The sequence below is a fragment of the Streptomyces sp. NPDC002232 genome, assembly GCF_042890295.1.
Classification (GTDB): Bacteria; Actinomycetota; Actinomycetes; order Streptomycetales; family Streptomycetaceae; genus Streptomyces.
In genome coordinates this window covers 1-114348 of the sequence record NZ_JBIARV010000005.1, presented here as the reverse complement: position 1 = coordinate 114348, position 114348 = coordinate 1, and the positions used below count along the sequence as shown (strand labels likewise).

Sequence of the window (114348 nt, the reverse complement as noted above, 5' to 3'; positions counted from 1 at the left end):
GTGGTGTCGGTGAGCGTCACCACCGGCACCACGACGTTCCTGTCGAGGAAGAGGGCGAACAGGGTCGCCACCGAGTCCAGCGAGTAGTCGCCGTGGACGACCACGGTCTCCCGGGGCCTCACCCCGTGGAGCGCCAGCCGCTCCCGTGTGTCGCGGATCCGCTTCAGGAGTTCCGCGTACGTGACGGCGGTCCCGCGGTCGAAGAGCGCCGTCCTGGTGCCGAAGTCCTCGAACCTCCGTAGCAGTTCGTCGCGCATGTCAGTGCACACCCCCTAGGAAGAGCGTCTCGCCCGTGATGAACTCCGACTGCCGGCCGATCAGGAAATCCACCGGGCCGACGATGTCCGCCGTCGTGCACTGACGGGATATCGCCTGGCGCGCGATCAGGGTCTCGATCTTGGACCGGGGCACGGTCCTCGTCAGTACGGTGTGAACGGGCGGAAGCCCGATTCCGTTCACCCTGATCCCGAACGCGGACAACTCCTTGCTCATGACGCGGACGAGTTGTTCGACCGCGCTCTTGCTGGCCGAGTAGGCGAGCTGTCCTTCGATGGCCCAGGGCACCGCGACCGTGGAGACGTTCAAGATCGCGGGACTTTGTTCCGTGGATTTCCGCAGCAGTTTGACCGCTTCCCGGCAGCAGTTCAGCACGGCGAAGAAATTGATGTCGAATATCTTCCGGGAAACCTCGTCCGGGGTCGTCATGAAATGGTTCATCGACGAGGTGCCGGCGTTGTTGACGAGGGCGTCGAGCTTTCCGTGTTCCTGCCGGACGCTCCGGAACATCCGTTTCGTCTGGACGGGGTCCGAGAGATCCGCCTCGTGGTGCCGGTAGCGCGGGTGATCGATGGTCGCGGGCTTTCTGCTGCACCCGACGACCTCGTGCCCGGCCGCCAGGAAATGCTCCGCGAGGGCCTTGCCGATGCCGGTCCGGGTGCCGGTGATCATGAGGATCATGAGGGCGGCGACCTGCGCTAACCGCGGACCCCGACGAGTTCCAGCTCCTCCTCGATGAAGCCGATCAGCCGGCGCACGCTGCTGAACGGACTCACCCGGCGGGACACCGCCTTCTCGGACGTGAGCGAGACCTCGGAGCCGAACTCGTCCTCGATGTTCTCCTCGACCAGGGAGAGGAAGGCCACCAGGTACATCGACTCGAACACTCCGGAATCACCGTAGAGGCACAGGTCGAGCACATGGTCGGTCGGAATCTTCTCCTCGCGCGTCAGATTTATTTCTTCGAGCGCCGCCACGACGACACCCTGGATTCGCTCCGTCACCTTCAGGCCTCCGTCCAGCACGAAAGACAGAACAGATCGCGTCGCCGGCCGAGTCGTGCTCCGGGCCGACGGCCTGGATTTTTATGTCATACGCCCCGGGGTCACGCAAGGTCGTTCATCCGACGGGGTCCGAAGGCCTGTTCAACTGTCCGGTTGCTTCAGTTGCACGGGCTGGTGATCTGCACACCCTTGCGGGCCGCGACCGATATCCACAGACTTCGAGAACGCCGGACCCGGAAAGGTTCGAGCCCGCAAAGGGAAGAGAAGGAAAGGGTGGGCCATGCGTGACCACACGGACGCCAAATCCGACGCGGCCGGGAACGACGACGGGCAGGACGAAGGGCACGTCCGGATCGGCGGACTGCCGGCATTCGACCCCGAAGACCCCGCCGAGAACGCGGTCATCAACCGTCTCGTCGGGAACTGGCACCGGCGCGCCGCCGTGAAGCGCGAGGAGCCGGACGTCTACGCCCTGTTCGACCCCGCTCGCCCGGACTTCCGGGAGGACATGATCCCCTTCCGGGGCCACCCCGTCTGGGAGCGCCTCTCCGACGAGACCCGCTCCCGTCTGCTGAGCTGGGGCTGGGTCGCCTACAACCGCAACACGGTGCTGATCGAGCAGCGGATCGCCAACCCGGCCTTCGAACTGGTCATCGGCGGCGCGTACCCCGGTCTCGGCGGCCAGCAGCTGGAACTCGCCGTCGCACAGGCCATGGTGGACGAGCAGTACCACACGCTCATGCACATCAACGGCAGCGCCGTGACCCGGCGGATGCGCCGGAGCGACTTCTCCGACCGGGTGCTGCCGGACTCGCACATCACCACGATCCACCAGGCGCATCTGGACCGCTGCGAGGAACCGTGGCAGCGGAGCCTGACCACCCTGGGCTTCGCGACGGTCGCCGAGATCTCCATCAACGCCTATCTCGACCTCCTCGCCGACGACCAGCGGATCCAGGTCGTCAACTCCACCACGGTGAAGCTGCACAACCGCGACGAGTACTGCCACGCCTCGATCTCGGGCGAGATGATGAAGCAGGTCTACGAGGCGCTCCCGGCCGACCGCCGACGCTTCCTCCTGGAGAAGGTCGTGGCCGGTCTGGAGGCCTTCGTCGCCCCCGACTTCACGACCTGGGAGTCGATCGTCGCCTTCGAGGACGTCCCCGGATGGGAGAAGGCCGCCGCCGAGGTGCGCGAGGCCCAGGGCGGCACCCACCTCGTGCAGGACCACTCGGGCGTCCACACCCTCCTGACGGAGATGGACGTGCTCGACCAGGTCGAGTTCGGCTGGGGCACGACGGTGACCCGGTGACCGCGGCCGGTCCCGGGCCGGCCGGCCGCCCCGGCCTGCGCCCCGCCGCGGTCGCCGTGCGCGACATCCACAGCTTCCTCGTCGACCTCGGCATGGACTGCGACGTCAACCCGTGCACGGCCTTCGTGGGTGCCGTCGAGCCCGGCCGGGTCGAGGACCCGCGCGCGTGGCGGGAGTTCGTGAGCCGGCTCGGCCTCACCCGGGCCCTGGCGGACCTGGTCGAGGTGGCGGAGGAGGACGTCGTCGTCACCCTCGACCCGCGGCCCGGCCCCGCCGAGGGCGGCCCCGCGGAACTGGCGGACCTGGTCACCGCCTACCACAACGAGCATCCGCTGCGGATCGACGAGGCCGTGCGCCTCGCGTACTGGCGGCACACCGACGGCGCGTACCTGCTCTTCGTCAAGTTCAGCCATCTGATCGTCGACCTGACCGACGTGGTCGAGCTCCTCCGGCAGATCAGGGCCCATCTGCGGGGTGAGACACCGCCGGGCCGGATCGGGTCCCGCTACCGTCACCACGCCCGGACCGTCGAGCAGTACACGGCGCTGCCGGCGGCCGACCCCGCGGAGGTCACCCGCGCCCTCGGCGAGCTGCCCGTACCGGGCCGCAAGGGCATCCCGACGATCTCCGCGGCCGTGGAGGACTGGCTGCCCCTGCGCGAGGGCGTCACCTTCGACGAACTGCTCAGCGCCGTCACCGGCGTCCTGCTCCCCGCCCTCGGCGGCGGCCTGGTCCTCCAGTACCCCTTCTCCCGCTGGGAGTTCGCGACGAAGGGCGGCTACTACGTCGAGATCAAACCACTCGTCGTACGGCCCGGTCCGCCGTCCGAGTACACCCCCGAGTACTTCGCGAAGACCCGGCACGCCCAGGAGTCCCTCGGCCGGTTCACGATGTCCGACCTCGACTCCTTCGCGCGGGCGTTCACCACCGGCCGGATGCCCCGCGTCGTCGTCTCCGACACCACGTTCATGCGCCCCGAGCCGGACCGCTGGCGCTGGGTCCCGGTGCGCGGCGCCCGCGTCTTCGAGGACCTCAAGTTCCTCGCCGACCGGTCCTGGCCCGGCCCGCCGCTGTTGCGGATGCAGTACAAGCGCGGATTCCTCTCACCCGAGGCCGCGGCCCACGTCCTCGACGGACTCAAGCAGCGAATTGGAGCAAGCGGTGCAACTCCCTGACCTGTTGACCGACCTCTTCCGGCGTCATCGCGGACGGCCCGCGCTGCGGACCGCCGGGCGGACCTGGACCTACGAGGAGCTCGACCGGGTCACCGGCGCGCTCGCCCGCCGCATCGACAGCGAGTGCCCCGCGGGCCGCCGCGTCCTGGTCGCCGGGGAGCACACGGCCGAAGCCGTGGTCTGGGCCCTCGCGGCGATGCGCAGCCGTGCCGTGCACACCCCGATGAACCCCGGCCTGCCCGCCGACCGGTTCGAGGAGTTCGCGCGCGTCGCGGACGCGGCGCTCCTCGTCTGCTTCGAGCGCGAGGCGCTGGTGCGCGGCGAGAAGGCCGGCCTCCGCGTCCTGTACGCCGGTGACGTGGGCTGGCCCACGGACCCGGGACCGGACCCGGATCAGGGCCCGGCGGACGGCGCGGCCGAGGAGCCGGCCCGTCCCCGCGTCGCGTACTCCATCTTCACCTCGGGCTCGACCGGCAGCCCCAAGCTCGTCGACGTCGGGCACGGCGGTCTGCTCAACCTGTGCCGCTCCCTGCGGCGGCTGCTCGACATCACACCCGACGACGAGGTCCTGCACTTCGCGTCGCTCTCGTTCGACGCGTCCGTCAGCGAGATCCTCGGGACCCTGTACGCCGGGGCGACCCTCGTCGTCCCCGTGCGCGACCAGGCGTCCTGGCTGGGTTCCGTGTCGCGTCACCTCGCCGCCCACGGCTGCGACCTGGCCATGCTGTCACCGTCCGTCTACGCGCGGCTCGACGAGGCGGCGCGCAGCCGCATCCGCAAGGTGGAGTTCTGCGGCGAGGCCCTGGGGGAGGCCGAGTACCACAAGGCCGCCCGGTACAGCAGGGTGTTCAACGCGTACGGCCCGACCGAGGCCACCGTCTGCTTCTCCCTCGCCGAACTGACCACGTTCACGCCGGGCATCGGCACTCCCCTCGACGGGTTCCGGGCCTTCGTCCGCGACCCCGACACCGGTGAGCACGCCACGGCGGGCACCGGCGAGCTCGTCATCGTCGGCGACGGCGTGGCGCTCGGTTACGTCGGCGGGAGCGCGGCCGAGAACGAGGTGTTCGGCACCGTCGACGGCTCCCCGGCGTACGCCACCGGCGACGTCGTGACCCTCGCCGACGACGGCGCCCTCACCTACCTCGGACGGATCGACGAGCAGATCAAACGCCTCGGCCACCGGGTGAACCTCGCCCACGTCGGGTCCACGCTCTCCCGCCATCTGGGGCGCGAGCTGGCCCTCCTGCGCAAGGACGCCACGATCCTGCTGGTCACGGCCGCGGACGGCGACACCACGGAGGAGTCGCTGATGGCCCGGATCAGGGATCTGGTGCCCGTCTGGGAGGCGCCCGACCGGGTGGTCCTGTTCGACGCGCTCCCGCTCACCTCCGGCGGGAAGGTCGACCGCAGCGCCCTGCGCGAGCGGCTCGCGGCCCCGGCCGGCGCCCCGCACGCCGGGACGCCCGACGAGGACGCGGCGGAACTGCGGCGCGTGCTCGACGTCGTGACCGCCGTCCTGGGCCAGGAGATCGGCCCCGAGACGTCCATCTTCGACGCGGGCGGCAGCTCCCTCGCCATGATCCAGATCCAGGTCAAACTCTCCGACACGTACGGAGAGGAGGCCGTCGAGGCCGCGTTCGCCGCCATGGACTACGACTTCGCCCCGGCCGCCTTCCTGCGCCACCTGCGCGGAGAGGCCGCCGCCCCGGCGGAGTCCGCCGTCGAGACCCTGCTGCGCCGGGTGGAGACCGAGCGCGACGCCCTGCGCGCCGAACTGCCGGTGCTCCGCCGCGACACCCGGCACGTGACGGTGCCCGGAGCCGGGGGCGGCGACCGCGAGGTCCTCCTCACCGGCGCGTCCGGCTTCATCGGAGGACACGTCCTCGACCGGCTGCTCGCCGCCGGCCGCCGTGTCCTCGTCGTCAGCACCGGCGACCCCGACGGGCTCCTGACCGGCCACGCGGCCCGGTTCGGACGGCGGGCCGCCGACTACGCCCGGGTGCGGGCCATCTCCTACGCGGAACTCGAGCGGTGGGTCGAGCGGCGGCGCGGCCCCGTCATCGACGCGGTGGTGCACTGCGGCTACCAGGTCAACCACCTGCTGCCGCTCGACAGCCACATGAACGGCAGCGTGCGCAACACGGCTCTGGTCGTCCGCGCGGCGGCGGCCCTGGGCGCCCGTGCCTTCGCCTTCCTCTCGGCCGCCTCGGCCGGAGCCGCCTTCCTGCCCCTGTCGGCCGCGACCCTCACGGCCGCCGGCGACCCGTACTCGCGGTCGAAGCTGATCAGCGAGGCGTACGTCGACACCCTCGCCGTGCTGGGCTGCGACGTCGCCCACTACCGGCCCGGTCTGGTCTACGGACACCGGCCCGAGGACCGCCACCACCTCCAGGACGACTGGTTCACCGCCCTGCTTGAGACCGCGCGCCGGGTGGGCGCGATGCCCCGGCTCAGCGGCCACGTGCCCGTCTGCGACGTCGGCACCCTGGCCGAGACCCTCCTCGGCGACCTGGACGCGGACCCGGGGACGGCCGACGGCGCGTCCCCGGCCCCGGGCTCCCGTTCGAGGGTCGTGGTCCACCGCACGTACGCGCTCGACGAGCTGCTGCCCCACACGGGGCTCACCGCGGCGGACCTCCTGGCGCCCGCCGAGTGGTTCGACCGGGTACGGGACGGCGGAGAGGTCCCCGCCCCCCTCCTGGCCGCCATGCAGGCGGCCCTGAGCGGCCCCGGCTGGCCCACCCCCCACCGCGGGGCCGGGCACGACATCCTCGGCCGTCTCCTCGGCACCCCGGCGGGCGACGGGCCGGGGAGGACCGGATCCACCGCAGAGACCCCGAGCGGCGCCCCCGCGCCCTCACCGCGCTGACAGGAACGGAGCCGTCGCCCATGCGCTACTCGCTGCGCCAGGACATCGCGGTCGAGCCGGTCATCGCCGGCTGGTACGGCTGGTCGTACCTGCTGCCGCCGCAGACCCTCGCCCGCTTCGTCCACAACCGCTTCAACCGCATCGTCGAGAGCTACCTCGACGACCCGCAGGTCCACGCGGCGGCCGTCCGGCAACGCCGGATGCACGGCGGCCCCTGGATCCACGCCCACGAGCACCGCGACGCCATCGAGGCGTGGTACCGGGAGACGGCTCCCCGCCGGGCCCGGCTCGCCGAACTCTTCGAGGCCGTCCGCCGACTGGAGGTGGACATCCTGCCCCGCCACCACGGCGAGTGCCTCGACTCCGTCTACCAGGAGCTGCCGGCGGCCCTGGCCGGCCGGGTGGAGGTGTTCTACGGCAGGGACAACCGCACGGCCGACTACCGCTTCGTCGAGCCCCTGATGTACGCCTCCGAGTACTACGACGAGTCCTGGCAGCAGGTCCGCTTCCGCCCCGTCACGGAGGACGCCCGCGAGTTCGCGCTGACCACGCCGATGCTGGAGTACGGCCCGGAACAGCTGCTGGTCGACGTCCCGCTGAACTCCCCCCTGCTCGACAGCGTCTTCCGCGGCGGCCTGACCGCGGCCGGACTCGACGACCTGGCAGCCCGGTTCGGGCTGGAGGGCGAACGGGCCGCCCGGTTCGCCTCGTACTTCGAGCCCACCCCGGCGCCCCCCGCTCCCGCCGACGACGACGTCCTCGAATACGTCGGCCACGCCTGCGTGTTCGCCCGGTACCGGGGAACGACCTTCCTGGTGGACCCGGTGCTGAGCTACACCGGCTACCCCGGGGGCGCGGAGAACCGGTTCACCTTCGCCGACCTGCCGGAGCGCATCGACCACCTGCTCATCACCCACAACCACCAGGACCACATGCTCTTCGAGACCCTGCTGCGGATCCGGCACCGGGTCGGCAGGGTGCTGGTCCCCAGGTCCACCAACGCCAGCCTGGTCGACCCCGGACTCGGCGGCATCCTGCGCCGGCTGGGCTTCACCGACGTCGTCGAGGTCGACGACCTGGAGACGCTGTCCTGCGGCTCGGCCGAGGCCGTCGCCCTGCCCTTCCTGGGGGAACACGGCGATCTGCGCATCCGCAGCAAGACCGGCTGGCTGCTGCGGTTCGGTGAGCGCTCCGTCCTGTTCGCCGCCGACTCCACCAACATCTCCCCGACGATGTACACCAGGGTGGCCGAGGTGATCGGCGCCGTCGACACCGTCTTCATCGGCATGGAGAGCATCGGCGCGGCCGCCAGCTGGATCTACGGTCCGCTCTACGGCGAGCCGCTGGACCGCAGGACCGACCAGAGCCGACGACTCAACGGCTCCGACTTCCCGCAGGCGAGGGAGATCGTCGACGCCCTGGAGCCCGACGAGGTCTACGTGTACGCGATGGGCCTCGAACCCTGGATGGGCGTCGTGATGGCCGTCGACTACGACGAGAGCCATCCCGCCATCGTCGACAGCGACCTCCTCGTGCGGCACGTCCAGGACAAGGGCGGGACCGCCGAACGGCTGCACCTCCGGCGGACGCTGCCCCTCTGAGCGACGCGACGCCGGAGGCCGGGTCGGCGGCCCGCCGCCCCGGCCTCCGGCCCTTCCGGCCCGGCCCCTCCGGTCCGCCCCCCGCGGCATCGCCGCCCGTGGGCGAGCCCTTCGAGACAAGGTGCCCCATCATGCGCACACTTCTGATCGACAACTACGACTCGTTCACCCACAACCTCTTCCAGTACATCGGCGAGGCGACCGGCCGGCCCCCCGTCGTCGTCCCCAACGACGCCGACTGGTCGCGGCTGGCCCTCGACGACTTCGACGCGATCGTCGTCTCCCCGGGCCCGGGGAGCCCGGACCGGGAGCGCGACTTCGGGATCAGCCGACGGGCGATCACCGACAGCGGTCTGCCCGTCCTCGGCGTCTGCCTCGGCCACCAGGGCATCGCCCAGCTCTTCGGCGGAACCGTCGCCCTCGCCCCGGAACCCATGCATGGCCGCGTCTCCGAGGTGCGCCACACCGGAAGGGACGTCTTCCGGGGCCTGCCCTCACCGTTCGCCGCCGTGCGCTACCACTCCCTGGCCGCCACCGACCTCCCCGACGAGCTGGAACCCCTCGCCTGGAGCGACGACGGCGTCGTCATGGGGCTGCGGCACCGCGAGAAACCGCTGTGGGGCGTCCAGTTCCACCCGGAGTCGATCGGCAGCGACTTCGGCCGGGAGATCATGGCCAACTTCCGGGACCTCGCCCTCGCCCACCACCGGGCACGGCGGTCCGCGGCGGACTCCCCGTACGAACTCCACGTGCGCCGCGTCGACGTGCTCCCGGACGCGGAGGAGGTGCGCCGCGGCTGCCTGTCCGCGGAGGGCGCCACGTTCTGGCTGGACAGCAGCTCCGTCGTCGAAGGCGCCTCGCGCTTCTCGTTCCTCGGCGACGACCGCGGCCCGCTCGCGGAGTACCTCACCTACCGGGTCGCCGACGGAGTCGTCTCCGTCCGAGGCTCCGACGGCGCCACGACCCGGACGCGGCGCCCCTTCTTCACCTATCTGGAGGAGCAGCTCGACCGCCGGCGGGTGCCCCTCGCCCCCGGGCTGCCCTTCGAGTTCAACCTCGGCTACGTCGGCTATCTCGGCTACGAGCTGAAGGCGGAGACCAGCGGCGAACCCGCGCACCGCTCCCCGCACCCCGACGCCGCGTTCCTCTTCGCCGACCGCGTCATCGTCCTCGACCACCAGGAAGGCTGCTGCTACCTGCTGGCCCTCGACCGCCGCGGCCAGGACGACGGGGCCCGCGCCTGGCTGCGGGAGACGGCCGGGACCCTCACCGGTCTCGCCGTCCGCGCCCCGGCGGATCCGACCCCCGCCATGGTCTTCGGGGACCCCGAGGCGGCGACGGGCTTCGGCCCCCTGGCCCGGGCGCGGCACGACAAGGACGCGTACCTCAAGCGCATCGACGCGTGCCTGGAGGAGATCCGCAACGGGGAGTCGTACGAGATCTGCCTGACCAACATGGTGACGGCGCCGACCGAGGCGACCGCCCTGCCGCTCTACTCCGCGCTCCGCGCCATCAGCCCCGTCCCGTACGGCGCCCTGCTCGACTTCCCCGAACTCTCGGTGCTCAGCGCCTCGCCCGAGCGGTTCCTCACCATCGGCGCGGACGGCGCCGTCGAGTCCAAGCCCATCAAGGGGACCCGCCCCCGGGGTGGCACGGCGGAGGAGGACGAGCGGCTCCGCGCCGATCTGGCCGGCCGGGAGAAGGACCGGGCCGAGAACCTCATGATCGTCGACCTGGTGCGCAACGACCTCAACAGCGTCTGCGCGATCGGCTCCGTCCACGTGCCCCGGCTCTTCGAGGTGGAGACCTACGCGCCCGTGCACCAGCTGGTGTCGACGATCCGGGGACGGCTGCGGACCGGCACGAGCACCGCCGCCTGCGTACGCGCCGCCTTCCCCGGCGGCTCCATGACCGGTGCGCCCAAGAAGCGCACCATGGAGATCATCGACCGCCTGGAGGAAGGCCCCCGGGGCGTCTACTCCGGTGCGCTCGGCTGGTTCGCCCTGAGCGGGGCCGCCGACCTCAGCATCGTCATCCGCACCATCGTGCTGGCAGGCGGCCGGGCGGAGTTCGGCGTCGGCGGGGCGATCGTGTCCCTCTCCGACCAGGAGGAGGAGTTCACCGAGACCGTGGTGAAGGCACGTGCCATGGTCTCCGCCCTCGACGGCAGCGCGGTGGCGGGCGCCCGATGAGCGGCTTCGCCCGCAGCGTCGTCGTCGGCGGGAGCGGAGCGGTCGGCGGCATGTTCGCCGAGCTGCTGCGGGAGGCGGGTAGCCGCACGCTCGTCGTCGACCTCGTACCGCCTCCGGAGCGGCGGGACGCCTTCCTGACCGGTGACGTCACCGCGCCGGGGCCCGAGCTCGCGGCCGCCCTCCGGGACGCGGACCTGGTCCTGCTCGCCGTCCACGAGGAGATGGCCCTCAAGGCCGTCGCGCCCGTGACCCGGCTCCTGCGGCGGGGCGCGCTGCTCGCCGACACGCTGTCCGTCCGGACCGGCATGGCCGACGAGCTCGCGGCCCGCGCCCCCGGTGTCCAGCACGTGGGGCTCAACCCGATGTTCGCCCCGGCCGCCGGCATGACCGGCCGTCCCGTGGCCGCCGTGGTCACGAGGGACGGGCCGGGCGTCGCCGCCCTCCTGCGGCTCGTCGAGGACCGCGGCGGAAGGCCCGTACGCCTCTCGGCCGAGGAGCACGACCGGACGGTGGCGGCCACCCAGGCCCTGACGCACGCCGCGATCCTCTCCTTCGGGCTCGCCCTCGCCCGCCTCGGCGTGGACGCCGCGACGCTGAAGGAGACGGCGCCGCCGCCCCATCAGGTCCTGCTCGCCCTCCTCGCCCGCGTGCTCGGGGGCAGCCCCGAGGTGTACGGGGACATCCAGCGGTCCAACCCCCGGGCGGCGTCCGCGCGCCGTGCGCTCGCCGAGGCCCTGGGCTCCTTCGCCGAGGCCGCCGGTGACGGGCCCGACCCCGCCGAGGGTCTCGACGGCGTCTTCGAGGAGCTCCGCCGGTTCATGGGCCCCGAGCTCAGGGCGAGCCAGGACCACTGCCAGGAGCTGTTCCGCACCGTGCACCGCACCGACCACGAAGGCGAGAAGGACCGATGACCGAGCAGAACGAACTCGAGCGGCTGCGCGCGGAGCTCGACGCCCTCGACGGGACGCTCCTGGACACGGTGCGACGCCGCATCGGCCTGGGCGTCCGGATCGCCCGGTACAAGTCCCGGCACGACGTCCCGATGATGCAGCCCGGCCGGGTCGGCCTGGTCAAGGACCGCGCCGCCCGCTACGCCACCGACCACGGCCTCGACGAGACGTTCCTGGTGAACCTCTACGACGCGATCATCACGGAGATGTGCCGCGTCGAGGACCAGGTGATGCGGAGGGAGAGCCCGACGGCCGGGGAGCGGCGTTGACGCCGACCCCGCCGACCACCGCGCACGACCCCCACCACAGCCTCGCCGGCGGTGTTCCGACGAGGACGGAGGAGACCACGATGCACGCGACCACGACACTCACGACCCTGACCGGGCGGACGGCGGCACAACAACCCTATTGGCCCGATCCGGAGGCCGTCGACGCGGTGGAGCGGGAGCTCGCCGGGCTGCCCGTCCTCACCCCCGAGGAGGAGGTCGACGACCTGATGGGCGGGATGGAGCTGGTGGCCCGCGGCTCGGCGCTGCTCGTCCAGGGCGGCGACTGCGCCGAACGCTTCCACGAGGCCGTTCCCGACCTGGTCCGACGGAAGGTCGACAACCTTCAGGGCCTCGCCGCGATCATGCGGGCCGGCAGCGGACTGCCCGCGCTGGCCGTGGGCCGGATCGCGGGCCAGTACGGAAAACCGCGCTCCTCGCCCTTCGAGACCGAGGAGTCGGGCTCGGGCCGCCAGATGCCCAGCTACTGCGGCGACGCTGTCAACGAGCCCGCCTTCGAACCGGTCGCCAGGACCCCGGAGCCCCGCCGGCTCCTCACCGCGTACACCTGCTCGCAGATCGTCCTCGACGAGATCCGGCGCTCCTGGTCGGGGCGGCCCGTCCTGGAACGGCTCTACACCTCCCACGAGCTGCTCCTGCTGCCCTACGAGAGGCCGCTGGTGCGCGAGGGCGCCCACGGTGCGTACAGCGGGTCCGCGCACTTCGGCTGGATCGGCGAGCGCACCCGCCGGGAGGACGGCGCGCACGTCGCCCTCGCCCAGGCCGTGCACAACCCCGTCGGCGTCAAGCTGGGGCCGACGGTCTCGCCGCAGGACGCGGTCGCCCTGAGCCGGTCGCTGAACCCGGAGGGCCTGCCGGGACGGCTGACGTTCATCGTGCGCCTCGGTGCCGAGCGGGTGGACGAGCTCCTTCCGGCCGTCGTCAGGGCGGTCGCCCGCCACGGCGCACCGGTCGTCTGGCTCTGCGACCCGATGCACGGCAACGGGGTGAAGCTGGCCGGTCACAAGACGCGGCTGATCGAGCCGATGCGCGCCGAGACCGCCTCCTTCGTGCGGACGCTGCGGGAGCACGGGCAGTGGCCCGCGGGCCTCCACCTGGAGCTCACCCCGGACCCGGTCACCGAATGCGTGTCGGAGCTGGACCGGCCGCCGCGGTTCACGGACTACCGGTCCACCTGCGACCCCCGGCTGAACCCCGAGCAGTCGGCGGACATGGTCACCCACTTCCTGTCCCTGCTCTGAGCGGCGCCAGGACCGTCCGCCCCGACGGCCGGTGGCCCGCCCCGACGAGGGGGACGGGCCACCGGAGACGGGACGGACGGTCAGGAACGGGCCTCCACCGGGCGCTCGGTGGCCAGGGTCTCCGGGGCACCGGCGGCGCCCTTGGCGCCGGTGATGCCGGCGGCCCGGGCCACGCCCGCCAGGACGAGCGCGGTGGTGACGAGCACGGCGCTCACCACGAGCGGCGAGCGGTAGCCGAGCCCGGCGCCCAGGGCGAGACCGCCCAGGGCGGGACCGGCGGCGGCGCCGACGTTCAGGGCGGCGGTGGCGAATCCGCCCGCGAGCGTGGGGGCGTCCGACGCCGTGTAGAGGGCCTGCGCGATCAGCGTCGAGCCCACGCCGAACGAGAGCGCGCCCTGGACGAAGACGAGGACGAGCGCCACGACCGGGTTCCCGGCCGTGAGGGCGAAGACCAGCCAGCCGGCGAGGAGGGCCGCGCCACCGACCGCCAGGACCTGGCCGGGACGGGTGTCCGCGAGCCGGCCGCCCACGTTGACCCCGACGAAGGACCCGATGCCGAACAGCGCGAGCGTGGCGGGCACCCAGCCGGAGCTCAGCTCCGTCACCTTGGTGATGACCGGCGCGAGGTACGTGAACGAGCAGAACGTCGCTCCGTTGACCAGCGCCCCGAGCAGGAGCGTCACACCGACCCGGGGCGTGCGCAGCGCCCGCAGTTCGTGGCGGACGCTCGGAGCCGCGGGGTCGACGGGCGTCGCGGGCACGGACCACAGCACCGCGGCGATCGCGGGGGCGGAGATGAGCGCGACCCCCCAGAAGGCCGAGCGCCAGCCCCAGACCTCGCTGAGGACGGCGCCGAGCGGGACGCCGGCGATGCAGGCGAGGGTGACGCCGCTGAGCAGGATCGAGGTCGCCCGGCCCTTGGCCTGGGGGCCGGCCATGCTCGCCGCGGTGGCGAGGCCCACGGCGAGGAAGCCCGCGTTGGCGAGCGCGGCGATCACCCGCGTGAGGAAGAGGACTTCGAAGCTGTGGGTGAGAGCGCCGACGACATGCGCGAGGAGGAACGTGACGAGGAAGGCGAGCAGCGCCCGGCGGCGCGGCCAGCGCAGACTCAGCATCGCGACCAGCGGTGCGCCGACGATCATTCCGACGGCGAAGGCCGAGGTCAGCGAGCCGACGGCCTGGAGGGACACGCCGAAGTCGGCGGCCATGTCCTCCACGAGTCCGGACAGCATGAATTCCGACGTTCCCTGGGCGAACACGGCCAGCCCGAGAACGTAGATGGCGAATGGCATGAAGAAGCTCCAACTACATCGCAGAAGGGGGAGACGCGACGCAGGCACGAAGGGCCGTGCGGCGCGTGGGAGACGTCCCGGAGCGAACTCCGGACGTGGTCCCGCGATGCGGTGGATCCGTGGCGAATGCGCGACGCGCTGCTCGGCGGCGGAGGCCGGGGAGAAGCAGGGTCGTCAGAGAACTACGCGATCAGCCACCGGATCACCGGTGGCTCGCTTCTTTCCGCCTCAGGACTCGACATACCTCTCAACATAGCAACGCCCGGAACGCCGTGTCTAACGACGTGGACACCCCCGGCGCGGAGAAGGAGTGTTCATGACGACCCACCAGACAGCCATGATCATGATGGGGCTCGCGGTGGTCCTCGCACTGGCGCACGTGCTCGGGCGCCTCGCACGACGATGCGGCCAGCCGGCCGTGCTCGGCGAGATCCTCGCCGGCATCCTGCTCGGCCCGACGCTGTTCCACGGCGCGCTCTCGGACGCGGTCTTCCCCACGGACGTCCGGCCGATGCTCAGCACGCTCGGGAACCTGGGCGTCGCGCTGTTCATGTTCCTCGTCGGCCTCGAACTCGACCACCGGCTGCTGCGCGGGAACAAGCGCGCGGCGGTCGGGGTGTCCCTGGGGTCGATCGTCTGCTCGTTCGGACTCGGCGCGACGCTGGCGGTGTGGCTGTGGAACGCCCATCCGGCCGGCGACCGGCTCGCCTTCGTGCTGTTCCTCGGCGCGGCCATGTCCATCACGGCCTTCCCGGTCCTCGCCCGCATCCTCACCGACCGGGGCATCCAGCACACACGGGTCGGCGCGCTGGCGATGGCGAGCGCGGCCGCGGGGGACGTCGTCGCCTGGCTGCTGCTCGCGGCCGTCCTGACCTTCACGGGAAGCCAGGACTCCTGGCAGGTGCTGCTGATCCTGCCGTACGCCCTGGTCATGATCGCGGTGGTACGGCCGCTCCTCGGCAGGTTCCTGGCCGCCCGCGAACCGGGCGGGACGGGAGCGGGCGCGCGCGGCCCGGGAGCCGGACCGCTCGGGGTCCTGACGGTGCTGCTGCTCGTCTCCGGCGCACTCAGCGAGTGGTTCGGGCTGCACTTCATCTTCGGCGCGTTCCTCGCGGGAGCGATCGTGCCGCGGCAGGGCACGGAGCGGCTGCGCGCGGCGGTCGCCGACCGGTTCGAGTCGGTCACCTGGATGCTGCTGCCCGCGTACTTCACGGTCGCCGGGCTGAAGGTGGACCTGAGCACGGTGGACGCGGACGGACTCGGCGAGCTCGGCCTGATCCTCCTCGTGGCGATCGGCGGCAAGTTCGGCGGCGCCTACCTGGGAGCGCGCGCCACGGGCAGGCCCGGACGGTCGGCGACGACACTGGGCATCCTCATGAACACCCGCGGTCTCACCGAACTGATCATCCTGGGCGTCGGACTGCAACTGGGGCTGCTCGACGCCGACCTGTACTCCCTGATGGTCGTCATGGCCCTCGTCACCACCGCCATGACCGCGCCCCTGCTGCGCTGGGCCTACCCGCGCGAGATGGTCGACGCGGACCTGCGGGAGCTGGCCGCGGAGTGGGAGGCGGCGGTGCCCCGCCCCCAGGCCGGCCGGCCCGTGGGCGGGGAGACGTCGGGGGCGAAGCGGTGATGCCGACGCTCCTGACCGGGCTCGTACCGGAAGCGGCGCTGACCGCGGAGGAGTTCGGCGACGTGCCGGACGCCTGGATCTTCCCGGAGGAGGCGGCCGTACTGAGCCGGTCGGCGGACCGTCGCCGCCGGGAGTTCGCCACCGTACGGCACTGCGCGCGGCTCGCCCTGACCTCCCTCGGCCGGCCGGCCGGGCCGATGGTGCCGGGGGAGCGGGGCGCGCCGGCCTGGCCGGAGGGCGTGGTGGGTTCGATGACCCACTGCGAGGGCTACCGCGCGGCCGCCGTGTCCCGCAGGATCGACGTCGCCGCCCTGGGAATCGACGCCGAACCCCACGCGCCGCTGCCGCCGGGGCTGCTGCGGCGGATCGCGTCACCCGGCGAGCGGGCCCGGCTGACGGAGTTGTCCCGGGCCAGGCCCGCGCTCCACTGGGACCGGCTGTTCTTCAGCGCCAAGGAGTCGGTGTACAAGGCGTGGTTCCCCCTGACCGGGACCTGGCTGGACTTCCGCGAGGCCGAGCTGGTCATCGACCCGAACCGGCAGTCCTTCCGGGCCCGCCTCCTGCGCGCCGGCCACGACGAGGAGGGGCGACCGGTCCGCATCCTGCACGGGCGGTGGCGGGTCGGCCGCCGGCTCGTCGTCACCGCCGTGGCCCACCGGGTGGCGGCCGGCGTCCCGGGCGGCGCCGGCGCGGCCACCGCGTCCGGCCGGGCCTAGGGCGGGTCTCGTCGTCACCCTCCCGTCGTCGCCCGGGTCGCGGCGACGACGGGAGGGTGACGACACGCCTAGTCGGTCAGGGCGTCCTCGACGCACCGCAGCTCCCGGGCCATCCCCTTGAGGTCGTCCGCGCAGGCGGACAGGATGTCGGCCACCGCGCTCCGGCCGTGCAGGGGGATGGTCGGCGCGAGGCGCTTCCACTCCTCGGTGGTCCGCAGCTGCGTGTGCAGGCGCTGAAGGACGAGCCGGCCGCTCTCGCTGAGCCGGAGCGAAGGGTCGTTGCGGAGCCCGTCGAAGAGGGTGACGCGGCGGTCGAGGTCGGGCCCGCCCCGCCGGCCCGCGGGCCGCTCGTCCGGCACGGGCGGCGCGGGAGCGCCGGGACCGGCCTCGGGTGCGCCGGTGCGGCGGCCGTCGGGAACCGCCGACCGCCCGTCGGCCAGCCGGTGGCGCACGTCGCGGGCGGTGCCCACGGAGATCCCGGCCCGGCGGGCGATCTCCCGCAGCGAGGCCGCGGGATTCTGCCGGATCACCTCGGCCGCCACCCGGCGGCCCTCCGCCGTGGTGGACGGACGGATCCGGCCGTCCCGCCCCACCCGCGCCTCCGGCCGCGCGTCGGGGTCGGCGATGTCCCGTCGCAGCGCGCCCACGCCGGTGGCGCTCCAGCCGGTCCGCTCGGCGATGCTGCGGTCGGACCAGTGGGGGTGGGTGCGTAATATCCGCAGCGCCGCCTGCTTCCGCTCGTCGCTGGAGAGCGGGAGGCCGTGCCGCGTGTTGGACTCCACGGCGAGCAGGAAGGCCGCCTGCTCGTCCCCCTCGAACCAGCGGGCGCCGATGGTGTCCATCGCGCGCAGCTCCGCGGCCCGCACCCGGTGCATGCCGTCGATGACCCGCAGGGTCGCCCGGTGCACCAGGATCGGGGGGAACTCCGTCTCGCTCTCCGCCAGCGCCCTCACGTGCGCCTGGTCGAGCGCGAACCGTGGCGAGTCCGCCGGCAGCAGGGTGTGGATGTCGATGTCGAAGGTCGACGCCGGTCGTAGATCCGAAATCATGGATATCAACGCCTCCAGGAACGCACGTCATCGATGACAGGAAAACTGGTACGGCTCCGCGAGCACGGGCACGGCACAGGGGCGCGCGAAGGCGGGGCGGCGGCGCGGGGGAGAGCGATCACCGAGCGAGAGGGCGCGGGGACCACGAGTGAGGGGTGGGTGGGGTGTCTGAGGTGGGGGCGGGGTGTGGGGGGTGGGGGGTGTGGGGGTGAACAGGACACGGGGCCGTGACGACCGGGTGGGTCAGGACACGGCGCGTGGGCACGGAGCCGTACGGGGTGCGGCGGCGCCGGACGCGACGACGATGTGGCCGGTTCTCCGCAGGGTCACGGCGCCGCGTGAGTGCTCGGCACCCGACCTCCGCGCCCTGCGGTCCTGCATGTCAGGCGGCTGCACCATGCGATCGCGAACCTTTCGGGAGGGGCGACGCCTCGTCGGCGACCGTAGCCGAAATGTGACGCTAAGCCAGCGCATGATCAGGCGTCAACATGTCCGCTGACGTGGACAGCGCCGTCCGCCCCGGCATGTGTCCTGAATCGTTCTTGTCCGCTCCAGCGGACGGAGATACACATGATCAGATCCCTGCACGGGGTCTTCGGGAGGGGATGGTTCGCATGGCTGGGGAATCGGCGCACGGCGACGAAGTGCGGCCGCTGCTGCGGAAGTTCGACCAGCGGCTCACCGAACTGATCCACGCGGTCTACCCCGACGAACAGCAGCGGCCCGGATACGCCCGCCTCGCCCGGGAGATCAGAGCGGCGACGGGCGGCTCCATCTCGGGGACGTACCTGTGGGAACTCGCCACGGGCAAGAAGCGCAACATCACCCTCGAACAGCTCGACGTCCTCGCCCAGTTCTTCGGGGTGCCCCCGGAGTACTTCCTCAACGAGGAGGTGTCGCAGCGGGTGAAGGCCCAGCTTGCGCTCGCCACCGCCCTGAGGGACACCAAGGTGCGCAGCCTGGCGATGCGCGCCTCGGGGCTCTCGCCCGCGAGTCTCGACTCCCTGCTGACCATCGTGAACGAGACGAGGAAGGTGCAGAACCTCCCCGAGGTCGGCGTCCAGGAGGACGGACGGGCGCGCCGGGGCAGACGGGCGGACGACGGACGTGAGACGGAGGACGCCCTGTCACACGAGACCGAGGAGCGCTAGGTGCTGCGATCCCCCACACTGCATCGGCGATGTCAGAGAATCGCCGAACAGGTCCGGCTCCCCACGCCGTTCTCCATCGCGAGCTTCCGCGACCACGTCGCGGAGCAGCGGGGCAGGCCGCTGTACCTGCACCCGTTGCCGCTCGAAGCCGCTTCGGCCGGCGCCTGCGGCGTCTGGCTCGCGACGGCCGCGGACGACCACATCTTCTACGAGCAGCACACCTCACCGCTCCACCAGGAGCACATCGTGCTCCACGAGTTCGGCCACATGCTCTTCGACCACCGTCCGACGGCGGGCCGGCCGGAGGAGGACGACGCCCTGCGCGCGGTCCTGCCGGACCTCGATCCGCGGCTGATCGGACGGCTCTTCGGGCGGACCAACTACACGACGCTCCAGGAGCGCGAGGCCGAACTGCTCGCGAGCCTCCTGCGCACCGGGGCGGACCAGCCGCCGCGCCGTGAGCCGTACGGCCCGCTCGCCAGCCTGAGCGCGGCCCTCGGGGTCGAGCACCCCGGGTGCTGAGCTCGCATCTGGCCGCGTTCGGCACGTGGCTCGCGTACCCCGGCTGTCTCTGCGTCTGCCTCGCCGTGATCCTGCGCGCGGGCCCGTCGCTGCGCTCCGCCGACCAGCGCGGGCTGTGGCTCGCGGTGGCCACGGCGGGCGTGGCGATGGGCCTCGACCTGCCCGTCGTCACCCGGACGGCACGGGATCTCACCGGCACCGGTCACGCCGTCGACCTGGTGAGGAACCTGACCGGTGTCGTCTCGGCGGGTGCCGTCCTGTTCTTCGTCTTCGCCCCGCTCAGGAGCCGCCGGCTCCGGATCGGCGTGTTCGGCGCCACCGGGACGGTCCTGGCCGTCCTGACCGTCCTCGACCTCACAGCCCCGGCGCATCCCTCGCACTCGGTGATCGCGGCCGGGGGCGCGGTGCCGTCCTTCGCGTACTGGCTGACGCTGATCGCGACCCACGTGGTGGCGGACGCCGTGTGTCTGATCGTGTGCTGCTGGTACGGCCTGCGCTCCGACGACCGGCTCCTCGCCACCGCTCTCTGGCTCTTCGCCGCGGGCACCGCGTTCTCCGCGCTGTTCTGGACCGGCCGGCTGCTCCAGCTCGTCCTCGACGTGCAGGGGGTCTGGCCGTACCTGCCGCTCCTGATCAACCTGCACGCGGTGCTGCGCGCGGCGGCCGTCCTCGTCCCGACCGCGGTCGCGCTGGCCCGCGCGGTGACCGACGCCCGCACGGTGTGGCGGCTGTGGCCCCTCTGGCACGCGCTGGTGGACGCCGTCCCCCACGTCGTCCTGACCGGGCGCCGTACGAGACTGCTCGAACTCCTCTGGCCGCCGGTTCCGCGGAGACTGCTCGCCTATCGCAAGCTCATCGAGATCCGGGACGCCATGCTGGAGCTCGACCGCTATGTGCCCCCCGGGCTCGCGCTGCTGGCCCGGAACCACGTCCGGCCGCACGGCCTCGCCCCGGCGCAGGCCGACGCGGCGGTCCTGGCCTGTGTGATGAAGGAGGCCCGCAGGGCGAAGCTCGCGGGTGTGCCGCGCTGCGCCACGGAAGCAGAATCGTTTCCTCGCGGAGCGGCCACCGTGCTCCTCACCCGTCGGGAACACCCACCGACCCTCACGGCCGAGACGACCCACCTGATCGACGTGGCCCGCGCCTACACCTCGCCCCCGGCCCGCTCCTTCGCCCCGGCGTCTTCTCCGGAGGGACACGCGAGTAGCGCTGCCCCGGCCTCCTAGGCTGGGTCCGTGACTTCGGACCACCGGCCCCTGGCCGTCTTCGACCTCGACAACACCCTCGCCGGGACCGCGCACCGCCAGCACTTCCTGGAGCGCCGGCCCAAGGACTGGGAGGCCTTCTTCGCGGCGGCGCCCGAGGACCCGCCCCTGGCGGAGGGGGTCGCGCTGTGCCGCGAGGCGGCGGGGGAGTGCGACGTCGTGTACCTCACCGGACGGCCCGAGCGCTGCCGCCGCGCGACCCTGGAGTGGCTGGCCGCGCAGGGACTGCCCGAGGGGCCCGTCCACATGCGGCGCAACCGTGACTTCCGGCCCGCGCGGGTGACCAAGGTGGAGATCCTGCGCCGCCTCGCCGCCGACCGCCCGGTCAGGATGCTGGTCGACGACGACCTGGCGGTGTGCGACGCGGCGGAGGCGGCGGGCTTCCACGTCGTACGGGCCCGCTGGGCGGAGCCCTCCGAGACGCTGAAGGAGGCTCAGGAGACCGAGGGCCGCACCTGAGGGCGGCCGTCGGGACCGATCCTCGCGCGCCGTCCTCCAGGAAGACGGCCGCCGGGACCGATCCTCACTCGTCGTCCTCAAGGAGTACGGCCGCCGGGACCGATCCTCACGCGTCGTCCTCCAGGCGTACGGCCGCCGGGACCGATCCTCACCGGCCGTCCTCCGGGAGGACGGCCGCCGGGACCGGCCCTACTCCTCGTCCTCCAGGCGGAAGCCGACCTTCAGGCCCACCTGGTAGTGCTCGACCTCGCCGTCGACGAGGTGGCCGCGCACCTGGGTCACCTCGAACCAGTCGAGTCCCCTCAGGGTCTGCGAGGCGCGCTTGATGCCGTTGCGGATGGCCGCGTCGACGCCCTCGGTGGAGGTGCCGACGATCTCGGTGACGCGATAGGTGTGATTCGACATGGGGGCCGAACTCCTCTCGGTGCGTTCCCTCCACGGTGCCCCAGCGCGCCTCGGCGCGCGACACGGCGGACGTTCGGTGACCCATGGGTAACTACCGGCGGTAACGGAACAGATCGGCCGTCCGGGTGCGGAACGGAATCGTCAAGGACTTGACCATCTCGTTGGTCCAGACCAGAATCCAGGCCACATACCCGCGCGAACACCCCGTTCGGTCCCCCCATGCCGGGTCAGCCCCCCATGCGCACGACCCTGTGCTGAACCCGAGCAGAAGGTGACCCCCGTGAAGAACCGCCATCTCGCCTGTCCTCTGGCCGCCGCCGCGGCGCTCGCCCTCGCCGGCTGCGGGATGCTGCCGGGCGGCGGTGGCGGGACGAAGACCGTGCACGTCTGGCTCATGCGGGACAGCGTCAGCGAGGACTTCCTCACGCGCTTCACCGAGGCGTACGAGAAGGAGCACGACGGCGTCGAACTGGAGTTCACCGTCCAGGAGTGGACCGGCATCGGGAAGAAGGTCACCGAGGCCATCCAGGGCTCCGGCGGCCCCGACGTCATCGAGGTCGGCAACACCCAGGTCGCCCAGTACGCCGACACCGACAAGCTGTTCGACCTCACCCTGGAGTCGGTCCGCGACCTCGGCCGGGAGGACTGGCTGCCCGGTCTCGCCGAGCCCGGCAGCATCTCCGGCTCCCAGTACGGCATCCCCTGGTACGCGGCCAACCGCATCGTCATCTACAACAAGGACCTTTTCGACGAGGCCGGCGTCGACAAGCCGCCCGCCACCCGCGCGGAGTGGCTCGACGACACCGAGAAGCTCAACAAGAACGGCTCCCAGGGCATCTACCTCGCCGGGCAGGACTGGTACACGCTCTCCGGCTTCATCTGGGACGAGGGCGGCGAGCTCGCCGTCGACCGCGGCGGCCAGTGGACCGGAGCGCTCGACAGCCCGGCCGCCCGGCGCGGCATGGCCTTCTACAAGGAGCTCCAGGCGCTCGGCTCCGGCCCGAAGAACGCCGACGAGCAGACCCCGCCGCAGGCCGACGTCTTCGCCAAGGGCGACGTCGCCCAGCTCATCGCCACGCCCAGCGCGGTCGCCGCCATCCTCAAGGCCAACCCGGACCTCAAGGACAAGCTCGGCTACTTCCCGATACCCGGCAAGAAGGCCGGCCAGCCGTGCGCCGTCTTCACCGGCGGCTCCGACCTCATCATCCCGGAGAACGCGCCCCAGCGCGGCGCGGCCCTCGACGTCGTCAAGGCCCTCGCCGGCGAGAAGTGGCAGTCCGAACTCGCCCGCGCCATGGGCTACGTCCCCAACAAGAAGGGCCTCGCCTCCGTCGTCGCCGGCCAGGAGGCCACCGCCGTCATGGCGAAGGGGGCCGCCCGCGGCCGGGCCACGCCCAACTCCCCCCAGTGGGCGAACGTCGAGGCCGACAACCCCATCAAGCCCTACATGACGGCCGTCCTCCAGGGCGAGGACCCCGTGAAGGCGGCCAAGGACGCCTCGGAAGCGATCACGGACACCCTCGCCGAATAGCATTCGCCGTTCGCACACCCGCGAGCCCCCGGACGGTCATGTCGAATCCAGCCGGTGACGGGAGAAGTAAGGAGCCGGGCCACCGCTCACGCGGCCCGGTCCCGCCCCTTCCCCTTCCGTCCGCCGGAGGAGCCCGTCATGTCCGCACCGACCCCCGCGCTCGCCGTCCCCGCACAGCCCCTCGCCGTACCCGCCCCCGCCGTCCCCGCACAGCCCCGGGCCCGGACCGAGGAGCCCACGCCCCGGTACGTCGTCGGCCTCGCCCGGGACCAGGAGGACGTGCGGGCCGCCCAGCGGCTGCGCCACCAGGTCTTCGCCGGTGAGCTGGGCGCCCTGCTCGACGGCCCCGAGCCCGGCCTCGACGGCGACGCGTTCGACGCGTACTGCGACCACCTCCTGGTACGCGAGGAGAGCACCGGCGAGATCGTCGGCACCTACCGGCTCCTGCCGCCCGACCGGGCCGCCGTCGCCGGACGCCTCTACTCCGAGAGCGAGTTCGACCTCACCCGGCTCGCCCCCGTCCGCCACGACCTGGTCGAGGTCGGCCGCTCCTGCGTCCACCCCGCCCACCGCAACGGTGCCGTGATCGCCCTCATCTGGGCCGGCCTCGCCCGGTACATGACCCGCGCCGGCCACAACTGGCTCGCCGGCTGCTGCTCGATCCCGCTGGCCGACGGCGGCGGGCTCGCCGCCGCCACCTGGGACACCGTCAAGGCCAAGCACCTCGCCCCCGAGGAGTACTGGGTCACCCCGCACAGGCTCTGGAGCCCCGACGGCATCGCCCGCCCCGAGGGCCGCACCGAGCTCCCGGCCCTGCTCCGCGGCTATCTGCGGCTCGGCGCCTGGGTCTGCGGCGCCCCCGCGCACGACCCCGACTTCGGCGTCGCCGACCTCTACGTCCTGCTCTCGCTGCGCCGCACCAACCCCCGCTACCTCCACCACTTCCTCTCGCTCGCCCCGGCACGGTGAGCGGGTCCGCGGCCCTCCCGCCGTGGCTCCCCACGGCGCCCTGCACCCCCGGCGAGTGTGCTGCCCACCCGGACACCGGCCCCCGGGCCGAACGGGCCGGTGCCGTCCTCGCCGCCGCCCGGCTGGCCGGCGGGATCGGCACCGTCCTCCTCGGCCTCCTGCTCGCCCCGGCCACCGGCCTGCTCCCGGCGGCGGCCCGGCTCGCGCTCGTCCGGGGCTGGGTGCGGACCGTGCTGCGCGCCTTCGGCGTGCGCGTGCGGTACGAGGGGGCCGCCGACGTGCTCCCCGGCCCGCTGCTCGTCGTCGCCAACCACGTCTCCTGGCTGGACATCCCCCTGGTCGCGGCCGTGCTCCCCGGCCGCATGGTGGCCAAGACGGAGGTCCGCCGCTGGCCCGTCCTCGGCACGCTCGCCGCGCTGGGCGGCACCCTCTTCATCGACCGCGACCGGCTCCGGGCGCTGCCCGGCACCGTGCGCGCGATGACCGGGGTGCTCGACGCCGGGGGCCGGGTGGTGGTCTTCCCCGAGGGGTCGACGTGGTGCGGCCGGGCCGGGGGCCGGTTCCGCCCGGCCGCGTTCCAGGCGGCCCTGGACAGCGGCTGCGCCGTGCTGCCCGTACGGCTCGACTACCGGCCCACCGGGGCCGCCGCGTACGTCGGGGACGATCCGCTCGGCCCGTCCCTGTGGCGGGTCGTCCGCACCCGGCGGCTGACCGCCGACGTCCGGGTCATGGATCCGCTCCGCGGTCCCCGGCACCCGGACCGCCGCGCCCTGGCCGAGGCGGCTCAGCGCGCCGTCGCCAGGGACACCGCGAACCTGTCCTCGCCGTCCGTCCACCAGCGGGACAGCTCCAGGTCTGCGGCGGACAGCTCCTTGCGCACACCGGCCTGACGGAACTTCGCCGACACCTCCGTCCGCATCTCCTCGCCCGCCGCGAACGGCACCAGCAGATCCAGCTCCGGGATCTTCACGGTCAGCGCGCGGCGGGCGCGCAGCCGCATCTCGATCCACTCCCGCTCGCCGTCCCAGACCGCCACGTGCTCGAAGTCGGCCGGGTCGGCGTCCGCGCCCAGCTCGCGGTCGAGCACGGACAGCACGTTCTTGTTGAACTCGGCCGTCACCCCCGCCGCGTCGTCGTAGGCCGCCACCAGCGTGGCCTCGTCCTTCACCAGGTCCGTGCCGAGCAGCAGCGCGTCGCCCGGCGCGAGCATGGCGCGGACCGACTTCAGGAAGGTGTGCCGCTCGGCGGGCAGCAGATTGCCGATCGTGCCGCCGAGGAAGGCCACCAGCCGCGGCCCCGGGGTCCCCGGCAGCGCGAGCCCCCGCGTGAAGTCGGCGACCAGCGCGTGCACCCCCAGCCCGGGACGGTCCGCGAGCAGCGACTCCGCGGCCCCGACCAGCGCGGACTCGCTCACGTCCACCGGCACGTACGCGTCCAGACCCGGCAGCAGCGCGTCGATCAGGAACCGGGTCTTCTCCGAGGAACCGGACCCCAGCTCCACCAGCGTCCGGGCGCCGGTCGCGGCCGCGATCTCCGGCGCCCGCGCGGCCAGGATCTCCCGCTCCGCGCGCGTGGGGTAGTACTCGGGCAGCCGGGTGATCTCCTCGAACAGCACGCTGCCCCGGGCGTCGTAGAACCACTTGGGCGGCAGTTCCTTCGGGATGCGGGTCAGGCCGTGGAGGACGTCGGCACGCAGATCGGCGCCTGCGGCGTCCGCGGCGAGGGTGCGGGTCAACTGGAACGGGCTCACGCGGACGGCTCCTTGAGCGGGGTGAGGACGACATCGGCACGGTCGGCGGTGACGAGCGTGAACTCGGGCACCTCCCGCCAGCGCGGATCGTCGTCGTACGGTTCGGAGGCCACGACCACCCGGCCGGGGCCCGACAGGTACCAGAGGCTGTTCCGCCAGGCGGTCGCGGCGATCCGTTCGCCGTCGGTGACCAGCAGGTTCAGCCGGGAACCGGGCGCCGCCCCGGCGGCCTCCCGGACGGTGTCGGCGAGCGCCGCCCCCGGCGCGTCCCCGGCCCGCAGCCGGCGCAGCACCAGCGCCCACAGCAGCGCCGAGTCGGTGCGCGCCTCCAGACGCAGCAGCTCCCCGGCCGGCAGCGCCCCGGCGAGCGCCGCGAGCGAGTCCGGCCAGCCGCCCACCGCGCCGTTGTGGCTGAAGAGCCAGGGCCCGGCGGTGAACGGCGCCGCCGCGGCCTCCCCGTCGGCGCCGGGCAGCGTGGCCCCCCGGACCGCCCCGAGGAACGCCCCGGCGCGCACCACCCGCGCGAGGTCGGCGAAGGACGGGTCGCCCCAGATCGGCCCGGCCCGCCGGTACCGCGCGGGCACCGGATCGCCCTCGGCGTACCAGCCCACGCCGAAGCCGTCTGCGTTCACCACGCCGCTGTCCTGGGAACGGGGCTCCCAGGACTGGCGCAGCAGCGCGTGCGGCGGCCGGACCAGGAGCTCACCGAGCGCCACCGGATCGCCCACGTAGGCGAGATGACGGCACATCAGTCGAGCTCCGCGGTCCGCGCCGTCCGGAAGCCGGAGAAGATCTGGCGCCGCACCGGCAGGTCCCAGTTCCGGAAGGTCCCCCGGCAGGCGACCTGGTCCACCGCGAAGGAACCGCCCCGCAGCACCTTGTGCTCCGGGCCGAAGAACACCTCCGAGTACTCCTTGTACGGGAAGGGCTTGAAGCCCGGGTACGGCAGGAAGTCGCTCGCCGTCCACTCCCACACGTCACCGATCAACTGCCGTACGCCCAGCGGTGAGGCGCCCGCCGGATAGCTCCCCGCCGCCGCGGGCCGCAGGTGCCGCTGCCCGAGGTTGGCGTGCTCAGGACCGGGGTCCGCGTCACCCCACGGATAGCGCCGGGAACGCCCCGACACCGGATCGTGCCGGGCCGCCTTCTCCCACTCCTCCTCGGTCGGCAGCCGGCGCCCCGCCCAGCGCGCGTAGGCGTCCGCCTCGTACCAGCTGACGTGCAGGACCGGCTCCTCCTCGGGCACCGGCTCCGTCACGCCGAACCGGCGGCGCAGCCACTGCGCGCCCTCCCGGCGCCAGAACAGCGGCGCGCCGATGCCGTGCTCCCGGATCTGAGCCCAGCCCTCCGGACGCCACCAGCGACGGTCCGTGTAGCCGCCGTCCGCGATGAAGGCGAGGTAGGCGCCGTTCGTGACGGGTGTGGTGTCGATGTGGAAGGCGGGGACGATCCGGGGGTGTGCCGGCCGCTCGTTGTCCAGGGCCCACGGCTCGTCCGAGGTGCCCATCGTGAACGGGCCGCCGGGCACCAGGACTTCGGTGGGCAGCGGTCCGGAGCGCGGGACCGGCGGCGGGGGAGCCGTCAGCACCGCGGGCCCCTTCCGCAGCTGATGGGTGATCAGCATCGTCTCGTCGTGCTGCTGTTCGTGCTGGGCGATCATCCCGAAGGCGAACCCCGCGTCGAGCAGCGGCCGGCCCTCCAGCGGGGTCCGTTCCAGCACGTCGAGGACCCGCAGCCGGACGTCCGCCGCGTAGACCCGGGCCTCGCCCGGCGAGAGCAGCGGCAGCGACGGCCGGGAGGCGCGCGAGTGCTGGAAGGCGTCGTACAGCGAGTCGATCTCGGGCCGCAGCGCCTCGCGCCCCGCGACGGCCCGCCACAGCCACTGCTCCTCCTGGTTCCCGATGTGCGCCAGGTCCCAGACCAGCGGGGACATCAGGGGCGAGTGCTGCGCGGTGAGGTCGACGTCCTCCACGCAGGAGGTGAGGAGGGCGGTCCGCTCCCGCGCGGTCGTCAGGGCGTCCAGGGCCCGCCGCCGCAGGGCGTCGGGACCCGCTTCCGCTCCGGTCGCGGTCATGACGTCACCACCTGGAGTCCGTCGGCCGGGCAGCTCCCGGGGATCACGTACCGCTCGTGGAAGGCGGCGACCGCCCGCCGCACGTCCTCGCTCGCCCCGATCCGGGGCAGCGCGTCGAGCGCGGAGGAGAAGACCGTGCGCGCGGCCGCGTGCAGCCCGGGATCGGCGAGACCGTCACGGGCCGCCGTCTCCCACAGCGGGTTGCGCGGGGCGGGACCGGGACCGGCCTGCTCCGCGAGCGGCTTCACCGCCCGGTACACGGTCTCCGCCGCCTCCGGGTCGTCGAACACGGCCGTCGTCACCGCCACCGGCACCATCCAGCCGTCGCGGCCCGGCTGCGCGTCGACCATCCGCAGCTCCAGATGGCCGCGCGGCCGCACCGGCGGGAACAGCGTCGTCATGTGATAGCGCAGGTCGTCGGCGTCGGGCGGGCGGGGGACGCCCGTCCGCAGCCACTCCCGGAAGGTCAGGCCCTCCGGCACCGCCCACGGTCCCTCCTCGGCCCGCACGCACATCACCGGGGTGTCCAGGACGTGCGCCGCCCACTCCGCGCGCGGCTCCCCGTCCGGCGGCGGCGCGAGCGCCCGCAGGGGATCGAGGTCCGTCCACAGCGCCTGCCGCGTCGAGCGCCAGCCGGTGCGGCGCCCGCCGTGCACGGGGGAGTTGGCGAAGGCGGCCACCAGCACCGCGCCGAGCAGATGCGCCAGCTGCCAGCGCCGGTGGTAGCCCAGCGGACCCGGCTCCTCCAGCCCCGCGTCCAGGCAGATCTGCACCGACGCCGAGTCGCACATCATCGCCCGTCCGGCGGGCCCGGTCCGGTCGAGCGCGGCCTCCATGGCGTCGTACCGCGGCTCGCGCAGCACCCGGCCGCGCGGGCCGTGCCAGGGATCCACCCCGTATCCGCTGAGGGTCAGCCCGAGGGGGCCGAGTGCCTCCCGCACCGCGCGCAGATCGGCGGCGAGCGAGTCGAGGCACTCCATGAGGGAGCCGGCCGGGCGCGAGCTGAGCTCCAGCTGCCCGCCGGGTTCGAACGTGAGCGCCGACACCAGGGGCAGGGCCCGTACGGTGTCCAGCGCGGTCGCCAGTCTCGGCGGCCGTACGGGAAGGCATGGGTCGCGCAGGTCGTGCACGAGCCACTCCAGCTCCGCCCCGACCGTGCGGGGCGGGCCGGTCTTGAAACAGATACATCGCAGCAGCTCTTCCGCCTCCGCCTCGGTGAGAGGGGGGCCGCCACGCGGTATGCCGCCAGGCGACATCCGTGCACCTCCTGGTCCTCGGGTGAACCGCTGGTTCCACCTAAAGCCACCATCGGGCGGCGTGCAAGAGCGCCCCGGAGGGACCGCACGCGCCCCCCGTGCCCCCACAGGTCCGAAATTCCCCTCTGCCCCGGAAAACCCGTTGTTCCCCACGTGCTGAAACGATCACTCTGTGATCCATGAGTGCACGACTGCGCGAGATCGCGCGGCGGACCGAGGAGATCGTCGCGGCGGGCCACTACCGCGCCCCCGACGGCCGGACCGTCTCCCTGGACGAGGACCTGGCCGCGGCCCTGGCCGGAACCCGCCTCCACGGCCCCGAGCCCGTCCCGGTCACCCCCGACACCGACCGGACGCCCACTCTGGCCGTCACCCCCGAGAGCAGCCTGGCGGCGGCCCGCCGGATGACCACGGCCGACCCCGCCCGCCCGGTCGCCGTCCTGAACTTCGCCTCGGCCCGCAACCCGGGCGGCGGCTACCTCAACGGCGCCCAGGCCCAGGAGGAGGCCCTCTGCCGGGCCTCCGCCCTCCACTCCACCCTGCTGCGCGCCCCCGCCTCCTACGCGCACCACCGCGCGGAGCGGGACGCCTTCTACACCGACCGGGTCATCCACTCGCCCCGGGTCCCGGTCTTCCGGGACGACCGGGGCACGCTGCTCACCGAGCCGTTCACGGTCGGCTTCCTCACCTCGCCCGCCCCCAACGCGGGCGTCGTCCGCCGCGACACCCCCGCGCTCGCCGACCGCCTCCCCGCCGCGCTCGCCACCCGCGCCGAACGCGTCCTGGAGACGGCCGCCGCGGCCGGATACCGCCGGCTCGTGCTCGGCGCCTGGGGCTGCGGCGTCTTCCGGAACGACCCCGCGGAGGTCGCCCGCACCTTCCGGACCCACCTCACGGGCGCGGGCCGCTTCGCCGGCCACTTCGAGGAGATCACCTTCGCGATCCTGGACCGCGCCACCGGCACCCCGACGCTCGCCGCCTTCCGCCGCGTCTTCGGGGAGGACGCCTGACCGGCCGGGTCAGCGATACGCCGCCACATGGCCCGCCACGCCTCTGACGTGCGGGTCCGGTGGCCCCGTGCCAGGCTGAGGGGATACGGACCACTGTCCGAAACCCGTCACGGGAGGCACGATCGTGGGCAAGAAACAGACCCGGACGAACCGGGGAGCCCGAACCGGCGGCCACGAACACCGCGCCGACACGGCCGCGAAGGAGAAGAGCGCGCCGACCCCCACGAGAGAGACGTCCATGCCCCTCGTCGAGCACGCGTCCCACCGCAGGGAACGCAAGTTCGGCCACAACTGACACGACGGTCGGGCCCGCCGACGCCCGGCCGCGCGGGAAGGCCCGGCGCCGTGAGAGCGCCGGGCCTTCCCGCGTACGGGCTCACTCCCCGTCGCGCACCGTGATCTCCACGCTCTTGTCGGGGCGCCGGGCCGGCGGCACCGTGAGGGGCGACGCGTCCGGCTGCTCCTGGGCCGCCGGGCTCATCGTGGCGAGGAGCTGGCGGGCCAGGCCGAGGCCCGTTCCGCCCATGGTCAGCGCCTTGGCGAAGACGTCCGCCATGCCGTCGGCGCCGTTCAGCAGCACCATCTGGTCGACGTTCCCGAAGGCCGAGGCCCCCGCCGACACGATCTCCGGCCACTTCTCCGCCAACTGCTGGGCGACCACGGCCTCCTGGTTCTCCGCGAGCGCCGCAGCGCGCGCCTTGATGGCCTCGGCCTCCGCCAGACCCTTCGCCCGCGTCGCCTCGGCGACCGCGAGGCCCTGCGCGTGCTGGGCCGCCGCCTCCGCCTCACCGGTGAGCCGGGTCGCCGTCGCCCTGGCCGCGCTCGCCAGCTCCGTCTCCTTCGCCTCGGCCTCGGCGGCCGAGATCCGGGCGTCCCGCTCGGCCGCGGCCAGCGTCCTCGTCTCGTACGCCATCGCGTCGGCGGGCTTGCGGACCTCCGCCTGGAGCTGCTGCTCCTTGCGGTGCCCCTCCAGCTCGGCGACCCGGGTCTCCTGCACGACGACCTCCTGGCGGGAGGCCGCATCGGCGAGCGGACCGGCCTGCCGGGCCCGCGCGGACGCCTGGTCCCGCTCGGCCTGGTAGCCCGCCTGGAGGATCTCGCTGTCGCGGGTCGCCTCCGACATGCGCGCCGCGGCCTGCTGCTCGGCCTCGGTCGCCCGCCGGTTCGCCTCCGCCTGCGCGATCCGCGCGTCCCGCTGGACGGCGGCCGCGTGCGGGGCGGCCAGGTTCTTGATGTACCCGGTCGGGTCCTCGATCTCGTGGATCTGCAGCGAGTCGACGATCAGACCGAGCTTCTCCATCTCCGTGCCACAGGCCGACCGCGCCTGCCCGGTCAGCTTCTCCCGGTCACGGATCATGTCCTCCACGGTCAACCCGCCGACGATGGCCCGGAGATGACCGGCGAAGACGATGTGCACCCGCTCCGACATCAGCTTCTGCTGATCCAGGAAGCGGCGGGCGGCGTTGGCGATCGACACGAAGTCGTCACCGACCTTGAAGATCACCACACCGCGGACCTTGAGCGGAATGCCCTGGTGGGTGACGCACTCGACGGACAGCTGCGTCTCGTTGAGGTCCAGCGAGAGCTTCCGTACCGCCTGGACGCCGGGCAGCACGAGGGTGCCGCGGCCGGTCACGATGCGGAACCCCATGCCCGCGCCGAGACCCTCGTTCTTGTGGTTGGAACCGGAGATGATCAGCGCCTCGTTGGGTTCCGCGACGCGCCACATCATCTTGAACACACCGATCAGAACGGCGAACGCGCCGACGACGACGCCCGCCAGAATGCCGATGCCCATGGACAAGGTCCCCCTTCACCGGAGCCGAGCGGACCCGGTGAAGGGAGTGTGCGCCCGTGACGGGCGCCACTCAACGGTCCGGTCAACTGTCGTACGCGGCTGTGACATAGACGGTGCGTGGAGGGAGATGTTCCATGACCGTCACGACCGTGCCGACCTCGATCCGCTCCTTCGGAGCGGCGGGATGGGCGAGGAAGTGCTCGGCGCCGCCGCGGATCCGGACGATCACCTCGCCGACGAGACCGGGGCCGACGGTGCCGGTCACCCGGCCGAGCAGTCCCACCATCGAGCTGTCCATCGACGCGTCCATGCCTGAACGGTACGTCAGATCCATCCCTCCAGGGCCGACATGAACCCTTCGAAGTCGTCCCGGTGGATCGTGTGCCCCGCCCCCTTCACCGTACGGACCTCGAAGCCGCGCTCCGTCAGCATCCGGGCCCGCTCCGGCCGCACGAGGGTGCTCGGATCGGCGAGGGTGACGAGCGACGGCACGACGGGCCGGACCGGCCACATGTCGGCGCCCACGCTCGGGGTGAGGCCGTGGGCCGTCCGCTCGTCCCAGTCCCGTACCGACGCCATCTCGATGTCGATGTCCTCGTCGGCCCAGTGCGGGTTGAACCCCCGGATCTGCTCCCTGGTCATCGACTTGCCCCGGACGAACAGCTCGGCCCGGTAGCCGCAGGGGCCGGCCGCCAGGTGCCAGGCGGGGTCGGAGTACACCGCGCGGGCCGGTGCCAGGCGCTCCACCGCCCGCGCGAGGACGAGCCCGCCGAGCGAGTGGCCGATCGCCAGCTCCGCGCCGGACGGCAGCGTCTCGACGAGGTCGTCCGCGTGCTCCTTCGGCCCGTACTCCTCGGGACCCGCGGCCCGGCCGCTCGCGCCGTGCCCCCGCAGGTCCACGGCGATCACCCGGTAGCCGAGCCCGGCGAGCGCGGGTCCGACCCTGCGCCAGGTGCGGTGGTCGGCCATGATGCCGTGGACGAGCAGGGCCGTCCGGTCGCCGGACCCCCACGTGGTCGTGTGCAGGCGCACGATGCCGCCTCTCCTGCGGTGTTCGGCGGCGACGGCGGAGACCGGCGCACGCCGCGGACGGGTCGCGGCGCGCACCGGCCGGGGCCGGCACGCGCCGTCTCGGGACCGCGGCCCGCGCCGACGGCGTCAGCGCACGCTGCGGATGGGGCGCACGGCCAGCGCGCCGAGCACCGACAGTACGGCCGCGATCAGGAAGAGCGCCGTGTATCCGCCACTCAGCGACACGATCAGGGAGGCTACGAAGGGGGCGACGATCTGTGGTCCGGCGTTGGCGACGTTGAGGACGCCCATGTCCCGGGCCGCGTCCTCGGCCTTCGGCAGGACCATGGTCACCAGCGCGGTGTCCACGGCCATGTAGCAGCCGAAGCCGAGACCGTTGACGACGGAGAAGGCCAGCATCGCGGTCCAGCTCGTCGAGACGGCCGGGACGACCAGGGCGACTGCGGCGAGCGCCGCGGAGGCGCCGACGAAGAGCTTGCGGCGGTCGTAGCGGTCCGACAGCCAGCCGCCGAGGACGGTGGAGACCACCATGGCGACCGAGTTCACCGGCATGAGGATCGCCACGGCCTGCTCGGCGCTCAGACCGGCGGGCAGGTCGGTGTGGTCCTTCAGGATGTACAGCTGGAACCCGGCCACGGAGAAGTAACCGAGGACGAGCAGGGCGCGTCCGATGAAGGCCCAGCGGAAGTCGTGGTCCTTGAGGGCGCTGCCGAAGGCCGCGATCTGCTCCTTCACCGGGAGGGCCGCCTTCGGGGGCATCCGCTCCTCGCGGGCGCAGGCGGTGAAGACCACGGCGGTGACGGCGACGATCGCGCCGAAGGCGAGGTAGCCCGTGCGGTAGTGCTCGGAGAAGGCCGCGCCGAGGAGCGCGCCGATCGTGGAGCCGATGGGGAGGCCGAGCCCGACGGCGGCGGAGGCCTTGCCGCGCGCGGCGAGGGGGACCCGGTCGGGGACGACGGAGGTGAGGGCGGCCTGGTAGACGTTCATGACGGCCTGCCCCAGACACCAGGCGATGGTGACGAGCAGGATCGTGTGGACGCTGCCGAGGAGCAGCATCACGGGCAGGACGAGCAGGCCGCCGGCGAGGATCCACGGGTTGCGGCGGCCGGAGCGGTCCGAGAGGGCGCCCGCGACCGGGTTGAAGACCGTGGCGAAGATCGCGGATATGCCGGAGACGAGGCCGAAGTTCGCCACCTTGTCGGCGGGGTCGATGGCCTCGATCTGGAGGGCGAGGAGCATGCCGGGCACGCCGATGTACAGGGCGTACATCGCCGTGTTGCCGGCCAGGAGCAGGGGCAGCAGACCGCGCGTCGTACGGGGAGTCGCGGGGGAGCCGGGGACGGTGGCGGAGTCGGGGGCGCCCGTGTCGGAGCCGGTCCCGGGGGAGGAAAGGGCCACTTTGCCCTCCTGAGGAGATCGCCCGATGCGGGGGCGAGAAACGGATGGAACCAGGGAGGTGACACGTGTCAGTGACGCGTGTGAGCATTGTGTAGCACTCGATTCCGGCCATCCGCCAGACCCTGCGCCGGATTGTTCTGGAAAGATGCCGGATCGATGACTCAGCCAACCGAACAGTCCCCCGAACGCCCCTCCGGGCGCGCGGTCCCGACCAGCGCCGACGTCGCGCGGCTCGCGGGCGTCTCCCGGGCCACCGTCTCGTACGTCCTGAACAACACCTCGGCCGTCCGCATCAGCGAGCCCACCCGGCAGCGCGTGCGCGAGGCCGCCGAGGAGCTGGGCTACGTACCGCACGCCGCGGCCCGCAGCCTGCGCGCGGGCCACAGTCGGATGGTGCTGCTCCCCACCGCGCACGTCCCCGTCGGACCGCTCTACAGCCGGTTCTTCAACGACTTCCAGTGGGCCCTGCGCCGCCTGGACTACACGGTCGTGCAGTACGGCAGCGTCGGCCTGGAGCCCGGGGAGGCCGCCCGCGCCTGGGCCGAGCTGCGGCCGGTCGCCGTGGTCTCCCTCGGCGAGGTCGAGCTCAACGGGCACGCCGTCGAGATCCTCAAGCGGTCCGGCGCCCGCGCCGTGATCACCCTCGGCACCCAGCGCGTCGAGGGCACCCACGCCCTCGTCATGGACCAGGGGCGGGTCGGCGAGGTGGCCGCCCGGCACCTCGTGGAGACCGGCCGGCGCCGGATCGGCGTGGTCGTGCCCGAGGAGCCGGGGCTCACGATGTTCTCCGGACCGCGCCTCGACGGCGCGCGCCGCGCGGTCGAGGGGACCGGCGCCACCGTCGTCCCCCTGCCCCTGCGGTACGAGGAGGAGTCGGCCGAAGCGCTCGCCGGGCGGTGGCGCGAGCTCGGGCTCGATGGCGTCTTCGCCTACAACGACGAGTACGCGATGCTGCTGGCGCGGGCGCTCCAGGACGCCGGGATCTCCGTACCGGAGGAGACCGCCGTCGTCGGCGCCGACGACCTGCTCCTCGGCCGTCTCCTTCGGCCCCGGCTCAGCACCGTGCGGATCGACATGGTGGTCGGCCGCGAGCTGGCGGAGCTGGTCGACCGCGCCGTACGGGAGCCGGAGACCGCGCCCCTCGCCCGCGACCTGCTCGACTCACGGGTCCTCCGGCGGGAGTCCAGCTGAGCGGCCGCTGACCGGAGAGCCGCCGGCCGGACGCGCGCAGGCCGGCGGCGCCCCTCGTCGCGCGGGGCGCGAGGTGCCGGTGGGCATGGGCTCCCGTCGCGGCCGGGCCGGGGCGGAGTGCGGACCCCGGCCGGTTCCGGGCCGGGGCGGAGCGTCGTCCTCGGCCGGTCCCGGGCCGGGCGGAGGTCCCGGCCGGGCGACGGACGGGTGCGGGCCCCGGCCGGGCGTCCGCCCAGGGCGGGCGGGGCTCCCGTACAGCGCTTAGCTTCGGTGCATGAGCACAGTTCCGAAGCGTTTCGAGATCCTGCTGGTGCCCGAGCACGTCGAGGACCGCGGCGGCGCCGCCGTCGCGGACAGCGCCGTCCGCACGGCGGTCGTCGAGGCCACCGGGCACCGGGGCGAGTCGGGGTACCCGATCTACGAGGGGCACGGCATCCGGGCCGACATCGACCCCGACACGGGCACGGTCGAGGCGCTGCTCGTCGACGGCCGCGAGCTCGACTACGGACTGACGGCCCTGGTCCGCCCGGCCGCCCGGGGCTGACCTCCCGGGTCCGCCGACCGCGCGGGCCTCCCCGTGCTCCGGGGCCTCCCGGCCGGGTCCCGGCCCCCGGCTTCCGGCCCAGCCCCAGGCCGCCCCCGGCCCCCCGGCTTCCGGCTCGAGGCTCTCAGCCCAGCCCTTCCCCCCCGGCCTCCCACATGTCCGGAACCGGCACGACCCCGTGGAACGGCCCGTTGACAGGGCGGCCCGTCCGGCAGAGACTCTGCGCGCCCCAACGGGCGAAGATTGTTTCACCAGGCGAACAGAGTCGTTCCGCAGGTCACGTGGGAGAGAACCGATGAGCATCCGCGACGTCTACATCGTCGACGCCGTCCGCACCCCGATCGGGAAGTTCGGCGGCGCCCTCGCCTCCGTCCGCCCCGACGACCTCGCGGCCCACGTCGTCCGCGCCCTCGTCGACCGCTCGCCCGCGCTCGACCCCGCCCGCGTGGACGACGTCTACTTCGGCGACGCCAACGGCGCGGGCGAGGACAACCGCGACGTCGCGCGGATGGCGGTCCTCCTCGCGGGCCTGCCCGTCAGCGTCCCCGGCGTCACCGTCAACCGCCTCTGCGGCTCCGGCCTGGAGGCCGTCGTCCAGGCGGCCCGCGCCATCGCCCTCGGCGACGCCTCCGTGGCGATCGCGGGCGGCGTCGAGTCCATGTCCCGCGCCCCCTGGGTGCTCCAGAAGCCCGAGCGCGCCTTCCCGGCCGGCCACCAGCAGCTCCACTCCACGACTCTCGGCTGGCGCATGACGAACCCGAGGATGCCCGCCGAGTGGACGGTCTCGCTCGGCGAGGGCGCGGAGCTCGTCGCCGACCGGCACGGCATCACCCGCGAGCAGCAGGACGCGTTCGCGCTCGACAGTCACCGGAAGGCCGCCGAGGCCTGGGCAACGGGGCTGTACGACGACGAGGTCGTCCCGTACGAGGGCGTGGACCTCGCCCGTGACGAGTGCATCCGCGACAGCACGTCCATGGAGGCGCTCGCCAAGCTGAAGCCCGCCTTCCGGTCCGAGGGCGGCACGGTCACCCCGGGCAACTCCTCGCCGCTCAACGACGGCGCCGCCGCCCTGCTCCTCGTCGACGAGGAGGGACTGCGCGAGACCGGCCGCGAGCCGCTCGCCCGGATCCGCGCCTCCGCCGTCACCGGCATCGAGCCCCAGCTCTTCGGCCTCGGCCCGGTCGAGGCGGTCCGCAGGGCCCTGGGCAAGGCCGGGCGCTCCTTCGCCGACCTGACGACCTTCGAGCTCAACGAGGCCTTCGCGGCTCAGTCGCTCGGCTGCCTCGCCGAATGGCCGGAACTCGATCCCAAGATCGTGAATCCTCGCGGCGGAGCCGTCGCGATCGGGCATCCGCTCGGCGCGTCCGGTGCCCGCCTGGCCGGCTCGGTGGCCCACCAGCTGGCCGCGGCCGGGTCCGGGACGGGCCTCGCGGCGCTCTGCATCGGCGTCGGCCAGGGCCTCGCGCTGGTCCTGGAGCGATGAGCGGGACGCGGGCGCCGCACCCGCGGACATGACGCGAGGGGGGTACGGGAGACTCTCCCGTACCCCCCTCGTGACGGGTCACTTCGCCTGGGCGTCGGCGATCGACTTGCGGACCTCGTCCATGTCCAGCTGACGGGCCTGGCCGATGACGTCCTCCAGGGCGGCCTCCGGGAGCGCGCCCGGCTGGGCGAACACGGCCACGTTCTCCCGGACGATCATCAGCGTCGGGATGGAGCGGATCTCGAAGGCGGCCGCCAGCTCCTGCTGCGCCTCGGTGTCGACCTTGGCGAAGACGAGGTCCTGGTGCCGCTCGGACGCCGCCTCGAAGACCGGGCCGAACTGACGGCAGGGACCGCACCAGGAAGCCCAGAAGTCGATCAGGACGAAGTCTCCTCCGCTCACGACCTCGTCGAAGTTGTCCTTGGTGAGCTCTACGGTGCTCATGCTGCCTGCCTTTCGGGTCTCCTGGCGTGGTCCTCACGGTCCCCTGGGGACTCGCCCGGCACAACGGCGTATCGAGCCGCGCTATTCCGCACCGCTGCCACCAGACTGGAGCCATGACACGAACGGTGGAAGACGAGCACACCTACGACGTGGTGGTGATCGGGGCGGGCCCGGTCGGAGAGAACGTCGTCGACCGGGTGCGGGCGGGCGGCCTCACCGCGGCGATCGTCGAGAGCGAGCTGATCGGCGGCGAGTGCTCGTACTGGGCGTGCATGCCCAGCAAGGCGCTGCTCCGCCCCGCGATCGCCCGCTCCGACGCCCGCGGGGTCGCGGGACTGCGCGAGTCCGTGCACGGCCCGCTGGACGCGAGGGAGGTCTTCGCCCACCGGGACGAGGTCGTCGGGCACTGGAAGGACGACGGCCAGGTCGACTGGCTCGACTCCATCGGGGTCCGGGTCTTCCGGGGCCACGGCCGGCTCCTCGGGCCGCGCCGCGTCGAGGTCGCGAGTCCGGAGGGCGAGCCCCAGGTGCTCACCGCCCGGCACGCCGTCGCCGTCTGCACCGGCACCCGCGCGCTCCTGCCGGACCTGCCGGGGCTGCCGGGCGCGCACCCCTGGACCAGCCGCGAGGCGACCAGCGCCGACCGCGTGCCCGGGCGGCTCGTCGTGGTCGGCGGGGGAGTGGTCGGCGTGGAGATGGCCACCGCCTTCCAGGCCCTGGGCGCGCAGGTGACCCTGCTCGTACGGGGCGGGGGGCTGCTGCCGCGCATGGAGCCGTTCCTCGGCGAGCACGTCGCCGAGGCGCTCGCCGCGCGCGGCGCGGACGTGCGGACCGGGGCCGCGGTGAGCGCGGTGGTGCGCGACGGGGGCACCGGACCCGTCACCGTGGTCCTGGAGGGCGGCGACCACGTCGAGGGCGACGAGGTGCTCTTCGCGACCGGCCGCAGGCCGCGCACCGAGGACATCGGCCTGGAGACGGTCGGTCTGACGCCGGGCTCCTGGCTCGACGTCGACGACACGCTCCGGGTCACCGGAAACGACTGGCTCTACGCCGTGGGCGACGTCAACCACCGTGCGCTCATGACCCACCAGGGCAAGTACCAGGCCCGGATCGCGGGCGCGGCGATCGCGGCCCGCGCGCGCGGCGGCGCCCTGGACACCGGGCGGTGGGGCGCGCACGCGGCCACCGCCGACCACGCCGCCGTCCCGCAGGTGGTCTTCAGCGACCCCGAGGCCGCCTCGGTCGGGCTCAGCCTCGCCGAGGCGGAGCGCGCCGGGTACCGGGTGCGGGCCGTGGACCTCGACATGCGCCAGGTCGCCGGCGCCGGCCTCTACGCCCAGGGGTACCGGGGCCACGCCCGGATGGTCGTGGACCTGGACCGGGAGGTGGTCCTCGGCGCGGCCTTCGTCGGGCCCGGCATCGGGGAGCTCCTCCACTCGGCGACGGTCGCCGTGACCGGCGAGGTGCCGATCGCGCGCCTGTGGCACGCCGTCCCCGCCTATCCGACGCTGAGCGAGGCCTGGCTGCGCCTCCTGGAGGCCTACCGGGGCTGACGCTCCGTCAAGCGGACGGTTCGGCCGGGGAGTACGGAGGGACCAGGGCCCGCGCCGCCGAGCGGGCGACCTCCAGGGCGGGCCGGGGATCCCGGCCCGTCTCCTCGCCGAGGACCACCCGGGTGCTCAATCCGTCGAGGAGCGCCAGGAGTTCGGAGGCGCGGGCGCCGGCGTCCAGCGGCGCGAACCGTCCGCGCGCCGCGCCCGTCGCGAGCAGGGCCTCCAGGTCCTCGTGCCAGCCCGCGTCCAGTTCGGCCTGCGCCTCGCGGAGCGCGGAGTTGCCGGGGGTGCGGGCCCAGAGCTCGATCCACAGGGTCCAGCGCGGATCGCGCGGGCCGCGGGGCAGGTAGAGCCGCAGGAAGAGGTCGAGCTTGCGCTCGGCCGTGAGCCGCCGGGCGAGGAGGGCGCGCCGCTCCTCGGCGAGGGCGGCCTCGCTCCACCGGAGGGCGGCGAGCAGCAGCAGGTCCTTGCTGCCGAAGTAGTACAGGATGTGGCCGCCGCTGGTGCCGAGGCGCTCGGCGAGCGCCGACATGGTGAGCGTGGCGAGGCCGTTCTCGGCGATCGCCGCCATGGCCTCCTCCAGCATCCGCTCCTGGGTGACGTGTCCGTCCCGCCGTCGTGCCGCGCCTGCCACCGCCGCCCCCGTCCTGTCCGTCGCGGGGTCCCCGCGCCCTGTGTCTGCGGAATCGACCTTAACCGGAACCGCCGAAGGTCTTGACGTGGCCTGAATGTATCGCACATCTTGAATGGCGTTCTAAGAGTTAGAACAGCATTCAAGATCGATCCGCGACAGGAGTGCGATGTGCTCGACCACGAGACGGCGCCCGTGACCACGGGCCGGACGGCGACCGACGAGGTGTTCCAGGTCGAGGAGCACGGGATCGACCCCATCCCCGACGCCGAACGGCACGGCGGGGCCAAGGACGTCTTCTGGCTCTGGTTCGGCTCGAACCTCACCTTCACCTACGTCATCAACGGCGCCCTCGCCGTCGCCTTCGGGCTCTCCTTCTGGCAGGCGACCGCCGTCGTCGTGCTCGGCGGACTCTCCTTCGCCGCCATCGGCGCCGCCGGACTCAGCGGCGTCCGCACCGGCACCGCCACCCTGGTGATCTCCCGCGCGGCCTTCGGCCGCCGGGGCAACTGGCCCGCCGGCCTGCTGAACTGGATCGTCAGCATCGGCTACACCATCGTCAACACCGTGGTGGGCACCCTCGCCCTCGAAGCGTTCTTCAACGACCTCGGCTGGCACGGCGGACAGGCCGCCCGCGCCCTCGCGCTCGGCGTCACCCTCGCGCTGACCTTCGTCGTCGCCCTCTGGGGCCACGCCACCGTGCAGTTCGCCGAGCGCTGGATGGCGTACGTCCTCGCGGTCGGCTTCGCCGTCCTGCTCGTCCTCGTCCTGCCCGGCGCCGACACCGCGGCCCCCTCCGGCGCGCCCGGCGCCTCCGGCTGGAGCCTCGCCTTCGTCGTCATGCTGGCCGGCCCCTTCTCGTACCTCCCCATGCCCGCCGACTACACCCGCTACCTGCCCCGCACCACCACGCTCAAGGCCGTCACCTGGAGCGGTGCGCTCGGCGGCTTCGTCTCCTCCGTCGCCCTCGGCGTCGCCGGGGTGGCCGCCGCGACCCAGGTCGACATGACCGACGCCGTCGCCGGCACCGAGAGCCTCCTCCCCGGCTGGTTCCAGTCCCTCTTCCTGGCCCTCGTCCTCGGCGGCTCCGTCACCAACTCGATCATCACGCTCTACTCGTCGAGCCTGAACCTCCAGGTCCTCGGCATCCCCTGGAGCCGGGCCCGCGCCATCGTCATCAGCGCCGGCGTCACCGCCGCCGGTTCCCTCGGCGCCCTGTTCCTGACCGACTTCACGACCTCCCTCCTCTCCTTCCTCTCCCTCCTGATCATCGTCTTCGCACCCTGGGGCGGGGTCTTCCTCGCCGACATGGTGCTCCGACGCTGCACCTACGACTCCGCCGGCCTGCACGCGGACACCGGCGGCGCCTACTGGTACCGCTCCGGCTGGCACCCGGCCGGCCTGATCGCGCTCCTCTGCGGCCTCCTCTTCTCCGCGCTCACCTGCGACTCGGAGCTGTGGACCGGCCCCCTCGTGGCCCCGCTCGGCGGCGCCGACCTCACGCTCCTCGGCGCGGCCGTCTCCGCCCTGGTGTACGTGCTCCTCGCCCGCGGGCACGTCCGCCCGCTCCGCGCCGCCCGCTCCTGAACCACCCCGCCCCACCCCTCGTACGACACCGGAGTCCCACCCCATGAACCGCACCGCACCCGCCGACCTCGTCCTCACCGGGGCCCGCATCCACACCGTCGACCCGGAGCTCCCCGAGGCCCAGGCCCTCGCCGTCCGCGCCGGACGCGTCGTCTGGGTCGGCTCCGACGCCGAGGCGGCCGCCTGGACCGGCCCCGGCACGCGGATCCTCGACGCCGGCGGGCGGCTCGTCCTGCCCGGCTTCATCGACGCCCACAACCACGTCCGCCTCGGCTCCGACGACGCCTGCGTGCAGCTCGCCGGAGCGCGCACCCTCGACGAGATCCACGAGCGCGTCCGCACCTGGCACGCCGCCCACCCGGAGGCGGAGTGGATCGAGGCCGAGGCCTTCGACTACTCCGCCGTCCCCGACGGGCGCATGCCCACCGCCGCCGACCTCGACCCGGCCACCGGCGACACCCCCGCCCTCGTCCTCAGCTACGACGTCCACACCGCCTGGCTCAACACGGCGGCCCTCCGCAGGCTCGGCGTCGACCGCGACCACACCGACCTGCCCTTCGGCCGGGCCGTCACCGACCCCGAGACCGGCGAGCCCACCGGCTTCGTCAAGGACTTCGCCATCAAGGGCCTCTCCCGCGAGGGCCACCGCGCCCTGCGCGAGATCGGCCTCCCCTGGGCCTCGCCCGACCGGCAGTACGGACGCCTCGCCAAGAGCCTGGACGACGCCATCGGCTTCGGCATCACCACCGTCGTCGAACCGCAGAACTCCCTCGACGACCTCGCCCTCTTCGAGCGCGCCCGGAACGAGGGCCGCCTGCGCTCCCGGATCGTCGCCGCGCTCTTCCACCCGCGCGGTACCACCGAGGCGGACCTCGACGCCTTCGAGACGGCGGCCCACGAGTACGCCGACGACCGGCTGCGGGTGGGCCCGCTGAAGCTGTACATCGACGACGTCGTCGAGCCCCGCACCGCCGCCCTCCTGGAGCCGTACGCCGGCTGCTCGCACCACCGGGGCGACACCTTCTACCCGCCCGAGGAGTTCGCCGAGCTCCTCACCCGGCTGGACGCGCGCGGCTTCCAGTGCTTCGTCCACGCCACCGGCGACCGGGGCATCCGCACCGTCCTCGACGCCGTCGAGCGGGCCCGCGCCGTCAATGGGCCGCGCGACGCCCGCCACCAGGTCGTCCACGTCGAATGCCTCGACCCGGCCGACACCCCGCGCTTCGCCGAGCTCGGCGTCGTCGCCTGCATGCAGCCCCGGCACGCCGCCCCGGACATCGCGGGCCCCGGCCAGGACTGGGCCGAGAACGTCGGCCCCGAGCGCTGGCACAAGGCCTGGCCGCTGCGCAGCCTGCACGCGGCCGGCGCGGTCCTCGCCCTCTCCAGCGACTGGAACGTCGCCGAGATGGACCCCATGGTCGGCATCCACGCCGCCGTCACCCGCCGCGCGCCCGGCGGCGGCGAGGCCTGGACGGCGGGCGAGACGATCGACGTGGTCACCGCCGTCGAGGGCTACACGATGGGCTCGGCCCACGCGAACTTCCTGGAGCACGAGCGGGGCTCCCTGACGGTGGGCAAGCTGGCCGACTTCGTCGTGCTCTCCCGCGACATCCTGCGCATCGCCCCGGAGGAGATCCCCGGCACGGTGGCGGAGACGGTCGTCGTCGGCGGCGAGGTGGTCGTGGACCGGCGTCCGGAGGCGTAGGGGGAGCCCCGCTCCCCGTGGCGGCGCCCCCGCTCGTACGGGACGGGCGGGGGCGCGGCGGTGGGGCGGCCCGTCCCGGGAGGGGCGGGCCGCCGTGCGGGTGAGAGCGGCTGATGTGCCCACCACGCGGACGGGCCGGATCAGACCGGATCAGAGCGGATCCGGCCCGAATCAGAGCGGATCAGACCGAATCAGAGCCGATCAGGGCGCACCAGACAGGATCAGAGCCGGTCGAGGATCTTCCGCAGCTGGGCGACCTCGGCGGACTGGGTCCGCACGACGTCGTCGGCGAGCTTCCGGGCCGTGGCGTTGCGGCCGTCCCTCTGCTCGTCCTTCGCCATGGCGACGGCGCCCTCGTGGTGGGCGATCATCAGCTCGGCGAACTTCCGGTCGAAGGCCTTCCCCTTGACCGCCGCGAGGTCCTTCATGTCCTGGCCGGACATCATTCCGGACATGCCGTGCCCGGAGCCGTGGGCGGCGGACTCCGGCCTGCCCCAGCCCTTCAGCCAGGCCCGCATCTTCTGGATCTCCGGGTCCTGGGCCTGCTCGATCGCGGTGACCAGCTTCTTGACCTCGGGGTCCTCGGCCCGGCCGTCGGCGAGCTTCGCCATCTCCAGGGCCTGCTCGTGGTGGGGGATCATCATCTGCGCGAACATGACGTCCGCGTCGTCGAAGGCGCCGGGCGCGCCGGCCTCAGGCGCGGCGGTCGTCCCCGGAGTGGCGGTGGCGCTGGCGGTGGCGGACACGGAGGCGCCGCCGTGGTCCATGCCGCCGGCGCCGTCCTCGGTGCCGCAGGCGGCGAGCAGGAGCCCGGTCGCGGTGACGACGCCGACGAGCGCGAACGTCCGGGCGGTGCGGTGGGTGAAGGCACGCATGTGGGTGATACCTCGAATGCTGTTCGTACGTACGGAGTACGCGTACGGAAAAGGGCGGACCGAAGCGTTCACGGGCAGCGCGGGGCGCCCGCGTCGGCGGGGTACGGCCTAGATCCGCAGGACGGACAGCTGGGCGAGGTCGGGCGGCCGGCGCGGCGGGGCGTGCGGGCCGAGCACGGGCGCGAGCCGCGCGAGCAGCAGGGCGAGCCAGTCGGGGCGGCGGCCGAGCGCGGCCCGGACGAGTCCCGCGAGCAGCCAGACGCCGAGGACGGCCACACAGAGGGTGGTCATGTCCATCGCCATGCCCGGTGCGTGCCGGGCGTCGGCGTCCTGGCCGTCGTGTGGGGAGGGGGTCTGCGCGTGGGTGCCGTGGTGGGCGGCGGAGGCGGTGGTCGTGGCCTCGGCCGAGCCCTCGGGGTGGCCTGTGGAGTGCATCAGGAACACCCCGAGCGCGAGCAGGCCGACGAGCAGCAGGCGCGTCAGGGCAGCGCCCGCGCGATCACCGCGTTCCGCTCGTCGTGGATGCACTGCCAGGACCTCCTGGCGGTGAATATACCGCGTGGGGGTATCGGTCACGCGGTAGGGACGCTCCCGGGTCCGGGCCCCCGGGGAGCCCGGACCAGCGTCAGGCCGGCGTCTCGCCCGACATCGCGGCGGCCAGCCGCAGGTGCGGCGCGGCCTCGTCCTTGCGGCCCTGGCGCTCCAGGGTGCGCCCCAGCATCAGCCGGGCGTAGTGCTCGACCGGGTCGCGCTCCAGGATCGCGCGGAGCTCCGTCTCGGCCTGGGACAGCCGCGCGGAGTGGTAGTAGGCGCGGGCGAGCAGGAGCCGCTGGGCCGTCTGCTCCGGGTGCTCGGCGACGAGGCCGCGCAGGATGCGGGCGGCGGTTCCGTACTCCTTGGCGTCGAAGAACAGCCGCGCCCGGTCCCAGCGCTCGGCCGCCGTTCCGAACTCGTAGTACGTGTCGCTCACTTGCTCTCCCTTTCCAGAGCTCCGGATCTGCCACCCTGGGGGGTGGTCGACCAGCACAACACCGCCGGTCAGTTGAACATTCCACCAAAGATGGGCTGAGAGCCATGAGCAATCTCGATCGCCAGGCCGCGCTGACCGTGTGCGGTGGCCGGGGCTTCGTCGTCGCCGAACCGGTACGGGAGCTCCTCAGCCCCCGCCGCGTCCAGCTCGGCGAGTCGACCGAGGTCCGGCGGCTGCTCCCGAACCTGGGCCGCCGCATGATCGGCGCCTGGGCCTTCGTCGACCACTACGGCCCCGACGACATCGCCGACGAGCCCGGCATGCAGGTCCCGCCGCATCCGCACATGGGTCTCCAGACCGTCAGCTGGCTGCACGAGGGCGAGGTGCTGCACCGCGACTCCACCGGCAGCCTCCAGACCGTCCGCCCCCGCGAACTGGGCCTCATGACCTCCGGCCGGGCGATCTCCCACTCGGAGGAGAGCCCCCGGCCGCACGCCCGCCTCCTGCACGGAGCGCAGCTCTGGGTCGCGCTGCCCGACGCCCACCGGCACGTCGAGCCGCACTTCGAGCACCACGCGGAGCTGCCCCGGGTCACCGCCCCGGGCCTGACCGCCACGGTGATCCTGGGCTCGCTCGACGGCGCGGCCTCGCCCGGCACCACGTACAGCCCGCTCGTCGGCGCGGACCTCGCCCTCGCGGCGGGCACGGAGACCACCCTGCCCCTGGAGCCGGACTTCGAGTACGCGGTCCTCGCCATGTCCGGCGAGGCCGAGGTCGACGGCGTCCCCGTCCTGCCCGGCTCGATGCTCTACCTCGGCTGCGGCCGCACCGAACTCCCCCTCCGCGCGGTCTCGGACGCGGGCCTGATGCTCCTCGGCGGCGAGCCCTTCGAGGAGGAGATCGTCATGTGGTGGAACTTCGTGGGCCGCACGGACGAGGAGATCCGCGAGGCCCGGGAGGACTGGATGACGTCCGGCCGGTTCGGCGAGGTGAAGGGGTACGACGGGGGGCGGCTGGACGCGCCGGAGGTGCCGGCGACCCCCCTCAAGGCGCGGGGACGGGTGCGCTGACCCGGTTCTTGAGGGGGCCGAGGGCCGTGGCGGGCTTGGTCAGCCGATGGTCAGGACGCCCTTCCAGCCGCCGCCCGTGGCGCTGACGATCTCCGTTCCGGCGCCGGGAAGCACACCCGGCGCGCCGGCGTAGAACCGCACGGCCCCGTCGGTCCGCACGGTCCAGACGTCCGGGACGCCGTCTCCGGTGGCGTCGGGGGTGCCGTACACCATGCGGATGCTCGTGCGGCTCCAGCCACCGGAGCCGTACACGGTCTCCGCGGTCGTCGCTCCCAGCGAGGCCAGGTCGACGCCCGTGCCGGACGCGGCCTTCTTTCCCGTGCGCAGGAGCAGCCGACCGGTGGAGTGCTGACGGTAGACGAGATCGGTCACCGCGTCCCCGCCGATGTCCTGCACGGTGACGAGGTCCTGGTCGAGCCACCCGGAGGACGACACCAGAACCGCCCGTTCCACGGTGGCGCCGTTGTATCCGACGAGCGCCCAGAGGGCGTCGCCGACCTTGACGAAGAAGTCCGTCCTGCCGTCCCCCGTGGCGTCGCCGGCCGAGACGAGCTGGGTGATCGTGGCTGGTGCCGGGGCGTTGGAGGGGAGCAGGATTTCCTGGCGGCGGTCCACGTTCACGGCTCCATAGCCGTCGCCCGGGTAGACCCACATCCGGCCCTCCCGGACGGCGACCAGGTCCTGCAGTCCGTCACCGCCGTAGACGTCGCCGAGATGGGCGATCTGCGTCTTCTTCCAGTAGCCGGACGGCGCGCCGATGAAGACGGGCTTGCCGTCGTTGCGCGTCGGGTCCTTGTCGGGGTTTCCCCGGTAGGCGCCGGACATGGAGTAGTCGAGGTCGCCGGTGCCCTTCAGCAGATCGGTGGTTGCCTCGGACGGGTAGAGGCGCAGGTTGCCGCCGGCGTCGACGACCATGAGGTCGGCGAGCGCGTCACCGGTGAAGTCGCCGGGCTGGTCGGCCTTGTCGCGCGGCGTGACGTAGAAGAAGTACTTCCGCGGCTCAGAGCGGTTCCCCGCCCCGTCGACGGCCCGCGCGTACAGCACGTTCGGGCCCGCCAGCGGCGGTTTGACGTTGGAGACCGTCGTCGGGGTCGTCACCGGTGATCCCGCGGTGCGCGCGACGGAGAACGGGTACGACGCCTGGTTGAAGCCGTACTCGAACTTCACCACGTCCGTCTGGGAGGCGCGGAAGGTGAAGGAGCCTGCGGTGCCGAACTTGACCGTGCTCCACTTCATGTCCTCGGGCTCGTTGTTGAAGCCGTTGTCGTTGGCGTCGGCGTCGGGGAACTGGCTCGAGCCGACGATCGGCGGCGTGGGACGCGAGGTGTCGAAGACGAAGCGGCACGGCGTCGTCTTGTGCGAGTAGCCCGAACTCTTCCCGGCCTTGTCCACGGCCCGGGCGCGCCAGGAGTACGTCTTGCCGCTGACGAGCTTGAGACCGCCGGTCACGTTCCCGGTGGGGACCGGGTCGGTGTGCACGCGGGCGGACTTGGTCTGGCTGCCGGTGGAGACGGTGCCCTTCGCTCCCAGGAGGTTCGTGGTGGAGCCGCCAGACGGCCACAGGTCGAAGACCAGTGAGGCGAGGTTGCCGTCCTTGTCCGAGGCGTTGCCCCAGAAGGTGAGCGAGGAGGCGCTGACGTTAACGTATGGCGCCGTCGTGTCGCAGCTGAGGTCGGGGTCGAGGTCGAGACCGGTCGGCGGGGCGGGCGGCCGGTTGTACACCAGGTCCACGTAGGGGCCGGAGTCACCGTCCGCCTGGAACTTCTTCCAGGCGTACTGGGAGTTCTCGTCCCCCGCGCGGAAGCCCAGCGTCAACGTACGCCAGCCACCGGATACCGCCTTCTGCGCGGTGGGAGTGATATCGAACACGGCGTAATCGTCCGGGCAGTTGGCCGACTTCCAGCCGTGTGCGAACGACGCGCTGCCGATCTTGTTGGCGTTGTTCATGACCGGCATGTTCCGCCAGTTCGTCTTCGAGGAGATCGTGCCCGTCACGTGCACGGTCATGGTCCGCGCGTTGCAGGACCAGGAGTACGTCTCCAGGGCGCGCAGCTTCGCCCGCTGGACGACGGCGTCCTGGAGGTCGGAGTCCCAGTCGATGCTGAAGAAGGACCGGGACGTCCCCCAGGTGTCGGACTCGAAGCCGACCCGTGCCTCGTGGGTGCCGCCCTTGTTGAAGTTCTTTCCGTTGTAGAAGCTGGCGTCCTTGTGCCGGCTGTAGGCCGTGGTCCAGTCGTTCGTGTGCTGCTTCACCGAAGGGTCGATGAAGACCGGGTACACGGTTGACGGGTCCGACAGGAAGTTCTGGTCAGGCGTCAGAACCCAGTTCTCGCCCTCCAGGTCGGTGCCGACCAGCGCGCCCCGCGAGTCCGGCTGGGGGCCGTTGAGCGGAGCCAGGGAGAGGGTGGCCTCCGCCCCGGTCCGTGTGGGTTCGGGGGTCGGCTCCGCAGGGACAGGGGGCAGCGGGGCACTGGTCCAGGACGGATCGGCGGTTCCCTCGGGGGCGTCCGGAAGCACCTCGTCCAGGACGTCTCCCTGGTCGCCGTTGTCCACCGGCTCCGTGGGGCCGGGATCCGCCGGCTCCGTGTCCGTCGGCTCGGGCTCCGCCGGCGTGTCGGTGGGGTCGGGCGACGGGTCATCGTCCGTCGGGAGGACCTCGGGCTCGGGCGGAGTCGCGCCCGAGCCGCCGGGGCCGTCGGTCAGGGTGGCTGTGCCGGAGCTGTCCCACATGAAGGGCGTGGACGACTCGATGACGTCGCGGCCGTCCCGCGTGGCGTTGAGCACGCCGGACACGGAGTCCAGCCGGAAGTCCAGGCGGGTGGACCAGAGTCCGTACGCGAGCTGCGCCACGCGCGGGTCAGCCGCGGCCTGACGGTTCTTGACCACGAGCACCTGGGCGAAGCCGTTGTCGTCGGCAGTGATGACGAGGTCGGCTCCCGGGAGGATCTCCTGATACAGCAACCGGGAGCCGTCGACGACCGGCTTGGGGATGGGACCGGGCCAGGTCAGGACCATCCAGTCCTCTTCCTGGGTCTCGATCACCGCGAGGGAGTTCTCGGGGAGGGCCACCATCGGAAGCAGCGAGACGCGTCCGCCGCCCGCGCGGGAGGCACGGTCCGCCCCCGTGAGCGTGGACCGTTCGACGCCGTCCCGGGACGACCGGGCCGACGAGGAGCGGGAGCCCGGGGAGAACACCATGCGGGTGTTAGTCGCCCGGGGCGACCAGCCGGACGCCACGCGGGCGAGTGTGGTGTCGATGGGCTTCCACTCACCGCCCACCTTGGCCCGGACCGGGCTGGCGTGGATGCGGCGCTGAAGCATGCCGTCGGGCCTCGCCCACGTGGTGGAGTACGCGGTGCGCAGAGCCGTGGCCTCGACGGCCTTGCCGGACGCGGTCGCCGCGGTCGCCGCGTCGGCCTCGTCCAGCGATGCCGTTCTCGGCGGTGCGTGCTCCTGCGCGCGTGCCGGACGTGATTCCGGCCGCGGATCGCCGAGCCCCGTCGCGGCGAATCCGGCGGCGAGCACCGCCGTCGCCGCGACGACCGCGAGCACCGGTCGTCGGGACACCTGTCGCCCTCTGCTCGTCATGAGCGGTCCTTCCCCCCCTTGAGGCCGGGCCCGCGGGCTTCCCACCGGCCTTCGACCGGCCGTGGCGACCTGGCGGATTCCCGGGCGCGGCACGGCGGATGCGAGCAGATCATGACGCACCTCGCGCGAGGGCGCACGGGATGCCCGTACGATCCGTGCCGGTCACGGACGGGTCCGAGGGCGGACGGTGCGCGGCCGGTGTGTCGCCAGGACGACACAAATCGCCTGAACCGGGAGGGAACCCCGCCTTCCGGCGATGGTGTGCGAGGTGTCTGGCGGTTCGTCACCAGCCATTCCGTTCACCACTTTTGGCGGCGAACGCTGGATTGGTGCGCGTGACGATTCCCACATGATCGCCACCCTTGTGGCCATCTTCACGAGAGCCCCGCAGAATCGGCACGTCTGAGAATCGCGCCAGTCGCGGCCGCCCGACGGGCCGCCGTACCGTCCGGGGGGACAACTCGTGTCTGCGCCGCCTTCCGTCAGCCGTCGTCGCCTGCGCGCGCTCGGCACGACCCTGCTCGGCGCGGTGCTGCTGGGCACGCTCCTTCCCATCGAGGCGGTGGCGCTGCCACCCGACCCCGCGAAGAGCGAGACACCGCGTGAGGAGATCGCGCTCGATGCCCTTCCCGCCGACGCCAAGGTCGCCGGCGGAGTCCAGAACACGGGCCTGAAGAGCATCGCGGCCGACACCCCCGCGCCGCAGAACGAAGCCCCTCCCGGTACCGCCACGCCGCCGGCGGGCGGTGCCGGCACGGTGACCTTCGGCTCCCCGGCGCCGCTCGTGAACCGGGCCGACTCACTCTCGGCGGCGTCGGTCACCGCCGAGGCTGGCCTCGAACCGGCGGGTCCGCTCCCGGTCCGCCTTGGGCCCGCTCCGGGCGCCGCCGTGCCCACCGGGACCTGGGGCGTCACGATGGCCGACCGGGCGACCACCACCGCCGGGGGCATCGACGGCGCCCTCCTGACAGTGACCGCTCCGGCCGACGGCACGGTCCCCGTCCAGGTGCAACTGGACTACCGCACCTACGAGAACCTCTACGGTGCCGACTGGGCGTCACGCCTCACGTTCGTCCAGTTCCCCGAGTGCTACCGCACCACCCCCGAAGCGGAGGAGTGCCAGGCCTACGAGGAACTGGACACCGTCAACGACACGGACGGCAAGACGCTCACCGCGGTCGTCGACCCCTCCGCCGACGGCTCGCCCGCCCCCGCGATGGTGCCCCAGGACGGCCCGAACACCCTTACGGCCGCCCGCGCGAGCATCGCCGCCGCCGGCGCCGGGGACAGCGCCGTCGTGGGAGCCGTGGACTCCGGCGCCGGAGAGGGCGGCAGTTTCAAGGCCACGCCACTTCTCTCCAGTGGTCAGTGGACCGCGGGTGGCTCCTCCGGGGCCTTCACCTGGTCGTATCCGCTGACCGTGCCGCCGACCCCGGCGGGACCCCTGCCCAAGGTCTCGTTCGACTACAACTCCCAGATCGTGGACGGCAAGACGGCCACCACGTCGCCACAGGCGTCGTGGGTGGGCGAGGGCTGGAGCTACGACCCCGGACACATCGAGCGGCGCTACCGGCCCTGCAAGGACGACACCGCGGCCACGTCCGACGGGCCCGCCAACAACGCGGGCACCAAGCCGAAGAGCTCCGACCTGTGCTGGGTCTCGGACAACGCGGTCCTCACCCACGGCGGCAGCGCCGTGGAGCTGGTCAAGGTCGGCACCGGCAACGTCTACCGGCCGAAGACCGACGACGGCACACGCGTCGAGCGCAAGACCGGCGGCACCAACGGCGACGACGACGGCGAGTACTGGATCGTCACCTCGCGCGACGGCGTCCGGTCGTACTACGGCCTCAACAAGGTCGTCGGCCACGGTGACACCAACTCGGTCTTCACCGTTCCGGTCTTCGGCAACCACGAAGGCGAGCCCTGCCACTCCGCCACCTTCGCCGCCTCGCGCTGCGGCAAGGAACAGCAGGCATGGCACTGGGGCCTGGACAAGGTCGTGGACGTCCACGGCAACGTCATGATCGTGAACTGGCGCAAGGAACAGAACCACTACGCGGTCAACCGCAAGTTCTCCTCCCCCGAGCCCTATGTGCGGGGTGGCGCGCCCGTCTCCATCGAGTACGGCATGCGCGAGGGGGCCCTCGGCGCCGAACCCGCCGCCCGGGTCGACTTCGAGCTCGAGGAGCGCTGCCTCCTGGGCGGCTCCGCCTGCGACCCCACGCGCTTCGACAACACCGCCGACCCCGCTTCGTACCGCCCCTGGTGGGACACTCCCGGCAACCTCAACTGCAAGTCGAGCTCCAAGATGTGCCCGGCCTTCCCCTCCTTCTGGAGCCGCTATCGCCTGGGCGCCGTCACCACGTACGCCCACCGGCCCGGCACGACCGGCCTCGGCAAGGTCGACCGCTACGTCCTGGGCCACTCCTTCCCCCGTAACTGGTACGACTCCGCCCCGGGGCTCTGGCTCCAGTCCATCACCCGCTACGGATTCGCGCCCGGGGTCACCACGGGCGTCCCGCTGTCGCCGGCGGGCGTCACCTTCAAGCCGTACGTGGTGGGGACCGGCCCCGCGCACCCGTTGAACGGCCACCTCCCGGCGGACGCGCAGCTGCCGAACCTCGTGCCCCGTTACGCCGACGACCCCCGTCCGGGCATCACCCGGCCCCGCATCGGCGCCGTCGCCACCGAGCACGGCGGGGACATCGAGGTGACCTACGCCGGCGGCTGCGCGAAGGAACCCACCGTCGCGCCCGAGAGCAACCACGGCACCTGCTTCCCGGTGAAGTGGTCCCCCGACGCCGAGAACGACTCCCCCCGAACGGCCTGGTTCAACAAGTACGTCGTCCACACCGTCACCGAGACGGACCGCATCACCGGTGTCTCCGACCGCATCGTCACGCGATACGAGTACGCCGACGCCGCCTGGGCCAAGAGCGAGGACGAGTTCGCCCGGCCCACGTTCCGCACCCACAGTGACTGGCGGGGTTACCGGCGCGTCGACACCTACAAGGGCAGCCAGGGCCCGTCCGGCGAATACGACAAGCAGCGCCGGGAACACTCCGCCACCCGCTATTTCCTGGGCACCGGTGGCGTGGTCAAGGACTCGGCGGACAAGGAGACCCTCGCCCCCGCCGACCTGGAGCCCTACGCCGGCATGACCGCGGAGACGCTCGTCTACGGCGGCGCGGGCGCCAAGGTCGCGCGGCGCACGCTCGCCTTCCCGTGGAGCAAGCAGACCGCCTCCCGCGCCCGCGAGGGCGGTCTGCCGGTGCTGACCGCCCACCGCAAGGGCATCCGGCGCACGGACGACATCCGTCCGACCGGCACGGGCTGGGAATCGATCCGCACGGAGACCGAGGTCGAGCCCGACCACGGCATGCCCTCACAGGTCGAATCCTCCGTGGTGACCTGGGACGGCCAGAAGGAGACCGTCACCGATCCCACGTGCGTCACGACCTCGTACGTCGAGAACCCCGACGAGACCGTCAACATCTTCGGCCTGGCCAAGGAGATCCGCTCGACGGCGACTCCCTGCGCCGCACAGGGGACGGCGGACCCCGCGACCCGGCTCATCCGCACGCTACGCACCAGCTACGACGACAAGAAGTGGGGCGAGAGCCCGACCAAGGGCATGCCTACCTCCGCCTCTGAACTCGACGCCGGCGGAACCGGTTTCGCTCCGCCGTCGACCACCACGTACGACCCGCTCGGCCGGCCCCGCAAGGTGACCAACCCCCTCGGCGGCGTGACCGAGAAGATCTACACCCCGGGCGACGAGGGCGGCGCCCTCACCGGCCTGAAGACGATCAACCCGAAGAAGCACTCCACCAGCACCACCCTCGACCCGGGCCGTGGGCTCACACTGACCAGCACGGACACCAACAACCGGGTCATCCGCATCGAGTACGACGCGCTCGGACGCCTGGTCAAGGGCTGGTCGGCCGCCCGCTCCTCCGGCGGACCCGCCGACGTCGTCATCGACTACCAGATGGCACGGGCGACCACCTCCGAGAACCGGCCCACCGCTGTCACCGTCAACTCGCTCAAGGACGACGGCACCACCTACGCACGTCAGGTCACGCTCTACGACGGTCTGATGCGGCCCGTGCAGGAGCAGCGCGAGGCCCACGGTACGGGCCGTCTCGTCACGGACACCTCGTACGACGACCGTGGGCACGTCAGGGAACGGACCGGTGCCTACCTCGCTCCGGGCGAGCCCCAGACCAAGCAGTTCAAACGCGCCAACGACACGCTCGTGCCCACCATCACCCGCTCCTCGTACGACGCACTCGGGCGCTCGACGAACGACGTCGTTTACCACGGCGGCACCGCGGTCAGCAGCAACTGGACGGAGTACGGGGACAACTGGACGCTGAGGGTCTCGGGCACCGGGGCCACCCCCGCGGTCCGCACCTACACCGACGCCCGCGGTCGCGTCACCAAGATCGAGCACTCCACCGACACGTTCCGCGATGACTGGCGCGGCACGAGCTACGGCTACGACGCCCGCGGAAACCGCACCCGGGTGCGCGACCACGCGGGCAACGAGTGGACGTACACCTTCGACGCACGGGGCCTGCTGGTGGCCTCCCGCGACCCCGACATCGGCGACGCGTCCTTCACCTATGACGCGCTCGGCCGGCAGACCAGCGCCACCGACTCCAAGCAGCGCACCACCTTCACCGAGTACGACGCCATCGGCCGCATTCTCGCCGTCCGTCAGGGCTCCGCCACCGCCCCGCCGGTCAAGGAGTTCACGTACGACATGCCCGGCTCGCTCGGGAAGCCGTGGACGTCGACCCGCCACGACGCCACGGGCGACTGGATCGAGCGCGTCACCTCGTACGACAGCGAGTACCGGGTCACCGGCAAGGAGTTCGTCGTCCCGGCGCACGCCAGCACCGTCGGGCTCGCGGGCACGTACGCGTACGCCACCACCTACACGCCGGGCGGCAAGCCGCTGACGACGACCCTGCCCGCCGTGGCAGGCCTGTCCCAGGAGAAGGTCGTCACCCGCTACAACGACGACGGTCTCCCCGAGTCGACCTCCGGCCTCACCTGGTACACGGCCGACGTCACGTACTCGGCCTACGGCGAACCGCTGCGGACCGTCAGCGGCCCCCAGCCCTTCCGGGTCTGGACCACCAACTTCGTCGACCAGAACAGTGGACGCCTCCAGCGCGCGGTCTGGGACCGTGAGACCACCGACTCCCACCGGATCACCGACGCGTACTACTCCTACGACGGCGCCGGAAACGTCACGTCCGCCGCACGGAAGGAGACCACGGGCACGACGAGCACCTGGGACAACCAGTGCTTCACCTACGACTACCTGGGTGAACTGGTCAACGCCTGGACCTCGAACCGGGCCGGTGGCACCGACAAGGGCTGCGGCGCGGCCGAGGGCACGACCTGGGGCTACCAGGCGGACGGACGCCAGTCCTCCGGGCCGATCGCCGAGGCACCGGACGCGGTGACCGACGCGACCACGCCTGACGACGGCCTCCAGAACTCGCTCACGCGAGCGGGCCCCGCCACCGGCAGCGTCACCACGACAGGAGCGGCCTACTGGCAGTCGTACACCTACGACGTCGTCGGCAACCGCGCCTCGCTGACCGAGCACAACCCGGCCAACCCGGCGCTCGACCAGCGCGAGGCCTACGGCTACGGCGTCACCGTCCCGAACAACGGGACCCAGCCCACCACCCTGACGCAGCCGCACATCCTCACCTCCGTCGACCGGCCGAGCGGCACCGACCCCACGTACGTGGCCGAGGCCACCGGCAACACCACCGACCGCAACCTGGTCGGCGGGGCACAGAAGCTGACGTGGAACGCCGAGAACAAGCTGACGACCACCCAGGGCGCCGGCGACGGGGGCGTGGAGATCGTCTCCTCCGGCAAGTGCCTCGACCTCACGGGCAACGCCTCCACCGACGGCACCCCGATCCAACTGTTCCGGTGCAACGACTCCGCGGCCCAGCGCTGGAAGACCACCGGGGACACCCTGCGGATCCAGGGCAAATGCGCCACCGTCAACGGCACCCTCGTGCAGCTGGCGACGTGCAACGGCAGCACCGCGCAGAAGTTCACGTTCCGCCCCGCCGACAAGAGCGTCCTGCACGCCGCCACCGGCAAGTGCCTGGAGATCCCGGGCGGCACCACCGCCGACGGGACGGACCTCCAGGTCGCGACCTGCGCCGTGGCCGCCCCCCAGCAGTGGGTGCGCGCCGACACCGTCACCTACGTGTACGACGCCGCCGGAAATCGGGTCCTCAAGACCTCGGCCGCCGGAAGCAGCCTCACCCTCGGGGAGACCGAGGTCTCCACCGATCCCACCGGGGCGCCGATCCGGGCGAGCCGGTCCTATGCCCACGCGGGCGCGCCCACGGTGGTGCGGACGAGCGCTTACGCCTCGACCGCACACAAGCTCTATGTGCTCCTCGCCGACCCGGTGGGGACGGCGACGACCTCGGTCGAGCTCGCGACCGGACAAGCGGTCATGCGCCGCTCCTTCAAGCCCTTCGGCGAGACACGGACTGTCACGGCCACCTGGCCCAACAGCCGCAGCTACCTCGGCACGGGCATCGACGACACCGAGACCGGTCTCACCCACATCGGCGCGCGGGAGTACGACCAGTCGACGGGACGCTTCCTGTCGGCCGACCCCGTCCTCGACCTGGGTGACCCGCTCCAGATCAACGGATACGCCTACGCGAACAACAGCCCGATCACCAAGAGCGACCCGGACGGGCTCCTTCCCATCGAGTGCTGGGAGGGGATGGCCACCTGCTCGGGCAACACGATCGTGGCGGCGACGAACCCCGCGGTGCAGCCGAAGAACGCTCTCACGGACAAGAAGGTCACCACCAAGGATGGTGAGACCAGGCGGTTCATATACGACGAGAAGGGAGTTCCGCACACCATAGGCGCACCGACCTCCAAACCGTCGGAATACCGCTCGATCGAGTACATGAACGAGGACCTGCGGCAGGCGGGGAAGCTGTACGACGCGAAGACGGGCAACGGTCAGGAATACCTGTGGCAGAGCGACGGGGCCAAGAGCAGTGTGATGGAGGGGAAGAAGGGTCTCGTCCACGACGCCAATGGCGACCACCGGGTGGCGGGCGCCACCGCCGACTTCATCAAGGTCACCTGGATGAACGGCAAGATCGTCAGCGTCGACACCTGGGACGTCACCGAGAGCACGGGGGACACCAGCAGCAAGTCCGTGGACGATATGGCGAAGACCATCAACAACAAGATGGACACCGAGGGGGTGAAGCCCCAGACCCAGAACGTCATCTTCTGGGCGAACAGCGTCGAACAGGCACAGGCCGTCGCGGAGCGCTTCCACGGCAACGCCAACGTCCGGGTCATCTACCACTCGGGCAAGCTCGGTGAGACGAACATCGACACGCGCATGGTCTTCAAGGGCTTCAAGGGCGGATGGGGTCCCGAAGGACCTCCGCCGTCGGGCCGGAGCGGCCTCAAGGGCAGTGGGAAGGGAGGGCGCTTCGTGGGACGTATCGGGGCGGCCGGAGACATCGCCGGCCTGTTCACCATGGTCGTCCTCGGAATCGCCTCCCAGGGATGCCCCTACGATGAGGCCACCTGCCGCGACATGAACACCGCCTGACCCGAACGGACCGAGAGAGGCCATGAGCAAGCAAGTCGTCACCGTCTGTCTGCCGCCCTGCGAGCCGCATGAAGTGCGGGAAGCGCTCGCGGCGGCGATGGCCCCGTTCGAGTACGAGGCGCAGTACGGGAAGCCGGACGAGGAGTGGCAGGGGGAGTGGGACTACTGGTTCGTCGACGCGCGCGGCTGGGACCTCGCCGTCCGGCCCGGTCATGAGGACGATCCGCGGATAGTCCGGGGCGAGGACGCCCCGTCACGCCCCCGATCCTTGTGCGACGGGGGCCCCAAGGGCCTGCTCGACCTCGACACGGGTCGCGTGGCCGCCGCCCGGGAGGCCGGGGAGCGGTGGGACGCCTGGCAGGTCTTCGCCGCCGGCTTCCCGCCGAGCCTGCCGTACGCGCACTTCGCGCGGAGGGCGGCCGAGGATCCGGGCTATACGCAAGACCGGGTGGTGGCGGACTTCAATGCTCAGCCCCTGATCCGCGCGCTCGATCAGGACCCTTCCCTCGAAGAGCGGTTCACGTGGGACCCCGTGCCCTGGTTCGGCGAGGACCGTGCCGCTTTCGTGGAGCGGGCGGAGGCGGACGTCCTGCCATCCTTCGCCCTCCTCACGCTCGACGGCCGCTGGCTGGACGGCAGCTCCCACCCGGCCAACGTGCGCTTCAACGCGTACGTCGACGGCCTTCCGGACAGCACGCTCCTGGTCCGGGTGATGTACCACTCCTGAGCATCGTCCTCTCGCGTTGTCGTGAAAGGGGGGGAGGGGGGAGCGGGGGCGCTCAGGCCTTGGCGCGGCGGACCTCGATGTTGCCGTGCCGGGTGCGGGCGCGGACCTCGACCGTGTCTCGGTCTTCGCCGGGGTCTCGGACGCGGTGAGCGCGTTGCGCACCCGCCCGGAGGTCGAGTGGGCGTCGAGCCAGGCGGCGACACCCTCGCGGATGCCGACCTCGATGTCACCGTTGGCGCCGCGCAGCCGCACGTCGCCGGTCACGGTCCGGACAGTCGTGGAGCCGTGCTACGCGGTCAGGTCGAGCGGGCCGGTGGTGTCGAAGCGGGCGTCGCCGGACGAGGTCCTCACGCAGACCTCGCCGAGCGCCTGGGTCCAGGCGCCCGTCAGCTCGGCCCGGGAGCCGGCGGGCGGTTCGGGAGAGCGGAATGGCGCCCTGGGGCACCAAGTGGTGCCCCATGGCGCCCTGGGGAAGCGGCGGCCCTACAGGGCCATCAGGCCGCGTCCCTCACCCGCCCCGTGAACTCCGGGCCCAGGACCGGCTCCCAGGTCTCGTCGTACGTGAACGGCGCGCCGCGGAGCGACTCCGTCGGCTCCGCCACCCCGTCGCGCACGGTGGGGATGCTCACCTGCGCGGTCGTCGCGCCCGCGGGGACGGACAGCCACAGGCTCGTGCCGCCCTCGATCACCCCGGACACCGGCCGCGGCGGCTGCGGCACCTCTCCCAACTGGGCCTCCAGCCACGCCGGGTCGAGGTCCGCCGTCGAGAGCTCCGGGCCGTCGGTCACCGGCTTCAGGAGGATGCCGCCCGCGATCTCGACGTCCGCCGGCTCGGAGAGCGTCATCCGCCAGGTCAGGGCCGAGCCCTCGGTCACGTCGTCCGCGACCGGCGTCAGGCGCACGGCGGGCATGGCGTCGTCGTTGCGCGCGGTCACGCCGCCCCGGTGCGCGCCGACCACGGTGCCGCGCACGGCCTTGACGAAGGCGTCGTGGCGTACGTCGTAGCCGAAGCGGGTGTTGCCCCGGATCCGGACCGGCACGTCGATGTCGTGGCGCCCCGGACGCACCGTCACGATGCGGGAGGTGACCCGGTCGGAGTCCGGCACGGGCACGAAGACGCGGACCTGTCCGCTGCCCCGCCCGGACACGGTGACGGGCACCCGGTAGGTCCGGACCCCGGAGTCGCCCTCCGCGACGGTCATGCGGCCGATGTCGACGCGGGTGAGCGCGGTGGGACGCGCCGCCGGGGTGCCGGGGCGCCAGCCCCAGGCGTCCATCAGCCAGGCGCTTCCGGCGCCGCCGCGCGGGGTCAGTTCGAGCGTGCCGATCCGCCGGAGGTCGAGCCCGGCCCGCGTGGCGGCGGTCAGCGGCACGCGGACTTCGCGGGCCCAGTGCGCGGCGGTGCGGGGGCTCCCCGGCAGTCCGTCGACCCGGGCGCGGCCCAGCGAGGCGCGGCGTCCGGAGGTGTCGGTCACGGCGACGTCCAGCTCGGTGCCCGTGGTGTTCGGCGGGACGATCACGCGCAGGGCCAGCGACTCGGCGCCGGCGAGGGAGACCGGCCGGGACGCGCGGACCGCGACCCGGCTCCCGGTGCCCGTCCACCTCATCGCGACGGCGTCACGGCCCGGTTCGGCGGCCGTCTCCCAGTACGCGAAGTGCGGCGACGAGCCCGCCTCGGGCCTCAGGCAGGCGCGGACCGCGTCGGGGTCGATCTGGGCGCAGAGCCGGCCGCCGCCGGAGACGGTGACCGAGGATCCCGGCAGGAAGGCCGGGGTGCGGTGCCCGCCGACGGCGTGGGTGAGGACCCGGGCCGGTCCCGCCGAGGGCGCGCTGCGGCCGGTGCCGTCGAGCAGCGGACGCACCGCGTCGTCGCCCCCGACGAAGAGCCGGGCGGAGGCGGCGATGTACGTCGCGCCCGCGGCCTGCTGCTGCGTGGCGGTCAGTCGGGTCGCCGTGCCGGGGGAGCAGACCGGGTCGGTGCCGTCGTCCGAGGAGAAGTCGTCGATGGCCGGGGCCTTCGCCTGACCCGGGGTCCACTCGCTGTTGAAGAAGTTGTGGTTGGCTCCGACCACGTAGGCCGCGCTGTGCAGGGCGGTGCCCCGGCTGACGCCGCGCGTTCCGTCGAGGTAGATCTGGCCCTGGAGGTCGGAGACGTCGCCGTCGCAGCCCGGCAGGATGGTCGTGGAGGGCACGTCGGGGGCCGGGTTCTGGCCGAAGACGGTGGGCCCGATGAGGACGGTGCCGCGGATCTTCCACCGTACGGGGCCCCGGTAGCCGTCCTCGGCGGCCGGCGGCGGGTTCAGGCTGTCGACCGCGGCCCGGTTGACGCCCTCTCCGCCCCGGGAGTGACCGACGAGCAGCACCCGCGAGAGGTCGGCGGGCGCGGTCCTGCGCACGGCGGCGGGTGCGGAGGCCGGGTGCGCGGCCCAGTCCGCCCAGCGGGCGAGGTGGAGCCGGACCAGGGAGGAGCGGGCCTGCGCGCCCGCGTCCTCGGCGCTCTCGTCCTGGCCGTTGACGCCGTTGGCGGCGACGGACACCGTCACGTACCCCTGGGAGGCCAGGAGTCGCTGGGCCCGCAGGTATCCCCGCTCGCTGGGTATCGGCACGGTGCCCGCCGGGCACGGCCAGGCCATCCGGACGTCCTCGGTGCCCGGGGTGTAGCAGGTGGCGTGGCGGCCGTGCAGGAACAGGGCGACCGGGCGCCTGCCCGGCGCACCGGCCGGGCCGACGACCGTGGCGCGCATCTCGACCGGCTCCAGGTAGCCCGGCAGGCGCACGGACCGCAGGGCGTACTCGCCGCTGACGGTCCGGTACGGTCCGGGCCTTCCCGGGTCGACCCGGTTCGCGGGCAGCGGGGCCGGCGGCACGGGCGCGGGGGAGAGGGGACGCTCGCCGGCCGCGGCGGCGCGTCCCTGGGCGTCGAGGCGTCGTCCGCCGGCCGTCACCCGCAGCCGCGCGCCCTCGTCGAGCCGGGCGTCGCCGAGGGGCAGGGCGAAGGAGCGTCCGTCGGGCCGGGCGAGCGGGCGGCCGAGGAGCCGGTCGCCCGAGTGGAACTCGACCCGGGCGTCGCCCATGGGCACGGGCTCGGACGAGGTCCAGACGAGCTGTGCGCCCGCTCCGGTTCCCGTGATCCGCCAGCCCTCCGGGAGGGTGAGGCCTCCGGAACGGCTTCCCGGGGCCGAGGCCGACGGCGATCCGGGTGCCGGCTGCGCGGACGCCTCCCAGGGCGCCGCCGCCGTCAGAGCGAGTAACGCCACGGCGGTGGTCACGCCGCGTGTGACACGTATCAAAGCGGTCTTCCTCACGATCGGTTCGTCGGGGCGCCGGAGGACGGCCGGTCGTCCGGCCCCTCCGGTACCCCTCTCGTTCCGTGAGGACGGTGACGGACCCCCTTCGGTTGTCTCCTGCGCCGCTTGTCCCATTCGCCGTCAGATGTCTCACGCGGCGTCAGAAGCGGTACGGGGCAGGGGGGTCGTCACGCCGAAGGGCCGGCCCGGGTGGCGTGGAAGCCACCCGGGCCGGCCCCGGGGTGCGGTGAGGATCAGGCGATGTCGAACCGGTCCAGGTTCATGACCTTGTCCCACGCCGACACGAAGTCACGCACGAACTTCTGCTTCGCGTCGTCGCTCGCGTAGACCTCGGCCAGCGCGCGCAGCTCGCTGTTGGAGCCGAAGACGAGGTCGGCGCGGCTGCCCGTCCACTTGACGGCGCCGGTGGCCGTGTCACGGCCCTCGAACGTGGTCTGGTCGGCGGAGGTCGACTTCCACTCCGTGCCCAGGTCGAGCAGGTTGGCGAAGAAGTCGTTCGTCAGCCGGCCGGGCGTCTCGGTGAGGACACCGAGCGAGGTCTGCGGCTGCGTGACACCGAGGGCGCGCAGACCGCCGACGAGGACCGTCAGCTCGGGCGCGCTCAGGCTGAGCAGGTTCGCCCGGTCGATGAGCAGGTACTCGGCGGGGAGGCGGTTGCCCTTGCCGAGGTAGTTGCGGAAGCCGTCCGCGGCCGGCTCCAGGGCGGCGAAGGACTCGACGTCCGTCTGCTCCTGGGCGGCGTCCACCCGGCCCGCGGTGAACGGGACCTCGACGTCGTGGCCGGCGTCCTTGGCCGCCTTCTCGACCGCCGCGACGCCCGCGAGGACGACGAGGTCGGCGAGGGAGACCTGCTTGCCGCCGGTCTGGGCGGAGTTGAAGGACTCCTGGACGCCCTCCAGGACGCGCAGCACCTGCGCCAGCTCGTCCGGGTTGTTGACCTCCCAGTTGCGCTGCGGCTCGAGGCGGACGCGGCCGCCGTTGGCGCCACCGCGCTTGTCGCTGCCGCGGAAGGAGGCGGCGGCGGCCCAGGCGGCGGAGACCAGCTGGGTGACGGTGAGGTCCGAGCCGAGGATCTTCTCCTTGAGGGAGGCGATGTCCGCGGCGTCGACGAGCTCGCCGGTGCGGGCCGGCAGCGGGTCCTGCCAGAGGAGCTCCTCGGCCGGGACCTCGGAGCCGAGGTAGCGCACGACCGGGCCCATGTCACGGTGGGTGAGCTTGTACCAGGCGCGGGCGAAGGCGTCCGCGAAGTCGGCCGGGTTCTCGTAGAAGCGGCGCGAGATCTGCTCGTAGACCGGGTCGAAGCGCAGCGACAGGTCGGTGGTGAGCATCGTCGGGAGGTGCTTCTTCTCCGCGTCGTACGCGTCCGGGATGATCGCCTCGGCGTTCTTGGCGACCCACTGGTGGGCGCCCGCCGGGCTCTTCGTCAGCTCGTACTCGTACTCGAAGAGGTTCTTGAAGAAGCCGTTGCCCCACTGGGTCGGCGTGGTGGTCCAGGTGACCTCCAGGCCGCTGGTGATGGCGTCCGGGCCCTTGCCGCTGCGGAAGGTGCTCTTCCAGCCGAAGCCCTGGTCCTCCAGGGAGGCGGCCTCCGGGTCCGCGCCCACGTGGTCGGCCGGGCCGGCGCCGTGGGTCTTGCCGAAGGTGTGGCCACCGGCGATGAGGGCGACGGTCTCCTCGTCGTTCATCGCCATCCGGCGGAAGGTCTCGCGGATGTCGCGGGCCGCGGCGATCGGGTCCGGGTTGGCGTTCGGGCCCTCCGGGTTGACGTAGATGAGGCCCATCTGCACCGCGCCGAGCGGGTTCTCCAGCTCGCGGTCGCCGGTGTAGCGCTCGTCGCCGAGCCAGGTGGTCTCCGGGCCCCAGTAGACGTCCTCGTCGGGCTCCCACACGTCGGCGCGGCCACCGGCGAAGCCGAAGGTCTCGAAGCCCATCGACTCCAGGGCGACGTTGCCCGCGAGGATCATGAGGTCGGCCCAGGAGATGCTCTGGCCGTACTTCTTCTTCACCGGCCACAGCAGACGGCGGGCCTTGTCCAGGTTGCCGTTGTCCGGCCAGCTGTTCAGCGGCGCGAAGCGCTGCTGGCCGGCGCCGGCGCCGCCGCGGCCGTCGCTGATGCGGTAGGTGCCGGCGCTGTGCCAGGCCATGCGGATCATGAACGGGCCGTAGTGGCCGAAGTCGGCGGGCCACCACTCCTGCGACGTGGTCAGGACCTCGGCGATGTCCTGCTTCACGGCGGACAGGTCGAGGCCCTCGAAGGCCTGCGCGTAGTCGAAGTCCTCACCGAGCGGGTTGGACACCGCCGGGTTCTTGGCGAGGATCTTCAGGTTCAGCCGGTTCGGCCACCACTGGCTGTTGCCACCGCTCTGGGTGGGGTGCGCGGCGCGCCCGTGCGCGACGGGGCAACCGCCCTCGCCCTCCGCCTTCGCGTCGGTGACGATTGCTTCGTGGTTCTCAGACATCGGAATCCCTCCGGACCTGGCGGATCACAGTGCTCAGGAAGTGCGTTCGGCGGACGGGCCTGGCGCGGATCTCACGTGTGTGGTTCTCCCGCCGTGCTGGAATCTTCCTGTCCCTTGGCCATCTTCGAAACCGATCCTACGATGGACCTTGTCCAAGTCAAGAACCACGCCAAGTTTGCCGATGCCGAAGAGGTGAGAGATGAGTGACCTGCTGGAGCGCCTGCGGGCGCGTGGCTGGCGGATGACGTCCCAGCGCCGGGTGGTCGCGGAGGTCCTGGCCGGGGACCACGTGCACCTCACGGCGGACGAGGTGCACGCGCGCGCGGTGGAGCGGCTTCCGGAGATCGCGCGGGCGACGGTCTACAACACCCTGGGCGAGCTGGTCGCCCTCGGGGAGGTCGTCGAGCTCTCCACGGACGGACGGGCCAAGCGCTACGACCCGAACGCGCACCACCCGCACCAGCACCTGGTCTGCTCGAACTGCGGGCTCATCCGCGACGTCCGCCCGGCGGGCGACCCGCTCGCCGTCCTGCCGCCCGAGGAGCGCTTCGGCTTCACGGTGTCCAAGGCGGACGTCACGTACCGGGGGCTCTGCCCGGGCTGCGTCTGAGCGGGCACGCGGAGGAGCCCTCCACCGGTCCCGGTGGAGGGCTCCTCCGCTGCGTGCTCTTCTCGGTGCGGACTACTTCAGGACGGCGAGCGCCTCGTCGTAGCTCGGCTCGTCGGCGATCTCGCCCACGAGCTGCGCGTGCAGGACGGTGTCGTTCTCGTCGAGGACGACGACGGCGCGCGCGGTCAGACCGGCCAGCGGGCCGTCCGCGATCTCCACGCCGTAGTTGGTGTGGAACTCGCGGCCGCGGAGCGTCGAGAGGTTCTTGACGTTCTCCAGGCCCTCGGCGCCGCAGAAGCGGGCCTGGGCGAAGGGCAGGTCGGCGGAGATGCAGAGGACGACCGTGTTGTCCAGCTGCCCGGCCTTCTCGTTGAAGGCGCGGACCGAGGAGGCGCACGTCGGGGTGTCGACGCTCGGGAAGATGTTGAGGACCTTGCGCTGACCGGCGAAGTCCTTCAGCGTCTTGTCCGCCAGCCCCTCGGCGACGAGCGTGAAGTCGGGGGCCTGGCTACCGGGGGCCGGCAGAGCGCCGTTGACCTGTACGGGGCTGCCCTTCAGCGTGACCTGGGCCATGGGGATCTCCTTCAGACGTATGAGTGGCAACGGGGGAAATCGTACGGAAGCCGGGCCCGCTCCCACGACACGGGCCACGGCGGCCGTCTCTCGGCGGTTCTTGGACGTGCACGTCCGACCCTCGCGAGGGGGGCGACTCATGGCCGGTCGCGGGTTCACCCCCCTCTGTTCCCGGCTGGCGCGCGGCCTCGCTTGCGCGGGCGCCCCCCGCTGAACCGCGCGGAGTCGAAGGAGCGCCGCACCTCTTGACGACCCCTTCCCTCACTCCTTAAATCATGGAGGCGGTGAAGTGCGCCGTCCCGCCGCGACCCCCCACAGCCGACGGAAGAGACAGTCATGACCTCCTCCCGCCCCCGCGTGCGCCCCCTCTCCACCGCCTTGGCGGCCCTCGGCCTCGCCGTCGCCCTCGCGGCGCCCGGACCGGCCGCCGCCGGACCGCGTGAAGCGCTCCGGCCCGCGGCCGCCACCGCCGCCGTCACCTTCTCCGACGACTTCGACGGACCCGCGGGATCCGCCGTGGACGGCTCGCGCTGGCAGACCGAGACCGGCGACAACGTCAGCAACCACGAGCGCCAGTACTACACGGCCGGCACCCGCAACGCCGCGCTCGACGGCCAGGGCCACCTGGTGATCACCGCCCGCAAGGAGAACCCGGGCAACTACGCGTGCTGGTACGGGCGCTGCGAGTACACCTCCGCCCGGCTCAACACCGCAGGACGCTTCACCACCCGGTACGGGCACGTCGAGGCCCGCATGAAGGTGCCGCGCGGCCAGGGCATGTGGCCCGCCTTCTGGATGCTCGGCGACGACATCGGACAGGTCGGCTGGCCGAACTCGGGCGAGATCGACGTCATGGAGAACGTCGGCTTCGAACCCTCCACCGTCCACGGCACGCTGCACGGCCCCGGCTACTCCGGCTCCGGGGGCATCGGCGCCGGCCACACCCTGCCCGGCGGCCAGGTCTTCGCCGACGCCTTCCACACCTTCGCCGTCGACTGGTCGCCCAACCGGATCACCTGGTCCGTGGACGGCACGGTCTACCAGACCCGCACGCCCGCCGACCTCGGCGGCCGGACCTGGGTCTTCGACAAGCCCTTCTTCCTCATCCTCAACCTCGCCGTCGGCGGCTACTGGCCCGGCGACCCGGACGGCTCCACCGCCTTCCCGCAGCAGCTCGTCGTCGACCACGTCCGCGTCACGACCGCCGACGCGCCCGCCGGCGCCGGACCGATCACGGGGATCGGCGGCAGGTGCGCGGACGTGGCCGGAGCGAACCCCGCGAACGGCACCCCCGTCCAGCTCTGGGACTGCAACGGCACCGCGGCCCAGCAGTGGACCCTCGCGGCCGACGGAACCGTCCGCGCGCTCGGCAAGTGCCTCGACGTCACCTCCGCCGGCACGGCCGACGGCACCCCCGTCCAGCTCTGGGACTGCAACGGCACCGGAGCCCAGAAGTGGACCGCCAACTCCGCGCGGGACATCGTCAACCCGCAGTCCGGCAAGTGCCTGGACGCCACCGGCAACAGCTCCGCCAACGGCACCCGGCTCCAGATCTGGAGCTGCTCCGGCGGCGCCAACCAGAAGTGGACGGTGACGCGTTGAGCCGCTGAGCGCAGGGCCGGGGCGCTCAGCCCCGGCCCGCCGCGAAGCGGGACGGCGGCACGCCGAACACCCGCGTGAAGGCCGCCGTGAAAGCCGCCGGGGAGGCGTATCCCAGCCGCCCCGAGACCGCGCTCACCGAAGCGGTACGGAGCAGGGGCACGGCCGCCAGGAGTCGCGCCCGGGACCGCCAGACGGCGGGGCTCTCGCCCGTCTCCGCCCGGAAGCGCCGGGTGAACGCCCGCTCGCTCAGCGCGCTCCTGGCCGCCCAGTCGGTGTTGGTGACCGTGGCGTCCGGGGCCGCCAGATACTCCCGGCACAGCACCGCCAGGTCACCGGAGGCGGGGATCCCGACGTGGAAGGGGAGCGGCGAGCGCGCGGCGATCTCGTGCAGCAGCAGCGTCGCGATCGTCCCCTCCCGCCCCGACCGGCCGTACTCGGGCTCGAACTCCACGGCAGCGAGCAGCAGTTCCCGCAGCAGCGGGGGCACGTCCACGACCGTGCAGCGCCCCGGCCACCACGGGACCGCGCCCGGCTCCACGTACAGGCTGCACGTGCTCACGCCCAGCATCCGGACCCGGTGCGGGGTCCCGGCCGGGATCAGCACGGCCCGCTCCGGCGGCACCGTCCACGTGCCGTCCGCGGTGTCGACGACCATCACGCCGGTCGCCCCGTAGAGGAACTGCGCCCGCCGGTGCCGGTGCCACTCCAGGACGTGTCCGTCCGGATAGTCGGTGCCGATCGGCAGGACCGCCCGGTCGAGGGCGTCGACGTCGTCCAGCGGGATGTTCCTCACCGGATCACCGTAGTGGCCGAGACGCGAAAGAAGACCGCCGACCATCGCATGCAGGAACCCCGGTCCGCCTGATGGTCTTGGCGCATGGACGTGATGATGTTGACGGCGATCGGGCTCCTCACCGGGGCGACGACGGTCCTGTTCGGGTTCGGCGGCGGCTTCGTGGCCGTCCCGGTCGTGGTCCGGGCCGATGCGGCCCTCGGCCCGGCGGCCCTCCCGGTGGCCACCGCCACCTCGGCCCTGGTGATGGTCGTCGGCGCGGCCTTCGCCACGGCCGTCACGCCGCGGCCCGTGCTCCTCGCCCTGCGCGGCACCGGCGGCCTGCTGCCGCTCCTCGCGGCGGGCGCCTGCGCCGGGGCGTACGCGACCCGCTTCGCCCCGCCGGACCTGACCCGCTGGGCGTTCGTCGGGTACCTCGCGCTGACCGCCCTCGACCTCCTGCTCCGGCCCGGCTTCCTCGGCGCCGCGCCCCGGCGCCCCGCCGAGCGCGCCCGGCCCCCGAGGCCGCTGCCCGCCGCGGCGGGAGCACCGATCGGAGCGGTCGCCGCCTTCCTGGGCGTCGGCGGCAGCGTCATGACCGTGCCCGCGATGCGCCGGGCCGGCCACCCCATGAGGGTGGCGACCGCGCTGGCCAACCCCCTCACCCTCGCCGTCGCCCTCCCGGCCGCCGCGGTCTCCCTCGCCGGCTCCCCGCCGCCCGCCGCCGCGGCGGCCAGCGAACTCGTCGGCCTCGTCGACCCCTTCGCGGCGGGCGCCCTGCTCCTCGGCGCCCTGCCGGTCATCGCCGTACTGCGCCGCCGCCCGCCCCGCATCCCGGACCGCGTCCACGCGTGCGCGTACCTCGGTCTCCTGGCGGTGGTGGGCCTGGCGATGGCCGTCACCCCGGCGTGAGCCGGTCCTCCGCCCGCTCCGGCGCCCTGCGCAGGGCGCGGACCGCCGGGACGGACAGCATGACGGCGATCAGCACCAGGCCCATCACCGACGAGAAGAGCAGCACCCGGTCGGCGCCCACGCTCTCGGCAGCCGGTCCGGACAGGGCGCGGCCCAGCGGAATGACCATGATCGAGCCGGCGACGTCATAGGCGGAGACACGGCTCAGCACGGCCAGCGGGATGTGCGACTGCACGCTCGTCGCCCACATGACGCCCCAGAAGGCGAACCCGCAGCCGGCCACCACACCGGTGAGCGCCGTGACGGTGAACGACCACCCGAGGGCGGGCGCCAGCGGGTTGAGCGAGAAGAAGAACATCGCGCACGCGCCCGCGACGAGCGGGCGGCGCGGCCTGACCCGCATGCCGAGCAGTCCGCCGACGATCGTCCCCGCGCCGTCGGCGGAGGCGATCCAGCCGTACCCGCTCGCGCCGTGCTGTTCGGTGAGCAGCGCGGCGCCGAGCGGGAGCGCGGGACCGAACACGAACAGGCCGTAGACCGCCCACACGGCGATGACGCCCCAGAGCCACGAGCGGGACCGGAACTCGTGCCAGCCGGTCGCCAGCCGCCGCAGGATCGGTTCGTCGCTCTCGTCCCGGGCCGTGCCGAGCTTCCGCAGCGGCGCCAGGCCGAGCGCGCTGCACGCGTAGAAGGCCGCGATGACCACGAAGGACACGGCCACGTCCCCGTACGCCACGAGCAGGCCGGAGAGCCCCGGGCCCAGCAGGGTGCAGATCGACTCGGAGATGCGCAGCAGGGCGTTGGCCCGCTGGATGTCCTCGGCGACCCGGGGCACCAGGCTCGCCAGCCCCGGCTGGAACATGGCGGTCGCGGCGCCGCTGAGCGCGAGCAGCGCCATCATGTGCCACAGCCGCATGCCGCCGACGGCGAGGAGCGCCGCGAGCGCCAGCATGGCCACCATCCGCACCACGTCGGCCCCGACCATCATCACCTGTGGGGCGAAGCGGTCGGCGAGCACGCCGCCGAACAGTACGAGCAGGACGATCGGCGCCATCCACGCGGCCAGCGCGTAGCCCACGCCCGCCGCCCCGTACCCCGCGCCGAGCACGGCGGTGGTCAGCGAGACCATCAGCATGCCGTCGGCGAGGAGCGAGGTGCTGCGGGCGGCGAAGAACAGCCGGAAGCGGGGGGAGCGCCACGGGCTCGGAAGGGCGTTCTCCGCCCGGTCCACGGTCACGTCGTTCGTCGTCATGTCACCTGTGCCGGTCGCGGCCGGCCCCTTCCCTGAGAATCGGCTGCCGGAGCCACGCGCCGGGCGGGTCCGTCTCCGCCGGCGCGTCCCGCACGATCACGTACCGGCGGGGTGCCAGCACTCCCGGACGGCCCGGGAGCGAGTCCATCAGCGCCGTGTGCGCCTCCTCCGGGGTGAGCGGGGAGTCGCCGCCCGCGAGGTACGCCGTGAGGCCCTCCTCGTCCGACGCGCCTTCCACGACGTGCGCGGGTACGCCTCCCAGCGCCCCGCTCAGCGCCCGCGCCACCTCCGACGGCGACACCCACGAACCGTCCACCCGGGTCCATCCGGCGCCGCGCTCGACCGGGCGGACGCCCGTCACCGCGGTGAGCGCCGACAGCGGTACGTCCCCGTCCGCGGCCGCCTCCAGGAGCCGCACCAGCCCCGTGAGGAAGCCCTCGGCCTCGTCGGGCGGGAACAGCGCGGGGTCGACCCACATCCCGAGCCGGAGCAGCGGCGCCGTCTCGTGGACGAAGGTCAGCACCCGGGTCGGGAGCACCTGCGCGGGTCCCCGGACCAGGTCGAGCGCCGGGCCGTCGGCGTCGGCGGCCTTTTCGGCGGGCCGGGTGTCTGCTGCCTCCCCGGTCTCTCCGGCCTTCCCGGTCTCGCCGGCCTTCCCGGTCTCTCCGGCCTCCCCCTTCGCTCCGGCGGGCCGGGCCGCCGGGACCGTGCTGACGTCGTTGAAGACCACGTCCCGGGTGAAACGGCTGCCCCGCTCGTGGGTGACGGCGTCGATCATGTCCCAGAGGCGGACCGCGTCGAACTGACTGTGCCGGTAGGCGTTGAGCGCCGCCCCCCACGCCTTGCTCAGCAGCGCGTCGAAGGACGGCACCCCGACGTCGAGCGAGAGCAGCGCGTCCTGGGACACGGTGTTCACCGAGCGCGCCAGCCGGGGCAGGAAGCGGTTCGAGGTCGGGACGGCGGCCACGCACGAGGACTGGCCCGTGCGGTGGGCGACGAGCGCGCACCAGGCGGTGAGCAGCACCGTGGAGGGCAGACCGCCCGTGCGCTCCGCCACGCGGGCGAGCGCCCGCGCCCCGCGCGCCGAGCGCAGCGTCAGCTGCTCCGCCTCGACCTCGGCGCCCTCGGCGCCCGGCTCCGCGAACATCGCCTGGGGGCCGGTGCGGATGATCCGCTCCCAGTGCCGCAGCGACGCCTCGGACCGCCGGAGCCCGCTCGGTGTCGCCTCCTCGGCGGCCAGGTCGAGCGGGGTGAAGGCCGTCACGGCGGGGAGCGTCCGGCCGGCGAGGAGGTCGCGCCAGTCCTCCTCCAGGACGGAGAGGGCGCTGATGTCGGTCACGGCGTGGCTCGCCGCGAGGGCGACGAACAGCGGCCTGCCGTCCAGCGCGAGGAGCGAGATCCGGAGCCCGAAGTCCCGGTCCAGGTGGAAGCGTTCGACCCGGTTGCCGCGGGCCACGGCGTCGGCGTGGCGGGCGGCGTCGCGGGGGAGGGCCGTGTGGTCCAGGACCGTGACCGTGAACGCGCCCTCGGCCGCGACGACCTGCTCGCGCGGCGCCTCGCCCGGCGGGTGCGGGAAGGTCGTGCGCAGCGCCTCGTGCCGCACCACCAGGGCGCGCAGGGCGTCGATCGCGGACGCGGTCCGGGTGCCCGCGGGCACCGGCCACACGGCGTGGATGTTGATGTGCTCGGGCTCGTCCCGCAGCATGCAGCGGATCATGTTGGCCTGCCCCATGGTGACCGGCCCCCGGCGCTCCTCGCCGCCCGCGTAGCGGACGGTGACCGTGGACGACCTCGGCTCCGGCCCCGTCATGCGACGTCCTTCGCGGACAGGCCGTGGTCCGCGGCCGCCCGGACCACGGCCGGCCAGGCGTCGATCAGGACCGCGAACTCCGCCATGTCCTGACGAACCTCGTCGGCGAGCCGTTCCCCGTGGGCGGCGAGGAAGTCGGCCGCCTCGGCGTAGCGGCCGCCCAGCTTGCGGTAGGAGCGGTCGACGACGTCGAGGCGCCCGGCGTTCTCCGCCGGGTCGAGCCGTGCGCTCTCCCGGACCAGATCGGCGACGGCCGAGGACCGGAGACCGCCGTCGCCGTCGAGCAGTGACGCTCCGGCCGCCGCCGTCCCGGCGTACACGGCGTGCAGGTACGGGGTCGCCAGCAGGAACTTCGTGAACCGCAGCTGGTAGGCGAGGAATCCCTGGTCCGAACGCCGCTCGCCGGTGTGGAAGTTGACGATGTGGCGGTTGTGCAGCACGCCGGGCAGCCGGGCGTCGTGGACCAGGTGGAGGAGGAAGTAGTCGCTGCCGATGGTGTCCGTGGCGGGCGGCAGCGGCACCCGGCCGTACACCTCGCGGGCCAGTGCGACGTTGCACATGTCGACGCGGGTGGGGCTGACGGTGGTGAGCGTCGTCAGGTCACCGGTGAACGGGGCGGTGCCGGCGCCGCGGAACGCCTCGGCGATCAGGTTCGCGCGCCAGATCTCCGGATAGCCGTCCGGCAGGGACAGGCCGATGACCTCCTCGTAGACGAGGGGATCGAGCCGGCGGATCTCGGCGACGTCCACGGACATCTCGCCGACGAACGAGCCGCCGACCAGGGCCACCGGCCGGTGGGCGCACGCGGGGTCGAGCCGGCTGCGGGACACCTGGCCCCCGACCTCGGCGGCCGGCCGGCCCAGGGCCGCCAGCTCGTGGTGAAGGGGGTGGACCGGCGTCCCGTCCAGCTGCTGGTAGCGGCTGTCGGAGTCCCTGCGGTGCACGGACTCACAGCCGAGCGCCTCCGCGAACAGGAAGGCGCGGTTGGTGCAGGCGCCGTAGGACACGCGGGACGGCAGCATGAGGTCGAGCAGGCGCTCCGGCGCGGCGGCGCCGGAGCGGGCGAGCACCTCGCGCAGGAAGTCCCGCTGCGCGGTCTCGTCGAGGTGGTGGACGACCACGCCGGGCGCCGGGGGCAGCGCGGCCACCGTGCGCCGGTGTTCGGCGAGGACCGGGGCCTCGGAGGAGTCCAGGATCAGGAGGTGGACCTCGGCGCGGAAACGGCGGGCTCCCTCGGCGGCCTCCGCGGCCATCGCCCGGATCGTCTCGGGGCAGGCGCGATGGGTGGGAAGGGTCAGGCAGACACGGCGCACGCCGACTCCCCGTCCGCGTCCGACGCCGTGGCGGGGCTCGTGCCCGGGGCCGCGTGCGGGTCCGTGCCCGTCCCCGAGGCCGCACCGGCCGTCCGGCTCGCACCCGCACCAGCCTCCGCGTCCGCCTCCGCCCCGTGCCAGGAACCGAGCCCGAGGAGCTTGCTTCCGAGCTCGTTCAGGGTGGCCGTGGGGTAGCGCTTGGACTCGTGCAGGACGGGGTCGCCGACGAGGGTGCGGTTCCAGCGCGGGGTGCGCAGGTGCCGCCAGGACTCGACCCGGGACCTGCGCAGCTTCGTGTGCTCCTCCAGGGCCGGCATCATCGACAGGTACTGCACGGCCCGCACCTGGTCCTTCGAGGTGTTGCGGGCCACGCCGTGGGCGAGCAGGCCGTTCCAGATGAGCAGGTCGCCGGGGCGCAGGTCGGGACGGACGACGGGGAACTCCGCCCGGTCCACGGCGGGGCGGATCGGGTCGCGGTCGGCGGGCTGGCCGAGCTTCCACTCCTCGAACCGCCGGAAGAGCTCGGGGCAGCACTGGAAGCCGCCGGACTCCGGACGCGTGTCGTTGAGCGCGATGATCCCCTGCACCCGCTGCGGCGGCACGCCCAGCGTGGTGTCGATGTCCCAGTGCAGCTCGATGTCGAAGCCCCGGTCGGTCGGCTCGATCAGGGCGCGGTCGCGGTTGCGCACGTTGGGGGGGTTGAGGTTGAGGCGGTCCTGGGTGACCCAGAGCTCCTCGCAGTCCCACACGTCCACGAAGGCGTCGTAGACCCGCTGGGCCTGCCGGCTGTCCCAGAGCAGCTGGTGGTGGTACGCCTCGACGAAGCCGTACACGTGCAGCTGCTGGTCCAGTTCGGAGCGGAACGGCCGGTCCTCGTACCAGCTGTCCGGCCGCTCGGGGTCGAGGCCCTGGAAGTCCCAGGTGAAGTCGAGCAGGCGGCGTGCGGCCTCGGCGGGGATCGCCTCGCGGACGATCACGTAGCCGTACGTCTGCCAGTGGGCGAAGTCCTCCTCGGACAGCACCCGCAGCGGCCGCGACTTCTCCAGCTCCCGGAGGGTGGTCTGGGCGAGGTACGACTCGCCGTCCGCGCTGAAGTACGGCCGGTCCGACGCCGCCCGGTGCAGACGGGGGCGGCGCGCGGGTCGGTGGGCAGCGGGTGTCGTCATGGGTCCCTCCAGTGCCGGTGGCCGGAGGTCAGGCGGCCACGTCGTTCAGAAGAATTGGTTTAGACCAGCGTTTCTGTCAAGTGCCGCCTCGATATGGGGAGTCAAGGGTCCGATGGGTGGAATTGCACCCCTTCGGCCCCGACGGCTTTGGTCTAGACAACCATCGGTGAGCTGGCTTAGGGTCCCCATGCGCAGTCCGGTCCCTGATGGAGCATCAGGCGCCTTCTCCGGCGTGCCGTGGTCGACGAGGACCCCACGCCCCGACTGTTCGCCCACGCCCAGAGAGAGCGGTTCCATGAGCACATCCGGCACCACCAGCACCGTCGGCACCGCCGTCCTGCCGGACGGCGGCCTGAAGAGCCCGGGCCCCGGCCTGATCACCCTCGACCCGGTGCACGCCGCCCTGCTCCACGGCCTGGACGCACTCCTCACCGGCCTGGCCGCCCGGCTCTCCGCCCCCGAGGTGGTCGGTCCCCCGCTCCTCTCCGTGGAGAGCCTCGCGCGGCTCGACTTCTTCCGGAACTTCCCCCACCTCGGGGTCTCCGCCGGACGGTTCGCGCCCGAGGCCCTCGACGACCTCGCCGCCGGAGAGGCCCCGGGCACCCTGCCCCTCCGGCCGACCGGCTACCTCCTCCCGTCCGCCACCTGCTACGGCCTGCTGCTCTCCCTGGAGGGCCGGGACGTCGGCGAGGACGGACTGCGCCTCTCCGCGGCCGGCCGCTGCTTCCGCAACGAGACCCACTACGACGGACTGCGCCGCCTGTGGGGCTTCCACATGCGCGAGGTCCTCTACCTCGGCACCCGGCAGGGCGCGCTGGAACACCTGGACCAGGGTGCCGAGTTCATCCAGGAACTGGCCGTCCGCCTCGGCCTCGAACTCTCCCGGGCCGTGGCCGACGACCCGTTCTACGACAAGGGCGGCTCGCGGGCCCGGCTGATGGCGCTGGACCCCGTCAAGCACGAGTTCAGCGCCCCCGACGGCACGGCCATCGCCTCCGTCAACCGGCACCGCAACTTCTTCGGCGAGCGCCTGGACATCCGCGCCGGCTCCGAGGGCCCCGCGTACAGCGCCTGCGTCGCCTTCGGCGTCGAGCGCTGGGTGCACGCGATGATCCTCGCCCACGGCACCCCGGAGCGGGCCCTCGACCGGCTCCGTGACGCCGGCACCCGGGCCTGACCCGTACCACCGCACCCCACACCGCAAGGAGCGTCACCACCCCATGGATCCCATCGCCGCGTGGCTCCACGAGAAGAACCCCGGTCTCGACGGGCCGATCGGCGCCGACGAGGACCTCATCGAGGCCCGGCTCATCGACTCCATGGACTTCCTGGAGTTCATCGACCTCCTGGAGGAGCTCTCCGGCAGCTCCATCGACCTCCAGGAGGTCACCATCGACGACTTCCGCACGATCGGCCGCGTCCAGGAGCGCTTCCTGAGTGCCGCCGGGTGACCCCGCCCCGCCGGTGACGGCCGCCCTGGCCGTCGTGGCGACCACCGGCGAGGTCCTGGACCACCCGGCCCTGCACGAGGGCCTGCTCGCCCCCTGGGAACGCCGGCGGCTCGACCGGATCCGGGTGCCGGACCGCCGTGACGACGTCCTGGCGGCGCGGCTCCTGCTGCGGCTCTGCGTCGCCCGCTTCACCGGGCTCCCGCCCGGGGACGCGGGGCCGGACCAGTTCTGCGACTCCTGCCGGCGGCACGGGCACGGACGCCCCTACCTGGACGGCCGGCCCGGGACCGGCGTCAGTCTGAGCCACGCCGACGGTCTCGCGGCGGCGGCCGTCGGCCCCGGTCCGCTCGGCGTCGACGTGGAGCCCGCGACGCGCCGCCCCGGCCCCCTGCCCGTGCTGCGACGGCTCCTGCCCGGAGCCGAGACGGTCGCGGCGGCGGCCGGGCCGGACCGGGACGGGGCGCTGCTGCGCCTCTGGGTGCGCGGCGAGGCCCGCTTCAAGGCGGGCGGGGGCCCGGGGCTGCGGCTCCTGGAGTGGACCGACCGCGACCGGGCCGCCGTGGCCGCGGTCGCCGCGACCGGGCCCGTCACCGTCATCGCATCCGGGGACCCAGCGTCCGCACCACCTCGGTGAGGACCTTCTCGGTCCAGTTGCGCTCGGACGCCGGGTACTCCCCGACGCCGTCCGCGGTCGACATGCCGCTCACCTCGAACTGGTACGGGCCCTGGTGGCAGGTGGGCCCGTCGGAGACGTCCGGCAGGAAGCAGCCGTCGGTGCCGAGCGAGGTGCCCAGGTCGCGGAACTGCTTCCGGGACGTGCCCTCGCCCGCGCGCTTCCGGGCGTCCTCCAGGTCCTCGGCGTAGTGCCGCGCCACGAGCGCCGCGTCGGCGACCGCCGTGAAGGTGACCCGGACGCTGCTGTTGTGCGCGCTCTCGTACGCGGACGGCAGCCCGAACCTGATCTCGCAGCCGCCCGCGGGGACGTCGCCGGTGGTGCCGGGCGCGGCCGCGGACAGCGGGTCGAAGTCGATGATCGTGACCTTCACCGGGTCCCGCTCGAAGCCGGTCGCCTGCGGGAGTACCGCCCGGATCTCGTCGTCGCTCAGCACCTCGCAGGCGTTCGGCCACTGATCGAGCCTCAGGGAGGCGTTCGCGGGAGGCCGTGCCGCCAGCTTCGGGCCCGAGGGCTTCGCCGCGCCGAACTCCAGCGGTGGAGGGGCGCTGTCGCAGCCCGCGAGCGCGAGCGGAGCCGCCACGGCGAGGACCAGGTACCACCGGTTCAGTCTGGACACGTCACGTTCCCCCGAAAGTGAAGACGCCGGAATGCGGGGTCCATTCTGCACACCGGACGGCCGAACGACAGGACCGGGTCGGGCGAATCCCGGCCCGTGGGCGTGGCCCGGCCCGCCCGCGGTGGTACGTCGATGGCCATGCAGCCAGCCACGCCCCCGACGGTCAGCCCCTTCCTCCGCACGGCCGCCGCCTACGCGTGGCGGCTGCTCGCCGTCGGCCTCCTCGTCTACAGCCTGTTCGCGGTGCTCGGGCGCTTCCACGAGATCGGCGTCGCCCTCTTCCTCGGCCTCGTGATCACCGCGCTGCTGCGGCCCGTCGCCGACCTGGTCGCCCGCCGGCTGCCCCGAGGCCTGGCGGTCGCCGTCACCCTGCTGGCCGGCATCGTGCTGGTCCTGGGGGTGCTCACGCTGGTCGGGGAGGCGGTCGCGGGGCAGCGGACCACGCTGGTGCACGAGTTCCGGGACGGTGTCGGGCGGATCGAGCAGTGGCTCCGGCGGCCGCCGTTCCGCCTCGCCCCGGACGCGCTCTCCGGGCTCCAGTCCAAGGTCGGCGACTACCTCTCCAGCCACCGCTCGGACCTGCTCAACACGGCGGTGAGCAAGGCCGGCCAGGTCGTCGCCGTCCTCGCCGGGCTGGCCCTCGCCCTCTTCTCGGCGGTCTTCTTCATCCACTCGGGAGACCGGCAGTGGGCGTGGTTCCAGGAGCAGCTGCCCCGGTCGGTGCGCGGCCGGGTGGGCATCGGCGGGCGTGCGGCCTGGAAGACCTTCACCGGCTACACGCACGGCATCGTCCTGGTCGCGGCGACGAACGCGGTGCTGGTCGGCATCGCCCTGTGGGCCCTCGGCGTCCCGCTCGCGGTGCCGCTCGCCCTGCTGGAGTTCGTCGCCGCCTTCATCCCGCTGATCGGCTCGCCGATCGCCCTCGGCGTCGCCGCCGTCGTGGCCCTCGCCTCGCAGGGCCCGCTGGTGGCGGGGATCGTCGTCGCCCTGATCGTGGTCATCGGCCAGATCGAGGGACATCTGCTGCACCCGCTGGTCATGAGCTGGGCGGTGCGGCTGCATCCGCTCGTGGTGGCGGTCTCGGTCATCGCGGGCTCGATCGCCGCGGGCGTCGTGGGCGCGGTGGTGGCGGTGCCGCTGGTCTCGGTCGTCTGGTCGGTCCACACGGCGCTGCGGGCGGCGCGCACCTGACGTCCCCCGTGCGCGGGGTCTTGCGCCCGGCCGGTGGCCTCTCTACTCTCCCGGCCAATGGTTAGGAATATTTCCTAACGATTGGCCATGGAGGGAAAGGGAGTTGACATGCGTCGACGAAGCGTCACGCTTCTCGGGATCGCGGGTCTCCTGGCGGTGCCCCTGACGGTGCTGCCCCAGGCGCAGGCCGCCGACGGCCTGGTGTCCGGCGGGAGACAGGTGACCGCCTCGTCCGTCGAGACCTCGGCCTTCGGTCCGGGCCTCGCGGTGGACGGCAGCGCCTCCACCCGCTGGGCGAGCGCGGAAGGGGCGGATCCGCAGTGGATACGGATCGACCTCGGCGCCCGCCACACGATCTCCCGGGTGAGGCTCAACTGGGAGGACGCGTACGGCAAGGCCTACCGCGTCCAGACCTCCGACGACGGGTCGGCCTGGACCGACGTCTACTCCACCACCGCCGGCGACGGCGCCACCGACGACCTCACGGTCTCCGGCAGCGGACGGTACGTCAGGCTGTACGCGACCGGCCGGGGTACCCCGTACGGCTACTCCCTCTGGGAGTTCGAGGTGTACGGCGCGCCCGGCGGCGGCACCGGCGGGGGAGGCGGCACCGGGCCGGCCGTCCCCTTCGGCAGCCACCTCAGGCCCTACGCCGCCGGGACCCTGAAGCCCACCGGCACGCAGTCCGCCCTCGACCAGAAGGTCGTCGACCACTACGACAAGTGGAAGGCGGCCTTCGTCCGCCAGAACTGCGGCAACGGCTGGTACCAGATCATCTCGCCGGACGCCGACCACCCGTACGTCGCCGAGGCCCAGGGCTACGGCATGGTCATCACCGCCACCATGGCGGGCGCCGACCCGGACGCCAAGAAGATCTTCGACGGTCTCGTCAAGTGGACGATCGACCACCCCTCCTCGGTCAACCCGAACCTCCTCGCCGCCGAACAGGACACCGCGTGCAGGAGCGTCAACGGCGGGGACGGCGCCACCGACGGCGACATGGACGTGGCCTACGGCCTGCTCCTCGCCGACAAGCAGTGGGGCAGCACCGGCACGTACAACTACAGGGACCTCGCCCTCAAGCACATCGCCGCCATCAAGAAGGACGAGGTCAACCCCACGACCAAGCTCCTGAAGCTGGGCGACTGGAGCGGCTCGGGCGACCAGTACTACTACATCTCCCGCACCTCGGACTGGATGGTCGACCACTTCCGGGCCTTCCGCGCGGCCTCCGGCGACACCACCTGGGACTCCGTGCGCGGCGCGCACCAGACGCAGATCAGCCGCCTCCAGTCCACGTACGCCTCCGGCACCGGACTCCTGCCCGACTTCGTCGTCGACACGAACACCACCCCCAGGCCGGCCCCGGGGCAGGTCCTGGAGGACGCCCACGACGGCGCCTACTGGTGGAACGCCTGCCGGACACCGTGGCGCATCGCCGACGACGCCGTGACCAGCGGCGACGCCACCTCCCTCGCCGCCGCCCGCAAGGTCAACGGCTGGATCAAGAGCAAGACCGGGGGCGACCCGAACAAGATCGCCGTCGGCTACAAGCTCAACGGCACCCCGATCTCCTCGGGCAGCGAGGCGGCCTTCTTCGCCCCGTTCGCGGTCGCGGCGATGACCGACCCGGGCAGCCAGGCCTGGCTCGACGCCCTGTGGAACAAGATGGTGGCGACCCCCGTCGACACCAGCAGCTACTTCTCGGCCAGCATCCAGCTCCAGGTCATGATCACCGCCTCAGGGAACCACTGGGTCCCGTAGCGGGGTGTCCGGCCGCACCGACAGGGCCCTGAGGCAGCCGCTCAGCGCGTCCGCGGTACCCGCCAGCGGGAACCGGCCGCCCAGCTGCCCGTCGGGACGGACGAGGAAACCGGTGGCGCCGTCGGGGAGGTACAGCCGCGCGAACTCCCCGGCGGCGTCGCGGTACACCGGCAGGGACGGATCCACGGGGCCGGCGGCCCCGTCGGCCCCGTGGACTCCGTAAATCCCTCCGCCCCCGTCCGCCCCGGCCGCGAGGACCGCCACGGACGCGAGACCGCCCACCGTCCGGGCCGCCGCGGCGGCGTCCGCCAGCGCGCGCCCGTCCGACCCGTACAGCAGCACCACGTGCCCCGGGCGGTCCCGCAGCACGTCGAGGAGCCGCAGCGGGAAGGCCGCGACCGGAGTGGTCAGGCCCGCGCAGTCCGGGGCGCGGTCACCCGGCTGGGGCGCGTCCTCCGGGCCGTACGGGGCTCCGGAGAGCGGACCGCCCCGGTAGCCGACGAGCAGCTGGGCCTCGCGCAGGAGCAGCGTCCGCCGGTCCTCGGGGTCGGCCTCGATGCCCCGCACGGCGTGCCGCACGGTCCGTCCGACGACCTCCTCGCCGACCGGACGGCGCTCGGCGTCGTACGTGCCGAGCAGCTCGGGACCCGCCCCGCCCCGCACCACGAGGGCCAGCTTCCAGGCCAGGTTGCAGGCGTCCTGCACGCCCGTGTTCATCCCCTGGGCGCCCGTGGGCGGATGGATGTGCGCCGCGTCGCCCGCCACGAAGACCCGGCCCCGGCCGTACCGGTCGACGATGCGGTGGCTGATGCGGAAGACCGACGACCAGCGCAGCCCCGACAGCCGGGCCGGGCGCGGTGCGAGCCGGTCCACGACGTCCTGGAGGTCGGCGAGGCCGGGGCCCCCGCCGCTCTGGAGACCGTGCGCCACACCGTCGCCCGCGCCCGCGTCCGGAGAACCGGCGAGCTCCGGCGGGAGCTTCATCGACATCCGGTAGCGGCCCTCGCCCGGCAGCGGGATGCATACCAGCACGTCGGCCGAACCGTCGGCGGCCCTCCGGCTGGAGCGGATGCCGTACGCGTGGGGCAGGTCCCACGCGGCGACCACGTCCCCGAGCATGTACGCCTCCTGGAACGCGCCGCCCTCGAAGGACAGGCCCAGCGTCTTCCGCACCACGCTGTGCGCGCCGTCGCAGCCGATCAGGTACGGCACCCGCAGCTCCTCGTCGGCACCCGACGCCGTGCGCAGCCGCGCCGTGACCCCGTCCCGGTCCTGGGTGAAGGACAGCAGCTCGGTGCCGCGCTCGATCACCGTCCCCCGGCGGGCCACGTACTCCTCCAGGAGCCGCTCCGTCTCGTACTGCGGCAGCGCGGCGAACCCGTACGGCACCTCGGGCGGCATCGTGAGCTCGATGCGGTCCCGCTCCCGCCCGTCGACGTAGACCAGCTGCCCGCGCAGCGGCACGGCGGCCTCCAGGACGGATCTGACCAGGCCCATCCGGTCCCACAGCTCCAGGGTGCGCGGCTGGATCCCGACCGCCTTGGCGTACGGGAGCCGCGCCGGGAGCCGGTCGACGAGACGGCAGTGCACGCCGTGCCGGCGCAGCTCGGCGGCGGCGCTCAGGCCGACCGGGCCCGCGCCCACGATCAGGACGTCGGTGGTGGTGCGATGGTGTGCCACGGGTGCCTCCCGTACTGGCTCGCCCCCGGCGGGTCCCGTAGGCCATCGTCACCCGCCGCCGCCGGGTCGGCGAGCGGGGCCGACCGGGGGAGTGGCCCGCGCGGCCGGTACTGTCGCCGACATGCCCGAACGGATCACCCCCGCCGCCGGGCGGAGCACCGGATGATCGCGGACCTGCTGCCGGACACCGTCGCCTCCGTCTGGCGCCGCGACGACGCGGAGCCCGCGCCCCTCTTCCCCGAGGAGGCCGCCGCCGTCGCCCGCGCCGTCCCCGCGCGTCAGCGCGAGTTCGCCACCGTACGGCTCTGCGCCCGGCTCGCGCTGCGCCGCCTCGGCCTGCCCGAGGGCCCCCTCGCACCCGGCGCGCGCGGCGAGCCGCGCTGGCCGCACGGCGTGGCCGGCAGCATGACGCACTGCGCGGGCTACCGGGCCGCCGCCCTGGCCAGGACCACCGACGTGCACGCGCTCGGCATCGACGCGGAACCCGCCGCGCCCCTGCCCGAGGGGGTCCTCGACGGGGTGTCGCTGCCGGGGGAGCGCGCACACCTGGACGCGCTGGCGGCCCGCGCCCCGGGCGTCCCCTGGGACCGGCTGCTCTTCAGCGCCAAGGAGAGCGTCTTCAAGACCTGGTACCCGCTGACCCGGAGGGAGCTCGGATTCGACGAGGCGACCGTCGCGTTCGAGGCGGCCCCCGACGCGCCGAGCCGCACCGGCACGTTCACCGCCCGGCTGCTCGTCCCCGGCCCGGTCGTCGGCGGCGTCCGGCACGACCGTTTCACCGGGCGCTGGCTCGTGCGCGAGGGCCTGGTGCTCACGGCCGTCGTCCTGCCCCGGTAGCCGGCGCGGGCGACGGGGCACGGAACCGGGCGGCGCCTCCCGGCGTCCGTCCCGGGCATGAGCGAGAACCCGTCGGAGGAAGCGCGGGACCGGGCGGAGAGCGCCGTCGGCTGCCTGCTCGCCGTCATCGGCGTCGCGGTCGCGGGCGCCTTCGCGCTGCGCCGCGCCGCGTACAGCATCGACGGCGGCTTCGAGGCGCACGCCCGGGACTGGGGCGTGATCCTGGTCGACCTGCCGCTCATCCTCTTCGCCGGTCTCGTCGTCCCCCCGCTGACCTGGGCGGCCGCGGTCCGGCGGTTCCGGCCGTGGGTGGCGGCGCTCGTCTGCGTGGCCGTCGCGGCCCTCGCGCTGGGCGGCCTCGCGCTCTGGTGGCACCCGCGCCAGGGCCCCGACCCGGGGTACGGGCCCGGCATCTGACGGTCCCCCGCCGCTCCGCCCGGCCCGCGGTCTCCCCGACGGCGACGGAGCCTCAGCGCCGGGACGCCGCCGTGCGGGCCACGACGAGCAGGAAGAGGCCGCACGCCGCCACCACCAGCCAGCCCGGGCGGGTCGCCGCCGCGAGGGAGGCCGGGGCGGCGCCCGAGACGAGCCCGCCGGCGACGGCGATGCCGACCGCCACGCCGACCTGGCGCGACGTGGAGGTGATCGCCCCGGCCACCCCGGCCCGGGACGGCGGCAGACCGCCGACCGCGGTGTTCGTCAGCGGGGCGTTGGCGAACCCGAACCCGATCCCGGCCAGCAGGAAGGCGAGCAGGATCAGCGGCACCCCCGTGTCCCGTTCCAGACCCACCAGGCACAGACCGCCCGCGGCGGTGAACGCCCCGGCCAGGAGAAGCGGACGCCGGGGCCCGACGCGCCCCACCAGGACTCCGGACCACGGTGCGCACAGCGTGGCCCCGAGCGCCATCGGCAGCGTCGCCGCGCCGCTCGCGAGGGGCGACCAGCCACGGGCCTGCTGGAGGTAGAGGGTGCTGAGCAGCAGGGTCACGTTGAGGGCGACGAAGACCGCCGTCGCACCGAGCACGGCCATGACGAACGGCGGCCTGCGGAACAGCCCGAGGTCCATCAGGGGCTCCTCGCGCCGGATTTCGACCCGGACGAACGCGGCCGTCGCCGCCGCGGTCAGCACGTATCCGGTGAGGGCCGCGGGCGACGTCCAGCCGATGCGGGGGCCCTCGATGAGCAGCCCGACGGTGAGGAGGAGCGCCGCCGTGAGGAGCACCTGACCCGGCAGGTCGAGACGGCGCGCCCGCTCCCCGCGGGACTCCGGCACGAACAGTGCGACCAGGACCAGGGCGAGGACCACCACCGGCACGTTGATCCAGAAGACGGCACGCCAGCCGAACGCGGCGATCAGCGCCCCGCCGGTGACCGGTCCCGCCGCCATGCTCAGCCCGAACACCGAGGCCCAGACGCCGATCGCGCGCGCCCGCTCCCGGGGGTCGGGCATCGCGTTCACCACGATGGCCAGGGCCACCGGACTCAGCATCGAGGCGCCGACGCCCTGCGCGGCCCTGGCGGCCACCAGCACACCGAGGGACGGGGCGAAGGCGCAGGCGAGGGAGGCCAGCGCGAAGACCACCAGGCCGTACCGGAAGACCCTGCGGCGGCCGAGCCGGTCGGCGAGGGCGCCGGCGACCATGAGCAGACTGGCCATGACCACGGTGTAGGCGTCGACGACCCATTCGAGGCCCCGGGTCCCCACGTCGAGGCCCCGTCCGATCTCGGGCAGCCCGACGTTGACGATGGTGGCGTCGACACCGACCAGGAACATGCTGAGCGCGCAGACCGCGAGCACCGTCCAGCGCCGGCGCGCGCTCAGTGGGACGGGCGGTGGGACCACCGAGGACGTCGTGAGCACGTGAGTTCCCCCTTCGACGAGTGCGGACGACGTCCAGACTCGGACCGGAGGAGGGGAAACGGCAAAGAAATTTGCGGAAACCGCAAAGCAGCGATCGGGGCGGGAGAGGAGGAGGCGCGCGGGCCGGGCGGGAGGGGAGGGGCGCGGCCCGGGCGGGAGGAGGCAGGCCAGAGCGCGAGGGAGGAGGTCAGAGCGGCAGGAAGAGGTCCCCGGGGGCGTCGTCGAGCGCGAAGCCGTTGTCGAAGCGGACGCGGACGGTCAGCCGCAGCTTCCTCTCCCGGTACGCCGTCCACGCGGGTTCCAGCGCGGCGACCTGCTCCTCCAGCTGCCGCCTGCTGCCCGGGGGCATCTGGTGGCCGAAGTCGTCGAGCAGCGACTTGAGCCGCTCGTACTCGCGGACCTCGTGGCTCTGCGGCCGGTCCTCGTCCACCCGCTCGACCGTGCCCTCGACACCGGCCGCCAGGACCAGGAAGCCCGCTCCCGGATCCGACTCCGGGTCGGTCTCCGCGCGCGGTTCCCCGGCCGGGACCACCCGTCCCGCCAGCCGCAGGTCGTCCGCCAGCCGCACCCGTCGGCCCACTGTCAGTGTCATCGGTCCCTCGTCTCCAGGTGTGGGGTCGGCCGTCATTATCCGACGTCCGGCGGCCGGGACCGGGGGCCGTCCCGGCTCCCCGCGTGGCCCCGTACGGGTGGACTCGCCGGACGGGCCCCGGGCGGCGACGTCCCCGCGTCCGCCCCCGGTGGTGATGTGGCCGTCCCGAAGCTCTCCTGACCCGGAAGAGGCGCCTCCCCATGCGACGTACCCCCTCCCGTCGGCTGTTCGCCGCGACGCTGCTCGTGGCGGCCGTGCTGGCGCCGATCACGGCGACGCCCGCCGCCGCCGTCCACGCCGTGAGCGCCGTCGGAGCCCACCGGCACGGTGAGGACGACTGCCCGCCGGGCGGACTCGGACCCGAGCTCACCGCCCGGCTCGACCGGGCCGTCGAGGACGTCCGCCGGCAGGCCGGCATCCCCGGCGTCACCGTCGGCCTCTGGATGCCGGGGCGGGGCAGCTACGTCCGCGCGACGGGAGTCGCCGACAAGGTCACCGGCCGTCCGATGTCCACCGACGGCTACCTCCGCATCGGCAGCGAGACGAAGACCTTCACCGTCACCGCGCTCCTGAAGCTCGTCGACGACCACCGGATCGGCCTCGACGACCCCATCTCCCGCTACGTCCACGGCGTGCCGAACGGTCGCCGGATCACCCTGCGCCACCTCGCCGAGATGCGCAGCGGCCTCTTCCCGTACACCTCCGACCCGGACTTCGTGCACGACCTGCTGAGCGACCCGCAGCGCTCCTTCACCCCGGAGCAGTCGCTCGCGTACGGCTTCAAGCACAAGAACACGTTCGAGCCCGGCGCGAAGTTCGAGTACTCGAACTCCAACCTGGTCCTGCTCGGCCTGGTGGTCGAGAAGGTGACCGGGCAGCCCCTCGCCGGCTTCCTCCGCAACCGGGTGCTCCGGCCGGCCCACCTGCGCCACACGTTCCTGCCGAGCGGACCCGAGTTCCCCGAGCCCCACCCCCGGGGCTACACGAACCAGACGCTCAGCGGCGCGGTCGCGGACAGCACCGACTGGAACCCGAGCTGGGCCTGGGCGGCCGGCGCGATGATCTCCGACCTGCACGACCTGCGCCGCTGGGCGAAGACCGTGGCCACCGGCGAGCTGCTCAGCCCCGGGACGCAGGCCCAGCGCCTGAAGACCCTCCCGACCGGGGTCCCGGGGCTGAGCTACGGCCTCGGCATCTTCGAGACCGGCGGCTGGATCGGGCACAACGGATCGATCCCGGGCTACGAGACGGTCACGGTCTACCTGCCGGAGCGGGACGCCACGCTCGTCATCATGATCAACACGGACATCACCAGCCAGGGGCAGGAGCCGTCGACGCTCCTCGCCCGGGCGATCACGAAGGTCGTGACCCCCGACCACGTCTACGACGGCGCGGTCCAGCCCCGCTAGCCGACGGGCTCTCCGCCCCTTCCGAGCGGGCCCGCGGAGGTCATGTGTGGGCAGTTGTCCGAAACTGGGTAGGCGAGACACGGTCGCCGAGCGTACGAGGAGGTGGACGGTGTCCATGGACGCCGAGGAGAACGGCGGGGAGCGCTTCGCCGTCAGGATCCCGGCCGGTGCCGCGACGTCCGACGCGGTGGTGGTCCTCGCCCTGAGCGGCGAACTCGACCACGACACCATCGGCCCCTTGAGTGTCGCGCTCGGGGAGCACCCCCGGGCCCGCCGGGTCGTCGTCGACTGCTCCGGTCTCACCTTCTGCGACTCGACCGGCCTGAACGAACTCCTGCGGGCGCGTCTGCGGCTGCGGGAGACCGGAGGACGCCTGGACCTGGCGGGGCTGCGTCCTCCGGTGGACCGGATGTTCGAGATCACCGGGGCGGAGAGGGTTTTCCATGTGTACGACGACTTGGCCGAGGCGCTCGCCGACGACGAGCCCGGACCGGGGGACGGCGAGGGCGCCCGTGGCTGACGGAGCGGCCGGGCCGCCCCCGGAGCAGGTCCGCAGGCTCGTGCTGCACGGGTCGCGCGGGGTGGTCTCGCGCTGCCGGGACTTCACGGCACGGGCGCTGGCCGACTGGGGCTGGATCCCGGCGGAGGGCGAGGAGGCGGAGGAGCGGGTCGAGGACGTCCTGCTGCTCGTGTCGGAGGTCGTCACCAACGCCTGCCTGCACGCGGGAGGGCCCGAGGAACTGGTCCTCCGGCACGGCGGCGGCCGGCTGCGGGTCGAGGTGTACGACGCCAGCCCGGAGCACCCGCGGGCGCGGGTCCCCCGGTCACCGGCCCTGCCCGGCGGCCACGGCCTGATGGTCCTGGACCGCCTGGCCGGCTCCTGGGGCAGCGTGGACAAGGCCCCGGGCGCCGTGGGCAAGGTGGTGTGGCTGGAGATCGGCGCGCCGACGGGCGGGGCCGACTGACCCGGCCCCGCCGCCGGTGCGGGCGCGGGGCCCCGGATCAGCGGGCGCCGTCCCCGGCCCCGGCCTCGGCGCGCAGGGCCCGCGCCGCGTGCTGCTCGACCACCCGGGCGAGCGCCCAGCAGGCCGCCCCGTCCAGCCGCTTGTACGCGGCCTCGGGACGCGCCTCCACGACGGCGGCCGTCCCCTCGGGTCCGGTCGTGACCCGGACCCTTACGAAGACGGTCGCGTCCGACGGCCCGCGCAGGGTCAGGTCCAGGACGCCGTGCCCGAACGCGGTGACCTCGGGCCCCCGCAGGACCGGGTCCTTCTCGACCTCGTACCGCACGCTGTCCGTCAGCTGGAAGGCGGTCCTGCCCGCGACGGCCGGGACCCGCACCTCGCGGACGACCGGCAGCGCCACGGCGCCCGGGCCCAGCGCCGTCCCGTAGCGGCGGGCCGTGCGGGCGGCGCCCGCGGCCGTGGTGAGGGTCAGCACGGCGAGGAAGGCGAGGGCGACGCCCGCGCCCGCGGTCAGGGCCTCGGGAGCGGCACCGCTCCACGGCGCGCCGTCGCCCAGCACGAGCGCGGCGGTCATGGCCGCCGCGCAGACCGCGCCGACCGCCAGCGCGGGCAGGGCCAGTCGGCGGACGACCGCCAGGCAGTAGCCGAGCATCGCATCGTTCCTCTCACGGGCGGGCGAACCGCACGGCGGACCAGGGGCCGCGACCGAGGGCTCCGCCCCGGACTTGGCGCCGGGGAACCCGAGGGCGCGGTGCCCGGACCCGGGCGGCGTCGCCGCCGGGGAGTCCGTGTCGGTGATCTTCGCGAGGATCCTACCCAGCGCCCCGGCCCCGGGCGCACGCAGCGGAACGGGGCCGCCGGGGGCCTGACGGGGTCCGCATCCCTGGCTCGGTGGTCGTCCCGTTCACCACCCCCGGGTCACACGCCGTCCGGCGCCGCCCGGTCCACCACCCCCCGCACCACTCCCAGGGCCACCAGGTCCTGGGGGCGCAGGCGCAGCCGGTCCGCCGTGGCCGGGGCGTCCTCCGGAGGGAGCTTCAGGATCGCGGTGGCCGCCTCGGGGGCGATCACCGAGAAGTAACTGTCGGGCGTGGCCCAGGTGTTCCCCGGGGCCGCCAGCGCCAGGGCGCCGCCCGAACCGCCCTCGCCGACGAGCAGCGACGTCAGGGGCGTGCGGGCGGAGGCGACCGCGGCGAACAGTTCGGCGATCGCGGTCCCGGCGCCCGCGCGTTCCGCCTCCGGATCGTTCGCGGCACCCGGGGTGTCGACCAGGGTCAGCACCGGAATGCCGAGCCGGCCCGCGAGCCGCACCAGCCGGGCCGCCGTGCGGAAGCCGGCCGGGCGGGTCGCCGTGCCGCCCTGCGCCGCGTAGGCGACGGTGCTCCCGTCCGGGAGCCGCCCGAATCCGCACCGCATGCCCGGGTCGACGCCCCCGCACCGGTCGCCCGAGATCTCCTCGCGCAGCACGAAGTGGGCGTCGAGGTACGCCCCGGCCCGCGGCCGGTCCGGGTGCCGGGCGCGCGCCACCGCCTCCCGCCCGCTGAGGGCCCGCGACACCCCCGGACCGCCGATCGCGTACGGAGGCGGGACCGGACCCTCCGCGGGGCGGACCAGCAGCGAGAGCCACCGCCCGAGGGTCTCGCGCAGCGCGGCGGGCGCCACGATCCCGTCGATGTGGCCGTGCGCGAGCTGCGCCTCGGCCGTGTACGCCGCCGGGTCGGCGCCCGGCGGCCGCACCCGCGAGCCGGCGAAGCCGACCTGGGCGCCGGGCAGCGCGAGGACGACGTCGGAGCCCGCGCCGAGCGTGGCCCAGCCGCCGCCCGTGGTCGGATCCCGAAGGACCGCGATCTGCGGCAGCCCGGCGGCCCGGGTGAGCTCCGACTCGCGTGCCAGGAGCTGGAGTTGGAGCAGGGCGCGCATGCCCTCGTGCATCCGGCTGCCACCGGTGGCCGGCAGCACGACCACGGGCAGCCGCCGCTCCCGGGCCAGGGCGTGCGCGGCGGCGGCCCGCGCCCCGGTCCGCTCTCCGAGGGACCCGCCGAGGAACCGGAACTCGAAGGAGATCAGTACCGCCGTCACCCCGCCCACCACGGCCGTGCCGCAGACCACCGACTCGGTCTCGCCGGTGCGCCCGGCGGCCCGGGCGTGGGCCGCCGAGTAGCCGGGCCACCCGAGCGGCCCGTCGCCCGTCAAGGGGCCCTCGTCGAAGGGGAGTTCGGTGAAGTCGTCGGTGACGAGGGCGATCGCCTCGCGTGCCGTCCTCGGATCGCTCATGCGGGCCTCGCCGCTCCTCGCCGGAGTGTGCGTACGGGGTCGTGCCGGGTGCGCGGTGCGCGGGCACCACCGTACCGCCGCCCGGGGCGCGTACCGCGGCGGGGTCAGGCCATGATGCCGCTTCCGTGCGGTGCGTACAGGTCGAGCAGGCGGACCCGGGTCACATGGAGGCGGTGGGCGAGGATCGACCCCACCCAGAACACGACCGCGCCGCCGAACTCGGTGTCCGAGTGGCACATCGACCGGACGGCCTGCGCGTCGAACTCGTACGCCCGCACCGGCGTCATCGCCTCGGCCCCCGACTGGCACAGATACGGCGGGAACAGCCAGGACAGCCCGACCAGCTCGCCGTGGTGCAGGGTCTCGATGACGGGCGACCCCCGGCCGGGCACCTTCGCGTCGAGGGTGACCGCGCCCGTCCTGACGATCCAGAACCGGTCGGCGTGCTGCTGCTCCTCGAAGAGGCGGTGGCCGGACTCGAAGTACACGTTCTCGGCGAAGGCCATCAGACGCTCTCGGTGCTCCGTCGGCAACGTGCTGACCTTGGGCGCGGCTCTGCTCATGGCGGACCCTCCTCGCACACTCGGCTCCCCCCACCCCCAGTGTGGGCCCGCCCGCCCCCGCGCGCAGGGTCCGGTGCGACCGACCGGGTGCCGGCCGGTGCGGGGCCCGCCCGCCGCGCACCCTCCGTGCGCCCCGCTCACCCTCCGAACACCCTCCGTCCGGAATGCGCGCGCCGGGCCGAGGGCGGAGCATGAACCTGAGGAGGGAGCGGCCAGCGGGGGCGCGACCCAGGAGGGTGCCATGCCCGTCCCGGACGGGGGCGACGCGCTCGTCGTCCTGCGCGGGGTCGACAAGCACTTCGGCCCTCTCCATGTCCTGCGGTCCATCGACCTCACCGTCCACCGGGGCGAGGTGGTCGTCGTCATCGGGCCCTCGGGCTCGGGCAAGTCGACGCTGTGCCGGGCGATCAACCGCCTGGAGACCGTCGACGCGGGCGACATCCTCGTCGACGGACGGCCGCTGCCGGCCGAGGGCCGCGAACTGGCCGCCCTGCGGGCCGACGTGGGCATGGTCTTCCAGTCCTTCAACCTCTTCGCGCACAAGACCGTGCTCGGCAACGTGACCCTCGGGCAGATCAAGGTCCGCAAGAAGGAGCGCAAGCAGGTCGAGGAGCGGGCCCGGTCCCTCCTCGACCGGGTCGGGGTCGCCTCCCAGGCCGACAAGTACCCGGCCCAGCTCTCCGGGGGCCAGCAGCAGCGGGTGGCGATCGCCCGCGCCCTCGCCATGGATCCGAAGGTGATGCTCTTCGACGAGCCGACCTCCGCGCTCGACCCCGAGATGATCAACGAGGTCCTCGAAGTGATGCGGCAACTGGCCCGGGACGGCATGACGATGGTGGTCGTCACCCACGAGATGGGCTTCGCGCGCTCCGCCGCGAACCGCGTCGTCTTCATGGCCGACGGGACGATCGTCGAGGAGACGACCCCGGACGAGTTCTTCGGCAACCCGCGCACCGAGCGCGCCAAGGACTTCCTCTCCAAGATCCTCCATCACTGACCCGCCCGAGACCGCAGCACGGACCCCCGAGACCGCAGCACCGACCGGAGACAGCACGACAGACCCGAGATCCCTTCGCAGAGCCCGAGACCGCACCACCCGACCCGAGCCCCCTTCGCCGAGCCGAGACCGCAGCACCGACCCGAGACCGCACCACAGAGCCGCGGCCGCCCCCCGGTCGCCCGAACCGCAGTCCCCAGGGGTGATCCGCATGAACCCGTTCAGCACCCACAGGGCCGCCGTCGCCGTCGCGGCGGCCGTCGTCCTCTCCTTCACCTCCACCGGCTTCGCGAACGGCGCGGCCGGTGCGCTCCACCGCGACGACAACGGCAAGATCACCATCGGCATCAAGTTCGACCAGCCCGGCATCGGCCTGAAGACCCCCGACGGCACCTACACCGGCTTCGACGTGGACGTGGCGAAGTACGTCGCCAAGCAGCTCGGCCACGACCCCTCCGACATCGTCTGGAAGGAGGCGAAGAGCGCGGACCGGGAGACGCTGCTCCAGCGCGGGGACGTGGACTTCATCGCGGCCTCGTACTCGATCACCCCCAAGCGCGCCGAGAAGGTCGACTTCGCCGGCCCGTACCTCCTCGCCCACCAGGACGTCCTGATCCGGGCCGACGACGACTCCATCAAGAAGCCCTCGGACCTGAACAACAAGAAGCTCTGCTCGGTCACCGGATCCACCTCCGCGCAGAACGTCAAGGACAAGATCGCCCCCGACGCCCAGCTCCAGGAGTACGGCGGCTACTCCGAGTGCCTGACCGGTCTGGAGAACGGGGTCATCGACGCCGTCACCACCGACGACTCGATCCTCGCCGGGTACGCCGCGCAGCCCGAGTTCAAGGGCAAGTTCAAGCTCGGCGGCTTCAAGATGAGCAACGAGAACTACGGCATCGGCGTCCAGAAGGGCAGCGACCTCAAGGCCGAGATCAACAAGGCCCTGGAGAAGATGGTCGCCGACGGCTCCTGGCAGGCGGCGGTCACGAAGAACTTCGGCCCGGCCGGCTACCGCAACGAGCCGGCCCCCAAGATCGGCGTCGTCGTCCAGTGAGCCGGCCGCCGTGTTCGACTTCCTCCAGGGGTACGACCTGCTCGGAGCCTTCTGGGTGACGGTGCAGCTCACCGTCTACTCCGCGATCGGCTCCCTCGTCTGGGGGACGCTGCTGGCCGCGATGCGGGTCAGCCCCGTCCCCCTCATGCGGGGCTTCGGCACCGTCTACGTGAACATCGTCCGCAACATCCCGCTCACCGTCATCATCGTCTTCACCTCGCTGGGCCTCTTCCAGACCCTCGGGGTGACCCTCGGCGCCGACCGGTTCACCACCATCAACTTCCGGCTCGCCCTCCTCGGCCTGACCGCCTACACCAGTGCCTTCGTCTGCGAGGCCCTCCGCTCCGGCATCAACACCGTCCCCCTGGGCCAGGTCGAGGCCGCCCGCGCCATCGGCCTGAACTTCCCCCAGATCCTCCGCCTGATCGTGCTCCCGCAGGCCTTCCGCTCCGTCGTCGGCCCGCTCGCCAACGTCCTCATCGCCCTCACCAAGAACACCACCGTGGCCGCCGCCATCGGCGTCGCCGAGGCGGCCCTGCTGATGCGGGAGATGATCGAGAACGAGGCCCAGCTCCTCCTCATCTCCGCGATCTTCGCCGTCGGCTTCCTCTGCCTCACGCTGCCCACCGGCCTCTTCCTCGGCTGGGTGGCGAAGAAGGTCGCGGTGAAGCGGTGAAGGACTCACCCACCGTCCTCTACGACGTCCCCGGGCCGCGCGCCCGGCGGCGCAACCTCCTCTGGGCCCTGCTCTTCCTGATCGCCCTCGCGGCCGTCGTGTGGTGGGTCGTGGCGGGTCTGGCGGACAAGAACCAGCTCGCCTGGGACAAGTGGGCGCCCTTCTTCACCGACCCCCGCGTCTGGGAGACGTACCTCCTGCCGGCCCTGAAGAACACCGTGATCGCCGCCGCGCTCTCGATGGTGATCGCCCTGCCCCTCGGCGCGCTCCTCGGGATCCTCCGGCTCTCCGACCACCGCGCCGTCCGCGGCGCGGCCGGCACCGTCGTGGAGTTCTTCCGGGCCATCCCCGTCCTGATCCTGATGCTCTTCGCGAACGCGGCCTACTCCCAGTTCACCGACATCAGCCCGGACGTCCGGCCCCTGTACGCCGTCGTCACCGGCCTCGTCCTCTACAACGCCTCGGTGCTCGCCGAGGTCGTCCGCGCCGGCATCCTCGCCCTCCCCGCGGGCCAGACGGACGCGGCCAAGGCCATCGGCATGCGCAAGGGCCAGACGATGACGTACGTCCTCCTGCCGCAGTCCGTCACCGCCATGCTGCCCGCCCTGGTCAGCCAGCTCGTCGTCATCGTCAAGGACACCGCACTCGGCGGCGCCATGCTCGGCTTCTCCGAACTCCTCGCCTCCGTCCGCCCGATGAGCGCCAACTACGGAGCCAACACGATCGCCTGCTTCACCGTCGTCGCCGTCCTCTTCATCATCCTCAACTTCGCCCTCACCAGCTTCGCCTCCTGGCTCGAACGCAGGCTCCGCCGGGGCAAGAGGTCGACCGGGGCGGTCGTCGGCGCCGGGGCGGTGGAGGACCTGGCGACCCCCGGAGAACAGCCGGACCGGCCGTAGCGCGCACCGGGACAGCCCCGTGAGGCTGTCCGGCCCGAGGCAACGCGCCGGGGCCCCAACGGCCCAGGAGCCGCCCGCCCATCCCCGGCGCGCGTCCGCCGCACGGGTGAACCCGCCCAACCACGCCCCCCGGTGTGCCGAAGATCCCCCCATGAACGCCACCAGGACCGCGCCCGGGCCGGACCCCGCACCCGCCGGACCCACTCGCACCGACCGACTCCTCGCCGCGCTCGGCGGCCTGGTCTCGGCGTACGTCGCCCTGGCCGTCGCCGACCTCGCCTCCTTCTGGGTACGCCCCGAGGCGGGCCCCGTCGTGGCCGTCGGCGGCACCGTCGTCGACCGGACCCCCGCGGCCCTCAAGGAGTGGGCGATCCGCGCCTTCGGCGAGAACGACAAGACGGTCCTCCAGCTCGGCATCCTGCTCCTGCTCGCCCTCCTCGCGCTCGGGATCGGGCTGTTCGCCCTCCGGCACCGCGCGCTCGGCGCGGCGGCCGTCGGCGCCTTCGGTGTCCTCGGAGCCGTCGCCGCCGTCACCCGCCCCGACTCCGCGTCCGTCCTGGACGCCGTGCCCTCCCTCGTCGGAGGCGCCGCCGGCGCGCTCCTGCTGTACGTCCTGACCGGCCGGCTCCTCACCCCCCGGCCCGGCACCGCACGGGCCGACCGGCGCGGATTCCTGATCGTCGCCGCCACCACCGGGCTCGCCGCGACCGGGGCCGCCGCCATCGGCCGCGCCGTCGGCAGCCCCGTACAGGAGAACGCCACCGCCTCCCGCGAGGCCCTGCGCCTGCCCCGGCCCACGTCCGCCGCGCCTGCCGTGCCCGCCGGGGCGCAGCTCGACGTCCCCGGCATCAGCCCCTTCGTCACCCCGAACCGCGACTTCTACCGGGTCGACACCGCGCTCGTCGTCCCCCGGATCGACGCCGACCGCTGGCGGCTGCGCATCCACGGCAGCGGCGTCCGCGAGGAACGCACCGTCACCCTGCGCGAGCTGACCGCCCGGCCGACGGTGGAGCGGGACATCACGCTGGCCTGCGTCTCCAACGAGGTCGGCGGCCCCTACGTCGGCAACGCCCGCTGGCTCGGCGTCCGCCTCGCCGACCTCCTCCGCGAGGCGGGCGTCCGCCCGCCCTCCGAGGGCGGCCCCGCCGACCAGCTGGTCGCCCGCTCCGTCGACGGCATGACCATCGGCACCCCCGTCGAGGCCGTCATGGACGGCCGCGACGCCCTCCTCGCCTTCGGCATGAACGGCGAACCCCTGCCCTTCGCCCACGGATTCCCCGTCCGCATGGTCGTCCCCGGCCTGTACGGCTACGTCTCCGCCTGCAAGTGGATCGCGTCGATCGAACTCACCACCTTCGACGCGTACGACGCCTACTGGGTCCCGCGCGGCTGGGCGGCCCAGGCACCCGTCAAGACCCAGTCCCGGATCGACACCCCGCGCCCCTTCGCCCGCCCCGCCGCCGGCACCGTCATGGTCGCCGGGGTCGCCTGGGCCCAGCACCGCGGCATCCGCCGGGTCCAGGTACGGATCGACGACGGCCCCTGGCACGACGCCCGGCTCGCGGCCGAGGACAGCGCCGACACCTGGCGCCAGTGGGTCCACCCCTGGGCCGCCACCCCTGGCCGCCACACCCTCACCGTCCGCGCCACCGACGGCACCGGCGCCACCCAGCCGGAGGAGCGCACCGGCACCATGCCCGACGGGGCCCAGGGGTGGTATTCCGTGGACGTGACGGTCGAAGGGCCGTGACCCCGGCGGGCGGTCAGAACCAGTGCAGGCCGTGCGGGGCCCGCTCGCCCCGGAAGAGGGCGTCGGCGCGCGCGGCCGCGTCCGGGCGGTGAGCCGTCACGACGGCAATGGTCCCGTCGACCGGACTCCAGCGCGCGCCGCAGCGTCGCGCTCGTAACGAACCTGGTTCCGCCGGTCCGTTCGGGCCGGACATGGGGGAGACTGCTCCCGTGCGTGGACATCTGCCGGACGAGAACCCCGGTTTCGTGGGACGCCGCACGGAACTGGAGTGCGTGTCCGCCGCGTTGGCGGACCACCGCCTCGTCACCGTGACCGGCGTCGGGGGAGTCGGCAAGACCCGGCTCGCGCTGCGCGCGGCACACGGCGTCGCCCGCCGCTTTCCGGACGGCGCCTGGTGGACGGACCTCAGCCAGCTCGACGGCGACCGGCTCCTCGTCGCGCTCGTCGCCGACTCCGTCGACCTCGCCGACCACACCCCCGGCACCGCCACCACCGGACTGCGCCGCCGGCTCGCCGACGACCGCCTGCTGCTCGTCCTCGACTCCTGCGAGCACCTCACCGAGCCCTGCGCGCGGCTCGTCACCGAGCTCCTCGCCGCCGCACCCGGGCTCACCGTCCTCACCACCAGCCGCCGCCCCCTCGGCGTCGCCGGCGAGCACGTCGTCCCGCTCGACCCGTTGCCGCCCGCCGGCGGCGACGCCCTGGAACTGCTCCGCCGCGCCGCCGGACAGGACTTCCCCGCCGCCGGACCCGCCGGCGAGATCTGCGTACGCCTGGAGGGCATCCCGCTCGCGCTGGAGCTCGCCGCCGCGCAGATCCGCCTCCAGGGCGCCGAAGCCGTCCGCGACCAGCTCGGCACCCGCCTCGACGCCCCGCCGGAGGCCCGCTTCGACCTGCTCGCCCACACCGAGCGGGTCTGGCCGAGCCGCCACCAGACCCTGCGGGCCGCCATCGGCTGGAGCCACGAACTGAGCACCCCTCTCGAACGTCTCCTCTGGGCCCGGCTCTCCGTCTTCCGCGGCCCCTTCGACCTCTCCTCCGCGCTGGCGGTGTGCACGGGCGGCCCCCTGGACCGCGCGACCCTGCCCGCCGCCCTGGACGGACTCGTCCGCTCCTCCGTGGTCCGTCCGCCGGACGCCGGCGGACGGCTCCGCATGCTCGACACCATCCGCGAGTACGGGGCGACCTGGCTCGACCGGACCGGGGAGACCGGCACGGTCGCCGACCGCCACGCCGCGCACTTCCGCGGCCTGGCCCGCCGGGCCGAGACCGAGTGGCACGGAGCCCGCCAGCTCCGCTGGTACCGGACCGTCGACGCCCACCACACCGACCTGCGCACCGCCCTGGACCGGCTGCTGCGCACCGACCCCGACGCCGCCCTCGACCTCATCGGCTCCGTCGCCTTCGCCTGGTCCTGCCGCGGCCGGCTCCGCGAGGCCCGCGACGGCCTCGAACAGGCCCTGGTCCTCAGCGAGGCCCGGGGCCGCGTCCGGGCCCGCGCCCTGTGGGCCCTCGGCGTCACCCTCGTCCTCCAGGGGGAGTCCGACCCGGCCCAGGAGGTGAGCGAACGCTGTGCCCGCGAGGCCCGGAACACCGAATACGCTGAGTACACCGAGTACGCCGCACACGCCGAGCACACCGAGTACGCCGCGCCCGAGGAGGCCCCGCGCGGCGGCCGGGACCGCCCCGGCGAGCTCACCCTCGACGCCGCCGCCCTCGCCGGGCTCCTCGCCCTGACCACCGGGCGGCCGATGTCCGCGTACGTCGTCGTCGGCCACGTCCTCGACGCCGCTCGGGGCGGACCCGCCGACTCCGCCGCCCGGCTCCGCTGCCACCTGGTCCGCGTCTTCGCCCTCACCGGCCTCGGCCGGCTCGCCGAGGCCCGCCGGGGAGCGCTCCGCCTGCGCGCCCTGTGCCAGGAGCTCGACGAACACTGGACGCGGACCGCCCTCGAGTACCAGCTCGCCCTCACCGGCCTCCTGGAGGGCGACCCCCAGGCCGCCGCCGGCCACGCCCGCGCCATGCTCGAAGGCACCCGCGGGCTCGGCGCGAGCCTCGGCGTCGCCCTCGGCCTCGACGTCCTCGCCACCGCCCTCGCGGCGGCCGGGGACGGGGAGCGCGCGGCGGACGTCAGCGGCACCGGCGAGGCGTACTGGCGCGCCACGGGCCAGCCCCGGCGGGGCCTGCCCGGGCTGCGGGCCCTGCACGAGAAGTACACGGACACCGCCCGCGCGACCCTCGGCGAACCGGCCTACGAGGAGATCTTCGTCCGCGCCCTCACGGGCCTGCCCCAGGACGGCCTCGACCGCGCCCTGGAGGGACCCGGCACACCCGCGTGAACCGGGCCCGCCTCCGGACGCCGCCGAGGTGCCCGGTCGCCGGGCCGGGCGGACGACGGAGGGCCCGGCACACCCGCGTGAACCCGGCCCGCCTCCGGACGCCGCCGAGGTGCCCCGGCACCGGGCCGGGCGGACGATGGAGGGTATGGACGGATCCCGGCGCGGCCCGGGCGACATCAGCGCCCCCGGACGCGTGGCCGAGGAGGGCGAGGGGATCAGCGCGCACGAGCTCGCCCTCGCCGCCCGCAACCACGGCCTCCCCCTGGAGGCCCTGCGGTACGACGTCACCCCGCCCGGACTGCACTACCTCCTCGTGCACTACGACATCCCCGCCGCCGACCCGGACCGCTGGCGGCTCACCGTCGGCGGGCGGGTCCTGCGCCCCCTCGACCTGGACGTCGCCGCGCTCCGGGCCCGGCCGTCCGTGACCCGACGGGTCACCCTGGAGTGCGCGGGCAACGGCCGGGCGCTGCTCACCCCGCGCCCCGTCAGTCAGCCCTGGCTCGTCGAGGCCGTCGGCACCGCCGAGTGGACCGGCGTCCCGCTGGCCGCCCTCCTCGCGGAGGCCGGCACCGCCGAGGAGGCGGCCGAGGTGGTCTTCACCGGCGCCGACCACGGCGTCGAGCGGGGCGTCGAGCAGGACTACCGCCGGAGCCTGCCGCTGACGACCGCCGCCGACCCCGCCCGCGACGTCCTCGTCGCGTACGCGATGAACGGCGCGCCCCTGCCGCCGCAGCACGGCAGCCCGCTCCGCCTCGTCGTCCCCGGCTGGTACGGCATGGCCCACGTGAAGTGGCTCCGGGACATCACCGTCACCGGCAGCCCGTTCACCGGCTTCCAGCAGAGCGTCGCCTACCGCCTGCGCCGGACGGCGGACCAACCGGGCGAGCCCGTCACCCTCATCGCGCCCCGGGCCCTCATGGTGCCGCCCGGCTTCCCCGACTTCATGTCCCGCACCCGCGTCGTCCGCCCCGGGCCCGTCCCGCTCACCGGCCGCGCCTGGTCCGGGCACGGCCCGGTCACCCGCGTCGAGATCAGCGAGGACGGCGGCGCGGCCTGGACCGACGCCGTGCTCGACCGGGACCCCGCCCACCCCTGGGCCTGGTCCGCCTGGCACGCCACCTGGACGGCGACGCCCGGCCTGCGCCACCTGGCCGTGCGGGCCACCGACGCGGCGGGGAACGTCCAGCCGCTCACCGAGCCGTGGAACCGCGGCGGCTTCGCCAACAACGGCGTCCAGCGGGTCGAGGTGCTCTGCGCCCCGGACACGTCCGACGGCCGGCCGGGCGGCGCGTAGAGTCGACCCCGGCGCACCTCGTACGTCCCGGTGCGCCGCCGTGCCTCCCGCACGTCCCGCACCCCTCGGTCCGCCGCCGACCGACCCCCGACGAGGAGACCTCCGTGACCCACCCGGCGTCCACCGCCCTCCAGCAGCAGATCGCCCGGGACCTCCAGGTCGCCGAGACCTTCGACCCGAAGGCGGAGATCGAGCGCCGGGTGGCCTTCCTCACCGAGCGGCTCACCTCCACCGGCCTGCGCTCCCTGGTCCTCGGCATCAGCGGCGGCGTCGACTCCACCACGGCCGGGCGGCTCTGCCAGCTCGCCGTGGAGCGGGCCCGCGCCGCCGGGCACGACGCCACCTTCTACGCGATGCGCCTGCCCTACGGCGTCCAGGCCGACGAGCGGGACGCGCAGACCGCCCTCGGCTTCATCCGCGCCGACCAGGTCCTCACCGTGGACGTCAAGGCGGCCAGCGACGCGGCCCTGGAGGCCGGCCTGGCCGGCGGGGTGACCTTCCGCGACGCCCACCACCAGGACTTCGTGCAGGGCAACATCAAGGCACGGCAGCGCATGATCGCCCAGTACGCGGTGGCCGGCGCCCACGACGGGCTCGTGGTCGGCACCGACCACGCGGCCGAGGCCGTCTCCGGCTTCTTCACCAAGTTCGGCGACGGCGCCGCCGACGTCGTCCCGCTGACCGGCCTGACCAAGCGCCGCGTGCGCGCGATCGCCGACGAGCTGGGCGCTCCCGCCTCGCTGGTGTGGAAGGTCCCCACGGCCGACCTGGAGACCCTCGACCCGGGCAAGGCCGACGAGGACGCCCTCGGCGTCACCTACGACGACATCGACGACTTCCTGGAGGGGAAGCCGGTCGCCGAGGCCGCGTACGCCACGATCGTCCGCCGCTACGAGCTCACCGAGCACAAGCGCCAGCTGCCGATCGCACCCTGAGTACCCGGTCGCCCACCGCGCGGGGACGGTCGCTCTCCGCTCCGGGGCGCCGTCCCGCGCCGTACCGGTCCCCTCCCGGGCGGACGGCGCGGCGCGGCCGGAGGATCCTGGAAGGGGTGCCCGGCACCGGGCCCCGGAAGGGAGCACGACATGTTCGGCGACACCACGGCGTACAGCGGCTTCTCGGTGGACGACCTCGACGCCGCGCGCGGTTTCTACGGCGACGTCCTCGGCCTCACGGTGGAGGACTCCGGCCCGGAGGGGATGCGCATGCTGAACCTCGTCCTTCCCGGCGGCGCGCGGATCCTCGTCTACCCCAAGGAGAACCACGCCCCCGCCTCCTTCACGATCCTCAACTTCGAGGTCGACGACATCGACCGTGCCGTGGACGAGCTGGCGGGCCGCGGCGTGACCTTCGCCCGCTATCCCGACTTCGAGACCGACGACAAGGGCGTCGTACGCGGCGCCGGCGGCGGCGAGGGGCCCGCCATCGCCTGGTTCACCGACCCGGCGGGCAACGTCCTCGCGGTCATGTCGAGCGGCTGACGGAGACGGCACCAGGGCCCCGAACGGCCCGGCCGGGGTGCGCGGCGCCCACCCGCGGTCTCGAATGGGATCGTGACCGCTGAGAGGGCGACCGCGCCACCCGACGACTGCCTCGCCCGTAACGAGTGGATCTGCGGCGACTACCTCTCGACCCGGCGCGAGATCCTCACCGACGCCGTCGTCCAGCACCTCCAGCTGGCCGGAGCCGCCCTCGGCATCGCCCTGCTGCTCGCGCTGCCCCTCGCGATCGCCGCCCGCCGCTGGCGCTGGGCGGCCGGGCCCGTCCTCGGACTCACCACGCTCCTGTACACGATCCCGGCGCTCGCGATGTTCTCGCTGCTCCTGCCCGTGTACGGGCTCTCCGCCGGCCTCGTCGTGGCCGGGCTCGTCCTGTACTCGCTCACGCTCCTCGTCCGCAACCTCCTCGCCGGGCTCCGCGCCGTCCCCGAGGAGACCCGGCAGGCCGCCCGCGGCCTGGGCTACGGTCCGATCCGGCTGCTCCTCGCCGTCGAACTGCCGCTGGCGCTGCCCGCCGCGATGGCCGGGCTCCGCATCGCCGCGGTCTCGGCCGTCTCCCTCGTCACCATCGGCGCGATCGTCGGCCACGGCGGCCTCGGGAACCTCATCTACTCCGGGATGAACACCTACTTCAAGGCGCAGGTCCTGACCGCCTCCCTGCTGTGCGTCGCCATCGCCGTCGCCGCCGACCTGCTCCTCCTCGGCGCGCAGCGGCTCCTCACCCCCTGGAACCGGGGGCGGTCCGCGTGAACACCCTCGCCGACGCCTGGTCCTGGCTCACCACCGCCGCGAACTGGTCCGGCGAGAACGGCATCGGGCACCGGCTGGGCGAGCACCTCTTCCTGACCGTCGTCTGCCTCGCCCTCAGCTGCCTGATCGCCCTGCCCGTCGCCCTCGTCCTCGGGCACCTCGGCAAGGGCGGCGCGCTCGCCGTCAACCTCGCCAACGCCGGCCGGGCCGTCCCCACCTTCGCCGTCCTCGTGCTGCTCCTGCTCAGCCCCCTCGGCCCGTACGCGCCGTGGCCGACGGTCATCGCCCTGGTGCTGTTCGCCGTGCCGCCGCTGCTCACCAACGCCTACGTCGGGATGCGCGGCGTGGACCCCGACGTCGTCCGGGCCGCCCGGGGCACGGGCATGACGGGCCGCCAGACCCTGACCCTGGTCGAACTGCCGCTGGCCCTGCCGATGATCGTCACCGGCGTACGGATCGCCGCCGTCCAGCTCGTCGCCACCGCGACCGTCGCCGCGCTCGCCGGAGGCGGCGGCCTCGGCCGGATCATCACCGCCGGATTCAATCTCGCGTCCACCCCGCAGGTCGTCGCCGGGGCCTTCCTCGTCGCCGTCCTGGCCCTCCTCGTCGAAGCGCTCTTCGAGGGCGTCCAGCGCGTCCGCCCGGCGCGGGCCCGGGGGAGCGACGGGTGAGGCGGCCCGGGGCCGCCGGGGGAGCGGCGCGCCCGGAGCGGCCCGCGACCGCGCGGGAGCGCCGGCCGGGCCGGGTGCCCGCCGCTCTGTGCTGCCTCGCGCTGATCGCGGGGGCGGGCGGGCTCGCCGGGTGCGCCACCGGCCCCGCCCTGGAGAACCGGGAGGCCGTCACCGGCCGCCCCGGCGACAGCCACGGGCTGGTCGTCGGCTCGGCCGGATTCACCGAGAGCGACCTCCTGGCCCAGATGTACGCGCTGCTGCTCCAGGAGGCCGGCTACCGCACCAGGATCCTCTCCGTCACCAACCGCGAGCTGTACGAGCCCGCCCTGGAGAACGGCCAGATCGATGTCGTCCCGGAGTACGCGGCGACCTTCGCCGACTGGCTGAACGCCAAGGTCAACGGCGCGGACGCGCCCACCGTCGGCTCGCCCGACCTGACCGCGACCATGACGGCGCTGCGGGCCCTGGCGGAACCGCGCGGGCTCACGGTCCTCGACCCCGGCCGGGCCGTCGACCAGAACGCCTTCGCGGTCGCCGCCGACTACGCCGCCGAGCACCGCCTGAAGACCCTCAGCGACCTCGGCGCCGCCCGGCTGCCCGTCCGCCTCGCCGCCGGCGACGAGTGCGTCCAGCGGCCGTACTGCGCGCCCGGCCTGAAGAAGGTCTACGGCATCGACGTCACCGCCGTCGACCCCAAGGGCGTCGGCACCACCCAGGCCAAACAGGCCGTGCAGAGCGGGCAGGACCAGCTCGTCCTGACCACGACCACCGACGCCACGCTCGACGCGTTCGGGCTCGTCCTGCTCGCCGACGACAAGCACCTGCAGAACGCCGACTTCATCGTCCCCGTCGTCAACCGGGCCCGCGCCGGGAGCCCGGCCGTCACCCGCGCGCTCGCCCGGCTCGCCGCGGTCCTCACCACCGCCGACCTCGCCCACCTCAACGAACAGGTCGACAGCTGGCGCCGGCTCCCGGAGGACGTGGCCCGCGCCTACCTCACGGACAAGGGCCTCCTTCCGCGCTGACCCCGCACCCCCTGTGATCCACTGTCCTCGCGGGGGCGTACCGAACAGGAGCAGCGTTGACCACCTTCCGCCAGCCGGGCCTCGTCCTCACCGACCACCGCTTCCCCGTCCCCCTCGACCACGACCGCCCCGACGGCGAGCGCATCGAGGTCTTCGGCCGCGAGGTCGTCGCGAGCGGCCACGCCGGACCGGACCGCGAGAAGCTCCCCTGGCTGGTCTACCTGGAGGGCGGGCCCGGCTTCGGGGCCCGCCGCTTCACCGGCCCGCAGGCCTGGCTCGGCCGGGCCGTGCGGGAGTTCCGCGTCCTCCTCCTCGACCAGCGCGGCACCGGCCGCTCCACCCCCGCCAACCGCCAGACCCTCCCGCTGCGCGGCGGGCCGGCCGAGCAGGCCGACTACCTGGCGCACTTCCGCGCCGACTCCATCGTGCGCGACTGCGAGCTGATCCGGCGCCGGCTCACCGGCGGCGCCCCCTGGACCGTCCTGGGCCAGAGCTTCGGCGGCTTCTGCGCCACCCACTACCTGTCCGCCGCCCCCGAGGGCCTGGAACGGGTCCTCGTCACGGGCGGCCTGCCCTCCCTGGACGCCACCGCCGACGAGGTCTACCGCGCCGCCTATCCCCGCGTCCGGCGGAAGAACGAGGCGCACTTCACCCGCTACCCGCAGGACGCCGCACGGGTCCGCGCGATCGCCGACCACCTCCTCGGCCGGGAGGTCACGCTGCCCGGCGGCGGTCTCCTCACGGTCGAGGCCTTCCAGTCCCTCGGCATCCTCCTCGGCTCCGGCGACGGAACCCACCAGCTGCACCTGCTCCTGGAGGGCGCGTTCGTGCCGACCCCGGGCGGGCCCGCGCTCTCCGACGCCTTCCTGGAGCAGGTCCAGGCGCACCTCTCGTACGCGGGACACCCGCTGTACGCCGTCCTCCACGAGTCCATCTACGCGCAGGGCCGGGGGCCCACCGACTGGGCCGCCGAGCGGATCCGCGCCGAGCACCCCGAGTTCGACGCCCGCGCGGCGCTCGCCGGGGGCGCCACCCCGCTCCTCACCGGCGAGACCGTCCACCCCTGGCACTTCACCACCGACCCCGCGCTGCGGCCGCTGCGCGAGACCGCGGAACGGCTCGCCGCGCGCACCGACTGGACCCCGCTGTACGACCCGGAGCGCCTGGCCGCCAACCAGGTCCCGGTGGCGGCCGCCGTCTACCACGACGACATGTACGTCGACACCGCCCACTCCCTGGAGACCGCGCGCGCCGTGCGGGGCCTGCGGACCTGGGTGACCGACGAGTTCGAGCACGACGGGGTGCGGGCCGGCGGGCCGCGCGTCCTCGACCGGCTGCTGGCCCTCGCCCGCGACGAGCTCTGACCCGGCGCCGCGGCCGGGCATAGGATGCGGCGCGCGAAGGATCGGCGGGGGACGGGGAGGCGCGCCCCGTCCCGTACGAGGGGGCCCGGATGACGGCACGCGAGACACCGGCGTCCGGCCGGGAGCTGAAGTTCCGGGCCCTGACGGCGGAACTGCGGCGCGGCATCCTCGACGGCACCTGGCCCCCGGGCAGCAAGCTCCCCACCGAACGGGCCCTCGCCACCGAGACGGGCCTGTCCGTCACGACCGTCCGCCGCGCCTACGAGGACCTGGTCGCCCTCGGCCTGGTCGAACGGCGCCAGGGCGCCGGAACGTTCGCCGCCCCCGGGGCCGGGCGGGACCGGGCGGACCGCCAGGTCGTCGGCGTCCTCGTCCCCGACACCACGTTCTACTACCCGCGCGTCCTCCAGGGCATCGAGAAGGAGCTCGCGGAGGCCGGCGCCCGGCTCGTCCTCGCCTGCTCGCACTACGACCCCGCCGAGGAGGACGCCGCCGTCGCACGGCTCCTCTCCGCCGGGGTCCACGGGCTGCTCCTCGTCCCCGGCCTGCACACCGCGACCGACCCGGGACGGCGCGCCGAGGAGCTCCTCGCCCTGCCCGTGCCCGCCGTCCTCGTCGAGCGCCGGCTCGCCGCCCACGGACCCGGCGACCCCACCGAGCACGTCTGCACGGACCACGAGGGCGGCGCCTACGACGCGGTGCGCCATCTGCGGGCCCTCGGCCACGAGCGGTTCGGCCTCGTCGCCCGCACGGACGCGCCCACCACGGCCCCCGTCGAGTCCGGCTTCGCCCGCGCCCTCGCCGACCTCGGCCTGCCCGCCGCGACGTACGAGCGGGACGAGATGGCCCGCTGGGACCCGGACCGTGCCGACCGGGCCCTCGCCGCGCTGCGGGACGGCGCGGTGACCGCGGCGCTCTGCTTCGGCGACCGGGAGGCCGCGCTGATGCTCGGAGCGGCCCGCCGCGCCGGGCTGCGGGTGCCCCGGGACCTCGCCCTGATCAGCTACGACAACGAGTTCGCCGACGTCGCCGAGACCCCGCTGACGGCGGTCTCGCCGCCCAAGTACCAGCTCGGCCGCCTCGCCGCGCAGATCCTGCTGCGGCGGCTCGCCGAGGGCGACGCGGCCCCGCTGCACCAGGTGCAGCTGCGCCCGCGCCTGGTGGTCCGCGCGTCCTGCGGGGCGCGGACGGACGGGGGACCACAAAAGTCCAAGCGGTGAGTGCGGATTGCTCATGGTGTGCTCCGGTCGCGGACCGGTACAACTCGGTCCGGACCCGCGGGGGCCCCTGCGAGGAGAGGACCGACATGAGCACTCACGTCAGCGCGGAGATCGCCGGCCAGCCCGACTGCTGGCGCCGTGCCGCCGAGATCGCCGCCCACGCCACGGACCTCCTGCCGGCCCGCGGCGAGCGGGTCGCGGTCGTCGGCTGCGGCACCTCGTACTTCATCGCCCGCGCCTACGCGGCCCTGCGGGAGTCCCTCGGCGCGGGGGAGACCGACGCGTTCCCCGCCTCCGACACCACCCCGCTCGGCCGGGGCTACGACCGGATCGTCGCGCTCACCCGCTCCGGCACCACCACGGAGGTCGGGGACCTGCTCGCCCGCGCCGCCGGCCGGATCCCGACGCTCGTCGTCACCGGCGTCCCGGACAGCCCCGCCGGGCGGCTCGCCGACCGGGTCGTCGATCTCGGCTTCGCCGACGAACGGTCCGTCGTCCAGACCCGGTTCGCCACCACCGCGCTGCAACTCCTGCGCGCGGGGCTCGGGGTGGACCTCGGCCCCGCGATCGCCGACGCGGAACTCGTCCTGTACGAGCGGCTGCCCGCCGCCTGGGAGCGGCGCGGCCAGTTCACCTTCCTCGGCACCGGGTGGACCGTGGGGCTCGCCGACGAGGCGGCGCTGAAGCTGCGCGAGGTGGCCCGCGCCTGGACGGAGTCGTACGCGGCGATGGAGTACCGGCACGGCCCCATCACCATCAGCGACCGGGCGAGCCTGGTCTGCTGCCTCGGACCGGAGCCCTCGGGTCTGCGCGACGAAGTGGAGTCCACCGGCGCCCTGTTCGCCGCCGACGCGATCGACCCCGTCGCCGCCCTGGTCCGCGTCCAGCGGCTCGCGGTGGCCCTCGCGGACCGGCGCGGGCTCAACCCTGACCGGCCGCGCCACGTCTCCCGTTCGGTGATCCTCGCCGGAGCGTTCCGCCCGACCGTCTCCGAGGCGAGCCGTATCCTGCGTTCATGATCGACACAGAGGCCCAGGACCTCCTGGAGATGCCCGGCGACTGGACGCGCGCGCTCGCCGTCGTCGCCCACCCCGACGACCTGGAGTACGGCTGCGCGGCGGCCGTCGCCGCCTGGACGGACGCGGGGAAGGAGGTCACGTACGTCCTCGCGACCCGCGGCGAGGCCGGCATCGACACCCTCGCCCCGGACGTCTGCGGCCCGCTCCGCGAGCGCGAACAGCGGGACAGCGCGGCCGTCGTGGGCGTGGAGACCGTCGACTTCCTCGACCACCGCGACGGTGTGATCGAGTACGGCCTCGGGCTGCGCCGGGACATCGCGGCGGCCATCCGCCGCCACCGCCCGGAGCTCGTGATCACCCTCAACCACCGGGACACCTGGGGCGGCGGCCCCGGCGCCCCCTGGAACACCCCCGACCACCTGGCCGTCGGGCGCGCCACGCTGGACGCGGCCGCCGACGCGGGCAACCGCTGGATCTTCCCGGAGCTGACCGAGGAGGGCCTCGACCCGTGGAACGGCGTGCGCTGGGTCGCGGTCGCGGCCTCCAGCACCCCGACCCACGCCGTGGACGCCGGCCCCGGCCTGGACCGGGCGATCCGCTCGCTGCTCTGCCACCGCGCCTACATCGAGGCACTGACGGACGAGGAGCCGGAGGCGTACGTCAGGGACTTCCTGACCACGGCGACGTCCCGCGCCGCCGGCCGCTTCGGCGGCCGGCCGGCGGTGACGTTCGAACTCTTCGCCCGCTAGGGCGTGTCGTCACACTCCCGTCGTCGCGGGGCAGACGGGAGTGTGACGACCCGCCCCAGGCCCGCCGCCGGCCGACACCGAGGGGCGAAGGGGCTACGCGCGGGGCGAGGGCTTCATCACCGCGAAGACCGCGCCGAAGGGGTCGGCGAGCCAGGCGATGCGGCCGACGTCCGGGACGTCGGCGGCCGGCATCACGACCGAGCCGCCGCCGCCCTGGGCGGTGCGGGAGGCCGTGTCGGGGTCCGCGACCATGAAGTACGGCACCCAGCGCGTGGCCTCCCCCTCGTTCCGCAGCGCGGCGGCGCCGCCGAAGGAGGTGTCCTCCTGGTCGCCCTCGGCGGTGGAGATCACCTGGTAGGTCATGCCGGGCGCGTCCATCAGCGACCACCGCCAGCCGAACAGGGTCCGGTAGAAGCCGAGGGTGGACTCCGGGTCGGCGACGTGCAGTTCGGCCCAGAGGAGGGTGTTGGGGGAGGAGGTCCGCTCCAGGCCCTTGACCTGCCCCGGCTGCCAGACGGCGAACTCGGCTCCGGCCGGGTCCGTGAGGCAGGCCATGCGGCCCGCCTCCATGACGTCGAAGGCCGCGACGCGCACCGTGCCGCCCGCGGCCGCGGCCTCCCGCGCGGTGGCGTCCGCGTCCGGGGTCTGGAAGTACAGGGTCCAGGCGGAGCGCGCGTCCTCCTCGGTGAGGGGGCCGAGGGCGCCGACGGTGGCGCCGTCCTGCTGGAAGAAGCCGTAGCCGCCGGCGTCGGGGCCCGCCGAGTGGAAGGTCCAGCCGAAGACGGCGCTGTAGAAGGCGGCCGAGGCGTCGGTGTCCGGGGTGCCGAGGTCGATCCAGCTGGGGGAGCCCTTGGTGAACTGCGTACCGAGCATGGGTGGTGTTCCGTCCTTGCGTCGTGCGGGGCCGAATGTGGTCACCATGGCCGATCCTCACCCACGTGCCGTGACGGCGCAGCTCCGGCCGCCGCGTTTCATCCGGGCGGCCGACGGACGGCCGCCCGGATCCGGATCCGTGAGCGGCGGCCCGCCGCCCGTCGTCCCGCCGCGCGGGCGAGGTCATGGAGCGAGACTTTCCCCTGGTGATCTCTCCGCAAGAAGTCTTGCCGTTTCTGCAACACTGGACGCATGACCGAAGACGACCGCATCGATGCCGTCCTGACCGAGGTCGGCCCCCGGCTCCGCCGAGTCCGACGTGACCGGGGGGTGACCCTCGCCGAGCTCTCCGCCGCCACCGGGATCTCCGTGAGCACCCTCTCCCGGCTGGAGTCCGGACAGCGCAAGCCCAGTCTCGAACTGCTCCTGCCGCTCGCCCGCGCCCATCAGGTCCCGCTCGACGAGCTGGTCGGCGCGCCGCCGGTGGGCGACCCCCGGGTCAAGGCCAAGCCCATCGTGCGCCACGGCCGCACGATGTACCCGCTGACCCGGCAGCCCGGCGGGCTCCAGGCGTACAAGGTGATCCAGGAGAAGGCCCAGGAGGCCCCGGAGCCCCGGGTGCACGAGGGGTACGAGTGGCTGTACGTGCTCTCCGGGAGGCTCCGGCTCGTCCTGGGCGAGCACGACGTCGTGCTGGCCGCCGGCGAGGCGGCCGAGTTCGACACCCGGGTCCCGCACTGGTTCGGCCCGGCCGGGGAAGGCCCGGTCGAGTTCCTGAGCCTCTTCGGACCGCAGGGCGAGCGCATGCACGTGCGGGCGCGTCCCAAGAAGTCCGGCTGACCCGGTTCCCCCGCCAGCAAGCGACCGCTTAGTATGCCACCGACCGCTCGGTACGGAGGAGGCTTCCGGATGCAGGCATGGCGTGTGTACGAGAACGGCGAACCGGGCGCGGTGATGCGCCGCGAGGAGGTCGGACCACCCGTGCCCGGTGACGGCCAGGTCCTCCTCAGGGTCCGCGCCGCCAACGTCAACTTCCCCGACGCGCTGCTCTGCCGCGGCCAGTACCAGGTGCGGCCCCCGCTGCCCTTCACCCCCGGCGTCGAGGTCTGCGCCGAGACCGAGGACGGGCGCCGGGTCGTCACCACCGTCGCCCTCCCGCACGGCGGATTCGCCGAGTACACCCTCGCCGACGCCGCCGGGCTCCTGCCCGCCCCGGAAGCGCTCGACGACGCCGAGGCCGCCGCGCTGCACATCGGCTACCAGACCGGCTGGTTCGGCCTCCACCGCCGCGCCGCCCTCCAGGAGGGCGAGACCCTCCTCGTGCACGCGGCGGCCGGTGGCGTCGGCAGCGCCGCCGTCCAGCTGGGCAAGGCGGCCGGTGCCACCGTCATCGGCGTCGTCGGCGGCCCGGAGAAGGCCGCCGCCGCCCGCGCCCTCGGCTGCGACCTGGTGATCGACCGCCGCTCCGAGGACGTCGTCGCCACCGTCAAGGCCGCGACCGGCGGCCGGGGCGCGGACGTCGTCTACGACCCCGTCGGCGGCGAGGCCTACCAGCAGTCCGCCAAGTGCGTGGCCTTCGAGGGCCGGATCGTGATCGTCGGCTTCGCCTCCGGCACCGTCCCGGCCCCCGCCCTCAACCACGCCCTGGTGAAGAACTACTCGGTCCTCGGCCTCCACTGGGGCCTCTACGCGGCCAAGGACCCCGCCGCGATCGGCCGCTGCCACGAGGACCTGACGGCCTACGCCGCCAAGGGGATCGTCAAGCCCCTCATCGGCGAACGCGTCCCCTTCGCCGCCGCCGCCGACGCCGTCCAGCGCGTCGCCGACGGCACGACCACCGGCCGCCTCGTCGTCCTCCCGGAAGGAGCCCGCGCATGACCGACGCCGAGGAACTCCGCGCCCGCGTACGGAAGCTGCTCGCCGAGCACCCGCCCGCCACGACCGACCGCACCGACTTCCTGAAGGCCCGCTTCGACGCCGGACTGGCCTGGGTGCACTACCCCGCGGGACTCGGCGGCCTCGACGCGCCCCGCTCCCTCCAGGCCGTCGTCGACGCCGAACTCGCCGCCGCGGACGCCCCCGACAACGACCCGCGCCGGATCGGCATCGGCCTCGGCATGGCCGCCCCCACCCTCCTCGCCTACGGCTCCGAGGACGTCAAGTCCCGCTTCCTGCGCCCCCTCTGGGTCGGCGAGGAGGTCTGGTGCCAGCTCTTCAGCGAACCGGGAGCCGGCTCGGACCTGGCCGCGCTCGGCACCCGCGCCGTGCGGGACGGTGACGACTGGGTGATCGACGGACAGAAGGTGTGGACCTCCAGCGCCCACGTCGCCCGCTGGGCCATCCTCATCGCCCGCACCGACCCGGACGTGCCCAAGCACCGCGGCATCACCTACTTCGTCTGCGACATGACCGACCCCGGGGTCGAGGTCCGGCCGCTGCGCCAGATCACCGGCGAGGCCGAGTTCAACGAGGTGTTCCTCACCGGCGTCCGCATCCCCGACGCCCACCGCCTCGGCGAGGTCGGTGACGGCTGGCGGGTCGCCCAGACCACCCTCATGAACGAGCGGGTCTCGATCGGCGGCGCCCGCATCCCCCGCGAGGGCGGCATGATCGGGAAGCTCGCCACCACCTGGCGCGAGCGCCCCGAACTGCGCACCCACGACCTGCACCGGCGCCTCCTCGATCTCTGGGTCGACGCCGAGGTCGCCCGGCTCACCGGCGAGCGCCTGCGCCAGCAGCTCGTCGCCGGACAGCCCGGTCCCGAGGGCAGCGCCATGAAGCTCGCCTTCGCCCGGCTCAACCAGGCCATCAGCGGCCTCGAGGTCGAACTGCTCGGCGACGAGGGCCTGCTGTACGGGGACTGGGAGATGCGCCGCCCCGAGCTCGTCGACTTCACCGGCCGCGACGCCGGCTACCGCTATCTGCGATCCAAGGGCAACTCGATCGAGGGCGGGACCAGCGAGGTGCTCCTCAACATCGTCGCCGAGCGGGTCCTCGGCCTGCCCCCCGAGCCCCGCAACGACAAGGACGTCGCCTGGAAGGACCTGGCCCGATGACCGCGCAGACCGATCTCCTGTACTCCGAGACCGAGGACGACCTGCGGGCCGCCGTCCGCGCGCTCCTCGCCGACCGGGCCGGTCACCAGGTGCTCCTCGACCGGATCGAGACGGCCGATCCGTACGTCCCCGGCCTCTGGAAGTCCCTCGCCGGCGACATCGGCGCCGCCGGACTCCTGGTCCCCGAGGAGCTGGGCGGCCAGGGCGCGAGCCACCGCGAGGCCGCCGTGGTCCTGGAGGAGCTGGGCCGCGCCGTGACTCCGCTGCCGTACCTCACGAGCGCGGTGGTGGCCACCGAGACGCTGCTCGGCCTCGCGGAGCAGGGCGGACCGGCCGCCGCGCTGCTCGCCTCGCTCGCCTCCGGCGAGCGGGTCGCGGTGCTCGCGGTGCCCTTCGCGACCGCGCCGCACGCGGGGGACGGGGACCTCGCGGAGGGCCCGGTGCGGGCGGTCGCCGACGCGGTCGCCGCCGACGTGTTCCTCGTCCCCCGCCCCGACGGCTTGTACGCGGTCCCGGCCGCGGACGCCGCCGTCACCCCGCTGACCCCGCTGGACCTGACCCGCCCGCTCGCCGTCGTCGAGCCCGGCGCCGCCTCGGGCACGCGGCTCGCCGAGGGCGACGCGGCCCGCGCGGCCGTCCGGCGCGGACTGCTCGCGGGCGCCGGGCTCCTCGCCTCCGAGCAGCTCGGTCTCGCCGAGCGCTGCCTGGAGGAGACCGTCCGCCACACCCGGGAGCGCCACCAGTTCAACCGGCCCGTCGGCTCCTTCCAGGCCCTGAAACACCGCATGGCCCAGCTCTGGCTGGACGTCGTCGGGGCCAGGGCCGCGGCCCGCGCCGCCGCCGACGCCCTCGCCACCGCGAGCCCGGACGCGCCGCTGACCGTGGCGGTCGCGCAGGCGTACTGTTCCAAGGTCGCGGTCCGCGCCGCCGAGGAGTGCGTGCAGCTGCACGGCGGCATCGGAATGACCTGGGAGCACTCGGCCCACCTGGCCCTGAAGCGGGCCAAGGCGGACCAGATCGCGCTCGGCTCGGCCGGCCGCCACCAGGACGCGATCGCGACGCTGACGAACCTTCCGGCACCCCGCTGAGCAGCCCCTCGGCCGGACGGCGCGCTCCGAGCTCCTCTCGGAGCGCACCGGGCCGGCCGGGGACGCTACGGCCCCGGAGGCCACGGGCGCGCTCGGAGCGAAGGGACGCCTGGCCGCCCCGTACGCCTGGATCCCTTCGACACCGTCATCCACTACCGGTGACCGACGCCCGCGCGGCGACCTACGATCCCACCCGAATGGCCGCCCCGCCGTTCCCCCGGACGGACCGCGCATTCCGCCACACTGTCCGCCGAACGCCGCAATTCCGGTGCGGCGACGGAGGGACGTGAGACCGATGGCCGTTTCCATTTCTGTCGTGGTGCTGCTGCTCGTGCTGGCCGTGATCTTCCTGCGCAACGGCGGCCTCAAGGTCACCCACGCCCTCGTCTGCGCGCTGCTCGGCTTCTTCCTCGCCGACACCAGCATGGCGCCCACCATCCACAACGGCGTGGCCGCCACCGCCGACGTGGTCTCCAGCCTGAGGCCCTGACGGCCTGCCGGGGCCAGGGCCCGACCAGGACACCGTCTTCACCGCCGACCGTGACACACCTCAGTCGGGTCACCCGGCCGGACGCTTGCCCTGCGGACGCTCGCTCTCCCGGCCGCCCAGGTCATGGACGGCCGGGTGCCGGCGATCGCCGGAAGGCCGCATGACGCGCGGCACCCGGGGCAGGCGCAGCACGTGGCGCACCGCGGCGCCCGGCGGACGGGTGCCGTGCTCAGCCTTCGGAGGTGCACGATGTCCCGTACGGCCCCGCCCGTGAGCACGCTGCCCGGCGGCCTCGTGGCCCTCCCCAGCGTGTACCGCCCGCAGGCCGACACCCGACTGCTGGCCGAGGCGCTGGCTCGTGAGGATGTGGATACCGACACCCGGGTGCTGGAGATCGGCACCGGTACGGGCGCTCTCGCGCTGAACGCCGCACGCAGGGGCGCGGAGGTCACGGCCGTCGACGTCTCGTGGACCGCGGTCGCCACGGCACGGGTGAACGCCCTGCTCCGGCGGTTGCCGGTGCGTGTCCTGCACGGTGATTTCGTGGCGTGTACCGCGGGTCGTCGCTACGACCTGATCGTCACCAATCCGCCGTACGTCCCCGCTCCGGCGGCCCTGCCGTCACACGGTCCTGAACGGGCCTGGGACGCGGGTCCCGACGGGCGCATGGTCATCGACCGCATCTGCGCGCACGCCTCGGCGCTGCTGGGGCCGGGCGGGGTTCTCCTGATGGTCCACTCGGCCATGAGCAGGGCGGGGGAGACGCTGGAGCGGCTGAGCGGCGCGGGACTCACCGCCGAGATCACCGCCGAGGCCACGGTCCCCTGGGGGCCCGTCCTCCGTTCACGACGTTCCTGGCTCGAAGGGCAAGGGCTGGCGAACGCGGCCGAGACGCGGGAGGAACTGGTGGTCATCCGTGCCCGGAACACCTGACGCCGACGCCCACCCGCCCCATGACGACCCGGCGCGCCGTGTGTGCGTGGACCCGGAGGGGCCGGTCCTCGTCGAGGGACCGGTCGAGATCGTCCTCGAAGACGGGACCGTCGTGCGCTCCGACCGCTTCATGACCGCCGTGTGCACCTGCCGCCGCAGCCGTACGTATCCCTGGTGCGACACCAGCCACCGTCGGCGCGAGCGCACCCCTCCCACCCCGCACGAAGGGACTCCCTGATGCCTCTCCGCAGTCCGACGCCCCTCTCGTCCGGCGCGGCTCCCCGGCTGACCGAGGGCCGGGGTGCGTTGTCCGCCGCCGTCGTCCGGGCGCTGCGGTCGGGCGACGCGCCCCTGTACGGCGCGGACGCCTCGGCCGAGGCCGATCCCTGGGGCGAGGACCTCCAGCTGGCGCTCTACCTGCTGTACGAGCTGCACTACCGGGGCTTCGCGGGCGTAGACGACGCACGGGAGTGGGACCCCGACCTGCTGCGGCTGCGCCGGGCCCTGGAGGCCCGCTTCCTCCATGCCCTGCGAGAGGAACTCTCCGCCGCACCCGGAACCGTCGAGGACGCCTTCGCCCCGCTGCTCGTCGAGCCCGTGGACCTGTCCGGCAGCCTCAGCCGGTACCTGGAGACCGAAGGGGAGCTGTGGCAGCTGCGTGAGTACGCGGCTCTGCGATCGCTGTACCACCTGAAGGAGGCCGA

At 73.6% G+C, this 114348-nt stretch carries 100 protein-coding genes and 2 pseudogenes (1 of these 102 only partly in view); 65 read left to right on the top strand and 37 right to left on the bottom strand.

The window, feature by feature from the left end; all coding sequences use genetic code 11:
- The 3 genes in view from ACFYXU_RS23680 to ACFYXU_RS23670 are tightly spaced (at most 17 nt apart) and all read right to left on the bottom strand, a layout consistent with a single transcriptional unit that may run on beyond the window.
- A protein-coding gene (locus tag ACFYXU_RS23680) for a class I adenylate-forming enzyme family protein (RefSeq protein ID WP_376513271.1) crosses the window boundary here: on the bottom strand, positions 1-257 show its start. The gene continues 1165 nt to the left of window position 1, outside the view; only the first 257 of its 1422 coding nucleotides appear in the window; it begins with the start codon at positions 255-257; its stop codon lies off the left edge, out of view.
- A gap of 1 nt (position 258) precedes the next feature.
- On the bottom strand, positions 259-957 hold the full coding sequence (locus ACFYXU_RS23675) for an SDR family NAD(P)-dependent oxidoreductase (protein ID WP_376513269.1): 699 nt from the start codon (positions 955-957) through the stop codon (positions 259-261).
- Positions 958-974: 17 nt separating this feature from the next.
- Entirely contained in the window at positions 975-1280 is a 306-nt protein-coding gene (locus ACFYXU_RS23670) for a hypothetical protein (RefSeq protein WP_376513267.1), read from the bottom strand.
- Positions 1281-1560: 280 nt separating this feature from the next.
- Here ACFYXU_RS23670 and ACFYXU_RS23665 point away from each other — a divergent pair, with 280 nt between their 5' ends.
- The 8 genes from ACFYXU_RS23665 (at position 1561) to ACFYXU_RS23630 (ending at position 12910) form a co-directional block, all read left to right on the top strand.
- A complete protein-coding gene (locus ACFYXU_RS23665) occupies positions 1561-2592 on the top strand; it encodes a diiron oxygenase (RefSeq protein ID WP_376513266.1) in 1032 nt (343 codons plus the stop codon).
- Positions 2589-3767 (top strand): hypothetical protein, encoded by a 1179-nt coding sequence (locus ACFYXU_RS23660; RefSeq protein WP_389406178.1) that lies wholly within the window; start codon positions 2589-2591, stop codon positions 3765-3767. The genes ACFYXU_RS23665 and ACFYXU_RS23660 overlap by 4 nt, the downstream gene beginning before the upstream one ends.
- Positions 3754-6639: an AMP-binding protein gene (locus ACFYXU_RS23655; protein ID WP_389459782.1), complete on the top strand. Its 2886-nt coding sequence runs from the start codon at positions 3754-3756 to the stop codon at positions 6637-6639. Before ACFYXU_RS23660 ends, ACFYXU_RS23655 begins: the two co-directional genes overlap by 14 nt.
- A gap of 20 nt (positions 6640-6659) precedes the next feature.
- The gene (locus ACFYXU_RS23650) at positions 6660-8240 is read left to right on the top strand and encodes an MBL fold metallo-hydrolase (protein WP_389459779.1); all 1581 of its coding nucleotides are present in this window, start codon (positions 6660-6662) and stop codon (positions 8238-8240) included.
- Between the two features lie 131 nt (positions 8241-8371).
- The gene (gene pabB, locus ACFYXU_RS23645) at positions 8372-10432 is read left to right on the top strand and encodes an aminodeoxychorismate synthase component I (RefSeq protein WP_389459777.1); all 2061 of its coding nucleotides are present in this window, start codon (positions 8372-8374) and stop codon (positions 10430-10432) included.
- Complete coding sequence (gene cmlC / locus ACFYXU_RS23640; RefSeq protein WP_389459775.1) at positions 10429-11343, top strand: 4-amino-4-deoxyprephenate dehydrogenase CmlC; 915 nt, start codon at positions 10429-10431, stop codon at positions 11341-11343. Before pabB ends, cmlC begins: the two co-directional genes overlap by 4 nt.
- Complete coding sequence (gene cmlD / locus ACFYXU_RS23635) at positions 11340-11651, top strand: 4-amino-4-deoxychorismate mutase CmlD (protein ID WP_329851957.1); 312 nt, start codon at positions 11340-11342, stop codon at positions 11649-11651. The genes cmlC and cmlD overlap by 4 nt, the downstream gene beginning before the upstream one ends.
- 80 nt (positions 11652-11731) lie before the next feature.
- Positions 11732-12910: a 3-deoxy-7-phosphoheptulonate synthase gene (locus ACFYXU_RS23630; protein WP_329851955.1), complete on the top strand. Its 1179-nt coding sequence runs from the start codon at positions 11732-11734 to the stop codon at positions 12908-12910.
- A gap of 80 nt (positions 12911-12990) precedes the next feature.
- Here the strand turns inward: ACFYXU_RS23630 and ACFYXU_RS23625 are convergent, their stop codons facing one another.
- On the bottom strand, positions 12991-14202 hold the full coding sequence (locus tag ACFYXU_RS23625; protein ID WP_376513253.1) for a Cmx/CmrA family chloramphenicol efflux MFS transporter: 1212 nt from the start codon (positions 14200-14202) through the stop codon (positions 12991-12993).
- Positions 14203-14518: 316 nt separating this feature from the next.
- On the opposite strand from ACFYXU_RS23625, the gene ACFYXU_RS23620 reads away from it, so the two are divergent.
- Both ACFYXU_RS23620 and ACFYXU_RS23615 read left to right on the top strand, forming a co-directional pair.
- Entirely contained in the window at positions 14519-15838 is a 1320-nt protein-coding gene (locus ACFYXU_RS23620) for a cation:proton antiporter (protein ID WP_389459773.1), read from the top strand.
- Positions 15838-16554: a 4'-phosphopantetheinyl transferase gene (locus ACFYXU_RS23615; RefSeq protein ID WP_384567586.1), complete on the top strand. Its 717-nt coding sequence runs from the start codon at positions 15838-15840 to the stop codon at positions 16552-16554. The genes ACFYXU_RS23620 and ACFYXU_RS23615 overlap by 1 nt, the downstream gene beginning before the upstream one ends.
- A 68-nt stretch (positions 16555-16622) precedes the next feature.
- Here the strand turns inward: ACFYXU_RS23615 and ACFYXU_RS23610 are convergent, their stop codons facing one another.
- Positions 16623-17603: a ParB N-terminal domain-containing protein gene (locus ACFYXU_RS23610; protein WP_389459770.1), complete on the bottom strand. Its 981-nt coding sequence runs from the start codon at positions 17601-17603 to the stop codon at positions 16623-16625.
- Positions 17604-18217: 614 nt separating this feature from the next.
- Between ACFYXU_RS23610 and ACFYXU_RS23605 the strand changes: the two genes are divergently transcribed.
- Genes ACFYXU_RS23605 through ACFYXU_RS23590 form a run of 4 tightly spaced genes read left to right on the top strand, consistent with a single transcriptional unit; the run spans position 18218 to position 21000 of the window.
- Positions 18218-18754, top strand: a complete 537-nt coding sequence (locus ACFYXU_RS23605; RefSeq protein ID WP_376513246.1) for a hypothetical protein — start codon at positions 18218-18220, stop codon at positions 18752-18754.
- Positions 18755-19276: a hypothetical protein gene (locus ACFYXU_RS23600; RefSeq protein ID WP_376513244.1), complete on the top strand. Its 522-nt coding sequence runs from the start codon at positions 18755-18757 to the stop codon at positions 19274-19276. It begins immediately after the preceding gene.
- A complete protein-coding gene (locus ACFYXU_RS23595) occupies positions 19270-20502 on the top strand; it encodes an MAB_1171c family putative transporter (RefSeq protein WP_389459767.1) in 1233 nt (410 codons plus the stop codon). The genes ACFYXU_RS23600 and ACFYXU_RS23595 overlap by 7 nt, the downstream gene beginning before the upstream one ends.
- A 9-nt stretch (positions 20503-20511) precedes the next feature.
- Complete coding sequence (locus ACFYXU_RS23590; RefSeq protein WP_389406173.1) at positions 20512-21000, top strand: hypothetical protein; 489 nt, start codon at positions 20512-20514, stop codon at positions 20998-21000.
- A 189-nt stretch (positions 21001-21189) separates the two neighbouring features.
- Here the strand turns inward: ACFYXU_RS23590 and ACFYXU_RS23585 are convergent, their stop codons facing one another.
- Positions 21190-21405, bottom strand: a complete 216-nt coding sequence (locus tag ACFYXU_RS23585; RefSeq protein ID WP_329851941.1) for a dodecin — start codon at positions 21403-21405, stop codon at positions 21190-21192.
- A gap of 280 nt (positions 21406-21685) precedes the next feature.
- Between ACFYXU_RS23585 and ACFYXU_RS23580 the strand changes: the two genes are divergently transcribed.
- From ACFYXU_RS23580 to ACFYXU_RS23570, 3 genes are all read left to right on the top strand, one after another.
- Positions 21686-22936, top strand: a complete 1251-nt coding sequence (locus ACFYXU_RS23580; RefSeq protein ID WP_376513238.1) for an extracellular solute-binding protein — start codon at positions 21686-21688, stop codon at positions 22934-22936.
- 138 nt (positions 22937-23074) lie between these two features.
- Positions 23075-23905, top strand: coding sequence for a GNAT family N-acetyltransferase (locus ACFYXU_RS23575; protein ID WP_376513236.1), 831 nt, complete (start codon positions 23075-23077; stop codon positions 23903-23905).
- Positions 23902-24795: a lysophospholipid acyltransferase family protein gene (locus tag ACFYXU_RS23570; protein ID WP_389406172.1), complete on the top strand. Its 894-nt coding sequence runs from the start codon at positions 23902-23904 to the stop codon at positions 24793-24795. Before ACFYXU_RS23575 ends, ACFYXU_RS23570 begins: the two co-directional genes overlap by 4 nt.
- Here ACFYXU_RS23570 and egtD read toward each other — a convergent pair.
- The 4 genes from egtD to egtA are packed head-to-tail and all read right to left on the bottom strand — an operon-like array spanning position 24690 to position 28985.
- Entirely contained in the window at positions 24690-25655 is a 966-nt protein-coding gene (egtD, locus tag ACFYXU_RS23565; RefSeq protein ID WP_389406171.1) for an L-histidine N(alpha)-methyltransferase, read from the bottom strand. The two genes, ACFYXU_RS23570 and egtD, sit on opposite strands and share 106 nt — an antisense overlap.
- Positions 25652-26404 carry an ergothioneine biosynthesis protein EgtC gene (gene egtC, locus ACFYXU_RS23560; RefSeq protein ID WP_376513231.1) on the bottom strand — a complete coding sequence of 251 codons (753 nt, stop codon included), beginning with the start codon at positions 26402-26404 and terminating at the stop codon, positions 25652-25654. Before egtC ends, egtD begins: the two co-directional genes overlap by 4 nt.
- Positions 26404-27729, bottom strand: a complete 1326-nt coding sequence (egtB, locus tag ACFYXU_RS23555) for an ergothioneine biosynthesis protein EgtB (RefSeq protein ID WP_389406170.1) — start codon at positions 27727-27729, stop codon at positions 26404-26406. The genes egtC and egtB overlap by 1 nt, the downstream gene beginning before the upstream one ends.
- Positions 27726-28985 (bottom strand): ergothioneine biosynthesis glutamate--cysteine ligase EgtA, encoded by a 1260-nt coding sequence (gene egtA, locus ACFYXU_RS23550; RefSeq protein WP_389406169.1) that lies wholly within the window; start codon positions 28983-28985, stop codon positions 27726-27728. The genes egtB and egtA overlap by 4 nt, the downstream gene beginning before the upstream one ends.
- A 179-nt stretch (positions 28986-29164) precedes the next feature.
- On the opposite strand from egtA, the gene ACFYXU_RS23545 reads away from it, so the two are divergent.
- Positions 29165-29995: a TIGR02452 family protein gene (locus ACFYXU_RS23545; protein WP_389406168.1), complete on the top strand. Its 831-nt coding sequence runs from the start codon at positions 29165-29167 to the stop codon at positions 29993-29995.
- Positions 29996-30119: 124 nt separating this feature from the next.
- Positions 30120-30290 carry a hypothetical protein gene (locus ACFYXU_RS23540; RefSeq protein ID WP_376513225.1) on the top strand — a complete coding sequence of 57 codons (171 nt, stop codon included), beginning with the start codon at positions 30120-30122 and terminating at the stop codon, positions 30288-30290.
- A gap of 81 nt (positions 30291-30371) precedes the next feature.
- Here the strand turns inward: ACFYXU_RS23540 and ACFYXU_RS23535 are convergent, their stop codons facing one another.
- The 4 genes from ACFYXU_RS23535 to ACFYXU_RS23520 form a co-directional block, all read right to left on the bottom strand.
- On the bottom strand, positions 30372-31793 hold the full coding sequence (locus tag ACFYXU_RS23535) for a flotillin family protein (protein WP_376516718.1): 1422 nt from the start codon (positions 31791-31793) through the stop codon (positions 30372-30374).
- 82 nt (positions 31794-31875) lie between these two features.
- The gene (locus ACFYXU_RS23530) at positions 31876-32103 is read right to left on the bottom strand and encodes a hypothetical protein (protein ID WP_329851925.1); all 228 of its coding nucleotides are present in this window, start codon (positions 32101-32103) and stop codon (positions 31876-31878) included.
- 14 nt (positions 32104-32117) lie between these two features.
- Positions 32118-32825: an alpha/beta fold hydrolase gene (locus ACFYXU_RS23525; RefSeq protein ID WP_389406167.1), complete on the bottom strand. Its 708-nt coding sequence runs from the start codon at positions 32823-32825 to the stop codon at positions 32118-32120.
- A 126-nt stretch (positions 32826-32951) separates the two neighbouring features.
- Positions 32952-34223, bottom strand: a complete 1272-nt coding sequence (locus ACFYXU_RS23520) for an MFS transporter (RefSeq protein WP_389406166.1) — start codon at positions 34221-34223, stop codon at positions 32952-32954.
- Between the two features lie 156 nt (positions 34224-34379).
- On the opposite strand from ACFYXU_RS23520, the gene ACFYXU_RS23515 reads away from it, so the two are divergent.
- The 3 genes from ACFYXU_RS23515 to ACFYXU_RS23505 all read left to right on the top strand — a co-directional run bounded on the left by ACFYXU_RS23515 (position 34380) and on the right by ACFYXU_RS23505 (position 37441).
- Positions 34380-35414 carry a LacI family DNA-binding transcriptional regulator gene (locus ACFYXU_RS23515; RefSeq protein WP_376516712.1) on the top strand — a complete coding sequence of 345 codons (1035 nt, stop codon included), beginning with the start codon at positions 34380-34382 and terminating at the stop codon, positions 35412-35414.
- Between the two features lie 274 nt (positions 35415-35688).
- Positions 35689-35958: a hypothetical protein gene (locus ACFYXU_RS23510; protein WP_361400458.1), complete on the top strand. Its 270-nt coding sequence runs from the start codon at positions 35689-35691 to the stop codon at positions 35956-35958.
- Positions 35959-36253: 295 nt separating this feature from the next.
- Positions 36254-37441: a thiolase family protein gene (locus ACFYXU_RS23505; RefSeq protein ID WP_389406165.1), complete on the top strand. Its 1188-nt coding sequence runs from the start codon at positions 36254-36256 to the stop codon at positions 37439-37441.
- 78 nt (positions 37442-37519) lie between these two features.
- On the opposite strand, the gene trxA is transcribed toward ACFYXU_RS23505, so the two are convergent.
- The gene (trxA, locus tag ACFYXU_RS23500) at positions 37520-37885 is read right to left on the bottom strand and encodes a thioredoxin (protein ID WP_376516708.1); all 366 of its coding nucleotides are present in this window, start codon (positions 37883-37885) and stop codon (positions 37520-37522) included.
- A gap of 113 nt (positions 37886-37998) precedes the next feature.
- On the opposite strand from trxA, the gene ACFYXU_RS23495 reads away from it, so the two are divergent.
- Positions 37999-39438 carry a dihydrolipoyl dehydrogenase family protein gene (locus ACFYXU_RS23495; protein WP_389406164.1) on the top strand — a complete coding sequence of 480 codons (1440 nt, stop codon included), beginning with the start codon at positions 37999-38001 and terminating at the stop codon, positions 39436-39438.
- 7 nt (positions 39439-39445) lie between these two features.
- On the opposite strand, the gene ACFYXU_RS23490 is transcribed toward ACFYXU_RS23495, so the two are convergent.
- Positions 39446-40072 (bottom strand): TetR/AcrR family transcriptional regulator, encoded by a 627-nt coding sequence (locus tag ACFYXU_RS23490; RefSeq protein WP_376516704.1) that lies wholly within the window; start codon positions 40070-40072, stop codon positions 39446-39448.
- Between the two features lie 168 nt (positions 40073-40240).
- Between ACFYXU_RS23490 and ACFYXU_RS23485 the strand changes: the two genes are divergently transcribed.
- Positions 40241-41656, top strand: a complete 1416-nt coding sequence (locus ACFYXU_RS23485; protein WP_389406163.1) for a purine-cytosine permease family protein — start codon at positions 40241-40243, stop codon at positions 41654-41656.
- Between the two features lie 43 nt (positions 41657-41699).
- The gene (locus ACFYXU_RS23480) at positions 41700-43361 is read left to right on the top strand and encodes an amidohydrolase (protein WP_376516699.1); all 1662 of its coding nucleotides are present in this window, start codon (positions 41700-41702) and stop codon (positions 43359-43361) included.
- A 221-nt stretch (positions 43362-43582) separates the two neighbouring features.
- Here the strand turns inward: ACFYXU_RS23480 and ACFYXU_RS23475 are convergent, their stop codons facing one another.
- The 3 genes from ACFYXU_RS23475 to ACFYXU_RS23465 all read right to left on the bottom strand — a co-directional run bounded on the left by ACFYXU_RS23475 (position 43583) and on the right by ACFYXU_RS23465 (position 45206).
- Positions 43583-44236, bottom strand: coding sequence for a DUF305 domain-containing protein (locus ACFYXU_RS23475; protein WP_389406162.1), 654 nt, complete (start codon positions 44234-44236; stop codon positions 43583-43585).
- A 108-nt stretch (positions 44237-44344) separates the two neighbouring features.
- On the bottom strand, positions 44345-44764 hold the full coding sequence (locus tag ACFYXU_RS23470; protein ID WP_389406161.1) for a DUF6153 family protein: 420 nt from the start codon (positions 44762-44764) through the stop codon (positions 44345-44347).
- A gap of 97 nt (positions 44765-44861) precedes the next feature.
- Positions 44862-45206: a tetratricopeptide repeat protein gene (locus ACFYXU_RS23465; protein ID WP_389406160.1), complete on the bottom strand. Its 345-nt coding sequence runs from the start codon at positions 45204-45206 to the stop codon at positions 44862-44864.
- A gap of 104 nt (positions 45207-45310) precedes the next feature.
- On the opposite strand from ACFYXU_RS23465, the gene ACFYXU_RS23460 reads away from it, so the two are divergent.
- On the top strand, positions 45311-46276 hold the full coding sequence (locus ACFYXU_RS23460) for a pirin family protein (RefSeq protein ID WP_389459764.1): 966 nt from the start codon (positions 45311-45313) through the stop codon (positions 46274-46276).
- A 39-nt stretch (positions 46277-46315) separates the two neighbouring features.
- Here ACFYXU_RS23460 and ACFYXU_RS23455 read toward each other — a convergent pair whose 3' ends face one another.
- Positions 46316-49864, bottom strand: coding sequence for a DNRLRE domain-containing protein (locus ACFYXU_RS23455; RefSeq protein WP_389459762.1), 3549 nt, complete (start codon positions 49862-49864; stop codon positions 46316-46318).
- 463 nt (positions 49865-50327) lie between these two features.
- Between ACFYXU_RS23455 and ACFYXU_RS23450 the strand changes: the two genes are divergently transcribed.
- A complete protein-coding gene (locus ACFYXU_RS23450) occupies positions 50328-57509 on the top strand; it encodes a ricin-type beta-trefoil lectin domain protein (RefSeq protein WP_389459759.1) in 7182 nt (2393 codons plus the stop codon).
- A gap of 22 nt (positions 57510-57531) precedes the next feature.
- Complete coding sequence (locus ACFYXU_RS23445; protein WP_389459757.1) at positions 57532-58236, top strand: hypothetical protein; 705 nt, start codon at positions 57532-57534, stop codon at positions 58234-58236.
- A 52-nt stretch (positions 58237-58288) separates the two neighbouring features.
- Here the strand turns inward: ACFYXU_RS23445 and ACFYXU_RS23440 are convergent.
- The 3 genes and pseudogenes from ACFYXU_RS23440 to katG form a co-directional block, all read right to left on the bottom strand.
- Positions 58289-58653 (bottom strand): annotated as a pseudogene (locus tag ACFYXU_RS23440) (hypothetical protein); the annotation flags it as partial.
- 77 nt (positions 58654-58730) lie between these two features.
- The gene (locus ACFYXU_RS23435) at positions 58731-61526 is read right to left on the bottom strand and encodes an alpha/beta hydrolase family protein (protein ID WP_389459755.1); all 2796 of its coding nucleotides are present in this window, start codon (positions 61524-61526) and stop codon (positions 58731-58733) included.
- Between the two features lie 251 nt (positions 61527-61777).
- Positions 61778-64003, bottom strand: a complete 2226-nt coding sequence (katG, locus tag ACFYXU_RS23430; RefSeq protein WP_376511297.1) for a catalase/peroxidase HPI — start codon at positions 64001-64003, stop codon at positions 61778-61780.
- Between the two features lie 199 nt (positions 64004-64202).
- Between katG and ACFYXU_RS23425 the strand changes: the two genes are divergently transcribed.
- The gene (locus ACFYXU_RS23425) at positions 64203-64613 is read left to right on the top strand and encodes a transcriptional repressor (RefSeq protein WP_329851901.1); all 411 of its coding nucleotides are present in this window, start codon (positions 64203-64205) and stop codon (positions 64611-64613) included.
- Between the two features lie 72 nt (positions 64614-64685).
- Here ACFYXU_RS23425 and tpx read toward each other — a convergent pair whose 3' ends face one another.
- Positions 64686-65186 (bottom strand): thiol peroxidase, encoded by a 501-nt coding sequence (gene tpx / locus ACFYXU_RS23420; RefSeq protein ID WP_329851900.1) that lies wholly within the window; start codon positions 65184-65186, stop codon positions 64686-64688.
- A gap of 336 nt (positions 65187-65522) precedes the next feature.
- Between tpx and ACFYXU_RS23415 the strand changes: the two genes are divergently transcribed.
- Positions 65523-66788: a ricin-type beta-trefoil lectin domain protein gene (locus tag ACFYXU_RS23415; RefSeq protein WP_361400413.1), complete on the top strand. Its 1266-nt coding sequence runs from the start codon at positions 65523-65525 to the stop codon at positions 66786-66788.
- Positions 66789-66813: 25 nt separating this feature from the next.
- Here the strand turns inward: ACFYXU_RS23415 and ACFYXU_RS23410 are convergent, their stop codons facing one another.
- Entirely contained in the window at positions 66814-67581 is a 768-nt protein-coding gene (locus ACFYXU_RS23410) for a helix-turn-helix domain-containing protein (protein WP_376511302.1), read from the bottom strand.
- An 84-nt stretch (positions 67582-67665) separates the two neighbouring features.
- Between ACFYXU_RS23410 and ACFYXU_RS23405 the strand changes: the two genes are divergently transcribed.
- Complete coding sequence (locus ACFYXU_RS23405) at positions 67666-68472, top strand: TSUP family transporter (protein ID WP_389406155.1); 807 nt, start codon at positions 67666-67668, stop codon at positions 68470-68472.
- Here the strand turns inward: ACFYXU_RS23405 and ACFYXU_RS23400 are convergent.
- From ACFYXU_RS23400 to ACFYXU_RS23385, 4 genes are read right to left on the bottom strand one after another with little or no spacing between them, the layout of a single operon-like run.
- The gene (locus ACFYXU_RS23400; protein ID WP_389459752.1) at positions 68459-69724 is read right to left on the bottom strand and encodes an MFS transporter; all 1266 of its coding nucleotides are present in this window, start codon (positions 69722-69724) and stop codon (positions 68459-68461) included. The genes ACFYXU_RS23405 and ACFYXU_RS23400 overlap by 14 nt on opposite strands.
- Position 69725: 1 nt before the next feature.
- Entirely contained in the window at positions 69726-71534 is a 1809-nt protein-coding gene (locus ACFYXU_RS23395) for a condensation domain-containing protein (protein WP_389459750.1), read from the bottom strand.
- Positions 71531-72847: a DUF6271 family protein gene (locus tag ACFYXU_RS23390; protein WP_389459748.1), complete on the bottom strand. Its 1317-nt coding sequence runs from the start codon at positions 72845-72847 to the stop codon at positions 71531-71533. Before ACFYXU_RS23390 ends, ACFYXU_RS23395 begins: the two co-directional genes overlap by 4 nt.
- Positions 72829-74013: a phytanoyl-CoA dioxygenase family protein gene (locus ACFYXU_RS23385; RefSeq protein ID WP_376511312.1), complete on the bottom strand. Its 1185-nt coding sequence runs from the start codon at positions 74011-74013 to the stop codon at positions 72829-72831. Before ACFYXU_RS23385 ends, ACFYXU_RS23390 begins: the two co-directional genes overlap by 19 nt.
- Positions 74014-74308: 295 nt before the next feature.
- Between ACFYXU_RS23385 and ACFYXU_RS23380 the strand changes: the two genes are divergently transcribed.
- From ACFYXU_RS23380 to ACFYXU_RS23370, 3 genes are read left to right on the top strand one after another with little or no spacing between them, the layout of a single operon-like run.
- On the top strand, positions 74309-75190 hold the full coding sequence (locus tag ACFYXU_RS23380) for a hypothetical protein (protein ID WP_329851888.1): 882 nt from the start codon (positions 74309-74311) through the stop codon (positions 75188-75190).
- A gap of 43 nt (positions 75191-75233) precedes the next feature.
- Positions 75234-75464: an acyl carrier protein gene (locus ACFYXU_RS23375; protein WP_329851886.1), complete on the top strand. Its 231-nt coding sequence runs from the start codon at positions 75234-75236 to the stop codon at positions 75462-75464.
- Positions 75451-76098, top strand: a complete 648-nt coding sequence (locus ACFYXU_RS23370; RefSeq protein ID WP_389406149.1) for a 4'-phosphopantetheinyl transferase family protein — start codon at positions 75451-75453, stop codon at positions 76096-76098. Before ACFYXU_RS23375 ends, ACFYXU_RS23370 begins: the two co-directional genes overlap by 14 nt.
- On the opposite strand, the gene ACFYXU_RS23365 is transcribed toward ACFYXU_RS23370, so the two are convergent.
- Positions 76058-76756 (bottom strand): hypothetical protein, encoded by a 699-nt coding sequence (locus ACFYXU_RS23365; RefSeq protein ID WP_389459745.1) that lies wholly within the window; start codon positions 76754-76756, stop codon positions 76058-76060. The genes ACFYXU_RS23370 and ACFYXU_RS23365 overlap by 41 nt on opposite strands.
- Before the next feature lie 138 nt (positions 76757-76894).
- Here ACFYXU_RS23365 and ACFYXU_RS23360 point away from each other — a divergent pair, with 138 nt between their 5' ends.
- Together ACFYXU_RS23360 and ACFYXU_RS23355 are read left to right on the top strand one after the other, a co-directional pair.
- On the top strand, positions 76895-77947 hold the full coding sequence (locus tag ACFYXU_RS23360; protein ID WP_329851976.1) for an AI-2E family transporter: 1053 nt from the start codon (positions 76895-76897) through the stop codon (positions 77945-77947).
- 108 nt (positions 77948-78055) lie between these two features.
- A complete protein-coding gene (locus ACFYXU_RS23355) occupies positions 78056-79711 on the top strand; it encodes a glycosyl hydrolase family 8 (RefSeq protein ID WP_389459743.1) in 1656 nt (551 codons plus the stop codon).
- On the opposite strand, the gene ACFYXU_RS23350 is transcribed toward ACFYXU_RS23355, so the two are convergent.
- Positions 79688-81391 carry an FAD-dependent monooxygenase gene (locus ACFYXU_RS23350; protein WP_389459741.1) on the bottom strand — a complete coding sequence of 568 codons (1704 nt, stop codon included), beginning with the start codon at positions 81389-81391 and terminating at the stop codon, positions 79688-79690. The two genes, ACFYXU_RS23355 and ACFYXU_RS23350, sit on opposite strands and share 24 nt — an antisense overlap.
- A gap of 162 nt (positions 81392-81553) precedes the next feature.
- Between ACFYXU_RS23350 and ACFYXU_RS23345 the strand changes: the two genes are divergently transcribed.
- On the top strand, positions 81554-82228 hold the full coding sequence (locus tag ACFYXU_RS23345) for a 4'-phosphopantetheinyl transferase (protein WP_376511321.1): 675 nt from the start codon (positions 81554-81556) through the stop codon (positions 82226-82228).
- Positions 82229-82285: 57 nt separating this feature from the next.
- Complete coding sequence (locus tag ACFYXU_RS23340; protein WP_376511323.1) at positions 82286-82645, top strand: hypothetical protein; 360 nt, start codon at positions 82286-82288, stop codon at positions 82643-82645.
- 52 nt (positions 82646-82697) lie between these two features.
- On the opposite strand, the gene ACFYXU_RS23335 is transcribed toward ACFYXU_RS23340, so the two are convergent.
- Complete coding sequence (locus ACFYXU_RS23335) at positions 82698-84089, bottom strand: MFS transporter (protein WP_389406145.1); 1392 nt, start codon at positions 84087-84089, stop codon at positions 82698-82700.
- A gap of 187 nt (positions 84090-84276) precedes the next feature.
- Positions 84277-84681, bottom strand: a complete 405-nt coding sequence (locus ACFYXU_RS23330; RefSeq protein ID WP_376511327.1) for a hypothetical protein — start codon at positions 84679-84681, stop codon at positions 84277-84279.
- A gap of 200 nt (positions 84682-84881) precedes the next feature.
- On the opposite strand from ACFYXU_RS23330, the gene ACFYXU_RS23325 reads away from it, so the two are divergent.
- From ACFYXU_RS23325 to ACFYXU_RS23315, 3 genes are all read left to right on the top strand, one after another.
- Entirely contained in the window at positions 84882-86090 is a 1209-nt protein-coding gene (locus tag ACFYXU_RS23325) for a serine hydrolase domain-containing protein (protein ID WP_376511329.1), read from the top strand.
- Positions 86091-86205: 115 nt separating this feature from the next.
- A complete protein-coding gene (locus tag ACFYXU_RS23320; RefSeq protein WP_389460535.1) occupies positions 86206-86610 on the top strand; it encodes an STAS domain-containing protein in 405 nt (134 codons plus the stop codon).
- Positions 86603-87055, top strand: a complete 453-nt coding sequence (locus ACFYXU_RS23315; RefSeq protein WP_376511331.1) for an ATP-binding protein — start codon at positions 86603-86605, stop codon at positions 87053-87055. The genes ACFYXU_RS23320 and ACFYXU_RS23315 overlap by 8 nt, the downstream gene beginning before the upstream one ends.
- Before the next feature lie 37 nt (positions 87056-87092).
- Here ACFYXU_RS23315 and ACFYXU_RS23310 read toward each other — a convergent pair whose 3' ends face one another.
- The 3 genes from ACFYXU_RS23310 to ACFYXU_RS23300 all read right to left on the bottom strand — a co-directional run bounded on the left by ACFYXU_RS23310 (position 87093) and on the right by ACFYXU_RS23300 (position 89892).
- Complete coding sequence (locus ACFYXU_RS23310) at positions 87093-87707, bottom strand: hypothetical protein (protein ID WP_389459738.1); 615 nt, start codon at positions 87705-87707, stop codon at positions 87093-87095.
- Positions 87708-87973: 266 nt separating this feature from the next.
- Positions 87974-89329, bottom strand: a complete 1356-nt coding sequence (locus ACFYXU_RS23305; RefSeq protein WP_389459735.1) for a carboxyl transferase domain-containing protein — start codon at positions 89327-89329, stop codon at positions 87974-87976.
- Positions 89330-89433: 104 nt separating this feature from the next.
- Positions 89434-89892: a Crp/Fnr family transcriptional regulator gene (locus tag ACFYXU_RS23300; RefSeq protein WP_389406142.1), complete on the bottom strand. Its 459-nt coding sequence runs from the start codon at positions 89890-89892 to the stop codon at positions 89434-89436.
- Between the two features lie 241 nt (positions 89893-90133).
- On the opposite strand from ACFYXU_RS23300, the gene ACFYXU_RS23295 reads away from it, so the two are divergent.
- From ACFYXU_RS23295 to ACFYXU_RS23220, 16 genes are all read left to right on the top strand, one after another.
- Complete coding sequence (locus ACFYXU_RS23295) at positions 90134-90889, top strand: amino acid ABC transporter ATP-binding protein (protein ID WP_389459732.1); 756 nt, start codon at positions 90134-90136, stop codon at positions 90887-90889.
- Positions 90890-91100: 211 nt separating this feature from the next.
- Complete coding sequence (locus tag ACFYXU_RS23290; RefSeq protein WP_389459730.1) at positions 91101-91946, top strand: glutamate ABC transporter substrate-binding protein; 846 nt, start codon at positions 91101-91103, stop codon at positions 91944-91946.
- Between the two features lie 10 nt (positions 91947-91956).
- Complete coding sequence (locus ACFYXU_RS23285; RefSeq protein ID WP_376511342.1) at positions 91957-92622, top strand: amino acid ABC transporter permease; 666 nt, start codon at positions 91957-91959, stop codon at positions 92620-92622.
- Complete coding sequence (locus ACFYXU_RS23280; protein WP_389459728.1) at positions 92619-93521, top strand: amino acid ABC transporter permease; 903 nt, start codon at positions 92619-92621, stop codon at positions 93519-93521. The genes ACFYXU_RS23285 and ACFYXU_RS23280 overlap by 4 nt, the downstream gene beginning before the upstream one ends.
- A gap of 151 nt (positions 93522-93672) precedes the next feature.
- Entirely contained in the window at positions 93673-95271 is a 1599-nt protein-coding gene (locus ACFYXU_RS23275; protein ID WP_376511346.1) for a molybdopterin-dependent oxidoreductase, read from the top strand.
- Positions 95272-95462: 191 nt separating this feature from the next.
- Positions 95463-97610, top strand: a complete 2148-nt coding sequence (locus ACFYXU_RS23270) for an ATP-binding protein (RefSeq protein WP_389459726.1) — start codon at positions 95463-95465, stop codon at positions 97608-97610.
- A 145-nt stretch (positions 97611-97755) separates the two neighbouring features.
- Positions 97756-98907, top strand: coding sequence for a sulfite oxidase (locus ACFYXU_RS23265; protein WP_389459724.1), 1152 nt, complete (start codon positions 97756-97758; stop codon positions 98905-98907).
- Between the two features lie 104 nt (positions 98908-99011).
- Complete coding sequence (gene nadE / locus ACFYXU_RS23260; protein WP_376511351.1) at positions 99012-99842, top strand: ammonia-dependent NAD(+) synthetase; 831 nt, start codon at positions 99012-99014, stop codon at positions 99840-99842.
- A 150-nt stretch (positions 99843-99992) separates the two neighbouring features.
- The gene (locus tag ACFYXU_RS23255; RefSeq protein WP_329851848.1) at positions 99993-100388 is read left to right on the top strand and encodes a VOC family protein; all 396 of its coding nucleotides are present in this window, start codon (positions 99993-99995) and stop codon (positions 100386-100388) included.
- Positions 100389-100460: 72 nt separating this feature from the next.
- The gene (locus ACFYXU_RS23250) at positions 100461-101156 is read left to right on the top strand and encodes an ABC transporter permease (protein ID WP_376511355.1); all 696 of its coding nucleotides are present in this window, start codon (positions 100461-100463) and stop codon (positions 101154-101156) included.
- Positions 101153-101827: an ABC transporter permease gene (locus ACFYXU_RS23245; RefSeq protein ID WP_389406135.1), complete on the top strand. Its 675-nt coding sequence runs from the start codon at positions 101153-101155 to the stop codon at positions 101825-101827. The genes ACFYXU_RS23250 and ACFYXU_RS23245 overlap by 4 nt, the downstream gene beginning before the upstream one ends.
- Positions 101828-101901: 74 nt before the next feature.
- Positions 101902-102852, top strand: coding sequence for an ABC transporter substrate-binding protein (locus ACFYXU_RS23240; protein WP_389460533.1), 951 nt, complete (start codon positions 101902-101904; stop codon positions 102850-102852).
- Positions 102853-102908: 56 nt separating this feature from the next.
- Positions 102909-104216: an alpha/beta fold hydrolase gene (locus ACFYXU_RS23235; protein WP_389459721.1), complete on the top strand. Its 1308-nt coding sequence runs from the start codon at positions 102909-102911 to the stop codon at positions 104214-104216.
- Between the two features lie 89 nt (positions 104217-104305).
- Complete coding sequence (locus ACFYXU_RS23230) at positions 104306-105436, top strand: GntR family transcriptional regulator (RefSeq protein WP_389459719.1); 1131 nt, start codon at positions 104306-104308, stop codon at positions 105434-105436.
- Positions 105437-105522: 86 nt separating this feature from the next.
- A complete protein-coding gene (locus ACFYXU_RS23225; RefSeq protein ID WP_376511361.1) occupies positions 105523-106455 on the top strand; it encodes an SIS domain-containing protein in 933 nt (310 codons plus the stop codon).
- On the top strand, positions 106452-107204 hold the full coding sequence (locus ACFYXU_RS23220) for a PIG-L deacetylase family protein (protein WP_389459717.1): 753 nt from the start codon (positions 106452-106454) through the stop codon (positions 107202-107204). The genes ACFYXU_RS23225 and ACFYXU_RS23220 overlap by 4 nt, the downstream gene beginning before the upstream one ends.
- Positions 107205-107297: 93 nt before the next feature.
- Here the strand turns inward: ACFYXU_RS23220 and ACFYXU_RS23215 are convergent, their stop codons facing one another.
- Entirely contained in the window at positions 107298-108077 is a 780-nt protein-coding gene (locus tag ACFYXU_RS23215; RefSeq protein ID WP_376511421.1) for a VOC family protein, read from the bottom strand.
- A gap of 252 nt (positions 108078-108329) precedes the next feature.
- On the opposite strand from ACFYXU_RS23215, the gene ACFYXU_RS23210 reads away from it, so the two are divergent.
- The 8 genes and pseudogenes from ACFYXU_RS23210 to ACFYXU_RS23175 all read left to right on the top strand — a co-directional run.
- Positions 108330-108917, top strand: coding sequence for a helix-turn-helix domain-containing protein (locus tag ACFYXU_RS23210; protein ID WP_389406132.1), 588 nt, complete (start codon positions 108330-108332; stop codon positions 108915-108917).
- 69 nt (positions 108918-108986) lie between these two features.
- Positions 108987-109955 (top strand): NADPH:quinone oxidoreductase family protein, encoded by a 969-nt coding sequence (locus ACFYXU_RS23205; protein ID WP_376511365.1) that lies wholly within the window; start codon positions 108987-108989, stop codon positions 109953-109955.
- The gene (locus tag ACFYXU_RS23200; RefSeq protein ID WP_389459714.1) at positions 109952-111133 is read left to right on the top strand and encodes an acyl-CoA dehydrogenase family protein; all 1182 of its coding nucleotides are present in this window, start codon (positions 109952-109954) and stop codon (positions 111131-111133) included. The genes ACFYXU_RS23205 and ACFYXU_RS23200 overlap by 4 nt, the downstream gene beginning before the upstream one ends.
- The gene (locus ACFYXU_RS23195; protein ID WP_389459712.1) at positions 111130-112221 is read left to right on the top strand and encodes an acyl-CoA dehydrogenase family protein; all 1092 of its coding nucleotides are present in this window, start codon (positions 111130-111132) and stop codon (positions 112219-112221) included. The genes ACFYXU_RS23200 and ACFYXU_RS23195 overlap by 4 nt, the downstream gene beginning before the upstream one ends.
- 295 nt (positions 112222-112516) lie before the next feature.
- Positions 112517-112711 (top strand): hypothetical protein, encoded by a 195-nt coding sequence (locus ACFYXU_RS23190; protein WP_389459710.1) that lies wholly within the window; start codon positions 112517-112519, stop codon positions 112709-112711.
- Between the two features lie 249 nt (positions 112712-112960).
- Positions 112961-113644 (top strand): HemK2/MTQ2 family protein methyltransferase, encoded by a 684-nt coding sequence (locus ACFYXU_RS23185; RefSeq protein WP_389459708.1) that lies wholly within the window; start codon positions 112961-112963, stop codon positions 113642-113644.
- Positions 113628-113882 carry a CDGSH iron-sulfur domain-containing protein gene (locus ACFYXU_RS23180; protein ID WP_389459706.1) on the top strand — a complete coding sequence of 85 codons (255 nt, stop codon included), beginning with the start codon at positions 113628-113630 and terminating at the stop codon, positions 113880-113882. Before ACFYXU_RS23185 ends, ACFYXU_RS23180 begins: the two co-directional genes overlap by 17 nt.
- Positions 113882-114348 (top strand): annotated as a pseudogene (locus tag ACFYXU_RS23175) (iron-containing redox enzyme family protein); the annotation flags it as partial. The gene ACFYXU_RS23180 and the pseudogene ACFYXU_RS23175, both read left to right, overlap by 1 nt.

Coding starts and splice junctions, on each gene's coding strand:
- ACFYXU_RS23665 (WP_376513266.1), top strand. CDS start 1,561: ATGCGTGACCACACGGACGCCAAATCCGACGCGGCCGGGAACGACGAC.
- ACFYXU_RS23255 (WP_329851848.1), top strand. CDS start 99,993: ATGTTCGGCGACACCACGGCGTACAGCGGCTTCTCGGTGGACGACCTC.
- ACFYXU_RS23460 (WP_389459764.1), top strand. CDS start 45,311: ATGAGCAATCTCGATCGCCAGGCCGCGCTGACCGTGTGCGGTGGCCGG.
- ACFYXU_RS23295 (WP_389459732.1), top strand. CDS start 90,134: ATGCCCGTCCCGGACGGGGGCGACGCGCTCGTCGTCCTGCGCGGGGTC.
- ACFYXU_RS23625 (WP_376513253.1), bottom strand. CDS start 14,202: ATGCCATTCGCCATCTACGTTCTCGGGCTGGCCGTGTTCGCCCAGGGA.
- ACFYXU_RS23495 (WP_389406164.1), top strand. CDS start 37,999: ATGACACGAACGGTGGAAGACGAGCACACCTACGACGTGGTGGTGATC.
- ACFYXU_RS23320 (WP_389460535.1), top strand. CDS start 86,206: ATGGACGCCGAGGAGAACGGCGGGGAGCGCTTCGCCGTCAGGATCCCG.
- ACFYXU_RS23455 (WP_389459762.1), bottom strand. CDS start 49,864: ATGACGAGCAGAGGGCGACAGGTGTCCCGACGACCGGTGCTCGCGGTC.
- cmlC (WP_389459775.1), top strand. CDS start 10,429: ATGAGCGGCTTCGCCCGCAGCGTCGTCGTCGGCGGGAGCGGAGCGGTC.
- ACFYXU_RS23265 (WP_389459724.1), top strand. CDS start 97,756: ATGGACGGATCCCGGCGCGGCCCGGGCGACATCAGCGCCCCCGGACGC.
- ACFYXU_RS23230 (WP_389459719.1), top strand. CDS start 104,306: ATGACGGCACGCGAGACACCGGCGTCCGGCCGGGAGCTGAAGTTCCGG.
- ACFYXU_RS23220 (WP_389459717.1), top strand. CDS start 106,452: ATGATCGACACAGAGGCCCAGGACCTCCTGGAGATGCCCGGCGACTGG.
- ACFYXU_RS23545 (WP_389406168.1), top strand. CDS start 29,165: ATGAGTGCACGACTGCGCGAGATCGCGCGGCGGACCGAGGAGATCGTC.
- ACFYXU_RS23270 (WP_389459726.1), top strand. CDS start 95,463: ATGGGGGAGACTGCTCCCGTGCGTGGACATCTGCCGGACGAGAACCCC.
- ACFYXU_RS23615 (WP_384567586.1), top strand. CDS start 15,838: ATGCCGACGCTCCTGACCGGGCTCGTACCGGAAGCGGCGCTGACCGCG.
- ACFYXU_RS23310 (WP_389459738.1), bottom strand. CDS start 87,707: ATGCTCGGCTACTGCCTGGCGGTCGTCCGCCGACTGGCCCTGCCCGCG.
- tpx (WP_329851900.1), bottom strand. CDS start 65,186: ATGGCCCAGGTCACGCTGAAGGGCAGCCCCGTACAGGTCAACGGCGCT.
- ACFYXU_RS23305 (WP_389459735.1), bottom strand. CDS start 89,329: ATGAGCGATCCGAGGACGGCACGCGAGGCGATCGCCCTCGTCACCGAC.
- pabB (WP_389459777.1), top strand. CDS start 8,372: ATGCGCACACTTCTGATCGACAACTACGACTCGTTCACCCACAACCTC.
- egtB (WP_389406170.1), bottom strand. CDS start 27,729: ATGACCGCGACCGGAGCGGAAGCGGGTCCCGACGCCCTGCGGCGGCGG.
- ACFYXU_RS23475 (WP_389406162.1), bottom strand. CDS start 44,236: ATGCGTGCCTTCACCCACCGCACCGCCCGGACGTTCGCGCTCGTCGGC.
- ACFYXU_RS23200 (WP_389459714.1), top strand. CDS start 109,952: ATGACCGACGCCGAGGAACTCCGCGCCCGCGTACGGAAGCTGCTCGCC.
- katG (WP_376511297.1), bottom strand. CDS start 64,003: ATGTCTGAGAACCACGAAGCAATCGTCACCGACGCGAAGGCGGAGGGC.
- ACFYXU_RS23215 (WP_376511421.1), bottom strand. CDS start 108,077: ATGCTCGGTACGCAGTTCACCAAGGGCTCCCCCAGCTGGATCGACCTC.
- ACFYXU_RS23510 (WP_361400458.1), top strand. CDS start 35,689: ATGAGCACAGTTCCGAAGCGTTTCGAGATCCTGCTGGTGCCCGAGCAC.
- ACFYXU_RS23535 (WP_376516718.1), bottom strand. CDS start 31,793: ATGGGCATCGGCATTCTGGCGGGCGTCGTCGTCGGCGCGTTCGCCGTT.
- ACFYXU_RS23650 (WP_389459779.1), top strand. CDS start 6,660: ATGCGCTACTCGCTGCGCCAGGACATCGCGGTCGAGCCGGTCATCGCC.
- ACFYXU_RS23195 (WP_389459712.1), top strand. CDS start 111,130: ATGACCGCGCAGACCGATCTCCTGTACTCCGAGACCGAGGACGACCTG.
- ACFYXU_RS23445 (WP_389459757.1), top strand. CDS start 57,532: ATGAGCAAGCAAGTCGTCACCGTCTGTCTGCCGCCCTGCGAGCCGCAT.
- ACFYXU_RS23340 (WP_376511323.1), top strand. CDS start 82,286: ATGAGCGAGAACCCGTCGGAGGAAGCGCGGGACCGGGCGGAGAGCGCC.
- ACFYXU_RS23225 (WP_376511361.1), top strand. CDS start 105,523: ATGAGCACTCACGTCAGCGCGGAGATCGCCGGCCAGCCCGACTGCTGG.
- ACFYXU_RS23330 (WP_376511327.1), bottom strand. CDS start 84,681: ATGACACTGACAGTGGGCCGACGGGTGCGGCTGGCGGACGACCTGCGG.
- ACFYXU_RS23620 (WP_389459773.1), top strand. CDS start 14,519: ATGACGACCCACCAGACAGCCATGATCATGATGGGGCTCGCGGTGGTC.
- ACFYXU_RS23605 (WP_376513246.1), top strand. CDS start 18,218: ATGGCTGGGGAATCGGCGCACGGCGACGAAGTGCGGCCGCTGCTGCGG.
- egtA (WP_389406169.1), bottom strand. CDS start 28,985: ATGTCGCCTGGCGGCATACCGCGTGGCGGCCCCCCTCTCACCGAGGCG.
- ACFYXU_RS23210 (WP_389406132.1), top strand. CDS start 108,330: ATGACCGAAGACGACCGCATCGATGCCGTCCTGACCGAGGTCGGCCCC.
- ACFYXU_RS23275 (WP_376511346.1), top strand. CDS start 93,673: ATGAACGCCACCAGGACCGCGCCCGGGCCGGACCCCGCACCCGCCGGA.
- egtC (WP_376513231.1), bottom strand. CDS start 26,404: ATGTGCCGTCATCTCGCCTACGTGGGCGATCCGGTGGCGCTCGGTGAG.
- ACFYXU_RS23585 (WP_329851941.1), bottom strand. CDS start 21,405: ATGTCGAATCACACCTATCGCGTCACCGAGATCGTCGGCACCTCCACC.
- ACFYXU_RS23575 (WP_376513236.1), top strand. CDS start 23,075: ATGTCCGCACCGACCCCCGCGCTCGCCGTCCCCGCACAGCCCCTCGCC.
- ACFYXU_RS23530 (WP_329851925.1), bottom strand. CDS start 32,103: ATGGACGCGTCGATGGACAGCTCGATGGTGGGACTGCTCGGCCGGGTG.
- ACFYXU_RS23205 (WP_376511365.1), top strand. CDS start 108,987: ATGCAGGCATGGCGTGTGTACGAGAACGGCGAACCGGGCGCGGTGATG.
- ACFYXU_RS23290 (WP_389459730.1), top strand. CDS start 91,101: ATGAACCCGTTCAGCACCCACAGGGCCGCCGTCGCCGTCGCGGCGGCC.
- ACFYXU_RS23325 (WP_376511329.1), top strand. CDS start 84,882: ATGCGACGTACCCCCTCCCGTCGGCTGTTCGCCGCGACGCTGCTCGTG.
- ACFYXU_RS23400 (WP_389459752.1), bottom strand. CDS start 69,724: ATGACGACGAACGACGTGACCGTGGACCGGGCGGAGAACGCCCTTCCG.
- ACFYXU_RS23505 (WP_389406165.1), top strand. CDS start 36,254: ATGAGCATCCGCGACGTCTACATCGTCGACGCCGTCCGCACCCCGATC.
- ACFYXU_RS23480 (WP_376516699.1), top strand. CDS start 41,700: ATGAACCGCACCGCACCCGCCGACCTCGTCCTCACCGGGGCCCGCATC.
- ACFYXU_RS23380 (WP_329851888.1), top strand. CDS start 74,309: ATGAGCACATCCGGCACCACCAGCACCGTCGGCACCGCCGTCCTGCCG.
- ACFYXU_RS23190 (WP_389459710.1), top strand. CDS start 112,517: ATGGCCGTTTCCATTTCTGTCGTGGTGCTGCTGCTCGTGCTGGCCGTG.
- ACFYXU_RS23630 (WP_329851955.1), top strand. CDS start 11,732: ATGCACGCGACCACGACACTCACGACCCTGACCGGGCGGACGGCGGCA.
- ACFYXU_RS23395 (WP_389459750.1), bottom strand. CDS start 71,534: ATGACGGGGCCGGAGCCGAGGTCGTCCACGGTCACCGTCCGCTACGCG.
- ACFYXU_RS23385 (WP_376511312.1), bottom strand. CDS start 74,013: ATGACGACACCCGCTGCCCACCGACCCGCGCGCCGCCCCCGTCTGCAC.
- ACFYXU_RS23345 (WP_376511321.1), top strand. CDS start 81,554: ATGATCGCGGACCTGCTGCCGGACACCGTCGCCTCCGTCTGGCGCCGC.
- ACFYXU_RS23185 (WP_389459708.1), top strand. CDS start 112,961: ATGTCCCGTACGGCCCCGCCCGTGAGCACGCTGCCCGGCGGCCTCGTG.
- ACFYXU_RS23425 (WP_329851901.1), top strand. CDS start 64,203: ATGAGTGACCTGCTGGAGCGCCTGCGGGCGCGTGGCTGGCGGATGACG.
- trxA (WP_376516708.1), bottom strand. CDS start 37,885: ATGAGCACCGTAGAGCTCACCAAGGACAACTTCGACGAGGTCGTGAGC.
- ACFYXU_RS23405 (WP_389406155.1), top strand. CDS start 67,666: ATGGACGTGATGATGTTGACGGCGATCGGGCTCCTCACCGGGGCGACG.
- ACFYXU_RS23360 (WP_329851976.1), top strand. CDS start 76,895: ATGCAGCCAGCCACGCCCCCGACGGTCAGCCCCTTCCTCCGCACGGCC.
- ACFYXU_RS23675 (WP_376513269.1), bottom strand. CDS start 957: ATGATCCTCATGATCACCGGCACCCGGACCGGCATCGGCAAGGCCCTC.
- cmlD (WP_329851957.1), top strand. CDS start 11,340: ATGACCGAGCAGAACGAACTCGAGCGGCTGCGCGCGGAGCTCGACGCC.
- ACFYXU_RS23415 (WP_361400413.1), top strand. CDS start 65,523: ATGACCTCCTCCCGCCCCCGCGTGCGCCCCCTCTCCACCGCCTTGGCG.
- ACFYXU_RS23375 (WP_329851886.1), top strand. CDS start 75,234: ATGGATCCCATCGCCGCGTGGCTCCACGAGAAGAACCCCGGTCTCGAC.
- ACFYXU_RS23515 (WP_376516712.1), top strand. CDS start 34,380: ATGACTCAGCCAACCGAACAGTCCCCCGAACGCCCCTCCGGGCGCGCG.
- ACFYXU_RS23355 (WP_389459743.1), top strand. CDS start 78,056: ATGCGTCGACGAAGCGTCACGCTTCTCGGGATCGCGGGTCTCCTGGCG.
- ACFYXU_RS23300 (WP_389406142.1), bottom strand. CDS start 89,892: ATGAGCAGAGCCGCGCCCAAGGTCAGCACGTTGCCGACGGAGCACCGA.
- ACFYXU_RS23610 (WP_389459770.1), bottom strand. CDS start 17,603: ATGATTTCGGATCTACGACCGGCGTCGACCTTCGACATCGACATCCAC.